Below are 112,774 nucleotides of genomic sequence, written 5' to 3'. Positions count from 1 at the left end.
CAACCGCAGCGCGGCCATCGCGAGCAAGCTCGCTCCCACAGGGTTTTGCGCAATCCTTTGTGGGAGCGAGCTTGCTCGCGATTGGGGTTCACACCATGCGCACGCCGGGGGTCAGGGCAGCCGGCATGACAAGGCTTGGTGTCTCCAGGGAAGCCACCGGATACGCGCAATAATCGGCCGCGTAATAAGCACTGGCGCGGTGGTTGCCCGAGGCACCGACACCGCCGAACGGTGCGCTGCTGGCGGCGCCGGTCAGCTGTTTGTTCCAATTGACGATACCGGCGCGGCTCTGCAGCCAGAACTGCTGATAACGCTCCTGGGAATCGGACAGCAACCCGGCGGCCAGGCCATATTGCGTGTTGTTGGCCTCGGTGATTGCCGCTGCGAAATCTTTGTAGCGGATCACTTGCAGCAACGGCCCGAACAGCTCTTCATCAGGACGCTCGGCCACGGCCGTCACGTCCAGGATACCCGGCGTCAGCAATGCCGCCTGGGCCTGGGGTTGGGTCATGGCCAACAGCGGCACGGCGCCTTTGCCCAGCAAATGGTTTTGCGCATCCATCAGCGCCTTCGCCGCGCCCAGGGAAATCACCGAGCCCATGAATGGCGCCGGTTGCTGATCAAAGGCACCGACATCAAGAGTCGAGCTGACCGCCACCAGGCGCGCCAGCAAGGCATCGCCCCAGGCGCCTTCCGGCACCAGCAGGCGGCGCGCACAGGTGCAGCGCTGCCCGGCGGAAATGAAGGCGGACTGGATAATGGTGTAGACCGCCGCATCGACGTCCGCCACCTCATCCACCACCAGTGGGTTGTTACCGCCCATTTCCAGCGCGAGGATCTTGTCCGGGCGCCCGGAAAATTGTTGGTGCAACAGATTGCCGGTGCGGCTGGAGCCGGTGAAGAACAGCCCGTCGATACCCAGGTTCGCCGCCAGGGCGATACCGGTTTCCCGGGCACCTTGCAGCAGGTTCAGCACACCCGCCGGCAGGCCGGCTTCGACCCAGCACTTGACCGTCAGCTCGGCGACTTTCGGCGTCAGCTCGCTCGGCTTGAACAACACGCTGTTGCCGGCCAGCAGCGCAGGCACGATGTGGCCGTTGGGCAAGTGGCCGGGGAAGTTGTAGGGGCCGAACACCGCCACCACACCGTGGGGCTTGTGGCGCAGCACGGCGGTGGCGTCGCCCAGGGGGCCGCTCTTCTCGCCGGTCCGCTCGCGGTAGCTCTGCACCGAAATGGCGACTTTGTTGACCATGCTGGTGACTTCGGTCGCCGCTTCCCACAACGGCTTGCCGGTTTCTTCACCAATGCACTGGGCCAGTTCGTCCGCGTGGCTTTTCAGGGACGCGGCAAAGGCTTCCAGCACCTGGATGCGCTCATCCAGCGAGCGCCGTGCCCAGTCCGGGAACGCCTGGCGCGCGGCCTGCACCGCCGACTCCACTTGCGCCGCCGTGGCGCCGTTGCCCGACCACAACACCTGCTGGGTCACCGGGTTCAACGATTCAAAGAGGTCGCCCTGGCCTTCCAGCCAGCTACCGGCGATGTACAACGAGTTCATCATTTCGACTCCCGGGCAGCGGACAACGCGACGGCACGCACCTGATCGCCGGCGTTGAGTTGAAGACGTTTGGCGGTCAACGGATCGACCACCAGTGTGCCTGCGGCGAAGCGCGCCGGTGCAGCGGTGATGCGGCAGTCTTCGCGCTTGCGGTTATGGATGAGGAACGGCGTGGCGTCATCGCCCGGCGTGCCGATGGCCAGCACCAGCGCCTGGCTGTCGCGAATCGCGCGGATCTTGCCGGTTTCGCATTCCACCGCCGGGCCGGCGTCGAAGATGTCGACGTAACCCTGGTAGCTGAAACCTTCGCTCTTGAGCATCGACAATGCCGGTTCCGTATCCGGATGAACCTGGCCGATCACGGCCCGGGCATCTTCGGACAAGAAACAGGTGTACAGCGGAAACTTGGGCATCAGCTCGGCGATGAACGCCTTGTTGCCCACGCCGGTGAGGTAATCGGCCTGGCTGAATTCCATCTTGAAGAAATGCCGGCCCAGGCTTTCCCAAAACGGCGAACGCCCGCTGTCGTCGGACATGCCGCGCATCTCGGCGATGATTTTATTGCCGAACAGGTTCGGGAATTCGGCGATGAACAGCAGACGGGCCTTGGCCAACATCCGGCCATTGAGGCCACTGCGGAAGTCGGCATGGAGGAACAACGAGCACAGTTCGGAATTGCCGGTCAGGTCGTTGGCCAGGAACAGCGTCGGGATTTCCCGATAGATGTTCAATTCCTGGGAAGCACTGACCGTCAGGCCGACCCGGAAGTTGTACCAGGGCTCACGCAGCCCCACGGCACCAGCGATGGCGGAAATGCCCACCACGCGACCGTCATCGTCTTCGAGCACGAACAGGTAGTCCGCGTCACCGCGCCCGGCTTCGCCGCGAAAGGTCTTCTCGGCCCAGCCGACCCGATGGGCCAGACGCTCTTCATTGGCCGGCAAGGTGGTCAGGCCGGTGCCGGTGCTGCGGGCCAGGGCGATCAGAGCGGGTAAATCGCTGCTGCGTACGGGACGAACGATCATGCTATCTCCTCAAACGGGTCGCTTGCGCCACCCGCGAAACTCAGCGGTAAGGCGTTAAACAGCTACCAGACGCACGCTGGCGCCTTCGCCAACGCCCAAGGCTTCGGCCGCTTCCATGTCCAGGGTCACAGGCTTGCCCGGCGCGTAGTCGAGTTCGAGCAGCACGGCGCGGTAATCCTGCAATTGGGCATTGGCCACCAGGTATTGGCGACCGGCGCCCTTGACCGGTTCGCCGATCTTGACCGGCACCACGCGGCTCTGGGCGATCGAGCGGATCCCCGAGACGCGGGCATGCAGGGTCGGGCCACCGTCGAAGATGTCGATGTAGTGATCGGTCTCGAAACCCTCGCGCATCAGGATGTCGAAGGTGATCTGCGCCCGCGGGTGGACCTGGCCCATGGCTTCCTGGGCGGCGTCCGGCAACAACGGCACGTAGATCGGGTAATGGGGCATCAGCTCGGCGAGGAAGGTACGGCTTTTCAGCCCGCACAAGCGCTCGGCGGCGGCGTAGTTGAGGTCGAAGAAGTTGCGACCGATGGCGTCCCAGAACGGCGAGTCGCCATTCTCATCGCTGTAGCCGACGATCTCGGTCACCACCGAATCGGCGAACCGCTCCGGATGGCTGGCGACGAACAACAGCCGCCCGCGCGAGTTGAGTTCCGACCATGGCGAGCCCACCAGCTCCGGCACCACGTAGAAACTGGTCAGCAAGCTGTTACCGGTCAGGTCGTGGCATTGGGAAAGCACGTGGATCTTGTTGTGGATCTTCAGCTCACGGGAAGCGTGAACGAAGGTCTCGTTGCGAAAGCTGTAGAACGGTTCGGAATAACCGGCCGACGCGACGATGGCCGAGCAGCCGGCCAGTTTGCCGGTCGCGGTGTCTTCAAGGACGAAGAAATAGCTTTCCTCGCCGTTGAAGCTGACTTCGGCGGCAAACGAGGCTTCGCTTGCGGCGATCTTGTCGCTCAGGCGTTCCACGTCATCCGGCAAGGAAGTGACACCGATCGGACTGTCCGCAGCCAGACGCTGTACCTCGCCCAGATCAGCCATTTGCGCGGGGCGCATCACCAGCATGGTGTCACTCCTTAACTTGAAATAAAGGGTTCGACCGTTGGGTCGACACAGAGAAAAAAATACCGGACCTGCCTCCCTATTGACTCAAATGTGGGAGCAGGTTTGTGGGAGCAAAGCTTGCTCGCGATGCAGGCAATGAGTTCTACCTGCAAGGCCGAGGCGATCCGTCGCGAGCAAGCTTTGCTCCCACAAAAGCCCGGCTCCACATTGGAGCCGGTACAGTCTGTAAACAATCAGGCTTGCGTCAGCTTCGCCGCGGCCCGCTCGAAGCGGTCCAGGCCGGCGTCGATGTCGGCGTCTTCGACCACCAGGCTCGGGGCGAAGCGAATCACGTCCGGGCCGGCTTGCAGGATCATCAGGCCTTCCTGTTCGGCGGCGTTGAAGATGTCCTTGGCTTTGCCTTTCCAGGCGTCGTTCAGCACGCAACCAATCAGCAGGCCCAGGCCACGCACTTGGGTGAACAGGCCGTACTTCTCGCCGATCTGCTCCAGGCGCGCCTTGAACTTGGCGTGCTTGGTTTTGACACCACCTAGCACCTCGGGCGTATTGACCACATCGATCACCGCTTCGGCCACCGCACAGGCCAGCGGATTGCCGCCGTAAGTGGTGCCGTGGGTGCCGACGACCAGGTGCTTGGCCAGCGCTTCGGTGGTGAGCATCGCGGCAATCGGGAAACCACCGCCCAGGCTCTTGGCGCTGGTGAGGATGTCCGGGACCACGCCGTAGTGCATGTAGGCGAACAGATGACCGCTGCGGCCCATGCCGGTCTGCACTTCGTCGAACACCAGCAGCGCATCGTGGGCATCGCACAGCTCGCGGGCGCCTTGCAGATAAGCCAGCTCGGCCGGCAGCACACCGCCCTCGCCCTGGATCGGTTCCAGCACCACGGCGCAGGTCTTGTCCGAGACAGCCGCTTTCAAAGCCGCCAGGTCGTTGTAAGGAACGTGGGTGATGCCGGTAATTTTAGGCCCGAAACCGTCGGAGTACTTCGACTGCCCGCCGACGTTGACGGTGAACAGGGTGCGACCGTGGAAGCTATTGAGCGCGGCAATGATTTCGTATTTCTCGCTACCGAAACGATCGAACGCAACGCGACGGGCCAGCTTGAAGGCGGCCTCGTTGGCTTCGGCGCCGGAGTTGCAGAAGAACGCGCGCTCGGCAAAGGTTGCGTCAATCAGCTTATGGGCCAGGCGCAGGGCCGGCTCATTGGTGAAGACATTGGAGACGTGCCACAGCTTGTTGGCCTGCTCGGTCAGTGCGCCGACCAGCGCCGGGTGGGCATGGCCCAGTACGTTGACTGCGATACCGCCAGCAAAGTCGATCAGCTCGCGACCGGATTGGTCCCATACGCGGGAACCGGCGCCACGCACAGGTATGAAGGCAGCAGGCGCATAGTTGGGAACCATAACCTGGTCGAAATCGGCGCGTTGTACCGCGGCTTGCTCAACGGACATCGGAGTCTCCTGATGAGGAACACCCGCCTGGAACTGGCGGGCTTGGTAAGGATTGTAAGGACAGTTTTCAGCCCGGCCTTGCCGCCAAGCGACAACTTCTTATAGCGCCAACCCACGTTTTTCGCGGGTTTACGGCAATGCGACAAATAGCGTCGCAAAGGCGCAGTTTAAACGTTGCCAAGGGATTTGAGGCGCCCGCCTCGAGATTTGATTCAGACGCCTCCCCTTGCCAGCCACAACACTTGTGGCGAGGGGATTTATCTGTGGGAGCAAAGCTTGCTCGCGATGAACGATAACTCGGTCAGCCTGCACAAACGTGGCGCCTGCATCACGGGCAAGCCTTGCTCCCACAAGCCTTGCTCCCACAGACCCACTCACCACAAGGCGGCTGTGCCAACCCTAGCCGCGCTCGGACGGCACCGAGGACAATTCGAACGGGCTGCTGCTGCGTCGCTGGTTGCGGTCTTCCCGCGGCGTGGCGCCGAAGAAGTTGCGGTAGGCACTGGAGAAGTGTGGCCCCGAGGAGAAACCGCAGGACAGGCCGATCTGGATGATGGATTTGCTGGTCTGCATCAACATCTGCCGGGCCTTGTTCAGGCGCAGCTCCAGGTAGTACTGGCTGGGCACGCGGTTGAGGTATTGCTTGAAGATCCGCTCCAGTTGCCGGCGAGACACGCACACATGCTGGGCGATTTCGTCGGTGGTCAGTGGCTCTTCGATATTGGCTTCCATCAGCAGCACCCGCCTGGGTGAGCTTCGGGTGGCTGGAACCGAGGCGGTTCTGCAGCGGGATGCGCTGGCGCTCGCCGCCTTCGCGAATGCGCTCGACCACCAACTCTTCCGACACCGCGCCGGCCAGTTCCGCGCCGTGATCCCGGGCCAGCACCGCCAGCAACAGATCCAGCACCGACATGCCACCGCAAGCGCTCAGGCGATCGCGGTCCCAGTCGAACAGATGGCTGGTGGCGATGACCTTGGGGAAGCGCTCGGAGAAATCGTCCTGCCAGCGCCAATGCACGGCGGCACGGTAACCGTCGAGCAAACCCAGTTGGGCCAAGGGATAGACACCGGCCGACAAACCGCCGATCACACAACCGGCGCGTACCAGTTGCTTGAGGGCGCTACTCAGGGGCGAGGCCAGGGCGGTTGGTGGCTCATCGGCCAGCAGGAACAGCTTCTGGAACCCCTCCAGCTTGCCGGCCCAAGGCTCACCCGGCAGTTGCCAGGCGCCGTCGGCCGGGGGTTCGGCCTGCAAGAACGACAGCTCGTAGACCACATCCGGATGCACCCGCTGAGCGACACGCAAGGCGTCCTCGGCCAGCGCCAGCGTCAAGGCTTTAGTGCTGGGCCAAATCAGGAAACCTATTCGATGGGCAGTCATGGCGGGCGATCCGAAGCGAAAACAGTGTTAAAGCCAAAAGCGGCTGCAACCAAATTAGACCATCTGGCGCACGGTGCGCAGCATGACCCAAATCAGGTGCGTAACGGGAGCGATTACTTGAGGCTGCCCGAAAGAAATTGTTGCAGGCGCTCCGATTGCGGATTGACCAGCACTTCGCGTGGGTTGCCGCTTTCTTCGACGATGCCTTTGTGCAGGAACACCAACTGGTTCGACACTTCACGGGCAAAGCCCATTTCGTGGGTCACCACCACCATGGTCCGGCCTTCCAGGGCCAGGGCCTGCATCACCTTGAGCACGTCGCCCACCAGCTCCGGGTCCAGCGCCGAGGTCGGTTCGTCGAACAGCATCACCTCAGGCTCCATCGCCAGCGCACGGGCAATCGCCACGCGCTGCTGCTCGCCGCCAGACATGTGGCCCGGGTAGGCATCCTTGCGATGGGCCACGCCGACCTTGTTCAGGTAGTGCTCGGCCTTCTCCCGCGCTTCAGCCTTGGCCACGCCCAGTACATGCACGGGCGCTTCCATGATGTTTTCCAGCGCGGTCATGTGGGACCACAGGTTGAAATGCTGGAACACCATCGACAGCCGCGAACGCATGCGTTGCAGTTGCTTGGGGTCCGCGGCCTTCATGGCGCCATCCTTGCCGGCGACCAGCTTCAGCTCTTCGTTGTTGAGCAGAATCTTGCCGGCATGGGGTTGCTCAAGCAGGTTGATGCAACGCAGGAAAGTACTCTTGCCAGAGCCACTGGAGCCGATGATGCTGATTACATCGCCAGCGGCGGCTTTCAGGGACACGCCCTTGAGCACTTCGTGACTGCCATAGCGTTTATGCAGGTCTTGGACTTCAAGCTTGTACATGCGGTCGGTTCTCACAAAACGTCAGTCATTGAGCAGTCGATCGGATCGATGCGTTATCAGTGCTTGCGCGGGGCCAGGTAACCCAGCCAGCGGCGCTCGGCCAGTTTGAACAGGCGCACCAGGATGAAGGTCAGGCACAGGTAGAACGCGCCGGCCGTGATGTAGGCCTCGAACGGCAAGTAATACTGCGCATTCACCGTACGCGCGGCGCCGGTGATGTCGATCAGGGTCACGATGGAGGCCAGGCTGGTGGTCTGCAGCATCATGATCACTTCGTTGCTGTATTGCGGCAGCGCCCGACGCAAGGCCGACGGCAGCAGGATCCGGCGATACAGCTTGTAGCGCGACATGCCCATGGCCTTGGCCGCCTCGATCTCACCGTTGGGCGTGGCCCGCAGGCTGCCGGCGATGATTTCGGCGGTGTAGGCGCTGGTGTTGATGGCGAACGCCAGGCACGCACAGAACGTCGCGCTGGACAGCCACGGCCAGAGGAAGCTTTCGCGCACGACCGCGAACTGCGCCAGCCCGTAGTAGATCAGGAACAACTGCACCAGCATCGGCGTGCCGCGGATCACGTAGGTGTAGAGCCAGGCCGTCATGTTGACGATCGGCTGCTTCGAGACGCGCATCAGCCCCAGGGGCAACGCCGCCAGCAGACCAAAGAACAGCGACAGGGCCAACAATTTGAGGGTGGTCAGCAAGCCACTGAAATACAGCGGCAAGGCTTCATAGATGACGTTGTAGTCGAAGATCATAGATCAGCCGCCCTTACGCCTACCGAGTAGCGCTTCTCAAGGTGACGCAATGCCAGCAACGAGACACTGGTGATCACCAGGTACATCGCCGCCACTGCGAGGAAGAAGGTGAAAGGCTCGCGAGTGGCATCCGCCGCCTGCTTGGCCTTGAACATCATGTCTTGCAGGCCCACCACGGAAATCAGCGCGGTGGCCTTGGTCAATACCAGCCAGTTGTTGGTGAAGCCCGGAATCGCCAGGCGAATCATCTGCGGCACCAACACTCGGAAGAACACCTGGAAGCCGTTCATGCCGTACGCCATGCCCGCCTCGGCCTGCCCCTTGGGGATCGCCATGAATGCACCACGAAAGGTTTCCGACAGGTACGCACCGAAGATGAAGCCCAGGGTGCCGATACCGGCCGCCAGCGGGTTCAGGTCGATGTAGTCGTCATAGCCGAGCATCGGCGCCACGCGATTGAGCAGGTCCTGGCCGCCGTAGAAAATCAGCAGGATCAACACCAGGTCGGGAATGCCGCGAATGACCGTGGAATACAGGTCGCCCAGCCACGCCAGCCAGCGCACCGGAGAGAGGCGCAACGCAACGCCGATCAACCCCAGGACGATGGCCAGGGCCATGGACGACAAGGCGAGCTCAAGCGTCAACCATGCGCCATCGAGGATGACAGCCCCGTAGCCTTTCAACATGATTCAGGTCCTCGAAAGTGGGATGAAAAAATGGCGCAAACCGCAGAGATCCTGTTGCTTGCGCCATTTCGCACGAGTGGCGGGACGTCGTTACTTGCCGTAGATATCGAAAGCGAAGTATTTGTCCTGGATTTGCTTGTACTTGCCGTTCTCGCGAATGGCGGTGATCGCGCCATTAATCTTGTCTTTCAGGGCATCGCCCTTGCGAACCGCGATACCGATACCGTCGCCGAAGTATTTCTCGTCGGTAAAGGCCGGGCCGACGAACGCGAACCCCTTGCCGGCATCGGTCTTGAGGAAGCCGTCATCCAACAGCGTAGCGTCTGCCACGGTGCCGTCGAGACGACCAGCGGACACATCCAGGTAGATCTCGTTCTGCGAACCGTATGGCTTGATCTCGGCACCCAGCGGAGCCAGCACTTCACGGGCGAAACGCTCGTGGATCGAACCGCGCTGCACGCCGATGTTCTTGCCCTTGAGCTCAGCCAGGTTGTCGCCGACCTGGGTACCGGCCTTCATCACCAGACGGGCCGGGGTGTTGTAGTACTTGTTGGTGAAATCAACCGACTTCTTGCGATCTTCGGTGATGGACATGGACGACAGGATCGCGTCGATCTTGCGCACCTTCAGCGCTGGGATCAGGCCGTCGAACTCTTGCTCGACCCACACGCACTTGACCTTCATCTCTTCGCACAGCGCGTTGCCGATGTCGTAGTCGAAACCGACGATGCTGCCATCCGGGGCTTTGGAGGCGAACGGAGGGTAAGCCGCTTCGATACCAATCTTCAGGGGCTTCTCATCAGCGAAAGTCGGCAGGGACAGCACGGACAGTGCCAGGGCGCCAAGCAGCACAAGTTTCTTCATCTTGGGACTCCATCGGTAAAGGGCAAAAACGGCAGAGTGAGCGACAGCCCAATATGCGAATGGGTGAAACGAACGTTGGCGCTGCGTCCTAGGGAGCTCACGGTTTAACCAACGCGAGCCACGACGAGCGAGTGATCGGCATTCTAACGACAGGCCCGAAGCCGATATTTCTTCAATGCGACAACAAATTACAGAAGCACCGAGAAAGCTGTTCGAGCACATTGACAGCTCCGCAAATTCATGCAAGAGCAAAAGAAGGGAAACCGATCTATGCTGCAAATAGCGGGCCCATTATTCGCAAACCCTTCTAATCCGGCAAGCACAGCGTGTCGGCTTATTTTCTGAAACGCCTGGATCCGCCCTATGACGGGGCTTCACGTTTCACATCGCCCCGTTGTGGCGCCTTTGGTTACACATTTCGAAACACCGGTAACGTTCGGAAGCGTCCTGCTTTGAAGGTCGATATTTATTCGCCGACTGCTCCAGGCGCGCTGATTTGTGGGAGCAAAGCTTGCTCGCGATGCAAGCGCCTCGGTTTCTGAAGGACCGCATCGCCTGCATCGCGGGCAAGCCTTGCTCCCACAAATCGGGGATAAAGCCTCTCTCCACAAGGATCCACGCCGGACGCATAAAAAAGCCCCACCCGGCAAATACCGGGCGGGGCTTTTGGCGCTACATGCGACCGTCAGGCCACGTTCATGGTCTTGTGCGTCTCGATCAGATGCGCCACCACACCCGGATCGGCCAGGGTGGAGATATCACCCAACCCGTCGTACTCCGCCGTGGCAATCTTGCGCAGGATGCGGCGCATGATCTTGCCGGAACGGGTCTTCGGCAGCCCGGGCGCCCACTGGATCACATCCGGCGAAGCAATCGGACCGATCTCCTTGCGCACCCAGTTCTTCAGCTCCAGGCGCAGGGCCTCGCTGGTTTCTTCGCCGGCATTGAGAGTGACGTAGACATAGATGCCCTGCCCCTTGATGTCGTGCGGCACACCCACCACCGCCGCTTCGGCGACTTTCGGGTGGGCGACCATGGCGCTCTCGATCTCGGCCGTGCCCATGCGGTGACCGGACACGTTGAGCACGTCATCCACCCGACCGGTGATCCAGTAGTAGCCATCCTCGTCACGACGGGCGCCGTCACCGGTGAAGTACATGCCGCTGAAGGTCTTGAAGTAGGTGTCGACAAAACGATCATGGTCGCCGTACAGCGTACGTGCCTGGCCTGGCCACGAATCGAGGATCACCAGGTTGCCTTCGGCCGCGCCTTCGATCAGGTTGCCGAGGTTGTCCACCAACGCTGGCACCACCCCAAAGAACGGACGAGTCGCGGAACCCGGCTTCAACGCCGTGGCGCCTGGCAGCGGGCTGATCAGCACACCACCGGTTTCGGTCTGCCACCAGGTGTCGACGATCGGGCAACGCTCCTTGCCGACATTTTTGTAGTACCAGTCCCAGGCTTCCGGGTTGATCGGCTCGCCCACCGAACCCAACAGGCGCAGGCTGCTGCCATCGGCGCCTTCGACCGCGGCGGTGCCCGAAGCCATCATCGCGCGGATGGCGGTTGGCGCGGTGTAGAGGATGCTGACCTTGTGCTTGTCGATGACCTTGGCCACCCGGGTGATGTCCGGATAGTTCGGCACGCCTTCGAACAGCAGCGTGGTCGCGCCATTGGCCAGCGGGCCGTAGACGATATAGCTGTGACCGGTGACCCAACCCACGTCGGCGGTGCACCAGTAGACTTCGCCAGGCTTGTAGTCGAACACCCGCTCATGGGTCAGCGCCGCATACAGCAAGTAGCCGGCCGTGGTGTGCTGCACGCCCTTGGGCTTGCCGGTGGAACCGGAGGTGTAGAGGATGAACAGCGCTTCCTCGGCGCCCATTTCCTTCGGCGCGCAAACGGTGCCGGCCACCTTCATCAGGTCTTCGTACCAGATGTCACGGTGCTGGTTCCACTTGATGTTGCCGGCCGTGCGCTTGCACACGATGACTTTCTGGATGCTGCTGGTTTCCGGGTTGGTCAGCGCGTCATCGACGTTGGCCTTGAGCGGAATCTTCTTGCCGGCGCGAACGCCTTCGTCGGCAGTGATCACCACTTTGGATTTGCAGTCGATGATCCGGCCGGCCAGTGCTTCAGGGGAGAAACCACCGAACACCACCGAGTGAATCGCACCGATCCGGGTACAGGCCAGCATCGCGACCACGGCTTCAGGGATCATCGGCATGTAGATGGTCACCACGTCGCCGCGATGAACGTCCTGGCCGCGCAGGGCGTTGGCGAACTTGCAGACTTCTTCGTGCAGCTCGCGATAGGTGATGTTGCGGCTCTCGGACGGGTCATCGCCTTCCCAGATAATCGCAATTTGATCGCCGCGCTCGGCCAGGTGACGGTCGAGGCAGTTGTAGGAAACGTTCAAGGTGCCGTCGGCGAACCACTTGATGTCGACATGGTGGTCGTCGAAGGAAGTCTGCTTCACCGTGGTGAAAGGCTTGATCCAATCGAGGCGCTTGGCCTGCTCGCGCCAGAAGCCGTCCGGATTGACGACCGACTGCTGGTACATGGCCTTGTAGGTCGCCTCGTCAGTCAGCGTATTGGCCGCAACCTCGGGACGAACGGGATACACAGAAGCCGCACTCATCTTTCTTACCTCGGTGAATAGTTGTTTTTGTATGATCCCGTTGTAGCCCGGGGCGGGCCTATAGAACCATTCGACGATGGTAGTAACAAGTCCCTACAAAATGTCGGTACTAACGTGCAAGGCCCTGCCTGCCGGCATTTTCCTGTGGGAGTGAGCCTGTGGGAGCCGAGCTTGCTCGCGATGGCGGTGGGTCAGCCAATATCCATGCAAACTGGTCCACTGCTATCGCGAGCAAGCTCGCTCCCACAGTTGATCTCCATTGAACGCTCACTTTACGTCCAACGCCGCTCCCCCTGTGGGAGCCGAGCTTGCTCGCGATGACGGCGGCAAATCCAACATAGATGCAACAGACAACACCCGCCACCTGCAGCGATTGTTACCAGATCAACCAACAGTGTTTATCAAAACCACGGCTTTTTACGACACCCACCACCCCCTAAAATCCACCTCGCCAACCGGCAAACACGATTAACGCAACACAGCCCCCACGAAGGCCGTTAATCCAACTTCCAATACTTGCTCCACACGCAGCCCCAAAAAGGTTGCGTGACCCCACTCGACCTCAAAAAAGGTGAAATACAGATGAAAGCTTTATGGGTTCTGGTCCTCGGCAGCCTCTGCGCCACCGCCATGGCAGACGAGGCCCCGACCGACGCTGCACAGCAAAAACCAGCCATTGAGGAGTACACCTACTCCACCCACCTGGACATCGCCAAAGTCATCTCCATGAGCGACATCCCGAACGTCTGCGAAGTGGTCCCGGCCAAGATGGAATACGACGACTCCAAAGGCCAGCGCCACATCCTGCGCTACAGCATCATGGGCAGCGGCTGCTCCAACGGCTGATCACAACTGGCAATTTCCACGGCCCGATTCCGCTCGGGCCTGGTTGTGTCTGGAGCCACCAAAAACGGTCAAGAAACACAACATGTAGTGCAAAACCGCAAAAAACGCTGGTTTTTTGATCAAAAAAATCCGCGATCCGCTTCATGCAAAAAAAATCTTAAGCGGCCAAAGCCTTGTAAACCCTCGCTCCCACGCGGATCTGTCACTCGCCGCCCCTTCTGTGAGCCATTTCGCCGCAGCACGTAGGCAAAAAAGTCCTTATAATGCCGCCTCAAACGGGCCTGCAATATTCCCTTACAGGGGATCACGCCAGCCTGGAGCCCACGCAGAGGCCCATCGCCTCCTCGCGTTCACCGCCGCTCCGGAATGACCCGTACATTTTTCTGTTTATTGCCTGCGTCAGCTGCTGCAACAAACGATTTTTCAAGATCCACCGCGGCCAGTAGGCCTTCATCGGGCATCTGGCCCTCACGCAGGAGACGACACGTCATGCTGAGCTGGGACGAATTCGACAAAGAAGACAGCGGCGAAGTCGCGGTAAAAGGCGCTAACGCCGGCCACGCTTCCGAAGCCAACATGGACCGCCTCGACAGCGCCGGCGGTGCCGCCGCCCTTGAAGCCCGGGCCGTGACGGCCAGCGACTCGGCCGCGATCATTCGCGCCAAGGCCGCCCTCGACAAACTCGACGTCGCCGAAGGCCTCGCCGAACTCGAAGGCGCCTCCGCCCGTGTCGCCGTCGACGAAAAGCGCATGATCAACTGCCGCGCCGACCTCAACCAGCTCGTGCCCTTCAAATACGACTGGGCCTGGCAGAAGTACCTGGACGGCTGCGCAAACCACTGGATGCCGCAAGAAGTCAACATGACCGCCGACATCGCCCTCTGGAAAACCCCGGAAGGCCTGACCGACGACGAGCGCCGCATCGTGATGCGCAACCTGGGCTTCTTCTCCACCGCCGACTCCCTGGTTGCCAACAACCTGGTCCTGGCCGTGTACCGCCTGATCACCAACCCGGAATGCCGCCAGTACATCCTGCGCCAGGCCTTCGAAGAGGCGATCCACACCCACGCCTACCAGTACTGCATCGAATCGCTGGCCATGGATGAAGGCGAGATCTTCAACATGTACCACGAGATCCCATCGGTCGCGAAAAAAGCCGCCTGGGGCCTGAAATACACCCGTTCGATCTCCGATCCGAAGTTCGAAACCGGCACCCCGGACACCGACAAAGAGTTGCTGCGCAACCTGATCGCCTACTACTGCGTTCTGGAAGGCATCTTCTTCTACTGCGGCTTCACCCAGATCCTCTCCATGGGCCGCCGCAACAAAATGACCGGCGTCGCCGAGCAGTTCCAATACATCCTGCGCGACGAATCCATGCACCTGAACTTCGGCATCGACGTGATCAACCAGATCAAAATCGAAAACCCGCACTTGTGGGATGCCGAGATGAAGGAAGAAGCGACCCAGATGATCCTGCAAGGGACTCAACTGGAGATCGAATACGCGCGCGACACCATGCCTCGTGGGGTGTTGGGGATGAATGCGGCGATGATGGAAGACTATCTGAAGTTCATCGCTAACCGTCGCCTGTCGCAGATTGGTCTGAAGGAAGAGTATCCAGGGACGACGAACCCGTTCCCTTGGATGAGCGAGATCATGGACTTGAAGAAAGAGAAGAACTTCTTTGAGACGCGCGTGATTGAGTATCAGACCGGTGGGGCTTTGAGCTGGGATTGATTTGAAAGAAAAATCCTAGGCTCCACGCGTAACTAAAAACCCCGTGAAAACGGGGTTTTTGTATTTCTACAGGACCAAAACTGCGTTTAACTCTGGGACCGGCACACTACCTTTACCCTACGAAAAACTCAGAATCTTTCCGCATTGACGCCGTATCGTCGCGTTACCTATCTTAGTCGCAGGTGCCTAAGAAACGCCCAACGTAGTAGCTAATCGCCAAACATAGAACCGCGTACTGTCTAAGGACATTTGCAACTCTGTGTGGAGAAAGTAGCTAGTTGGGATTTCTCTTACATCCTCTACGTCGGGCTCGCGCCGCTAACCTTTGAACGTAGAGGTGGTGATGCCCACAAAAATTTCACCCCGCTCTCCGTATACCTCGGAGACCCATCATGCCTGATGCTTACATTCCGGCGGTTTTCACCCGTCACAACCTCCACCTTCACGCCCTGCTTCTGGAAAACCAACCTTGGTTTTGCGCCCGCGACCTCGGACGGTTAATGGGCGTACATCTGAACGAACGCATGGTCAGCAAACTGGATGAGGACCAGCGACACATTCTGCTGATTCGTTACCACGGCCAGCCTGAAAAGCGGCTGATGCTTAGCGAGTCTGGTGTGTATGCCCTGTTGGTTTATCACTACTCCCCAGGGAATCGCTTGCTGCGTGAATGGCTGACGCATCAGGTCGTACCAGCCTTGCGGGACGCACAGGTATCAAGCGATACCGAGCGTCCCATGCTGAGTGTTTTAGATTGGCCGGAGATCTCCTTAAGCCTGTTGCATTGGCAAAATGACGGCTGGATTCGACTTCGGGACATGCCGTATCTGTTGCTCAACCGGACTCGGGGTCGGTCGGTGGCGGCTAAGCCTTGGTGGCGTAGGTTGCTTGAGGTATTTCACGTTTCTGGGCATTCAGTGTCGTAGGACGCCCGAGCGAAAGCTCTGCCTCTTCTGTAGGAATTTTCATAGACAGCCGTAATGGCCTGTCAGTATCGTCCGAAGGTTTAAACCCTCGGCGATTGTTGAATACCGCATGCAGAATATCTCGGCGGTGTTGGAACAGATGGGGTTGCAGCGAATCAGCGGCTACATGCCTGCCAAGAACATTGGTGCAGGTGTGGCTCAGCGAATTCGCAAGGTGCTTGCTAATAAAGTGACACCTGGGACGGGAGAGTCTGCTCCAACCTCTGACCACATGACGTTGATCAGCCGGGCCACCAAGCTGCAAAAGAGAGGCCTCAAGATCGAGCCATCAGGGAACCTGAATCCGCAGCAAGTCAGTACGACCACGACGTCTTACGTTCGAGATCCTAAAGTCCGGGCGTGGGTTGCGGAGTTGGCTAAAGGTGTTTGCGAAGGTTGCGGTCAGAACGCACCGTTCCAGGTGGACGGGTTGCCGTTTCTTGAAGTGCATCATGTGAAGCATCTGGCTCAGAAAGGATCGGATAGCGTTGCTAACGCGGTTGCGCTGTGCCCGAATTGTCATCGACGTTGTCATCTTGCCAGTGACAGAGAGGCCTTCACTTTGTCGCTGTATCAGAAGGTTGGTCGACTGATCGTTGAGTGAAAAACATCCAGTTTTGTTGGACGAAAAAGAACACATGGGGATATGTAATGACGAAAAAAATAAGAAGTGAGGCCTTCGAATCGATTCACAGCTCGGCCGAAGCGCTGCTGAAAATCGGTGCTATCGACAAGGCCGCCATGCGAGAGTTTGATGAGGTCTGCATGGCTGAGGTATCTGCTGAAGTCTCAGTTCAAGAAGATTCGTCTGCACTCAGAACCGGCCCTCAAAACCCTCGATGATGTCCTCGGGTGCGCGGTCAAAATCCGCCGGCATCCGAATCCTCCCCTTCAACCGCCCAGGCTTGCGCGTCTGCGGTGTAGCGACATGGGGCAGCAGATTCAGATAAGGCTTGCCGGCCTTGGTGATCACTACTCTGTCGCCCTGCCATGCACGCGCGCCCCGTTGAAAGAGCTGAGCCTTTGCTTCTTGCAAGGTTACGTGTAGCTGTTCACTCATACGGTCCCCCCTTGTCATCGTCCATGGCCTTTGCAGTGCTTGGCAGAGTAGCAACTCTACTGAGCTGTCCTACGGACTTGCGTTTAGGATTGGCGCCGCGAACGGGCATTTTAGAGTCCGTTTTTCTCTGCTCTGGAGGTGGTGCGTAAAGGTTTATGGCAACCTTCGTCAGCCCTAGTCGCAGCCCGAACTTTCTCAGGATGGCTTCGAGGGTGTTAATGGTCGGGTTACCCTTGTCCTTCTCGATCTGGTACAGGGCCTTGGTCGACATGTTGCACATGGCGGCAAAGGTTTCTTGATCCAGGCCGGTCACCTCAAGCCGTAGCCGGCGGATAGCGGTTCCCAGGGTTTCGTTCCCTGTCACATGTTGCATGACGATGTCGTCAATGATTTCCCTGCGTCGTTCACCGGTGTTCTCTTTCATCGAAGTTTCTTATTCACTGTTTCCGGCAGTATATTGCCGGTTATCTGAAAGGTCGGGCTATAACCGGCATTATGATACCGATTCATACAAGTTGGGGCCGTAAAACCGGGGCTGCTTCGCAGCCCAGCGGGGATAAATCCCCTCGCCACCGGTTGGTGTCAGGGCGCAGGTGGGTGGCAGGTTTGATGGCCGCGTTGGGTTTTGGAATCGCGAGCAAGCTCGCTCCCACAGGGGGTTTGTGGTGGGTTGAAACTTTGGGTGCAGCCCGCTGCGTCCTTCGGTATTAATACACTTCCTCTCACGGACCCGAGCCCCGATGAAATTCGACACCGCCTACTGCCTCAGCCTCGATGCCAAGCTATCGATCTATGACGTTCGGGATCTGAATTTCGATGAGACCATGGCCTTCGATTCGGCCAAGGAGCGCTTTCAGTGCCCCAACGATGCGTGTCGGGCGGCGTTTGATGAAGAGAATCGGCTGACGACGTTCAACGCCAAGAACGTCAATTACATTCGCACGCCACACTTCAAGAACCAGCCAACGACCCAGCATATCGAGGGTTGTCCTTATGTCAGTCCGAAAACGCCGGGGTTGGGTGTAGAGAGTGGCGAGGCGGAAACGGATGACGACCGCGAGGAGCATTTTCCGTCGGAGCTGTTGCTGACTCGGCGTCAGTACGTGCGTAAGCCGTCCGATCTGCCGAAAAATGTTGAAGCGACTCGCCCTACGCCCCCTTCCGTATCGTCCCACGGTGATAACGCTCATTCCGCCCAAGATTCAGCACCGGACAAGACCAGCATCTTCGCCCATCCGGTGGAATGTTTCGTCTCGAACTTCGATAACAAGGATCTACTCAAGCGCATGCCGCTGAAGATTGGCGAGCACACGGCGCCCTATGGCTCGTTCTTCAAGAAGATCGAGTACTTACAGGACAACAAGGGCTTGATTTACTGGGGCAAGATCAAGGAGATCAAGGATTACACGTTGAGCTTTCGCATCGACTTCGAAGCGAAGGTCTGGTTCAAGCAGCCGGACGAGGCGAAGAAGAAGCCTTACTCGGTCAACGTTTACCTGAGCAAGAAGCTGATCGATAACTACCGCAAGCGCAAAGCGTTCCTGGCAGAGATCAAACATGCCATCGACAGTGATGCGTCGTTGTATTGCTTCTTTTATGGCGTCACGCCAGAGTTGAAACAGGTACCTAGCAAGAAGAACCCCGAAGAAACGTTCGGCGTGTTCAGTGCCAATATCGAGAACCTGGATCACTTCATTATTCGGGAGGCACCGGGATTAGCGGGCCAATAACGCCCCCTATCCCAGGCACATCCCAATCATCACCCCTATCAACAACCCCACATACACCCGCGCATGCAACCGGTCTGGTATCCGTCCGATCCAAGGCGTTGCCAGACGGATACCCAGGAGCGCGCCAAGTGTGAGCATAGCGAAGGCCATCAAGTCGACGTAACCGACAAACCACGGCCCCAAATCAAACTCGGTAAACCCGGCCATGGCCATGTAAGTCAGCGTCCCGGCCACTGCAACCGGCAAACTCAGCGGGTTAGCCATGGACGTCGCGCGGGACATGCTCAGCCCGCAACGGCGCAACAACGGGACCGTCATGACACTGCCACCCACGCCCAGAAAAGTGGCGATGGCGCCAACGCTGATCCCGCCTGCCGAGACCTCTGCCCTACCCAATCGCCGTGGGATTACAGCCTCAGACTGAGTCAGGAAACCGCGTCTGAACAAGCAGTCCAGAATGGTCACACCCAGATAAACAATGAAGGCATAGCGAATCACTTCGCTGCTCGCCCACATCGCGGCAACGGCGCCGACGATAGCGCCCAGGCCGATAAAGCCGCCCAACGGCCACACGTAGTGACGAATGAGGTTGCCGGCACGGTGATGCTTCACGGTGGCGATCAGCGCGTTGACGATCATCACGCAGGTCGAGGTGGCCACGGCAATGTGCATCGCCGATTGACCGATAGGATCGTCGGCACCGTGGCTGGCGGTGAGCATGCGGTACAGCAAGGGCACCACGACGAAGCCGCCGCCGAAACCGAACAACACGGCCGTCACGCCACTCAGGCAGCCGAAACAGGCAAGCAATACATAGAACATCGAGACGAATCCGTGAAATGGGAGGCGCCCACGATAGGTAAGAGACGCTTGGCCCGCTGTAGCAAACAGGCCAATAATGTTCGCGTTTACGCCAATCCCGAGTGGCCCATCGATGCGCAACAGTTCGATCGATTTATTGGATGCGACACCCAGGGCCGTCGTTGCGATCGGCACCGATTACGCTCATGGACAAGTGCTGCCGATGCATCGCCATCGCCGCGCGCAGTTGCTCTATGGCGCCACCGGGGTGATGCAGGTCAGCACGACGGAGGGCAATTGGGTAGTGCCGCCGCAACGGGCGGTGTGGATTCCGGCGGGGGTCGATCATGAAGTGCTGATGCTGGGCGTGAGCACCCGCAGCCTGTACATCGAACCGGCCGCGATAACGGCCATGGACACGCGGTGCCAGGTCATCAGCGTGTCGCCCCTGATGCGCCAGTTGCTGATGGAAGCCGTGGAGCTTGTGCCGGACTACGACGAGGCTGGGCGCGATGGCGTGCTGATCGATCTGCTGCTGCACGAACTGCAGCGCAGCGCCCATCTACCACTGCACCTTCCACTGCCCCAAGACCCGCGCCTGCTCGGCCTGTGCCAGGCATTTCTGAAACGCCCAGACGCCCATGTCTCGCCCGTGCAATGGGCGGCGCAATTGCATATCAGCTTGCGCTCGTTCAATCGGTTGTTCAGCCGGCAGACCACGCTAAGTTTCAGCCAGTGGCGGCAGCAGGCGTGTGTCATGGCGGCGTTGGCCCATCTGGCCGAAGGGGATTCGGTGACGCGCATCGCCCTGGATCAGGGCTACGACAGCCCCGCTGCGTTTTCCACCATGTTCCGTCGGGTACTGGGCCACGCACCGAGCGCCTGGCTGGAGAAGACCGCCGGTCATTGATCAAAAAAATGGGATTGATCCGGACTCAAAACAACTGTACAAAAACACAGTATTTTTTGAATCCCATCGCTTTGGAGCACCCCATGGCCTCTCTCGCAATCAAAACCACCCTGGAACGTATTGCTGTCTATCAATTCACCCCTGCTCACAGTGCACAGGCCCGAGCCATGCTGGGCTGGAGTGTCGAGGAGCTGTCTCGACAATCCGGCGTATCGGTCCAAGCCATCCGCCGCTTCGAGGCCGGTGGCGAGTTGCTCGATGTGACTCGCCTGGCCCTGGCGTTTCGCCTGGAGGCCGAGGGGCTGGTGTTCTTCCCCGGCTTCGCACCGGGGCGCGGCATGAACATCAAGGGCGCAACCCCGGACCCGATGGGGCGGTCCGATTACGCGATGATCGAATAACACTGACCGCAGGTGCTAGGCGATACCGGCCCGGTCCTGATACGCCGAGGGTTCCACGTCCAGCCACCAAGCGCGGCCACGTTGCGGCTGCGCCAGGGTGAATGCTTCGCCCATTTGCGGCGTGGCAATGCAAACGTTGCGCTCCCAGGCCAGGGCCAGGATGCGATCGAAGGGTTCATACCAGGCATGCATCGCCAGGTCGAACGTGCCGTTGTGGATCGGCAGTAGCCAGCGGCCCTTCAGGTCGATGTGAGCCTGCAGCGTCTGCTCCGGCTGCATGTGGACATGGGGCCAATCAACGTTATAGGCGCCGGTTTCCATCAGCGTCAGGTCGAAGGGGCCGTATTGTTCGCCGATGCGTTTGAAACCCTCGAAATAGCCGGTATCGCCACTGAAGAAAATACGTGTGGCGCCGTCGATCATCACCCACGAGGCCCACAAGGTGCTGTTGCTGTCGAACAGGCCGCGCCCGGAAAAATGCTGGGAGGGCGTGGCAATGAACTCGATACCGTCCACCTCGGTGCCTTGCCACCAGTCCAACTGACGCACCTTGCTGGCGTCGACGCCCCATTTGATCAAGGTGTCGCCTACACCCAGGGGCGCCAGGAAATAGCGGGTCTTGGCCGCCAGCTTGAGAATCGCCTGATGATCGAGGTGGTCGTAATGATCGTGGGAAAGGATCACCGCTTCAATCGGCGGCAACTCTTCCAGGCTGATGGGCGGCTGATGGAAACGCTTGGGGCCGACCCATTGCACGGGTGAGGCACGTTCGGAGAACACCGGGTCTGTCAGCCAGAATTTATCCCGCAGCTTGAGCAGCACGGTGGAGTGGCCGAGACGGAAGACGCTGTGATTCGGCGCGGCCAGCAACGCGGCGCGCGTCAGCGGTTGAACCTCGATGGCGCCCGCAGGCCGGGTAGCGCGCGGCTTGTGGAAGGTCATGTTCCAGATGATGCGCAGGGTCGTACCGAACCCTTGCCGCGGAGTAAGAGCATGATTGCGATACTTGCCCTGTTCGTGCCGGGATAAATGTTGGGCAGATGGGCTGTCGGTCGAAAGAGAGGGAATGGTCATGGTGCGATAACTCCAAGGACGTCGTCGCCATTGCGCTTCGCCGTTGTGGGACGCTGGATGGCCGTTGCATGCACGCTTAGCCGCCTGAGGAAAATCTACACCACTCGGGTGTAGTTTCCAGATTGCATGAATCCCGGGAGCAAGTAAACTGCCGAGTGTAAGTTCTCTCACCTCAACCGACGAATTGCCCATGACCGTGCCGCAGCGCCTTACCGAGCGAAAACGCGAAGCCATCCTCCAGGGCAGCGATTGCTGAATTCCGTAGCAGCGGTTTCGAGATCACCAGCATGGACAAGATCGCGGCGACTGCCGGCGTATCGAAGCGCACGGTGTATAACCATTTCCCGAGCAAGGAAGCGCTGTTTGCCGAAATTCTGAATCGGTTATGGAACAGCATTACCGCAGAACAGGACATGGCCTACAGCCCGCAAAAGCCGCTCCGAGAGCAGCTTCAAACGTTGCTGCAAGCCAAACTGCATATGCTGGCGGACGAGAATTTCCTCGACCTGGCGCGCATCGCCATCGCTGCGACGATTCATTCTCCGGAGCGAGCCCAGGACATGGTGTCGCGCATGGGCCAGCGTGAGGAAGGGCTGACGGCCTGGATTCGCCAGGCCCAGGCCGATGGCCGGTTGAAACCCGTGGAGCCGGCATTCGCCGCCCAGCAAATGCATGGGCTGCTCAAGACATTCGCCTTCTGGCCACAGGTTTCGATGGGCCAACCGAGCCTGCCCCAGGAGGAGCAGACCCAAGTGATCGAATCGGCCCTCGACATGTTCCTGAGTCGTTACCAGGCCTGAGGGTCAACCCCAACGCAGATTGCGCCCCAGCTCATCAAACAAGGTCACGACCGAACGCAAGGCCCGGCAGTCCGGGCGCGTCAGGAGCCACAGCGCCGTGTCGTAGCCCACCAGTGGTTCGCCAAGGGGCATCAAGCCCTGGTTTTCGTCGATCAGAAAGTCCGGCAGCGCCGCAACGCCCAAACCGGCCCGCACCAGTTCGGTGACCGAGAGCATGCTGTTGCAGCGATAGGCAGGCACTACGCCGGGCAAATGCTGGCGGCGCCAGGCCACGGTGGGGTGATCCGGGAGGAAATCGTCCGGCGCGATCCAGGTCATGGCGGCCAGGTCATCCGCATTCGCCGAGCGCAGGTATGTGGCGCCGGCACATATCCGGAACGTCACGTAGCCGAGGTTGCGACCGACCAGGTGTTCCGGCGGCGCACGGGTCAGTCGCAGCGCAATGTCGGCATCGCGGCGGCTCAGGTTGGCGAAGTCGTTCGAGGTGCTCAACTCAAGGCTCAACGCCGGATAAGCGGGCATGAAACGCGCCAGCGCCGGCAGCAACAACGCTTGCAGGACTGAATCACTGCACGTCAGGCGCACCGTCCCGCTGATGACCTCGCCGCCCTGCTCCACACCCACCCGCGCCGCCTCCAACGCCTGCTCGGCGCGCTCGGCTTGTTCGGCCAATGCCTGGGCCAGGCTCGTGGGCAAGTACCCGGAACGGCTTTTCTCGAACAAGGGCTGGCCCAGGGCTGCCTCCAGCCGACGTACCGAACGAAACACCGTCGACACGTCCACTTGCAGCAGCCGAGCGGCCCGCGCCAACGAGCCGCCACGGACCAGCGCCAGGATCAGGGACAGATCGGGATAGTCCAGACGATAGTGCGTCGTTGCATTGATCACTTGGGTAAACGCCAATATTGATTGCATGAACGCCAATCTATAGTGGCAACCAGGAATCAACAAGCGGCGAGCCTCCCATGGAAAAACAACATCCGTTAAACATCGCCCTGGTCGGCGACCACGATCCACACATCACCGCCCACCGGGCGATCCCCCTCGCACTTGAGCTGGCGGGCACACAAACCGGCCACGCCATTCGCTTGCAATGGCTGGCAACGTCGCTCATTACCGACAACGCCGTGCTGGAGGATTTCGACGGTGTCTGGTGCGTGCCCGGCAGCCCCTACCAAAACGAAGCCGGCGCCTTGCAAGCCATTCGTTTTGCCCGCGAACAGCGTCGCCCTTTCCTGGGCACCTGCGGTGGTTTTCAGCACGCCGTGCTGGAATATGCCCGCAACGTGATGGGGTGGGCCGACGCCGTCCATGGTGAAACCTCTCCAGAGGCTGAACGGGCGCTGCTGACGCCGCTGAGCTGTGCCTTGGTGGAAACCATCGACAGTCTTCAGTTCGAGGCGGGCTCGCTGATCGCCAATGCCTATGGCCGACAGACAGCGTTCGAGGGCTACCATTGCCGCTTCGGGGTCAATCCGGATTTTGAAAAAGACTTGCTGAGCCAGCGCCTGCACGCCGTCGCCCGGGATTCGGCCGGCGACTTACGAGCGGTGGAACTGCAGGACCATCCGTTCTTTGTCGCCACGCTGTTCCAGCCTGAACGTGCCGCACTGGAAGGCCGCGTGCCACCGCTGGTCCGCGGGTTTGTCGAAGCCTGCGCGAGGCAAGTGTCATGAGCGACCATTATTACGCAGTGATTTTCACCTCCCAGCGTACCGAGGGGGACCAGGGCTACGCCGAAGCCGCCGAGCGCATGCTCGCCCTTGCCCGGGAGCAGCGCGGATTTTTAGGCGTCGAATCGGCCCGTGGCGACGATGGTGTGGGAATCACCGTGTCCTATTGGAGCGATGAAGCAGCGATCCTGGCTTGGAAGCAGCATCCCGAACACAGCGCGATTCGTGAGCAAGGCCGATCCACCTGGTATACCCATTGCCATACGAGGGTGTGCAAAGTCGAACGGGACTATGCCTTCCAACGCCCAATCTAATGCCAAAACAAAAATCCCTGTGGGAGCGAGCTTGCTCGCGAAAGCGGTGGGTCAGCGCAACGATGCTGAATGTGCCGACGTCTTCGCGAGCAAGCCCGCTCCCACACTGAATCTCGGGGACTCACAGATCCTGCCTTCACCACAAATCCCCTGTGGGAGCTGAGCTTGCTCGCGATAGCGGTGGGTCAGCGCAACGATGCTGAATGTGCCGACGTCTTCGCGAGCAAGCCCGCTCCCACACTGAATCTCGGGGACTCACAGATCCTGCCTTCACCACAAATCCCCTGTGGGAGCTGAGCTTGCTCGCGAAAGCGGTGGGTCAGCGCAACGATGCTGAATGTGCCGACGTCTTCGCGAGCAAGCCCGCTCCCACACTGAATCTCGGGGACTCACAGATCCTGCCTTCACCACAAATCCCCTGTGGGAGCTGAGCTTGCTCGCGATAGCGGTGGGTCAGTGCAACGATGCTGAATGTGCCGCCGCCATCGCGGGCAAGCCCGCTCCCACACTGAATCTCGGGGACTCACAGATCCTGCCTTCACCACAAATCCCCTGTGGGAGCTGAGCTTGCTCGCGATAGCGGTGGGTCAGCTTGCAGCGATATTGAATGTGCCGCCGCCATCGCGGGCAAGCCTTGCTCCCACAGGGGATCTTGCTCAACTCACGGTCGTGGCTTCAGCTTTCCACCAATTGCCGCACCGCCACGATTTCCGGCAGGTCGCTGCGGGCCATGTACACCCGCAACGGTTCGGTGAGGTTGATCCGGTCGTCGATGTTCTGGTCCAACAGCAGCTGGATTCGCTCGCGCTTGAGGGCCATGGTGCCGTCTGCCACAGGGAGCCAGACAAATTCGCAGGTGGGGATGATGCCGTCGTCGGCCACGTCCATGCCGAAGGCGTCTTCGCTGAACCGCACGATGTATTGGCCGGTCTTGCGGTTCAGGCCGACAAATCCCTTGAGCTGGTCGGCGGCCTGGCAGATGAATGTCGAAGTGGTGCGCATGGTAAACCTCATGGATGCGTCCCTCGGGACGCCTGATCGATGGTTTACACGCAGGGCAAACGAACTTTAAGGTTTCCCTCTGCCGGGGAACTGGTGCGGCCAAGGGTACTGCAAAGCGGCCTGGAAATGCGTGGGAAAAATCCGCTTTGCATAGGTTTATGTCGGCGTAGCGATAGCGCCAACAGCGTTCAGTTGTTAAAAGATAGGTTTTTGCCCCCGACGAAAGGATCTCGAGCATGCCTGTCACCTTCACCCGCAGCGCCTTGGTGCTGAGCCTGTTGCTCGGCTTCGGTCAGACACAAGCCTCCGAAGCCCCGAGCCCCAAGGCCCTGGCAACCCTTCAAGGCATTCCACACCCGGCGGTCATCGCCCACCGCGGCGCCTCGTTCGACGCGCCAGAATCCACCGCCGCCGCCTACAAGCTGGCCCGCGATCTGGGCGCCGACTACCTGGAACTGGACCTGCAACGCAGCAAGGACGGGGTGTTGTTCGTCCTGCATGATGACAGCCTGCTGCGCACCACGGATGTCGCGAGCAAGTTTCCCGAACGCAAGGACAGCACCGCCAACGAATTCACCATGGCGGAACTCAAAACCCTCGATGCCGGCAGCTGGTTCAACACTGCCTACCCGGACCGCGCTCGCCCTTCGTTCGTCGGCCTGAAAATCCTGACCCTCGATGAAGTAATCAACATCGCCGAGGGCAATCCGCAGCAAAAACCGGGGCTGTACATCGAGACCAAGGAGCCGAAGCTGTTCCCCGGCATAGAGCGCGACCTGAAGGACAAACTGCAGGACCGCGGTTGGCTGAGCCCCGCCGGGTCCAAACTGGCCAAGCGCGCCATCGGTGTCGGCCAGGGCAAGGGCAAAGTGGTCTTGCAGACCTTTGAAAAAAGCAGTCTCGAACTGCTGCACAAAGAGATGCCGAAGGTGCCGAAGATCCTGCTGCTGTGGGTGGGCGAAGGCAACATCGAACCCAAGTCCAAGGTGACGTTTGCTGAGTCCGGCGAAACGGACAAGGCCGTCTATTACGCCAAGCAGGAACCCAAGGACAAGGCCGAGTTCGAGCAGTGGGTCCAGTATGCCAAGGCCCATGGCGCCATCGGCACTGGTCCTTCGGCGGCGTTGACCCATGGCGGCAGCCAGAGTTACTCGGACCTGGTGCAGCCGTGGATGAACCAGTACACCCATGACCAGGGTCTGCTGGTGCATGTCTACACCGTGGATGAGCCGGTGGACTTCAAGAAAGTGATGGAGGCCGGCGTCGACGGCATCTTCACCAATCGATCCAGTGAACTGCTCAAATACTTCAAACGTCCCGAAACAGGCAGTGTGACGCAACTATTGGAGAAGAACGGTTACTGAGTCGGAAGACGGTCGTCAGGAGACTTGCTTCAAGTTTTTTCGAATTAAGGGTGAATTAAGTTGCCACAGATAATCTGAACCCACTTAAACGACTCACCCTTTAACGACACAAGGAAAGACATATGAAAACTTTGACTGCCCTGTTCACCGCTGCCGCCCTGACCCTCACCGCTGGCCTGGCCCAGGCGGATGTACGAATCGACCAGGTTCCCCAATTGGTCAAGGACGGCAAGATCAAGTCCCTTGAATCGATGAATGAGGAAGCCCTGAAGTTGCACCCAGGCGCCACCATCACCGACACCGATCTGGACAATCACTTCAACGGTTACGAATATGAAGTGGAACTGAAAACTGCCGACGGCAAAGAGTTCGACGTTGATTTCGATGCAACCACCGGCAAAGTCCTGTCGAACAAGCAAGACACTTGATCCATGGATTTAAGAAGCCGCGCAACTTTCAAGTTGCGCGGCTTTTTCGTGTGCGCCTGTAAACCGTTGCAGGGTCTGAGCGCCGCGGCTCAACCGTCACAAAACCTTCAAAAAACCCTGCAATGATGCCGCTCAAGTGAACCTGTAGCCGCTGCGACAGGCACTCCCCGCCAGCGAGTCCTCATGAACCACAGCATCGACCAAAGCCATCGCGATCCGGACCTGTTCGGCCTGCTTTATGGGTTTCGTTTCCGCCCCGGCGAGCGTGGTCGGGAGATCGATTCGGCCCAAGCCCTGCTAAGCCTGCAACAACCGCAAGACGCCGACGAATTCCTCTGGCTACACCTGAACCTGGCTCACGCGGCCTGCGAGCGCTGGATGAAGAGTCACCTGGCCTTGCCCCAGGAGTTCTTCGAAGCCCTGCACGAAGGCTCGCGCTCGACTCGCATCGAACATGTGGACTCGGCATTGCTGGCAGTAGTGAACGATGTGGTGTTCAACCTCAGTAACCTGGTGTCCTCGGATGTATCGACATTGTGGGTGTGCGTGCACAGTCGGTTGATCATCAGCGCGCGCCTGCAACCGTTGCACTCGGTCGACAAGCTGCGCTCATCGGTCAAGGCCGGCGAGTGCTTTCGCTCGCCACTGGAACTGCTGGTGCATCTGCTGCGCGACCAAGGCGAAGTGCTGACCCAGATCGTGCGCAAGACCAGCCTCAGCGTCGACCAGATCGAAGACCAGTTGCTGTCTTCGCGCGTGTCCAACAACCGCGCCGAGCTGGGTGCCCAACGCCGCGTGCTGGTGCGCCTGCAACGCCTGCTGGCCCTGGAGCCAGGCTCGTTGCTGCGCCTGCTAAACCGCCCACCGCAATGGTTGCAGAAGGAAGACGTCAAGGAACTGCGCAAATCCACCGAGGAGTTCGCCCTGATCATCAACGACCTCACCGCCCTGGGCGAGCGGATCAAGCTGCTACAGGAAGAGATCGCCGCCAACCTCAACGAACAAAGCAACCGCACGCTGTTCACCCTGACGGTGGTCACGGTGCTGGCGTTGCCCATCAACATCATTGCCGGTTTCTTCGGCATGAACGTCGGCGGCGTACCGCTGGCCAGTGATCCCGAGGGTTTCTGGATCCTGGTGGCGCTGGTGGCAACTTTCACCGTGATTGCAGGCCGATGGGCGTTTCGCAAGCGGCGCGATTATTGAAATTGATCCACCTCGGGTTCGCATAAGCTTTTGTGGCGAGGGAGCTTGCTCCCGCTCGGCTGCGCCCGTAGGAGCTGTCGAGCGCAGCGAGGCTGCGATCTTGTCCCGGACAATTGAGTCGCAAGCGAAAGATCAAGATCAAAAGATCGCAGCCTTCGGCAGCTCCTACCCACAGCGGGAGCAAGCTCCCTCGCCACAGGTGTTAATCAGGCCCTATTGCAAACAGGTCAATACCATCAGGCACTCAACCGCGCCGTCACTTCATTCAACTGCCCGGACAGCCCATGCAAATCCCGACTGGCCGCTTCGGTGCGCTGCACATTGTCGAGGTTGGTGCTGGCGATGCAGGTGATTTCGGTGAGGTTGCGCGAAATGTCTTCGGCCACGGAGGTCTGCTCTTCCGCGGCGGTAGCGATCTGGCGGTTCATGTCGCGAATCGCTTCCACCGCCTGGGTGATGCGTTCCAGCATGGCGCCGGCCTGGGTCACTTGCTCGACACTTTCTTCACTGCGCGACTGCCCGCTTTCGATGGCCTGGGCCGCGTCCACTGCGCCAGTCTGCACGGTCTGGATGATCTGATTGATCTCGATGATCGATGACGCCGTGCGCTGCGCCAAGTTGCGAACCTCATCGGCGACCACCGCAAAACCGCGTCCGGCCTCACCCGCCCGTGCCGCTTCGATGGCAGCGTTGAGCGCCAGCAGGTTAGTCTGCTCGGCAATCGCGCGAATCACTTCAAGCACTTTACCGATGCGCCCGCTGTCGGTTTCCAGACGACGGATCACCGTGGCCGTGTTGGCAATTTCGCCACGCATCTGGGTGATGGTGTGGATAGTGGCCCTGCATCACTTTTTCGCCCTGCTGCGCCGAATGATCGGCATCATCGGCAGCCCGCGCCGCATCGGCGGCATGGCGAGCAACCTCCTGGGCGGTGGCGGACATCTCGTTCATGGCCGTTGCCACCTGATCGGTGCGTTCGAATTGTTCGCTGGTGCCTTGGCTCATCAAGCTGGCGATGGCATTGAGCTCACCGCTGGCACTGTCCAGCTCCGTGGCACTGCGTTGCAGGGCGCGTGAAGGTTTCGGCAAGGAAATCGCGCAAGGTATTGGCCGCCAGGGCCAGGTCGCCCAGTTCATCCTGGCGCGTACTCGTGACACGCTCGGCGAAACGCCCGCGACTCAGTTGAGTCACGTACTCGATCAGGTTACGGATGGGCTGCACCAGGTTGCGGTTGACCAGCCATACACTCAACAACCCGACCAGCAGCCCCGAGACGAGCATGATCACTGTACCCAACATGATCGTGCGATCGGCACCGGAACTGATCAGCGCCGATTGCTCATCGCCCAGTTTATGCAACTCGACCACCAACTCACTCATCTGCTCACTGGCCGCGCGGTCCACGCCCTTGACCGCTGCGTCACCCGCCGCAGCATCGCCGCCCGCCGCCACAAACGCATCACGGCCCTTCTGGTAAGCCGCGCCCAACTGCACATGCTCGCTCCGCAGCCGTTCGATGCGTGTCTTGATCTGCGCCGGGACACCGTCGTGGGTGGTCAACCGGCCAAGAATGTCCTGGACATCGTGCTGACGCGCCTCGAACTGCTTCCAGTATTTCTCCAGGTCTGCCGGCTGCTTGCCGCGCAGCAACACATTCTTCCACTCCTGGACCTGGACCTTGAATTGCACGTTGGCCTCATCGATCAATTGCGAGGCATGCAACGGGCCATCGATCAGGTGGCGATAATTCTGGATGCCATCGGAAAGGAAGTGAAAGGATGCCAAGGCGATCAGCAACATGGTCAGCAGGCTGCCGCTCAGCAAGGCGAGAATCTGGGCTTTCAGGGATTTTTGTAGAAACATGGAGTCAATCTCTTCGAATAAAGAACCTCCATGTCCAGGCCCCACTGTTGCAACCGAATGTGGAGGATATGTGCATGACATCGGCCCATAAGCCGTGTTCTTGAGCCTTGGCGACCACCGGTAGCGACGGCGTTTTCGCTGATTGGACATGACCTGTCCAGACAATCCCTTTTGTCGGCCCGACGGGATTTAAAAGTCTTTTTGTCATTTCTCCTGCTGTATCCTGCCCAGGCTTTGTAAAAGCGCGGATCTACCAGATCTATCCACAGACTTTGCGAGGAGCGCGATATGCACGAGATCCCTAATCTCCCCTTCCCAAGCCTGCACGACACTGAGCAGACGACCACGCTACAAGCCGGGGGGCAACCTGATGCCCAGCAACCCGAGCCCAAGGAACCCACTGAACGCCGCCAGGCCGACAGCGAAGACTGATTGACCCGCACCACCAGACCGTGTGGAAAGCGCTAAGATGCGCTTTCCACACTGCCTGAATCCCGAGCCCCCCATGAGCGATGACACCCCACCCTTCAGCGAAGCCCAGGCCAGCGTCCTGATCGGCACCGCCGAGAAAATGGTCGAAATCTGGACCCGCCTTCCCGCCGAGAAACAAGCGGCCCTGCTGGCGCGTTTCGGCAGCGAAGAAAACGCCATCGCCGCGCTGGTCACCACGCGCCTGATCAGCGGACAGCACGACAGCTGAATCACCATTGGGCAAATAGTTTTGCTTTTCTGCGCTCGGACGCCACGGCCGCCGTTATCATAAGCAGCCTATCTATCCTGCTGCTCCGTGGACCTTTTCCCCATGTCAGATTCCCAGCGCCCCCTGGCGGTCACGCTGCAAGTCGTTTCCATCGTCCTGTTCACCTTCATCGGCTACCTGAATATCGGCATTCCCCTGGCCGTGCTGCCCGGGCTTCGTCCACGGCGAACTGGGTTTCGGCGCGGTGATCGCCGGGCTGGTGATCAGTGTGCAATACCTGGCCACCCTGCTCAGTCGCCCTTACGCAGGGCGAATCATCGACAACCTGGGGAGCAAGCGCGCGGTGATGTTCGGCCTCGCCGGCTGCGGGCTGAGCGGTGTGTTCATGCTGGTGTCGGCTTGGACACCCCACCTGCCAACGTTCAGCCTGATCAGCCTGTTGATCGGCCGCCTGGTGCTGGGCAGCGCGGAAAGCCTGGTGGGTTCGGGTTCGATTGGCTGGGGCATCGGTCGGGTCGGTGCGGCGAATACCGCCAAGGTGATTTCCTGGAACGGTATCGCCAGTTACGGCGCGTTGGCGATCGGTGCGCCGCTGGGGGGTGTGGCTGGTCAATGCCTTGGGGCTGTGGAGCATGGGCGTCAGCATCATCTTGCTGGGTTTGCTGGGGCTGGCGTTGGCCTGGCGCAAAACCGCGGCCCCCATCGTCGCTGGCGAGCGCCTGCCGTTCATGCATGTATTGGGGCGTGTGCTGCCACACGGCTGCGGCCTGGCCCTGGGTTCCATCGGGTTTGGCACCATCGCGACGTTCATCACCCTGTACTACGCCACGCAGCACTGGGACAACGCCGTGCTGTGCCTGAGCCTGTTCGGCGCCAGCTTCATCGGCGCGCGTCTGCTGTTCGGCAACCTGATCAACCGTCTGGGCGGCTTTCGCGTAGCGATTGCCTGCCTGTCGGTGGAAACCCTCGGCCTGTTACTGCTCTGGCTCGCACCGGATGCCCAGTGGGCCCTGGCGGGAGCGGCGTTGAGCGGCTTCGGCTTTTCCCTGGTGTTTCCGGCGCTGGGGGTGGAAGCGGTCAACTTGGTGCCAGCTTCCAGTCGTGGGGCGGCGGTGGGCGCTTATTCACTGTTCATTGATTTGTCATTGGGGATCACCGGTCCGCTGGCCGGTGCGATTGCGGCGGGTTTCGGCTTTGCCTCGATCTTTCTGTTCGCCGCCTTGGCGGCTCTGGGCGGGCTGGCACTGAGTGTCTACCTGTACCGGCAGGCGCCTCGGTACCGTGAAGCGCGGGAGAAAAACTAGAAATCCACCTTGCCGCGGCCGGCCTTGATCGAGCCGCGCTTGGTCTTGGATTCCAGGCGACGTTTTTTCGAACCCAGGGTCGGCTTGGTCGGGCGACGCTTCTTTTCAACCTTGGTGGCGCTGAGGATCAGTTCGACCAGGCGCTCCAGCGCGTCGGCCCGGTTCTGTTCCTGCGTGCGGTATTGCTGGGCCTTGATGATCAGCACACCGTCGCTGGTAATGCGACTGTCGCGCAGGGCCAGCAATCGCTCCTTGTAGAACTCGGGCAGCGACGAGGCCGGAATGTCGAAGCGCAAGTGCACGGCGCTGGAGACCTTGTTGACGTTCTGCCCCCCGGCCCCCTGGGCGCGGATGGCCGTCAGCTCGATCTCGGCGTCCGGGATGTGCACGGTGTTGGAAATGACCAGCATGGAAAGTGTCCGGTATCAGGCCCCACAGGATACCGCGAATCCCCCAGACAACACCTGCCCCCTGTGGCAGCGGTGGTGACCACACACACTGTGAACACTGAAGATCCAATGTGGGAGCGAGCTTGCTCGCGATTGCAGTGTGTCACTCACCATTGATACTGCTGACCCAACGCCATCGCGAGCAAGCTCGCTCCCACAGGGTTTCGTGCTTACTTGGCAGCCGCTGCCACCGCCAGCTCATGCCGGGCACTGCGCTTGTTCTTGATCCAATAGCACCCGGCCATGAACACCACCCACACCGGAATCGCATAGACCGAGATCTGGATGCCAGGGATCAGCAACATCACACCCAGGATGAACACCACGAACGCCAGGCAGATGTAGTTGCCGTACGGATACCACAGCGCCTTGAACAGCGGCGTCTGGCGTGTCTGGTTCATGTGCTGGCGGAACTTGAAGTGCGAATAGCTGATCATCGCCCAGTTGATCACCAGGGTCGCGACCACCAGGGACATCAGCAACTCCAGCGCATGCTGCGGGACCAGATAGTTCAACAGCACCGCCACCAGCGTGACCGCTGCCGACGCGAGGATCGAACGCACCGGTACGCCGCGCTTGTCGATCTTGGACAAGGCCTTGGGCGCATCGCCCTGCTCGGCCATGCCCAGCAACATACGGCTATTGCAGTAGGTGCCGCTGTTGTACACCGACAGCGCGGCGGTCAGCACCACAAAGTTGAGGATATGCGCAGCGGTGTTGCTGCCCAGCATCGAGAACACCTGCACGAACGGGCTGCCGCTGTAGGCATCGCCGGAAGCGTTAAGTGTGGTCAGCAGGCTGTCCCAAGGGGTCAGGGACAACAGCACCACGAGGGCGCCGATGTAGAAAATCAGAATCCGGTAGATCACCTGGTTGATGGCCTTGGGGATCACGGTTTTCGGTTTGTCGGCCTCGGCGGCGGTGAAACCGAGCATTTCCAGGCCACCGAAGGAGAACATGATGATCGCCATGGCCATCACCAGGCCGCTCACGCCATTGGGGAAGAACCCACCGTGGGACCACAGGTTGGTCACCGACGCCTGCGGGCCACCATGGCCGCTGACCAGCAAATAGCTGCCCAAGGCAATCATGCCGACAATCGCCACGACCTTGATGATCGCGAACCAGAACTCGGCCTCGCCGAAGACTTTGACGTTGGCCAGGTTGATCACATTGATCAGGATGAAAAACGCCGCCGCCGACACCCAGGTCGGAATGTCCGGGGCCCAATAGTGGATGTACTTGCCGACCGCGGTCAGCTCGGACATACCCACCAGGATGTAGAGAATCCAGCAGTTCCAACCCGACAGGAACCCGGCGAAACCGCCCCAGTACTTGTGGGCGAAGTGGCTGAAGGACCCGGCGACCGGCTCTTCGACGATCATTTCGCCCAACTGGCGCATGATCATGAAGGCGATGAAGCCGCAGATGGCGTAGCCGAGGATCATCGACGGGCCGGCTGATTTCAGCACCCCCGCCGAGCCGAGGAACAGGCCGGTGCCGATCGCGCCACCGAGGGCGATCAGTTGAATGTGTCGATTTTTCAGGCCGCGTTTCAGCTCGCCTGAATGCGTATTTTCTACAACGGTCATGCGTCACCTATTTGTTTTTATCTGTGACGAAATCGAACCCGACACGCTCGTGGCATGGCGGAGTGAACAAGGCGGATAACCTTGAAAATGCGTGGGTACGCGAAGGGTCACAGTAAAACGCGGCGCATTGTACACCGCTGCCCCACCGCGACCAGACATCCGCGCACCCCGTACTTCAGGTCTGCCGCGCATCTGACCCGTCCCGCCGGTTTGAAACAAGCGCTGCGAAGTGTCGGAAAACCCGTCAAACCGACCTCTTCGGCAGCTTTTTCTTACAGCGCAGCCAAACACCGGGACAAACCGGCTTGATAGGCAAAAATCGTCAGCATTTCTTTACAAGCCGTAACGCAAAATTGCCATGTAGGAATTTTCTGTAAGCCGACTGCAAATTGACGGTAGCTAGCTACCTAAGTAAAAAACTACACAGCCAACTGTTTTTGAATGAGTAATTTCTTCGGCGAAAATGGAACAAAAAGTTCAAACGAAAAAAATAAAATTATTTTTTTGCAATCCAAAAACCCCTCGACTAGGTTTTCAGCGACTTGCCAAGGCATCGTGCCGACAAGTTCTGCGGTGCCGTTGCCGGCCTGTTTACACTCGCCGAATCGGGCCGTTGATTTCCGTAAAAGTCATCTAGGAGATTCACTATGCAAGCACTGGACAAAGACTTGGAAACCGAACTGCAACTGGACGAATGGTTTGAAGCCCCTACCCATGAAGCCGCCGTTGAAATGATGCAAGCCGACGCCGTCGTTCCGTTCGGCACGGCGATGTGGCCTCTGTAGGCACTGCCCGGCGGAGGCGATCCGGCCGGTCGACTCCGCCACTTGCCGGTTGTCAGGGAAGTTAAATGAACTTGTCAGGGAAGAATAAGCATGGACACACAACGAGCCATCTCACATTTCCTTTACTACCTCGAACACCATCCCGCCCTGGCCGGCATTCAACCCGCCAAGGTGTTGCTCGGTCATACCGCTGACTACGAAGCGCTGACCGGCGCCATTGCCGAACAGGCGGGCAGCGGCTCGCCTTTTCGGTTCAGTGCCATGCGCCTGGACCTCGAGTCCACGGAGCGCCTGTCCAAGGCCATTGCAGACAGCGATCTGTATATTTTTTTCTACGACTCTTCCACCCTGCCCAACCCGCGTCCCGACGGCCCGGACTTTGTCCGCGCGCTGCAGGGCGTGATGGCTGACAACTGGAAGAAATCGCTGCTGTTCAAGGACTACGGCGATTATTTCTACGACACCTTCAGCGTGATTCCCCAGCGCATCGCCGGGCTCAACAGTCACCTGATCCGGCGCATGTCCCAGGCGACGACCCTGAGTTTCCAGGATGACCACGGTTCGTATTTCGACACAGCCTTGGGCAGCGTGAAGAAATGGACCGACATCAACGGCCTCGGCAACTACGACCTGGCCCCCGGCGAAATCGCCACCCACAGCGACACCATCAATGGCCGGGTGAATTTCGTCGGCACGTTCCTGAGCACCATCCCGTTCGCACGCAAATACGGCGTACTGCAATCGCCGCTGGAGCTGTGGATCGAAGACTCCACCATCCAGAAAATCGCCACCGACGTGCCGGGCCTGGAGCACGACTTCAATAAATACCTGGACGCCAACCCGTCCAACCGCCGCATCGAGGAACTGGGGATCGGCACCAACGAAGGGGTCAAGAGCCTGTACGCCCGCAATGCCGGTTTCGAGGAGCGCCATTGCGGCCTGCACCTGGGACTGGGTGGCGGGGCCAAGGGCAGCCATCACCTGGATCTGATTTTCGAGAAAGGCATGCTGGCGCTGGATAATGAGCCGATGTTTGATGGGCGGTTTGTGCTTTAGGGGCAACCTTGGGGGGAGTGGTGGGCCTGCTGACCTCTTCGCGAGCAAGCCCGCTCCCACACTGGATCGCCGGCGATCACAAATGCTATGTCCACTGAAGATCAAATGTGGGAGCGGGCTTGCTCGCGAAGACGGATTCAAAGGCACTGCATCACTAAGGCCAGACAAAAAAAACGCCAACCCAACGGTTGGCGTTTTTTCTTGCAGCTTGCAGCTAGAAACTCACCGCGATCTCACTCCGGCTTACGACGCCCAAACCCCGGACGCTGTCCCGAACCTGCCGGGGCACCACGGCGCTTGCCCGATGGCGTGTCGCGGTCGGCCAGGACGATACCCGGGCGTTTTTTCGGTGCCGGCTTGGCCGGACGCTTCGTGTCGGCCGGGCGATCGGCGACTGGCGTACCGCGACCCGCCGGGGCACCGCGACCTTCACCTCGCTCGGTCCGACCATTGGCCGGACGCGGCGTGCGAGGACCACGCTCACCGTCCTGACGGGGCGCAGGCTTGCGAGCCGGGCGCTCGCCTTCGATCTGCGGCTCGCGGGAAGGACGCGGGCCAATCGGCGCACCTTCAGCAGCCGGACGCAGCGTACGCACGCGCTCGGTCTTGCCCATCGGGCGCGAGGATTTACGCTGCATCCGCTCCAGCTTGTCCTTGCTCTTGGCGGTCATCTGCGGCATTGCCACCGGCTTGAGACCCACTTCGGCGGCGAGGATGTCGACTTCGTACTGGCTCATTTCGCGCCAGCGGCCCATCGGCAGGTCGGAATTGAGGAACACCGGGCCGAAACGCACGCGCTTCAGGCGGCTGACCACCAGCCCCTGGGATTCCCACAAACGCCGCACTTCACGGTTACGGCCTTCCATCACCACGCAGTGATACCAGTGGTTGAAGCCTTCACCGCCGGGCGCCTGCTTGATGTCGGTGAAACGCGCCGGGCCGTCTTCCAGCACAACACCGGCCTTGAGGCGCTCGATCATTTCGTCGTCGACTTCGCCACGCACACGCACGGCGTATTCGCGGTCCATCTCGTAGGACGGGTGCATCAAACGGTTGGCCAGCTCACCGTCGGTGGTGAACATCAGCAAACCGGTGGTGTTGATGTCCAGGCGACCGATGTTGATCCAGCGGCCTTCTTTCGGACGCGGCATCTTGTCGAACACCGTCGGGCGACCTTCCGGGTCGTCACGGGTGCAGATTTCGCCGTCGGGTTTGTTGTACATGATCACGCGGCGCACCGTTTCGGCGGCCTCTTCGCGCTTGATCACCTTGCCATCGATGGTGATGGCGTCGTGCATGTCGACACGCAGGCCCAAGGTGGCATCTTTGCCGTTGACCTTGATCCGGCCCTGGGTAATCCAGGCTTCCACGTCACGGCGCGAACCGACGCCGATACGGGCGAGGACTTTTTGCAGCTTCTCGCCTGCTGGGCCGATTTCCTGGCTGTCGTTCTGGTCTAGGTCTTTCATTCTGGGCACCTCCCGGTGTGGTCGGGTCAGGCGTGGCCTGACGCTTTGAAAACGGGTCTTCGACGAAGGGATCGCCAAAGGGTCGCGAATCATACGCCTGTTAAGGCGATTGCGCATCAGAGACTAGCTGATCGACGAGCGCCCGGCGTATTTTCCGCCGACCGGTGGCTTCCCGTTTGGTGGGGACTTAATGAAGCCCCCTGTGGGAGCCGAGCTTGCTCGCGATGGCGGCGGGTCAGCCTGCATTTATGCTGAATGTTACTCCGTCATCGCGAGCAAGCTCGGCTCCCACAGGGGACGGCGGTGGATCAGCCAGCGTTTCCAAACCAGTTGAATCAGTCGTCGAACTGGCGCCGTTCGTTCTCGATCGCTTCGGCCAGGGCACGGGCTTCGGCTTCTTCATCGCTCAGTTCGGGTTCCGGCGGCTGGAGGGCGGCGACGGCGGCCAGCAGTTTTTCCCGGGCTTGGGCAACGCCGAGGATGTCTTCTTCCGGTTCCGACTCCGCTTCCGGCTCTGGCTCTGGCTCTGGCTCTGGCTCTGGCTCTGGTGCAGGTTCCACCGGGCTATTGGGCTCCGCCAACTCATCCGACTCGCCCTCAAGGCCAGGCCCTTCACGCAGCAAGTCGTCGAAATCGGTCTTCAAACCCTCCTCCATGGTGTCCAGCTCCAGCAACAACGAGTGGAAACTGGTCTCTTCCTTCGGCTCCTCAGGCTCGGCGCTGGCGTCGGCCAGTTCCTGCAGGCCTTGGGGTACCGGGGCGTCGTCGAACTCCAGCATCGGTTCGGGTTCCAGCTCCCGCAGTTCGGCCAGGGGCGGCAGGTCATCCAGGTTCTTCAGGTTGAAGTGATCGAGAAAGGCCTTGGTGGTGGCGAACATCGCCGGTTTGCCCGGCACGTCGCGATAGCCAACGACGCGGATCCACTCGCGCTCCAGCAACGTCTTGACGATATGGCTGTTGACCGCCACGCCCCGTACATCCTCGATCTCGCCGCGGGTGATCGGTTGGCGATAGGCAATCAACGCCATGGTTTCGAGCATGGCGCGGGAGTAGCGCTGCGGCCGCTCCTCCCACAGGCGCCCGACCCAGGGCGCGAACTTCTCGCGGATCTGCAGGCGATAACCGGACGCCACTTCCTTGAGTTCGAAAGCCCGCCCCTCGCAGGACTTGCCCAACAGCGTCAGGGCTTTCTTGAACACGGCTGGCTCGGGCCGCTCGCCTTCTTCAAAGAGTTCGAACAGGCGCTCCATCGATTGCGGCTTTCCCGAGGCCAACAGGAAAGCTTCAAGCAAGGGGGCCAGCTCGCGGGGTTCAGTCAGATTCATTGATTTGCTCGTTATTCGGCTCGTGCCCGCACGTGGATCGCTGCGAACGGCTCATTCTGCACCAGCTCGACCAAGGATTCCTTGACCAATTCCAGGACCGCCATAAACGTCACCACCACCCCCAACCGTCCTTCCTCGGCGGTGAACAGCTCGACGAACGGCACGAAACCGCCGCCCTTGAGCCGTTCCAGCACATCGCTCATGCGCTCGCGGGTGGACAGCGCTTCGCGGCTGACCTGGTGACTTTCAAACATATCGCCCCGGCGCAGGACCTCGGCCATGGACATCAGCAGCTCTTCCAGGCTCACATCCGGCAGCAACTTGCGCGCCCGTGCTTGCGGCGCATCGAGCTTGGGCACCACCACATCGCGCCCCACCCGGTTCAAGCCATCGAGGCCTTCGGCGGCGACCTTGAAGCGTTCGTACTCCTGCAAGCGCCGAATCAACTCGGCCCGCGGGTCGTCCTCTTCCTCTTCGACTTCCGCCGAGCGCGGCAGCAGCATTCGCGACTTGATCTCGGCAAGCATGGCCGCCATCACCAGATACTCGGCCGCCAGTTCCAGGCGCACCGACTGCATCAACTCGACGTAGCCCATGTATTGGCGGGTGATTTCCGCCACGGGGATGTCAAGGATGTTGATGTTCTGTTTGCGGATCAGGTACAGCAGCAGGTCAAGGGGGCCCTCGAAAGCTTCGAGGAACACTTCCAGCGCATCCGGCGGAATGTACAAGTCCAGGGGCATTTCCATGACCGCCTGGCCATAGACCATGGCGAACGGCAACTCCTGCTGCGCGCCAGCCTGGCTGTCGGCATTGTCCACCGCGGTTTCCACGGCGGACATTCAGGCCTCGACCATGAACGGCGTCGGATCGCCGCAACCGACGCGCACCACCTGGGGTTCGCCATCGGCCAGGTTGATCACCGTGGACGCCGACATGCCGCCAAAACCGCCATCGATGATCAGATCCACCTGATGCTCGAGTATCTGGCGCATCTCATAGGGATCGGTCAACGGCTCGGTCTCGCCAGGCATGATCAGCGTCACGCTCATCAGCGGCTCACCCAGCTCCGCCAACAGTGCCAGGGCGATGGGATGGCTCGGCACCCGCAGGCCGATGGTGCGTTTTTTCGGGTGCAGCAACAGCCGCGGGACTTCCCGCGTGGCATTGAGAATGAACGTGTACGGCCCCGGCAAATGCGCCTTGAGCAAGCGGAAGGTGCCGGTGTCGATCTTGGCGAACAGGCCCAACTGCGAGAGGTCGCTGCAGATGAGCGCGAAATTGTGCTTGTCGTCCAGTTGACGCAGGCGTCTGACACGCTCCACGGCATTCTTGTCGCCGATCTGGCAACCGATGGCGTAGGACGAGTCGGTGGGATAGACCACCACGCCACCGCCACGAATGATTTCCACAGCCTGTTTGATCAGGCGCGCTTGCGGGTTTTCCGGATGAATCTGGAAAAATTGACTCACATGTTCTACCTGTTCAGACGGCGGCGGTAACGGGATCATGTTTGAATCTACACCAAAGTGGTGGCAGATCTTCCGGCAACGGGCGGTATTCGCCTATCTCGGACCAGCCCCCAGGGCCATGGAAATCACTGCCGGCGGTGACCAGCAGGCCGAACTCACGGGCCAGGATCGCCAAGCTGCCCACCTGCTCGGCAGGCTGATGGCCGTTGACCACCTCGATGGCATGGCCCCCTGCTTGAATATAGTCGGCGACCAGACGGCGGCGCTTGCTGCGGGTGAAATCATAGTGCCATGGATGCGCCAGGCTGACCCAGGCGCCAGCGGCTCGCAGGGTCGCGACGGTATCTTCCAGGGTCGGCCAATGTTGCTTGACGTCCCCCAGCTTGCCGGCCCCCAGCCATTTGCGGAACGCTTCGGCGCGATCCTTGACGAACCCTTCGCGCACCATCCAGTCGGCAAAGTGTGGCCGGGCCGGTGCGTTGCCACTGTCGCCCAGCTCCTGCTGCATCTGCCGGGCGCCGTCCAGCGCACCGGGCATGCCCTTGAGGGCCAGCTTGCGGCTGATCTCTTCGGAACGCAGCCAGCGGCCGTCGCGCAGTTGTGCGATGGCCTGGACCAACGCTGGCGCATTCACATCGAAACCGTAGCCCAGCACATGGATGGTCGCCCCGCCCCAAGTGCATGACAGCTCGACCCCATTGACCAGCTGCATGCCCAACGCCGTGGCGGCGCTACGGGCCTCGTCGAGGCCTTCGAGGGTGTCGTGATCGGTCAGGGCCAGGACTCGCACGCCGTGCTCGAACGCCCGCGCCACCAGAACCGCAGGCGCCAGGGCGCCATCGGAGGCCGTGCTATGGCAGTGCAAATCAACATTCACGAGAGTTTGTTACCTCAAATCAGCTGGCCCTATCGCGGCCAAGGATGTTTGTTATTATGCCGCCACATCCTGCTTCTGGCTGCCACTGTGAAACAATTCATCGACTTCATCCCGCTCCTGCTGTTTTTCATCGTCTACAAACTTGATCCCCGGGCCGTCGATTTCGCCGGTCACTCCTTGACTGTAGGCGGTATTTACAGCGCCACCGCGGTGCTGATCATCAGCTCCCTGGTGGTCTACGGCGCGCTGTTCGTGTCCCAGCGCAAGCTGGAGAAGAGCCAGTGGCTGACCCTGATCGCCTGCCTTGTGTTCGGCAGCCTGACCCTGGCGTTCCACAGCGAAACCTTCCTCAAATGGAAGGCCCCGGTGGTCAACTGGCTGTTCGCCCTCGCCTTCATCGGCAGCCACTTCATCGGTGATCGCCTGCTGATCAAGCGCATCATGGGCCACGCCATCAACCTGCCGGAACTGATCTGGACCCGGTTGAACATCGCCTGGATCGCGTTTTTCCTGTTCTGCGGCGCCGCCAACCTGTTCGTTGCGTTCACGTTCCAGGAGTACTGGGTCGACTTCAAGGTCTTCGGCAGCCTGGGCATGACGCTGCTGTTCCTGATTGGCCAGGGCATCTACCTGTCCCGTCACCTGCACGATGCCGACCCCACCACGCCTAAAACCGAGGACTGACATGCTCTACGCAATCATTGCCACCGACGTCGCCGATTCCCTGGAAAAACGCCTGGCCGTGCGTCCGGCACACCTGGAGCGCCTGCAACAGCTCAAGGCCGAAGGTCGTATCGTGCTGGCCGGCCCGCACCCGGCGGTGGACAGCAATGACCCGGGCGCCGCGGGTTTCACCGGCAGCCTGATCGTAGCCGAATTCGCCTCCCTGACCGACGCACAAGCCTGGGCCAAGGCCGATCCGTTCGTGGCGGCCGGCGTCTACGCCGATGTCGTGGTCAAGCCGTTCAAGCAAGTCCTGCCGTAACCCCCCTGGCGCGATGAGCCTGCGCGGCTCATTGCGCTCAGTTGCTCATCTTTCTCATTTGCCTGCCGACAACCTGTCTAATCTCGATTGGAATTCAGGAGTTGCAATGCGCAAAGGTCCGTTGTGCCTGTTGTTGGTCTCGTTGGCGATCGGAGCGCCCGCCCATGGCGAGGAAAGCACCGAGGGCAGTCATTCGGCGCCCTTGTCCCTGAGCGCCGGCGGCCAGATCGCTGAATTGCAGCAACGCTTGAAAGACAGCGAGCGCCAGCGTGAAGAGCTGAGCAAACAACTGAAAAATGCCGACAGCGAACGCGAAAGCGCGGTGCTGGCCCGACTGCGCCAGGAAAACCAGCGCCTGAAGCTGCAACTCAAGGAAGCCCAGGCCAGCCCGCTGCCGCGCCTGCTGACCGATCAACAGCAATGGTTCGTCATTGGTGCCGGGGTAGCGCTATTGGCCTTGCTCTGCGGTATCTTTGCCAGCGGTGGACGTAGACAACGTCGGCAATGGCTAAATTGAGTGAGTCATGAGCGAGCTGTTACTGATAGATGATGACCAGGAGCTGTGTGAGCTCCTCGTGAGTTGGCTGAGCCAGGAAGGGTTTCAGGCCCGCGCCTGTCACGATGGCCAGAGTGCCCGCAAGGCCCTGGCCGAAACCGCCCCGGCTGCCGTGGTCCTGGACGTGATGCTGCCCGACGGCAGTGGCCTGGAACTGCTCAAGCAATTGCGCACCGATCACCCGGAATTGCCGGTGCTGATGCTGTCGGCCCGGGGTGAACCGCTGGACCGTATCCTTGGCCTGGAACTGGGCGCCGATGACTACCTGGCCAAGCCCTGCGACCCACGGGAACTGACCGCCCGCCTGCGCGCCGTGCTGCGCCGCAGCCACCCGACGGCCGTGTCCAGCCAGATCGAACTGGGTGACCTGACCTTCAGCCCGGTGCGTGGCGTGGTCAGCATCGACGAACAGGAACAGACCCTCACCGTTTCCGAAAGCCGCCTGCTCGAAGCACTGCTCAAGCAGCCGGGCGAGCCGCTGGACAAGCAGGAACTGGCGCAGATCGCCCTGGGCCGCAAACTGACCCTGTACGATCGCAGCCTCGACATGCACGTGAGCAACCTGCGCAAGAAAATCGGCCCCCACCCCGACGGCCGTCCGCGCATCGTGGCGCTGCGTAGCCGTGGTTACTACTACAGCCTCTAAGCACTGCGCCGCTGAGCTGTGGGAGCAAGGCTTGCCCGCGATGCAGACACCTCGGCTCCCTCAGAGACCGTGTTATCTTCATCGCGGGCAAGCCTTGCTCCCACAGGGTTTAGTGTTTGGCCCTGCAGATTTGTCAGGTCCGCACCAAACCGTCTTTACCCAAGCTTTACGCCCCCCTGACCGCCGCTGACCTTGATCTCCGTAATCTGCACATATCCGGAACTGACCGGGAATGAGACAAGGAGACACACCATGCGCAAGACCCTTATCGCTCTGATGTTCGCTGCCGCCCTGCCGACCGTCGCCATGGCCATGCCCGAAGGCCCCGGCCCGATGGGGCCGATGGACGGCCCACGCCACGGCGGCCAGATGCATGACAAAGGTCCCTACAGCCAACTGGACCTGAGCCGCGAACAACGCCAGCAGATTCGCCATATCATGGGCGAACAGCGCCACGAACAACGGGAATTGGTCGACAAGTACCTGGCCAAGCTGTCGCCAGCCGACCAGAAAGCCATGCAGGACGAAATGCAAGCCCGGCATCAGAAGGTCGATGCCCAGATCCGTGGACTGCTGAAGCCTGAGCAGCAAAAAGAATTCGACGCGATCCAGAAGAAACAGGCCGAACGTCGCGCCGAGTGGGCTGAGTTCAAGGCCTGGAAAGCGCAACAGCCGCAAAAAGCGCAATAATGCACTGAAGCTCCCCAGCCCAACGGCCCATCGCCGTTGGGCTTTCTTTGTTTTCGAGGATTTATCGTGCGTTCATTGTTCTGGCGCATCCTGGCCAGTTTCTGGCTGGCCATCACCCTGGTTGCAGGGCTTTCGATCCTGATGGGCCACATGCTGAACCAGGACGCCTGGATCCTCAGCCGCCACCCGGGCCTCAACACCCTGGCCGAAGAATGGACGCAAACCTATGAAAGTCAGGGCGAGGACGCCGCCCAGGACATCCTGCAACAACGCAAGCGCCAGTATCGCATCGACGTCCAGGTGCTCAACGAAAGCGGTGACCCGGTGGTACGCGGCACCTTCCCGCCTCGCGCCGCCGCCTTCGAGGCACGGCAAAAGCGCCTGCCCTGGCGGCGGCTGACCGACGAGTTCACCAGCGCCAAAACCGGCGACACTTACCTGTTCATCTACCGCATTCCCCATCCTGAACTGGACGCCTGGCACCGCGAGAGCCTGCTCTTGCCCCTCAGTGCACTGGGGATCGCGTTGGTGGTGCTGACACTGTTCAGCTTGTTGGTGACCTTCTCCATCACCCGTCCACTGAGTCGCCTGCGCGGCGCCGTGCATGACCTGGGGCAAGCCACCTACCAACAGAACAGCCTCGCCAAACTGGCCAATCGTCGGGATGAATTCGGCGTATTGGCCACTGACTTCAACCGCATGGGCGCACGCCTGCAAAGCTTGATTGCCAGCCAGCGCCAACTGCTGCGCGACGTGTCCCACGAACTGCGCTCGCCCCTGGCCCGACTGCGCATTGCCTTGGCATTGGCTGAACGGGCCACCCCCGAGGAACGTGAAAAACTCTGGCCGCGCCTGACCCGCGAATGCGATCGCCTGGAGGCGCTGATCAGCGAAATCCTGGTCCTGGCCCGGGTCGATGCCGACAACGCCGGCGCCGAAGAGGTGGACCTCAACGGTTTGCTGGTCACCCTGCAAAAAGATGCGCAGTTGGCTTCACCGGAGCAAACCGTGCAGCTTGAAACCGAGGCGGACCTGACCCTCAAGGGCTGGCCGACCATGATCGAGCGGGCGGTGGACAACCTGCTGCGCAACGCCCAGCGCTTCAATCCGAGCGGGCCATCGATCGAGATGCGCGCGGTGCGCCAGGGCGAACGGATCCTGATCAGCGTGCGCGACCACGGGCCCGGCGTGGAGGCCGAACACCTGGGGCAATTGGGCGAACCGTTCTACCGCGCCCCCGGCCAGACTGCCGCCGGCCATGGCCTGGGCCTGGCCATCGCACGCCGTGCCGCCGAACGCCATGGTGGTGCGCTGGTATTAGGTAACCATCCCGAAGGCGGCTTCATTGCGACATTGGAACTGCCGTTGGTGCCGGGGGCCGTGGTACTACCTTAAGTTCAAAAATGAACCTGTGGCGAGGGAGCTTGCTCCCGCTGGGCTACGAAGTAGCCCCAAGATTTTACGGTTGCTGCGCAACCGAGCGGGAGCAAGCTCCCTCGCCACAAAAGCTCCCTCGCCACTGGAAATCAAACAAGGCAAGGTGAGCGACGTGGCCGTACCCAACGGCAAGCACGATCTCATTAAACCAAACGATAATTCCTCTTATTCAATCTGCCCCGCCCTGTTAGACTTTGCGCCCTCTTTTCACCTATCGCCCAGGTCGCCCGATGCCGTCGTTGCCTCTTTGTTTATGTGCACTGTTCATGGCCCTGGGCCTGAGTGCCTGCGATGATGCCCCGCGCTTTACCCAGGCCGAACCGGGTGAAGCCCGGTCCGGTGGCGCCGCGACGGTGCGCAAGAGCGATCAGAACGCCTTTTCCCAGCCCTCGGCCAACCTGCCGCCCTCGCGGCGCGTGGATTTCAGCGTCGGCAACAGTTTCTTCCGCAACCCCTGGGTGATCGCTCCTTCGACCACCACCGCCCGGGACGGCCTCGGGCCCTTGTTCAACACCAACGCCTGCCAGAACTGCCACGTCAAGGACGGTCGCGGCCATCCGCCGGCGCCGGACGCGACCAGCGCGGTGTCGATGCTGGTGCGCCTGTCGATTCCCGACGCACCGGCCTACGCCAAGGTCATCGAGCAACTGGGGGTGGTGCCGGAGCCGGTCTACGGTGGGCAATTGCAGGACATGTCGGTGCCCGGTGTCGTTCCCGAAGGCAAGGTGCGGGTCGATTACACGCCGGTCCCGGTGCGTTTCAAGGACGGCAGCGTCGTCGAACTGCGCAAGCCGAACCTGCAGATCACCCAACTGGGGTATGGCCCGCTGCACCCCGATACGCGCTATTCGGCCCGCGTGGCACCGCCAATGATCGGCCTGGGTCTGCTGGAGGCCATCCCCGACGAGGCGCTCCTGGCGAACGCCAAAGCCCAGGCGCGAGAGAACAAAGGCGTCGCCGGTCGTCCCAACCAGGTCTGGGACGATGTGCAACAGAAAACCGTGCTGGGGCGTTTCGGTTGGAAAGCCGGGCAGCCCACCCTCAACCAACAGAACGTCCACGCGTTCTCCGGTGACATGGGCCTGACCACGAGCCTGCGCCCTTTCGACGACTGCACCCAGGCCCAGGTCGACTGCCAGCGCGCGCCCAGCGGTAACGGTCCGGACGGCGAGCCGGAAGTCAGCGACAACATCCTGCGCCTGGTGCTGTTCTACAGCCGCAACCTCGCGGTGCCGGCCCGTCGCGACGTGAACTCGCCCCAAGTGCTGGCGGGCAAGAACCTGTTTTTCCAGGCCGGCTGCCAGTCTTGCCACACACCGAAATACACCACCGCCGCCAACGCCGCCGAACCGGAGTTGGCCAACCAGGTCATCCGCCCCTACACCGACCTGCTGCTGCACGACATGGGTGAAGGCCTGGCTGACAACCGCAGCGAATTCAAGGCCAGCGGTCGTGACTGGCGAACCCCGCCACTGTGGGGCATCGGCCTGACCGAAACCGTCAACGGCCACACCCAGTTCCTGCACGACGGTCGTGCCCGCAACCTGCTCGAAGCCGTGCTGTGGCATGGCGGCGAAGCACAAGCGGCGCAACGCCAGGTTTTAGCGTTCAATGCCGAGCAGCGCGCTGCGTTGCTGGCCTTTCTGAATTCCCTTTAAATGCCTTTTCCAGAAATGGGAGCCTGACATGTTCCGTCCCAAGCTGTTGTTCACCAGCCTCGCCGCCATCGCCCTCGGCGCCTGCTCGCCCCAAGACCCACAAGCCGTCACCTCGGCCGCCATCGCCAAACAAGTGATCCTGCCGACCTACAGCCGCTGGGTCGAGGCCGACCGGCAACTGGCGACCAGCGCCCTGGCGTTCTGCCAAGGCAAGGAAAACCTGGACACCGCTCGCGCCGACTTCCTCAAGGCGCAAAAAGCCTGGGCCGAGCTGCAACCGCTGCTGATTGGTCCACTGGCCGAGGGCAACCGCGCCTGGCAGGTGCAGTTCTGGCCGGACAAGAAAAACCTGGTGGGCCGTCAGGTCGAGCAGTTGGTCAACAGCCAGCCGCAGATCGACGCCGCCGGCCTGGCCAAGTCCAGCGTTGTCGTGCAAGGGCTCTCGGCCTACGAATACCTGCTGTTCGACGCCAAAATCGACATGGCCGACGCCGCCCAGAAAGCCAAGTACTGCCCGCTGCTCATCGCCATCGGTGAACGCCAGAAGCAACTGGCCGAAGAGATCCTGTCGGGCTGGAACACCAACGACGGCATGCTCGCCCAGATGAGCAAATTCCCCAACCAGCGCTACGCCGACTCCCACGAAGCCATCGCCGATCTGCTGCGCGTGCAGGTCACGGCCCTGGACACGCTGAAGAAAAAACTCGGCACACCGATGGGCCGCCAGAGCAAGGGCGTACCTCAGCCATTCCAGGCCGATGCCTGGCGCAGCCAGTCGTCGCTGCAAGGGCTGGAAGCCAGCCTGAGCGCGGCCAGGACCGTCTGGGCCGGCGTGGACAACAAGGGCCTGCGCGGCCTGTTGCCAAGCGACCAGAAGCCGTTGGCCGACAAGATCGACGCCGCCTACGATGCCTCCTTGAAACTGTTCGCCAGCAGCCAGCGCTCGTTGACCGAAATGCTCAACGACGATGCCGGGCGCCAGCAACTCAACGATCTGTACGACAGCCTTAACGTCGTCCATCGCCTGCACGAAGGCGAACTGGCCAAGGCGCTGGGCATTCAACTGGGCTTCAATGCCAACGACGGTGACTGATCATGTTTCGACGTCAGGTCCTGGCACTGGGTAGCTTGTTGCTCGGCGCCGTCACCCTGGGCGGCTGGACGCTGTTCAAGCAAAAGGACAAGCACCCACTCTTGCTTTCGGCACGGGACGATGGCGACGGCAAGCACTACGCCGTCGGCTATCGACTGGACGGCACGCGGGTGTTCGCCACCCAGGTCGGCCAGCGTTGCCATGACATTATCAATCACCCGACGCAGCCGATTGCGCTGTTCGTCGCCCGTCGTCCAGGCACCGAAAGCTACTTGATCGACCTGCGCGACGGGACGCTGCTGCAAACCATCACCTCGTTGCCGAACCGGCATTTCTACGGCCACGCGGTCATCCATAAAAGCGGCGAATGGCTATACGCCACCGAGAACGATACCACCGACCCGGGACGCGGCCTGTTGGGCGTGTACCGTTTCGACGGCGAGCGGTTGGTGCATAGCGGCGAGCTATCCACCCACGGCATCGGTCCTCACCAGGTGTCCTGGATGCCCGATGGCGAGACGCTGGTGGTGGCCAACGGCGGCATTCGCACCGAAGCCGAAAGCCGGGTTGAAATGAACCTCGACGCCATGGAGCCGAGCCTGGTGCTGATGCAACGCGATGGCACCCTGCTGAGCAAGGAAACCCTCGCCCAATCGATGAACAGCGTGCGCCACCTAGGCATCGCCAGTGACGGCACTATCGTCTCCGGCCAGCAGTTCATGGGCGCGGCCCACGAATCGTCGGAACTGCTGGCGATCAAGCGACCGGGGCAGCCTTTCCAGGCATTCCCGGTGCCCGAAGAGCAATTGCAGGCCATGGGGCACTACACCGCCAGCGTCGCCGTGCACAGCGACCTGCGACTGGTGGCCCTGACCGCCCCGCGCGGCAACCGCTTCTTCATCTGGGACCTGGACAGTGGCGAAGTCCGCCTGGATGCGCCCCTGCCAGACTGTGCCGGCGTGGGTGCGGTGGCCGACGGTTTTGTCGTGACCTCGGGCCAAGGGCGTTGCCGCTATTATGATTGCCGGCAGACACAATTGGTTGCAAAACCTCTGGATCTGCCGGCAGGGCTCTGGGATAACCATTTGCATCTGGCCTGAGCCAGGGAGCGAAGCCCATCGGCGCCAAGCTCCCTGATTTTTCGGAAAATTCCCACGCACCACCGGCCCGCCAGCATCTGGAATAGCCCGCACACTCGGAGTAATGTGCCCGCCTATCTGTATTTTCTCTCAGCTCTTTTCCAAGGAAGTGGAACATGCTGCGACGCCGCATGCTGATCATGTTGGGTGTTGTCCTGCTGGTGGTGCTGTTGCTCGCCGGCTACAAGGCCTTCTCCGTTTACCAGCAGATCCAGTCGTTCTCTGCGCCAAAACCGCCGGTCAGCGTCGCCGTGGCCACGGCCGCCCAGCAACCCTGGCAAGCTCGCCTGCCCACCGTTGGCAGCCTCAAGGCGCTACAAGGCGTGGACCTGAGCCTGGAAATCGCCGGGACCGTGCAGAAAGTGCAGTTCCAGTCGGGCCAAAAGGTCAAGGCCGGCCAGCCGCTCCTGCAACTGGACAGCGAAGTCGAAAGCGCCCTGCTGGAAACCGCCGAGGCCGACCTGGGCCTGTCACAACTGGATTTCGGTCGCGGCCGACAACTGGTGGGCAGCCAGGCGATCTCCAAAGGCGAATTCGACCGGCTCTCGGCGCAATTGAAGAAGAACCAGGCCACGGTCAATCAGCTCAAGGCGTCGCTGGCCAAGAAACACATCCTGGCGCCGTTCAGCGGCACCATCGGCATTCGCCAGGTGGATGTCGGCGACTACCTGGCCAGCGGCACGGTGATCGCCACCCTGCAGGACCTCAGCAGCCTGTACGTGGACTTCTACGTGCCTGAACAAACCGTGCCCCGGCTCGCCATTGCCCTGCCAGTCAACGTCAGCGTCTCGGCCTATCCCGGGCAGACCTTCGTCGGCACCATCAGCGCGATCAACCCCAAGGTCGAGGACAGCACCCGCAACGTCCTGGTACGCGCCACCCTGGCCAACCCCGACGGCAAGCTGCTGCCCGGCATGTTCGCCAACCTGCAGGTGATCCTGCCGGACGTGGCCGCCGGAATCGTCGTGCCGGAAAGCGCCGTGACCTACACCCTCTACGGCAACTCCATGTACGTGGTGACGCAAAAGAAAGCCGCCGACGGCACGGTCGAGAAGGACGACAAGGGCCAGCCGGTCCTGATCGCCGAACGGCGCTTCGTTGAAACCGGCGAGCGACGCGACGGGCAGGTGCTGGTTGCCAAAGGCGTGCAGAGCGGCGAACAAGTCGTGATCGCCGGCCAGATCAAGCTCGATAACGGTACGCCGATCGCCATCAGCGACGACAAGACCCTGACCGAACAGAACAGCCCGCCGCGCGCGGACTGATCAAGGAACCCCCATGGCTTTTACCGATCCGTTCATCCGCCGTCCGGTGCTCGCCACCGTGGTCAGCCTGTTGATCGTGCTGCTGGGCTTCCAGGCCTGGAGCAAGCTGCCCCTGCGTCAGTATCCACAAATGGAAAACGCCCTGATCACGGTGACCACCGCCTACCCCGGGGCCAACGCCGAAACCATCCAGGGCTACATCACCCAACCGATGCAGCAGAGCCTGGCCAGTGCCGAGGGCATCGACTACATGACCTCGGTCAGTCGCCAGAATTTCTCGGTGATTTCGGTCTATGCCCGCATCGGTTCCAACAGCGACCGACTCTTTACCGAACTGCTGGCCAAGGCCAACGAGGTCAAGAACCAATTGCCCCAGGACGCCGAGGACCCGGTCCTCAGCCGTGAGGCCGCCGATGCCTCGGCCCTGATGTACATCAGCTTCTTCAGCAAGGAACTGAACAACCCGCAGATCACCGACTACCTGTCACGGGTGATCCAGCCCAAGCTGGCGACACTGCCCGGTATGGCCGAAGCGGAGATCCTAGGCAACCAGGTCTTCGCCATGCGCCTGTGGCTGGACCCAGTCAAGCTCGCCGGCTTCGGACTGACCGCCGCCGACGTGACCAACGCCGTGCGCCAGCACAACTTCCTTTCCGCCGCCGGTGAAGTGAAAGGCGAGTATGTGGTCACCAGCATCAACGCCAACACCGAACTCAAGTCCGCCGAAGCCTTCGCCGCAATCCCGCTCAAGACCGACGGCGACAGTCGCGTGTTGCTGCGGGACGTGGCTCGCGTGGAAATGGGGGCCGAGAACTACGACACCATCAGTTCCTTCGGTGGCACGCCCTCGGTGTACATCGGGATCAAGGCCACGCCAGGCGCGAACCCGCTCGATGTGATCAAGGAAGTGCGCAAGATCATGCCGGAGATGGAGGCCCAGCTCCCGACCAACCTCAAGGCCGAGATCGCCTACGACGCCACCCTGTTCATCCAGGCGTCCATCGACGAAGTGGTGAAAACCCTGTTCGAGGCGGTGCTGATCGTCATCGTCGTGGTGTTCCTGTTCCTCGGCGCCCTGCGTTCGGTGGTCATCCCGGTGGTGACTATCCCGCTGTCGATGATCGGCGTGATGTTCTTCATGCAGTTGATGGGCTACTCGATGAACCTCCTGACGCTGCTGGCCATGGTGCTCGCCATCGGCCTGGTGGTGGACGACGCCATCGTGGTGGTGGAGAACATTCACCGGCACATCGAGGAAGGCAAGACCCCGTTCGACGCCGCAATAGAAGGTGCCCGGGAAATCGCCATGCCGGTGGTCTCGATGACCATCACCCTGGCGGCGGTGTATGCACCGATCGGCCTGCTCGAAGGCCTGACGGGTGCCTTGTTCAAGGAGTTCGCCTTGACCCTGGCCGGTGCGGTGGTGATCTCCGGGATCGTCGCCCTGACCCTGTCGCCCATGATGTGCGCCCTGCTCCTGCGCCACGACGAGAACCCCTCGGGGCTGGCCCATCGGCTGGACATGCTCTTTGAACGCTTGAAGAGCCGTTACCAGCACATGCTCCATGGCACGCTCAATACACGGCCGGTGGTGCTGGTGTTCGCGGTGATCGTACTGCTGCTGATCCCGGTGCTGGTCATGTTCAGCAAGTCCGAACTGGCCCCCGACGAGGACCAGGGCATCATCTTCATGATGGCCAACGCCCCGCAGCCCACCAACCTCGACTACCTGAACACCTATACCGATCACTTCATCACCATTTTCAAGGAGTTCCCGGAGTACTACTCCTCGTTCCAGATCAATGGCTATAACGGCGTGCAATCGGGCATCGGCGGCTTCCTGCTCAAGCCCTGGAACGAACGCGACCGTACCCAGATGGAAATCCTGCCCGAGGTCCAGGCCAAGCTGGAAAGCGTGCCTGGCCTGCAGATATTCGGTTTCAACCTGCCCTCGTTGCCGGGCACCGGAGAAGGCTTGCCGTTCGCGTTCGTCATCAACTCACCGAAGGAGTATGCGACGCTGCTGGAAGTTGCCGACCGGGTCAAAAAGCGCGCATTGGAATCCGGCAAGTTCGCCTTCATGGACATTGACCTGGCGTTCGACAAGCCGGAAGTCGTGGTGGATATCGATCGCGCCAAGGCCGCCCAGATGGGTGTTTCCATGCAAGACCTGGGCGGTACCCTGGCGACGCTGCTGGGCGAATCCGAGATCAACCGCTTCACCCTCGAGGGCCGCAGCTACAAGGTCATTGCCCAGGTCGAACGGCCGTTCCGGGACAACCCCGACTGGTTGAACAACTACTACGTGAAAAATGCCAAGGGTGAATCGTTACCGCTGTCGACGCTGATCACGGTCAGCGACCGGGCGCGGCCGCGACAGCTGAACCAGTTCCAGCAGCTCAATGCGGTGACGATTTCAGGCTTTCCCATCGTGAGCATGGGCGAGGCCATCGAGACCGTCCGCCAGATCGCCCGAGAGGAAGCACCGGTGGGGTTCGCCTTCGATTACGCCGGGGCTTCGCGCCAATTCGTTCAGGAAGGCAGCGCGTTGTGGGTGACCTTTGCCCTGGCCCTGGCGATTATCTTCCTGGTGCTGGCCGCGCAGTTCGAAAGTTTCCGGGACCCGCTGGTGATCCTGGTGACCGTGCCGCTGTCCATCTGCGGTGCCCTGATTCCGCTGTTCCTCGGCTGGTCGAGCATGAACATCTATACCCAGGTGGGCCTGGTAACGTTGATCGGCTTGATCAGCAAGCACGGGATCCTGATTGTCGAGTTCGCCAACCAGTTGCGCAGGGAACAGAACCTGTCGCCGCGCGAAGCCGTGGAACAAGCCGCGTCGATTCGTCTGCGGCCGGTACTGATGACCACCGCGGCGATGGTGTTCGGCATGGTGCCGCTCATCCTCGCCACTGGCGCCGGGGCAGTGAGCCGCTTCGACATCGGCACGGTGATCGCCACGGGCATGTCGATTGGCACCTTGTTCACACTGTTTGTGTTGCCTTGCGTCTACACGCTGCTGGCCAAGCCGGACAAGGCCTGAAGTGGATACCTGTGGCGAGGGGTACTGTGGGAGCAAGGCTTGCCCGCGATGAAGGCGATGCGGTCTTCCAGGAATCGAGGCGACTGTTTCGCGAGCAAGCTTTGCCCCCACAATCCAAAGGGGATAAGTCCCCTCGCCACAAGGGTTGATCTGACAGTCCAAAAAATAAAGACCTCACAAGGGAGGCCTTTATTTTGATTTCAGGGCTTTCAACTCTGCGGCCTCATCCCTTGGGACAGGCTGAACATGAACAGCAGCAGATCATCGTCCGGTCGGATCGCCTCGCTGGCCTTTGCCACACGCGGCAGCGGACAATGCGCACCCGCATTGGAAGCACTGAGGATCTGCGAGCGTGGCTGTTCCCATACAGCCACCGCCATCGATGTAACTGCCAGGGCTCCGACTAAAAACAAACCTCTAGCAATTTCTAGTTTCATGACTATAAACCTTTGATAGCGCTGCCAAACGCCGCCTCATAAAAGTAGACGAGTTTTTTCCAATCGGCATCGCTGAACGACGAATGGCGCCGCAGCTGTTTCAGGTCATGGGAAGCCGCACGCCGGGCAGTCAGGCGCTGGCGACACTTTTCAAAATCGAGCAAAGCCACTTCAGCCTTGGCCGCCTCTCCCTCTCCGGTCACACGCACAAAGACGTGCTTGATGTAGATACAGCCATGTTGCCAACGGCCCTTGTGCATCCGCGCCAGTGTTTCAGCCAGTGTCAGGAGAATTTGATCATGCACCGCTTCGCCATGGCGCTCGCGGCCACCTGCGGCATACCAGTGCTCGATCTCTTCAAAACCTTCCAGCGCCTGGGTCACCAGCAGCGCACGCCACTTGTGGACCGGGTCCCGCTGGGCGCCACAGAAAATAAGCTGGGGGACGCGGACATCCAGCCGGGTCAATGCCAGCAGTGCATCTTGCTCACGAAGCACGGTCGGTCGACCGAACGGGTGCAGCCAGCTGCGATAAATATGTCCGGTCTGACGCTTGGCATAAAGTAGCTTGCCGTCCTTGTCCTTGATCCGTTGCACACCGCTTTCACCGCCGCGACGCACATTAGGCTCTTCCACCCACTCACCCTGTTGACTCCAGAAATGTTCGAAGTCACCGGGGGGAATCATTGATGCTTCTATTGCCTGCACACCCATGCCTTTACCTCTTGCGTAATACATAAACTCGCCACATGGCATAGAGCGGTAGGAAATCCAGTCGTTCCTGAATGCGAAACCCGGCCTGCCGAAACTCCCCTTCAACTGTATCAGTCGGTAACACAAATCGATTCTGGTAGTCTTTCTGCCCACGGGTGCGCTCCAGGCGCTTGCGTTTCCAGGCCTTGAAATTGCCATCGACCCACAATGAAACGATCACGCTGTCACGACTGACACGCTCGAACTCCTTCAGAATCGCCAGTCGATGCGCGGGTTCACCGATGTGATGCAACAGGCGCATACAAAAAATGCTGTCGACGGCGTTATCAGGTAAGGCGATGTCGAACGCAGAAGTGTGCAAGGGCCGTACCCGTTTTACGACATCCGTCGGTTGAGCCTCCAACGCGGTATTGAGCATGGCTTCGGAATTGTCCGCGCCGATGATGACCCGGTTCGGTTTTTCGGCCAACAAGGACCAGAAGCGCCCGGCACCGCAGGGCAGGTCCAGGACCAGGCCGGGATCTCCGACGAGTGTCAATGCACGTCGGGCCAATTGTTGGTCTCGCTGGTTGGAAAGACGGCGACTCAAGCCGCGGCGATGCTTGTGAAAATATTCCCTGGCGTGCTGCTCGTCGTATTTTTCGGAAAAATCCAGCTTGATGGGTTTGGACATTAGCGGGGCCTCAATGACTGATCGGCCCCACCTTATGAATCGGAATGTCATGCCTTTGTGAAAATTAAGTCAGGCAAACGCTCCAATGTTTACAAGACTTTTCGGTCCGGAGGCCTAGCCCCTTGGATTCAATTCCACCTCGAAGTGGCAACCATTGGGCTCCATCGTACTGAGGCTGACGGTCCAAGCCTGGTTCTCGCAAATGCGCTGTACCAGGGACAAGCCCAGCCCCAGACCCTCACCGCGTTTTTCATTACCGCGCACAAACGGCTCGAACATCGCCTCGCGTTTTTCCTCAGGAATACCCACGCCGCTGTCCTCGACCACAAATCCGGTGGTGGTCAGTGAAAGGCGGATGAAGCCCTGATCGGTGTAGTGCAGGGCGTTGCGCAACAGATTGCCCATCACCGCCGTCAGGAACGTGGCGTTATACAGGGTGTCGACAGTTTGCCCGGGCTCGAAGATCAACGTCAGGCCTTTGGATTCGATGGGCCCGCGCCACACACCGAGGAGATTCTCGGCCACCTGCCCCAGGGTCAGCCGCGGCGACATGCCGTTGTCTTCACGTTCGGACCTGGCGAGCATCAGGAAAGTCTGCACTAGCTCACGCATCTCTTCACTGGCCCGATTGATGCGTTCGACCTGGGTACGACCGCGCGGGTCCAGCGCCGGGTTTTCCAGCAGCAACTCGCAAGAGGTCGCCAGGACCATCAACGGTGTGCGCAACTCGTGGCTCACGTCGCTGGTAAACAACCGCTCGCGGGTCAGGGCCTGGCGCAAGCGCCCCAGTGTGGCATCGAACGCCACGGCCAGCTCACCCACCTCATCGGCGGCATAATCCGGGGCCAACGGCGGCGCGAGGCCGAGGAGCTGGTCGCGATGGCGCACTTGCCGGGCCAGGCGAACCACCGGCGCCATCACCCGGCGTGCCAGGACCCAGCCCAAAAATACCGCCAGCGCCAGGCTGAGCACGAAACCAACCAGCACCACGGCAAACAGCACCCGTTCGCGCTCTTCGAAGTCGCTCTGGTCTTGCAGCAATACGTAGTGCCGGCCGTCAACGATCTCGACCATGGCGTGATAGGACAATTGCTCGCGAAACACCTCGTGGAAACCGCGCTCCAGATGGCGTAAATCCTTGGGCAACTCGAAGTCTCCCGGACCACCACTGAAATAAAACAATTGGTCAGGTTCCGGCCGGTGGTTCCAGTCCGAGACGCTGTCCATCAACAACAGGCGTTGCAGATCGCCGCCAAGCCCGGCGGAAATCAATTTCTCTTCAACCAAATGGACGGTCGCCACGATACCCATGGCGAACGCGCCAGCCACCAATGCGCTCATCAGCGCAAACGCGATGATGATCCGTTGGGCAAGGCTCTGCTTAAACTCCATCGCGGCCCTCGGCCAGGCGATAGCCGACGCCATGCACGGTGTGCAACAACGGTTTTTCGAACGGTTTGTCGATCACCTGGCGCAGTTGATGGACGTGGCTGCGCAAGCTGTCGCTGTCCGGGCAATCGTCACCCCACAACGCTTCTTCAAGGATTTCGCGGCGCAACACGTGGGGACTTTTCTGCATCAGTACCGCCAGCAGCTTCAGGCCCACGGGGTTGAGCTTGAGCAGCTTGCCTTCACGGGTCACTTCCAGGGTATCGAGGTCGTAGCTCAGGTCGCCGACCTGCAAGGCACGGCGGCCACCGCCCTGGGCCCGACGCATGACGGCTTCGATCCGCGCCGCCAGTTCCGACAGGGCAAACGGTTTGATCAGGTAGTCATCGGCCCCGGACTTGAAGCCCTGCAGGCGATCGTCCAACTGATCCCGGGCGGTGAGCATGATCACCGGCGTATCGCGCCGGGCGTCTTCGCGCAGACGCTTGCACAAGGTGTAGCCGTCGATGCCCGGCAGCATGATATCGAGCACGATCAGGTCGTAGTGTTCGGTCGCCGCCAGATGCAACCCCGACAAACCGTCCTGGGCACAATCAACGGTGTAGCCCTTGAGCCCCAGGTAATCGGCCAGGTTGGCCAGGATATCGCGGTTGTCTTCGACCAATAGAATTCGCATGGGCACCTCTGCGTACACAGTTAACGGCTGGCTTGGCCCGCGCAGCTTACGGCCAAGCGTGGCTCACGGCTAGGGTTGTATCAGCTGTGGCAGCGCGTGGTCCCTTGTGGGAGCGAGCTTGCTCGCGATAGCGGTGGGTCAGTCCCATCAATATTGGATGTGCCGACGCTTTCGCGAGCAAGCTCGCTCCCACAAAAGGCAAGTGCACCCAGGAACTGGACTGCGCGGGTATTGACGAGTTTTTCACCCAACATTCACACCGCCCGAACGCAACGCAGACCAGACTGCGCAACGCGCTGATTACGAAAACTCCCATCAAAGGTATTGCCATGGTCTCCACCGCCATCCGCCCCGCTTCCAGACCGCTGAATTTATGGATTGCCTTGGGCCTGCCTGCCGTTGTCGCGGTCATTCTGGTACTGCTGGAACTGACCACCCTGGACATGGACCTGGCCAAGCTGTTTTACGACCCGATGGCGGGTGGCTTTATCGGTCGGCACAGTTTTTTTCTGGAGGACATCCTCCACGATCGAGCCAAAGAGGTGGTGATCGTGTTCTCCGTGCTGGCGATCCTCGGCTTCATCGGTACGTTTTTCATCGCCCGGCTCAAACCGTTCAAGCGGGAACTGGGCTGCCTGGTGTTGTCCCTGGCACTGGCGACGTCCTTCGTCACGCCGATGAAAGCCGTGACGGCAGTCCAATGCCCCTGGAGCCTGAAGGAATTCGGCGGCCAGGAAACCTACAGTGAGCTGCTCAGCCCACGCCCGGCCACAGATAAACCCGGCCGATGCTGGCCCGGCGGCCACGCGGCCACCGGGTTCACGCTGTTTGCGCTGTTCTTCGTCCTGCGCGATCGCCGCCCGCGCCTGGCCCGCCGGGCCTTGATACTCGCCTTCACGCTGGGCACGGTGTTTTCCCTGGGGCGGATGATGCAAGGGGCGCACTTCTTTTCCCATAACGTGTGGACGGCGGTGTTCTGTTGGCTGATTTGCCTGGGGTGTTACTACTACATCCTGTACCGACCGGCCGCCAGGGCTGATCGCGTAGCGCTGAGCCAACCCGCCAACGCCTGAACATGATTCAAATGTGGGAGCGAGCTTGCTCGCGATAGCGGTGTGTCAGTTCATGTATCAGGCACTGATCTACCGCTATCGCGAGCAAGCTCGCTCCCACAGAAGGAGGATTGGCGCCGCGTCATGAATCCAAGGCAATAAAAAACCCCGCTTGCTTTCGCAGGCGGGGTTTTCGCTACAGGGGTAAGGCTGGCTTACATCATGCCGCCCATGCCACCCATGCCGCCCATGTCTGGCATACCGCCGCCAGCTGGAGCGTCTTCCTTGATTTCAGCGATCATCGCCTCGGTGGTGATCATCAGGCTGGCAATCGACGAAGCCGCTTGCAGAGCCGAACGAGTCACTTTGGCCGGGTCCAGGATACCCATTTCGATCATGTCGCCGTATTCGCCGGTCGCAGCGTTGTAACCGTAGTTACCCGAACCCTGCTTGACCTTGTCGACCACAACGCTTGGCTCGTCACCGGAGTTGGCAACGATCTGGCGCAGCGGAGCTTCTACAGCGCGACGCAGCAACTGGATGCCCACGTTCTGGTCATCGTTGTCGCCTTTGAGTTCGCTGATGGCTTGCAGGGCACGTACCAGTGCCACGCCGCCGCCAGGTACCACGCCTTCTTCAACGGCTGCGCGGGTCGCGTGCAGGGCGTCTTCAACGCGGGCTTTCTTCTCTTTCATTTCAACTTCGGAACCAGCGCCAACCTTGATCACAGCAACGCCGCCGGACAGCTTGGCCAGGCGCTCTTGCAGTTTTTCACGGTCGTAGTCGGACGAAGTCTCGGCCACTTGTGCGCGGATCTGGGTCACGCGAGCCTGGATGTCAGCCTCGACGCCGGCACCGTCGATCACGGTGGTGTTTTCCTTGGACAGGATCACGCGCTTGGCGTTACCCAGGTGCTCCAGGGTGGTGCTTTCCAGGCTCAGGCCGATCTCTTCGGAGATAACGGTACCGCCGGTCAGTACGGCGATGTCCTGCAGCATGGCCTTGCGACGGTCGCCGAAGCCTGGAGCCTTGACGGCTGCGACTTTAACGATGCCACGCATGTTGTTCACAACCAGGGTCGCCAGGGCTTCGCCTTCAACGTCTTCAGCCACGATCAGCAGTGGGCGGCCGGCTTTGGCAACGGCTTCCAGCACGGGCAGCATTTCGCGGATGTTCGAGATCTTCTTGTCGACCAGCAGGATCAGCGGGCCGTCGAGCTCGGCGGTCATGGTGTCCGGCTTGTTGACGAAGTACGGGGACAGGTAGCCACGGTCGAACTGCATGCCTTCAACAACCGACAGTTCGTTTTCCAGGCCCGAGCCTTCTTCAACGGTGATCACGCCTTCTTTGCCGACTTTTTCCATGGCTTCGGCAATGATGTCACCGATGGAGTTGTCGGAGTTGGCCGAGATGGTGCCGACCTGAGCGATTGCCTTGGTGTCAGCGCATGGCTTGGACAGGGCTTTCAACTCTTTGACGATGGCGATGGTCGCCTTGTCGATACCGCGCTTGAGGTCCATCGGGTTCATGCCGGCAGCGACGGCTTTCAGGCCTTCGTTGACGATAGACTGAGCCAGTACGGTCGCGGTGGTGGTGCCGTCACCGGCGTCATCGTTGGCACGGGAGGCAACGTCTTTGACCAGTTGCGCGCCCATGTTTTCGAAACGATCCTTGAGCTCGATTTCTTTGGCTACGGAAACGCCGTCCTTGGTGATGGTCGGAGCGCCGAAGCTCTTCTCGATGATCACGTTACGGCCTTTCGGGCCCAGGGTCGCTTTTACTGCGTCAGCCAGGACGTTGACACCGGCGAGCATTTTCTTGCGGGCGGAATCGCCGAATTTAACTTCTTTAGCAGCCATGATCGATATTCCTTAAATACTTTGTAGTCGCGGAAAAATGAGCGGGGAATCAGCCTTCGACAACAGCGAGGATTTCGCTCTCGCCGATAACCAGCAGGTCTTCGCCATCAACTTTCACAGTGTTGCTACCGGAGTAAGGGCCGAAAACAACCTTGTCACCCACTTTCACGGACAGCGCACGTACTTCACCGTTTTCCAGTGCTTTACCTGGGCCTACAGCGAGGACTTCACCCTGGTTTGGCTTTTCAGCAGCCGAACCTGGCAGGACGATACCGCCAGCGGTTTTCTTTTCTTCTTCGCTGCGACGGACGACGACGCGGTCATGCAGAGGACGAAGCTTCATTGTCGATCTCTCCTAATTGTGGTTTTCATCGGCCGGTGTAGTCCCGGCGGGTTTAACGAATCCGGCGGTGCCGGGTGCGGTTCGTCAAGCGAACCGCGGAAGTCTGTCCAGTGTTGCCACCGGAAACCTTGCGGTGACCCATACATAAGGGCGCACAAGCCGATTACAAGGGCCGGGTATGAAATTTTTTACTTCACGCAGCCAAAAACGAACACGGCACCGGAAGGTGCCGTGTCGCTGGTTTTTACCGAGGGTCGCGGTGTTCGAACTCGCCTTCGATCACGTTGGGCTCGCGGCCCACAGGTTCACGCGGAGTCGGACCGCCACGGGATTGCAGGTCATCGGCGAAGGCGCGCTGACGCATCGCCTGCTCTTCGGCGCGCTGACGCATTTTATTGGCCAGCAACCGACGGGTGAACGGCAACAGCATGACCAGGCCCAGCACGTCGCTGATAAAGCCGGGCAGGATCAACAGGCCGCCACCCAGGGCCAGCATCAGGCCTTCGAGCATGGTCTGGGCGGGCAGCTCGCCACGGTTCAGGCTTTCACGGGCACGCAGTGCCGTGGCGAGGCCGGCGATGCGCAGCACGAACACGCCGAGCATCGAGCCGAGAATGACCAGCAACAGCGCCGGGAAAAACCCGATCGCACCGCTGACCTTGACGAATACGAACAGCTCCAACACCGGGAACAGCAGAAAGAGCAACAAAAAAGGGCGCATCAAATGGTTCCTCAACGCAAGAATGCCTTGCTATGAAACCTTAAATGACGTCGCCCTTTCGTGAATTCAAGCATCAGCCACGGTATTTTTCGGCCATTGCTCGGCGTGAGCCAGATAAACCAAGGCTTCGCGCACTTGTGTCGGGGTGTTGCAGGGCGTCGCAAACGCCAGCCAGTGCAGGCCCTGGCCAATGCGCAGGTGCATGCCCTCGCTGTCGATGCCCACCAGTTGCGCCGGTTCGCTTTTCGACAGGCCGGCCAGCTCCACGTAATGAGCGATGGCTTTGGCGTGATCGGCATTCATGTGCTCGATCATGCTGGCTTCGGCTTTGCCGGCGAAGGGGTTGGCCAGGGTGAGCTGGTCGATCCAGTGAATGGCGCCAAAGCCGCCGATGTAGCGATGGCGCACCGGCTCGAGCACCCAGAAATCGAAATCATGGGCCTTGTGATAGTTCTGCGAGTCAGGGAAATAGCGGTAATAACGCTCGGCTGCCGCCTCGATGGCGGCGTTGTCTTCGAGTTTCCGGGCTTCGGCCAGGTAGGTCAGGCGCCCCACGGCCTGCACGTCCTCGGCACCGCGCTCGCCCACCAGCATCGAACACTTGGGGTCTTTTTGCAGATTGTGAGTGTGCTGGGCGATACGGCTGATCAGGATCAGCGGCTGGCCTTGTGCGTCCAGGCAATACGGCACCACGGAGCCGAACGGAAAACCTGGCATGGACTTGGAATGAGTGGAAAGCATTCCACGGTATTCCTTGAGCAGCAGTTCCCGGGCATGCTTGGCAGCTTCAACGCTCAATTTATGACTCCTTTTATTAAACTCGTCTAGAAAACGGTCAGGCGACTGGAGTAATGTTCCGATATACCTAGGGGACAGTTCTCGTGTGCAGTCGGGCTACACCGTCGCAAATCGAGAGGCCTCCCAACAGGTCCCCTCCACCGCTGCGCCATCTGGACATGAGAATGCAACTCACTGACAAAGTAATCATTATCACCGGCGGTTGCCAGGGCCTGGGCCGCTCCATGGCCGAGTATTTCGCGGACAAAGGCGCCAAGCTCGCGCTGGTGGACCTCAATCAGGAAAAACTCGACCAGGCGGTTGCCGCCTGCGCAGCCAAGGGCGTCGAGGCGCGTGCCTACCTGTGCAACGTCGCCAATGAAGAACAAGTGACCGACATGGTTGCCCGGGTGGCCGAGGACTTCGGCGCGATCCACGGGTTGATCAACAACGCCGGGATCCTGCGCGACGGCCTGCTGCTCAAGGTCAAGGACGGCGAAATGACCAAGATGAGCCTGGCCCAGTGGCAGGCGGTGATCGACGTCAACCTCACCGGTGTGTTCCTGTGCACCCGTGAAGTGGCGGCGAAAATGGTCGAACTGAAGAACAGCGGCGCCATCATCAACATTTCGTCGATCTCCCGCGCCGGCAACGTCGGCCAAACCAACTACTCGGCCGCCAAGGCTGGCGTGGCCGCTGCCACTGTGACCTGGGCCAAGGAGCTGGCGCGCTACGGCATCCGTGTCGCCGGCATAGCCCCGGGCTTCATCGAAACCGAGATGACCCTGAGCATGAAACCCGAGGCCCTGGAGAAAATGACCTCGGGGATTCCGCTCAAGCGCATGGGCAAGCCGGAGGAGATTGCTCATTCGGCGGCGTATATCTTCGAGAACGACTACTACACCGGTCGGATTCTGGAGATGGATGGTGGGTTGCGCATCTAGACCCAGCGCCCCCCCGTGTGGGAGCGAGCCTGTGGGAGCACAGCTTGCTCGCGATAGCGGTTTTAAAACCAACAGATGTGTTGTAGGTGACGCCGTCATCGCGAGCAAGCTGTGCTCCCACAGGCTTGCTCCCCATGGGATTGTGTTTCAAGCATCAATCATCGCTGACAGTGATGTTCGGCATCGCCGGCGATGCGGCCTCCTGCAACACGATCCGCGCGCCCACGTGGCGGGCAAGTTCCTGATAGACCATGGCGATTTGGCTGTCCGGCTCGGCGATGACGGTTGGCTTGCCGCCGTCGGCCTGTTCGCGGATCACCATCGACAGCGGTAGCGAAGCCAGCAATTCGACGCCGTACTGGGTCGCCAGTTTTTCCCCGCCACCTTCGCCGAACAGGTGCTCGGCATGTCCGCAATTGGAGCAGATGTGCACGGCCATGTTCTCCACCACGCCCAGCACCGGGATGTTCACCTTGCGGAACATCTCCACGCCCTTGCGCGCGTCCAACAGGGCCAAGTCCTGAGGGGTGGTGACGATCACCGCGCCGGCCACCGGGACTTTCTGCGCCAGGGTCAGCTGGATGTCGCCAGTGCCCGGCGGCATGTCGATCACCAGGTAATCCAGGTCGCCCCACGCGGTTTGCGTGACCAGTTGCAGCAAGGCCCCGGAAACCATCGGCCCGCGCCAGACCATCGGCGTGTTGTCGTCGGTCAGGAAGGCCATGGACATGACTTCCACGCCATGGGATTGCAGCGGCACGAACCACTTCTGGTCCTTGATCTGCGGCCGGGTACCCTCGGCGATCCCGAACATGATGCCCTGGCTCGGACCGTAGATGTCCGCGTCGAGAATCCCGACCTTCGCCCCTTCACGGGCCAGGGCCAGGGCCAGGTTGGCGGCGGTGGTGGACTTGCCCACGCCGCCCTTGCCCGAGGCCACGGCGATCACATTCTTGACATTGGCCAGCCCCGGCACCTGCGCCTGGGCCTTATGCGCGGCGATCACGCTGGTGACTTGGACCGTCGCGGCTGTCACGCCGTCCAGGCCTTCGATCGCCATTTGCAGCATCTGCGCCCAGCCGCTCTTGAACAGGTCGGCGGCGTAGCCGATCTCCAACTGAACATTGACGCGATCGCCCTGGATATCGATGGCGCGCACGCATCCGGCGCTGACCGGATCCTGGTTCAGGTAGGGGTCGGTGTACTGGCGAAGGACGGTTTCCACCGCTGCGCGGTTGACGGCGCTCATGGGCAACTCCGATAGCAAGACTTGAAAACAGGCCGCTATCCTACGCCCCGCGCTCCCGCGTGGCGACCCGATTAAGGGCCGCGAACGCTCTCGTGGCGAGGGAGCTTGCTCCCGCTGTGTGGGAGCAAGGCTTGCCCGCGATGCAGGCGATGGGATTTTTCAGAAATCGAGGTGCCTGTTTCGCGAGCAAGCTTTGCTCCCACAATCCCCTCGCCACCGGTTGTGCCTGTGCGGCTATCAGCAATGCATCCGGAAACAGGCCTGTGGGGTGAAATATATTTCCCGGCGCTTTATAGTGGCCGACCTCCGTTTCATCAAGTAGCCGAGCCCCATGTCCGAGCCACGCAAGATCCTCGTCACCAGCGCCCTGCCCTATGCCAATGGTTCGATTCACCTCGGCCATATGCTGGAATACATCCAGACCGATATGTGGACGCGCTTCCAGAAACATCGCGGCAACCAGTGCATCTATGTCTGCGCCGACGACGCCCACGGTTCGGCCATCATGCTGCGCGCGGAAAAGGAAGGCATCACCCCGGAACAACTGATCGCCAACGTCCAGGCCGAACACAGCGCCGACTTTGCCGAGTTCCTGGTGGACTTCGACAACTTCCACTCCACTCACGCCGAAGAAAACCGTGAGCTGTCGAGCCAGATCTATCTGAAGCTGCGTGACGCCGGACACATCGCCACCCGTTCGGTCACCCAGTATTTCGACCCGGAAAAGAACATGTTCCTGGCCGACCGCTTCATCAAGGGCACCTGCCCGAAATGCGGCACCGAAGACCAGTACGGCGACAACTGCGAAAAATGCGGCGCCACCTACGCACCGACCGATCTGAAAGACCCGAAATCGGCGATTTCCGGCGCCACCCCGGTGCTCAGGGACTCCCAGCACTTTTTCTTCAAGCTGCCGGATTTCCAGGCGATGCTGCAAACCTGGACCCGCAGCGGCACGTTGCACGACGCGGTGGCCAACAAGCTCGCCGAATGGCTCGACTCCGGCCTGCAAGAGTGGGACATTTCCCGCGACGCGCCGTACTTCGGCTTCGAAATCCCCGGCGAGCCCGGCAAGTATTTCTACGTGTGGCTGGACGCGCCCATCGGCTACATGGCGAGTTTCAAGAACCTTTGCGACCGCACGCCGGAGCTGGACTTCGACGCGTTCTGGGGCAAGGACTCCACGGCCGAGGTGTATCACTTCATCGGCAAGGACATCGTCAACTTCCACGCGCTGTTCTGGCCCGCCATGCTCGAAGGCGCCGGTTTCCGCAAGCCGACCGGCATCAACGTCCACGGCTACCTGACCGTCAATGGCCAGAAAATGTCCAAGTCCCGCGGCACCTTCATCAAGGCCCGGACTTACCTGGACCACCTGTCCCCGGAATACCTGCGCTACTACTACGCTGCCAAGCTTGGCCGCGGTGTCGACGACCTGGACCTGAACCTCGAAGACTTCGTGCAGAAGGTCAACTCCGACCTGGTGGGCAAGGTCGTCAACATTGCCAGCCGTTGCGCCGGGTTCATCCACAAGGGCAACGCTGGGGTCCTGGTCGCCGGTAACGCCGCGCCGGAACTGACCGACGCCTTCCTGGCCGCCGCGCCAAGCATCGCCGAAGCCTACGAGAGCCGCGACTTTGCCCGCGCCATGCGCGAAATCATGGCCCTGGCCGACCGCGCCAACGCCTGGATCGCCGACAAGGCCCCGTGGTCGCTGGCCAAGCAGGAAGGCAAGCAGGACGAAGTCCAGGCTATCTGCGCCTTGGGCATCAACCTGTTCCGTCAGTTGGTGATCTTCCTCAAGCCGGTGCTGCCGTTGCTGGCCGCCGATGCCGAAGCATTCCTGAACGTTGCACCGCTGACCTGGAACGACCACCAGACCCTGCTGAGCAACCATCAACTGAACGCGTTCAAGCCGTTGATGACCCGTATCGACCCCGCCAAGGTCCAAGCCATGGTCGACGCCTCCAAGGAAGACCTGGCCGCCAGCCAGACCGACACCGGCGCCCCTGCCGGCAACGGCGAGCTGGCCAAGGACCCGCTGTCGCCGGAAATCGACTTCGACGCCCTTCGCCGCCGTTGACCTGCGCGTGGCGCTGATCGTCAAGGCCGAAGCCGTCGAAGGGGCCGACAAGCTGCTGCGCCTGATCTTGGACATCGGCGACGAGCAACGCAACGTGTTCTCCGGCATCAAGAGTGCCTACCCGGACCCGGCCAAGCTCGAAGGTCGATTGACGATGATGATCGCCAACCTCAAGCCGCGCAAAATGCGCTTCGGTATCTCCGAAGGCATGGTGATGGCGGCGGGCCCCGGCGGCGAGGAGATCTACCTGTTGAGCCCTGACAGTGGCGCCAAGCCGGGCCAGCGGATCAAGTAACGCGACCGCGTGCTGCACCGATCCCACAGTCGCCTTGCAGGTGACTGTGGGATTTTCATATCTGGCCCACGCGCCCGGCGTGCCGGATAATGCCTAATCTTGTAACAGGCCCTTTGTCGCCCACGCACCCATGACCGAAATCGTCCTCACGCTGTTCAGCGCTGCCCTGATCAACAACCTGGTGTTGCATTGGCCGCTGGGCGTCGATCCGCTGCTGGCGGCCAACGGCAGAAAACAGGTGCACGCCCTGGGCGTGGCAACGACGTGCCTGATGTTGATCGTCGGCACCCTGGGCTATCTGGTCGATCATGGGCTACTCGTGCCGACAAACCTGACATCCCTGCGCCTGTTGGTCTGGCTGTCCTTGAACATCTTGCTGATCGAGCCCTTGCTGCGCCTGCTGACACGCTGGCTGCCAGCAATGCCGTTCGATGGGTTGTGGCCGCTGCTGCTCGGCAATGCCGGCATCCTGGGCGTCACGTTGCTCAACGGTCAGGAAGACCGAGGCCTGGGCCACGCCGTGGCGCTGGGGCTGGGTGCCGGGCTGGGCTTCTGGCTGGTGCTGAGCCTGTTCGAGGATCTGCGCCAGCGCACCTTCAATAACGCTATTGCCTTGCCCTTTCGGGGCCTGCCGATTCAGTTGATCAGCGCCGGACTGATGGCGGTGGCCTTTCTCGGATTGCGCGGGCTGGTCAAAACATGAGCCTGATTCAACGTATCGACGCCCTGCTGCCGCAGACCCAATGCGGCAAATGCGGCCACCCCGGGTGCAAGCCCTACGCCGAAGGCATCGCCCAGGGCGAGCCGATCAACAAATGCCCGCCCGGTGGACGCGAAACCATCGCGGCCCTGGCCGAGCTGATGAACATACCGGTGCTGGAACTGGACACCAGCCGCGGTGCGGCCCCGGCGCAAATCGCCTTTATCCGCGAAGCCGAATGCATCGGGTGCACCAAGTGCATCCAGGCCTGTCCGGTGGACGCGATTGTCGGTGCGGCCAAGCTGATGCACACCGTCCTTATCGATGAATGCACCGGTTGCGACCTGTGCGTAGCGCCCTGCCCGGTCGACTGCATCGAGATGCGGCCGCTGCCGACGGCAAGCGTGTTGCCGATTGTCGGCGGCTTGGCCTTCAGCGCCGCCGAGCAACAGGCGCGAACCGCCAAGCGCAATCACGCCCGGCGTCGCTTCGAACAGCGCAATGCGCGCCTGCGCCGCGAAGAAGAACAACGCCAGGCCGAACGCCTGGCTCGAACCCAACGCGCAGCACAGGCCAAGGAACAGGAGCAGCCGCTCGACCCCGTACAAGCCGCACTGGAACGCGTGCGCACGCAAAAAGCCGCCACCGCCGATGCTGCCTTGAAAAAAGCCAAGGTTGACTTGGCCATGAGCCGGGCGCAGTTGAACAAATCCTTGAAAGCGTTCGGCCATCCGCCGACCTTCGAACAGCAGTCGCAACTGATTGTGCTGCAACGCCAGTTCGAAGCAGCCGAGCAGGCCCTGAGCCAACTGGAGAACGCCGCGCCAGCGACCACTCCAGCACCAGCACCGCCGCCGGCACAAAGCGCCGAACTGAAGCGGGCCAAGATCCAACTGGCGATGCGCCGCGCCGAACTCAGCAAAGCCCGCACGGCAGCGGCCTCGGACGAACAGCTGCAGGCGTTGGAGCAAGCAGTGAAGGATGCCGAACGCCAGGTGGACGTCCATGCCGCTTCCTGAGCCGGTGGACGAACGGCTGCGGCCCGCGATGATGCGGGTGTTGCTGGCGACACTGCCCGGCGTGCTGGCGTTGCTGTGGTTCCAGGGCTGGGGCGTGGCGCTCAACCTGCTGTTGTCCGGCTTTACCGCGCTGGCGGTCGAAGCGTGGATTCTGCGTTTGCGCCGCCGGCCGCTCAAACCCGAGCTCAACGATGGCAGCGCGCTGGTCAGTGCCACGCTGCTGGCCCTGGCCTTGCCGGCGTATTGTCCCTGGTGGCTGACCGTCACGGCGGCCGCCTGCGCCTTGCTGTTCGGCAAACACCTGTGGGGCGGCGTCGGCAGCAACCCGTTCAACCCGGCGATGCTCGGGTACGCCCTGGTGCTGGTGGCGTTTCCCGCCCATATGAGTCCGGCGCCCCACGGCATGGGCCTGCTTGAAGGTCTGCAACAGGTGTTCGGCACCCATCCGGCGCCCGATGCCTGGGCCGGAGCCACCGCTCTGGACAGCCTGCGGACCAACACGAGCCTGACCATCGATGAACTGTTCGCCAGCAATCCGGCGTTCGGGCGTTTCGGTGGCCGCGGTGCCGAATGGGTCAATCTGGCTTTCCTGGCAGGCGGCCTGTTTCTGTTGCAGCAACGGGTGTTCAGTTGGCATGCGCCGGTGGGCCTGCTGGCGAGCCTGTTCATCGTCAGCCTGTTGTGCTGGAACGGCTCGGGCTCCGACTCCCACGGCTCACCGCTGTTTCATCTGTTCAGCGGCGCGACCATGCTCGGCGCGTTTTTTATCGCCACCGAACCGGTCTCAGGTGCCAAGGCCCCGCTCGCCCGCTTGCTGTTTGGCGCGAGCATGGGGCTGCTGGTCTACCTGATCCGCACCTGGGGCGGCTACCCGGATGGCGTGGCGTTCGCGGTGCTGCTGATGAACCTCGGCGTGCCGGCACTGGACCGGTTTGCCGAGGCGCGACAACGGCGACCACTGACATGAAGAATCCCGGCGGCGTGGCAACCCTGATCCTGTTGATCGGCCTCGGTAGCGGTGCCACTTACCTCACACACCTCGGCACCGCCGAGCGTATCGAGGCCCAGCGGCAAGCGTTGGCGAACAGGACCTTGCTTGAGGTACTGCCCACTGACCGCTATGACAATCAGCCGTTGGCGAACCCGGTTTTCACCGCCTCGGTACCCTTGGCCCATAGCACGCTGCTGGACGGTTACCTGGCGACCCGCAACGGCCAGCCCAGCGCCGTGCTGCTGCGTAGCCAGGCGCTGGGCTATGAAGGCAGCATCGAATTGCTGGTCGCCATCGACCCACAGGGCCGGCTGCTGGGCGTCAAGACGCTGCGCCAAGCCGAGACATCCGGGTTGGGCGCGGCGATTGCCGGCTGGCCGAACGCCTGGTTGCAGACCTTCACCGGCAAATCACGCCAGGCGCCTGACGACAGCGGCTGGGCTTTGAAAAAGGACCAGGGTCAGTTCGATCAACTGGCCGGCGCAACGGTAACGTCCCGGGCGGTGCTCCAGGCGGTTCACGACGCGTTGCGTTACTTCGACGAGCACAAGGCTCAGTTGATGGGAGTGCCTGCCAATGAATAAACCATGGGGCCTGACACATGGCCTGCTGCTCGTCCCGCTGGTTGGCGCCAGCGATTCGCTGATGGGTGCACTGGTGCTATGGCTGGCCTGGGCCTTGATTCTCTTCTGCCAAGGCTTGGCGATGGGGCTTGTCCGGCAGCGCCTGACAGCCGGGCAACGGCTGCTCGCCGCCATTGTGCTGGCCGCCACCCTGACCACTTGCACAGGCTTGATCATCCAGGCCTGGACGCTGGAACCGTATCGATCGCTGAGCCTGTACCTGGGCTGGATCGCCCTGAGCTGCGTGGCGCTGGAGCATGCGGGTTTCTTCGTTGAAGCGCGCTGGCCTGGACGCCTCAGGCTGGCTGGGGTGTTCGGTCTCTTGATGATCAGCCTGGGCACCCTGCGCGAGCTGATCGGCAGCGGTCTCCCCCTGGCCTCGCTCGCCCCGGGTGGGTTCATTCTGCTCGGGCTGCTGTTGGCGGCCCGACAGGCCTGGACGGCAGCCAAATCCCCTTCAACCACCGAGGAAACGCCGCGCCCATGAACGCCGCAAAACGCCTGGAAATATTCCGTCGCTTTCACGAGGACAACCCGGAACCGAAAACCGAACTGGCCTATTCCTCGCCGTTCGAGTTGCTGATCGCGGTCATCCTGTCGGCCCAGTCCACCGACGTCGGCGTCAACAAGGCCACGGCTAAATTGTTCCCGGTTGCCAACACCCCGGAAGCAATCTACGCCCTGGGCGTTGAAGGGTTGTCCGAGTACATCAAGACCATCGGCCTGTTCAACAGCAAGGCCAAGAACGTGATCGAAACCTGCCGCCTGCTGATCGAGCGCCACGGCAGTGAAATCCCGCAGACCCGTGAAGCGCTGGAGGCCCTTCCGGGTGTTGGCCGCAAAACCGCCAACGTCGTGCTCAACACCGCATTCCGGCAGTTGACCATGGCGGTCGACACCCACATTTTCCGCGTCAGCAACCGTACCGGGTTGGCCCCCGGCAAAAACGTGGTGGAAGTGGAGAAGAAGCTGATGAAATTTGTCCCCAAGGAATACCTGCTGGACTCCCATCACTGGCTCATCCTCCATGGACGCTACGTCTGCCTGGCGCGCAAGCCCCGCTGCGGCAGCTGCCGAATCGAAGATTTATGCGAATACAAGCACAAGACCTCTGACGATTGAGGCGCTATTGCTTTTATCGATCCATCGATTGAAAAAATCTTTTTTACCCGCCCGTGGTTTATCGATATAAGGAGCGCCAATGGCAGTCTTAGCCTGGAGTCGAACCCATGAGTGCTGGCAAAGAACAACTGGATGTAGAAGACGAATTCATCGCCGCTGAGGCCGACGACGTCGAACCTGTGGTCGTGGAAGTGGCGAAAACCAACCTGAGCAAGCGCCGCACCATCGATAACCTGCTGGAAGAGCGTCGTTTACAGAAGCAACTGGCCGATTACGACTTTGACCTCTGACACGTAAAAGCCTCCCTGATGGAGGCTTTTTACTGAGTACGCGTGACAGAAGCCTCACACCAACCCATTGCGCTGCGCCAGCTCGATCAGGTCGACCAGCGAACGGGCATTGAGCTTCAATAACAGACGAGTCTTGTAAGTACTGACGGTCTTGTTGCTCAAGAACATTCCATCGGCGATTTCCTTGTTGGTCTTGCCGCGCGCCAGTTGCTGCAAGACCATCATCTCCCGCCCCGATAACCGATCGACCATATCGGACTCACTGGCGTTACCCAGACTTGATCGCACCGTATGCAGTGCCTGGTTCGGAAAGTAACTGTAACCGGACAGAACAGCCTTGATAGCACTCAATAACTCGGTAAGGTCCTGTTGCTTGCAGACATACCCGGCCGCCCCTGTCTGCATGCAGCGCATCGAAAAATGTCCGGGCGCCTGAGAAGTCAGCACCAACACCTTCATTGACGAAGGGATGGCCGTCAAACGGGCAATGACCTCCAACCCGTCCAGTTTCGGAATACCGATATCGAGAATGACGATATCGGGCATAAGTTCACGAGCAAGTTGTAACGCATCGACGCCGTTGTCGGTTTCGGCAACGACCTCATAACCATGACGCTCCATCAGCAAACGTACAGCAAGACGAATGACGGGATGATCATCCACGATCAGCACTTTATTCATGGGCAAATCCAACTTCGCTGTTCGAATTTTTAGAGCACGCACAATAGCCTAGTCATTTCTACCTTGGCATGCCGCTCCCCCCTGACCGCTCGCACCGAGAGACAGAACCTACAAGCTATACAGAAAATTCCTACAAATTCCGCGGGGAAAAATGTGTCCTGAATTTTTCACAGAGATGGACTGACCACCTTTAACAATCCGCTACCTCTATGAATAATGCACCCTTTCACCGCGCTACCTGTCTGCGGACCGGCCATCGAAATGCTCTTTACTCATAAAGAGTAACCGAATTATTTACTGTTAAAACAGCCGTACTTCACTTCAGCAATAGGAATTCATATATAAAAGACACCCGGATAGCTGATATTAAATATTAGCGCTCCTGACAGCTGCATCGAGCCCTTATTAACCACCGACACTCTTTTTCAACCTACTCACCGAGCATGAATATTCCATGAGCATTAACCATGAACAAACCTTTGAAAACCATCACCAACCCCATGACCCTTATCGCCATATTCGCAACTTTATCCGAAACTTCCGCGGCGATTTCCCTGCCTTTCCTGGATGACCAGGATCGTGAGTATTACCTTTGGTTCCTGATCAGCTTTCCGTTTTATCTATTGCTGCTTTTTTTCATCACGCTCAACTTCAATTATCGTTCCTTGTATTCACCTTCTGATTTTCGCAAGAGCAAGCACTTCATAAAGACCATGGATGACGCGACCGGTCGGCGTAAACGAATGCTGCGCCGGACAGGCAAGGACCCACGGCTGCTGATATGCCTTCATCGACACAGGCGTGAATCGCCGGACGCCCTTTGTATCTTATGCAGCCAATCCCAGCGCTTGATCGGGACTTGTCGATCGGAGCATTTGAAGCACGTCGGCACCGTCGTGTACGTCATCTACAACCAGGCAGACCTTGCAGCCCACGGGCAGGATGAATGAGCCATCAGGTACAACGCTGCGGCACGCGTAAAAAGGGGGGTAAAAAAAACGGCCTGCTCAAGGCAGGCCGTTTTTTTGATAGCCAGGATCAGAACAGCTTGCGACCCTTGTTCGCCGCGATGCGCATGCGCAGGGCGTTGAGCTTGATGAAGCCGGCCGCGTCGGCCTGGTTGTAGGCACCGCCGTCTTCTTCGAAGGTCGCGATGTTGGCATCGAACAGCGACTCGTCGGACTTACGCCCGGTGACGATCACGTTGCCCTTGTACAGCTTCAGGCGTACCACGCCATTCACATGAGCCTGGGAGGCGTCGATCATTTGCTGCAGCATCAGACGCTCAGGGCTCCACCAGTAGCCGGTGTAGATCAGGCTGGCGTACTTGGGCATCAACTCGTCCTTGAGGTGGGCCACTTCGCGGTCCAGGGTGATCGATTCGATCGCCCGGTGGGCGCGCAGCATGATGGTGCCCCCCGGGGTTTCATAGCAGCCGCGGGACTTCATGCCGACATAACGGTTCTCGACGATGTCCAGGCGACCGATGCCGTGTTCGCCGCCGATGCGGTTCAGGGTCGCCAGCACGGTGGCCGGGCTCATTTCCACGCCGTCCAGCGCAACGATATCGCCATTGCGATAGGTCAGCTCCAGGTATTGCGGGGTGTCTGGGGCCTTCTCCGGGGAGACGGTCCAACGCCACATGTCTTCTTCGTGCTCGGTCCAGGTGTCTTCCAGCACGCCGCCTTCATAGGAGATGTGCAGCAGGTTGGCATCCATCGAGTACGGGGATTTCTTCTTGCCGTGGCGCTCGATCGGGATCGCGTGCTTCTCGGCGTAGTCCATCAGTTTTTCACGGGACAACAGGTCCCATTCACGCCACGGTGCAATGACTTTCACGCCCGGCTTGAGGGCGTAGGCGCCCAGCTCGAAACGCACCTGGTCGTTGCCTTTGCCGGTGGCGCCGTGGGAAATGGCGTCAGCGCCGGTTTCGTTGGCGATTTCGATCAGGCGCTTGGCGATCAACGGACGGGCGATGGACGTACCCAGCAGGTACTCGCCTTCATAAACGGTGTTGGCGCGGAACATCGGGAACACGAAGTCGCGGACGAACTCTTCGCGCAGGTCATCGATGTAGATCTCTTTGACGCCCATGGCCTGAGCCTTGGCGCGTGCAGGTTCGACTTCTTCGCCCTGCCCCAGGTCTGCGGTGAAGGTCACCACTTCGCAGTTATAAGTGTCCTGCAGCCACTTGAGGATCACCGAAGTGTCCAGGCCGCCGGAATACGCCAGAACGACCTTGTTTACGTCCGCCATGCCATCACTCCACGGGTTGTACGGAAAGCCGGGAAGTCTAACGTCCAGCGCGGATAATTTACAGGGGCGCGACAGCTTATGACGACGAAGCGACAGATTATGTCGAGCGCGCGACGACCAATCCGGCTCAGGACGTCCGCGCAGCGGTGGAAGCGGGCGTGGAGATCGGTGCCTTGGCCGGCGCGGCAGTCGGCGCCGGGACCTTGGCTGGAGCCGCAGCGGGCGCTGGCTGCGGTGCTGGTGCCGGAGCTTCACCCGGCGCCCCACGCTCCAGGCGCACGACCACGCGACGGTTCTTGGCCCGGTTGGCGGCGTTGGTATTGGACACCAGGGGATAACGCTCGCCATGGAACCGCAGTGTGATCTGTGACTCCTGAAAACCATTGGCCTTGAAGAAGTCCTGGACCGCCAGGGCCCGGCGGCGCGACAGCTCACGGTTGGTCAGGCGGTTGCCGCTATTGTCAGAGTGACCGTCGAGCTCGACACGATTGACGCTCGGGTCGGCCTTGATGAAGTCGAGCATCACCTGCAACTGGGCCTTGGCCTGAGCATCGAGCTCGACCCCTTCGCCGGGGAAACCGATTTGAGTTTGCTTAATCTGCTCGAAATTCTTTGGTAACAGTTTCGCCACGCAGCCTTGATAGTCACTAAAGGCCTTATTGAAGCGCACCGGCAACAATCGGACTTCCGAAACCCGTCCATCCTCGGTGTTACGCCGCACCACAGGGCTGCGACCCTCCATCAGCCCACTGATCAAGCGCCCGGCCTGAACCTGGGAGCTGTTGAACAACACGTCGCCACTGCCGATCCTGACCGACCCCAGGTTAATGTCGCCGCGCCCCGGTTGCCACGGTGCGGCGGCCGCCAGCAACGTGGCAGAACCGCCGCCCAGCATCGGGTTATGGCTCTTGAGGCGGAACGTGGCCTGTTCGCCCGCCCGGCGCACGAATTCGCCGCTGCCGAAATCGGTGATCGGCTGGCTCAGCCGGCACTCGAACTTGTCGCCTTCGACCGTCCACTCAATGCTCTCCAGACGGGTCTGGAAAGTGAGCGCCATGGCGGGAAGGCTGGCAAACACACTGAGCAAGGCTAGATAACGCTGGCGCACGGGAGGCTCCACTGACTTTTATACAAAGATCGACGCATGCTTGAGGGCATGACGCCTGTCCGGGGCACTGCACGGATTCGTGGCACACCTGTAGGAGCTATCGGTAAGTTGTGGCAGAACTTGATAGCGGGTGCCTGAATCGGTCTTTTCCGGTAGCATTCCCCAGAGTTTGACCCGCCTGGAAGCCCCCCAATGTCCGACCGCCTGACCCTGCTGCGTCCCGACGACTGGCATATTCATCTTCGCGATGGTGCTGTGTTGACCCATACCGTCGCCGATGTCGCGCGCACCTTCGGGCGCGCAATCATCATGCCTAACCTGGTTCCGCCCGTGCGCAACGCCGCCGAAGCCGATGGCTATCGCCAGCGGATCCTCGCCGCGCGCCCGGCTGGCAGCCACTTCGAACCGCTGATGGTGCTTTACCTCACCGACCGCACCCAGCCCGAAGAGATTCGCGACGCCAAGGCCAGCGGTTTTGTCCATGCCGCCAAGCTGTACCCCGCCGGCGCGACCACCAACTCCGATTCCGGTGTCACCAGCATCGACAAGATCTTCCCGGCGCTGGAGGCCATGGCCGAAGTCGGCATGCCGTTGTTGATCCATGGTGAAGTCACCCGGGGCGACGTCGACGTGTTCGACCGCGAGAAGATCTTCATCGACGAGCACATGCGCCGCGTCGTGGAACGTTTCCCGACCCTCAAGGTGGTGTTCGAACACATCACCACCGGCGATGCCGTGCAGTTCGTCAACGAGGCCCCAGCCAACGTCGGCGCGACCATTACCGCCCATCACCTGCTGTACAACCGCAACCACATGCTGGTGGGCGGGATCCGGCCGCACTTCTATTGCCTGCCGATCCTCAAGCGCAATACCCACCAGGAAGCCTTGCTGGACGCCGCCACCAGCGGTAGCGCCAAGTTTTTCCTCGGCACCGACTCGGCGCCCCACGCCCAGCACGCCAAGGAAGCGGCCTGCGGTTGCGCCGGCTGCTACACCGCCTATGCCGCCATCGAGATGTACGCCGAGGCGTTCGAGCAGCGCGACGCGCTGGACAAGCTCGAAGGCTTCGCCAGCCTGCACGGCCCGAGTTTCTATGGCCTGCCGGTGAACACCGATCGTATTACCCTGGTCCGTGACGAATGGACCGCCCCCGTCAGCCTGCCCTTCGGCGAGCAGACCGTCATCCCGCTGCGCGCCGGTGAAAAACTGCGCTGGCGCCTGCTGGAGGAAAACGCGTGAGTGAAGATCATTTCGACGACGAACTGGACGGCAACGGTGGTTCGGGCGGCGCCCGTCACCCCATGGCCGCGCGGTTCCGTGGCTACCTGCCGGTGGTCGTCGATGTAGAAACCGGTGGTTTCAATTCCGCCACCGACGCCTTGCTGGAAATCGCCGCGACCACCATCGGCATGGACGAAAAAGGCTTTGTGTTCCCTGACCACACCTATTTCTTCCGGGTCGAACCGTTCGAAGGCGCCAACGTCGAAGCGGCGGCCCTGGAGTTCACCGGGATCAAGCTCGATCACCCGTTGCGCATGGCGGTCAGCGAAGAAACGGCCCTGACCGACATCTTCCGTGGCGTGCGCAAGGCGCTCAAGGCCAACGGTTGCAAGCGGGCGATCCTGGTTGGCCACAACAGCAGCTTCGACCTGGGCTTCCTCAACGCCGCCGTCGCGCGCCTGGACATGAAGCGCAACCCGTTCCACCCGTTCTCCAGCTTCGACACCGCGACCCTGGCTGGCCTGGCGTATGGCCAGACCGTCCTGGCCAAGGCGTGCCAGGCGGCCGACATCGATTTCGATGGCCGTGAAGCCCACTCGGCCCGCTACGACACCGAGAAGACCGCCGAGCTGTTCTGCGGCATCGTCAACCGGTGGAAAGAGATGGGTGGCTGGCAGGATTTCGACGACTAAAGAGCAGAGCCATTGTGGCGGCGCCACTCTGTGGGAGCAAAGCTTGCTCGCGACACAGGCGACTGGTTTTTTGGAAGACCGCATCGCCGCCATCGCGGGCAAGCCTTGCTCCCACAGATAAATCCCCTCGCCACAGGGTGCTGTGTTTCAGCCGATGATCTGGCTTGAAACACCCATAAAAAAACCGGCCCATCGAGGGCCGGTTTTTTTATGCCTGGGTGTGCGCTTACAGCTTGTCGCCGTTCTCGCTCAGGTAAGCGGCCACGCCTTCAGGCGACGCGTTCATGCCCTTGTCGCCTTTTTTCCAGTTGGCCGGGCAGACTTCGCCGTGCTCTTCGTGGAATTGCAGCGCATCGACCAGACGGATCAGCTCTTCCATGTTACGGCCCAGCGGCAGGTCGTTGATGATCTGCGAACGGACAACGCCCTTGTCGTCGATCAGGAACGCGCCACGGAAGGCCACGCCGCCTTCGGACTCAACGTCATAGGCCTTGGCGATTTCGTGCTTCATGTCGGCAGCCATGGTGTATTTCACCTGACCGATACCGCCATTGTTGATCGGGGTGTTGCGCCAGGCGTTGTGAGTGAAGTGCGAGTCGATCGAAACAGCAACCACTTCAACGTTGCGCGCCTTGAAATCATCCATGCGGTGATCCAGTGCGATCAGCTCGGACGGGCAGACGAAGGTGAAGTCCAGCGGATAGAAGAACACCAGGCCGTATTTGCCTTTGATGGCCGAGGACAGGGTGAAGCTGTCGACGATTTCGCCGTTGCCGAGGACGGCTGGAACGGTAAAGTCTGGGGCTTGTTTGCCTACGAGTACGCTCATTGGATATCTCCTGATGTAATAGCGTGAAAACAAGGTCCGGGCCAGCCTGCCACCCTCAGGAGACAGCCCTGTGACACGAACCCGCTTGCAAGGGCCGACCATCATACACCGCGGATTTGGGCTGTCTTCAACCGTTTTTCGGTGGTATCGAAAATTCCCCGCCCCGCTACGTTCCACCTTCGTTATCTGGAAAGAAACCGTTCGTCAGCCTGGCATCGCTCTGGCGCAAGACGTTGAGAAACCACTTTGACAATCATTCTCGTTAACATTAAGATCCGTCTCAATTGAGTCACAACCAGCGACGGTTCTCACTTATGTATGTATGCCTCTGCACTGGCGTCACCGACGGACAAATCCGCGAAGCGATCTATGAAGGTTGCTGCAGCTATCGCGAAGTCCGCCAGGCCACCGGCGTAGCCAGCCAATGCGGCAAATGTGCCTGCCTGGCCAAGGAAGTGGTGCGTGAAACCCTCGCCAAAGTGCAAACGGCACAGGCCTCGATCCCCTACCCGGTAGAATTTACGGCCGCGTAAAGACAGCTTTTCAAGGAACCGGACTCAATGTCCGGTTTTTTTATGCCTGTAAATCAAATGCTTAGCGTACAGACGCGGAACACAAACATTCTTATTCCGATTAATTTTCATTTATTATTCAATAACTTAGGTTTGACACCGATAAATACGCGGCTCAAACTCCGCCCTATACACAGCTATTACAGGGCAGGCCTCATCATGAAAGGCGACATTACAGTCATCCAGCATCTCAACAAGATCCTTGCCAATGAGCTGGTCGCGATCAACCAATACTTCCTGCATGCGCGCATGTACGAGGATTGGGGCCTGAACAAGCTGGGCAAGCACGAGTACCACGAGTCCATCGACGAGATGAAACACGCGGACAAGCTGATCAAGCGCATCCTGTTTCTCGAAGGCCTGCCGAACGTCCAGGACCTGGGCAAGCTGCACATCGGCGAACACACCAAGGAAATGCTTGAGTGCGACCTGCGCATCGAGCGCACCGGCCACGCCGACCTGAAGGCCGCCATCGCCCATTGCGAAAGCGTTGGCGACTTCGGCAGCCGTGAACTGCTGGAAGACATCCTCGAATCCGAGGAAGAGCACATCGACTGGCTGGAAACCCAACTGGGCCTGATCGACAAAGTTGGTCTTGAGAACTACCTGCAATCGCAGATGGGTGAAGAGTAACCTTCCCCGTAAGCAAGCCACTAAAAAGCCCCGCCCTCTTTCGAGAGGCGGGGCTTTTTATTGCCTGTTTTCCCCAGGCCCTACCCAAAACCACTGTGGGAGCGAGCTTGCTCGCGATAGCGGTGGTTCAGGTAAAAAACTGCTGACTGACACACCGCTATCGCGAGCAAGCTCGCTCCCACAAGGTTTCGTGTTCACCACAACCTATGGGGTGAACAGACTTCCATGAATCAGGCTTCAGTCTTGTTCGCCGCAGCTTTTTCTACCGCTTCCTTGATCGTGGCCTGCAGAGAGCCGTCAGCGGCCATCTCGGTCATGATGTCGCTACCGCCGATCAGCTCGCCGCCCACCCACAGTTGCGGGAAGGTTGGCCAGTTGGCGTACTTGGGCAGGTTGGCGCGGATTTCCGGGTTCTGCAGGATGTCCACGTAGGCAAACTTCTCGCCACACGCCATCACAGCCTGAGCGGCCTTGGCCGAGAAGCCGCACTGTGGTGCGTTCGGCGAGCCTTTCATGTAAAGCAGGATGGTGTTGTTGGCAATCTGGTCTTTAATCGTTTCGATGATATCCACGGAGCACCTCGGCTTAAACTTTGCGACGTCAGTTGTCGACACGGTGGCGCATTGTAACGGAAAGCAGAACGTGCTGCTCAGAGACAATTTTACGCAGCCGCCACCTTCACCGGTACACCGTTGAGCGCCGCGTTGCCGGACAACTCGTCGAGCTGGCGATCATCGGTCAGGTCATTGGCGCTGGAGCCTGGCTGTCCGCTGGCAATGGTCATCTGCACGCCCGGCCGGGCATGACCCCAGCCGTGGGGCAAGCTGACCACGCCTTTCATCATGTCCAGGCTGCCCAGCACCTCGACTTCGATGGCCCCCACTCGCGAACTGACCGTCACCCGCTGCCCGTCGGCAAGACCGCGAGAGGCGAGGTCGTCCGGGTGCATCAGCAATTGATGACGCGGCTTGCCCTTCACCAGCCGATGGAAGTTATGCATCCAGGAGTTATTGCTGCGCACATGGCGGCGGCCAATCATCAGCAGCTCATCCGGTTCTGGCGCCTGCAACGCGGCAAAACGCGCCAGGTCGGCGAGAATCACCGCCGGCGCGGCCTGTACCCGCTGGCTTTCGGTTTTCAGGCGCGGAGCCAGGTTGGGCTTGAGTGCGCCGAGGTCGACGCCATGGGGATGGTCGAACAAGGTCGCCAGGGACAGCTTGTGCGGCGAGGCGTCGCCATACGCCCCGTTGCGCAGACCAAAGTCGATCATCTGCGCCGGCGGCATGGTCGGCTTGAGTTCCTTGCCGGTCCGGGCAGCAAAGGCCTTCGCCAGGCCGACGAAAATTTCCCAATCGTGCAGCGCCCCCTCAGGCTTGGGCAGGATCGCCCGGTTGAAGCGGGTCACGTTGCGCACCGCGAACAGGTTGAACGTGGTGTCGTAGTGATCGTTTTCCAGGGCCGAGGTCGAGGGCAGGATCAGGTCGGCGTAACGGGTGGTTTCGTTGATGTACAAATCGACACTGACCATGAACTCCAACCCATCCAGGGCTTGCTCCAACTGCCGCCCGTTGGGTGTCGACAGCACCGGGTTGCCGGCCACGGTGACCAGCGCACGAATCTGGCCTTCGCCCTCGGTCAGCATCTCCTCGGCCAGGGCCGACACCGGCAGCTCCCCTGCGTACTCGGGACGCCCGGACACCCGGCTCTGCCAGCGATTGAAATGCCCGCCCGAGGTGGTGGCTACCAGATCCACCGCCGGCTCGGTGCACAAAGCACCGCCCACTCGATCAAGATTGCCGGTCACCAGGTTGATCACCTGGATCAGCCAGTGGCAGAGCGTGCCGAACGCCTGGGTCGACACCCCCATGCGCCCGTAGCACACCGCTGACGGCGCGGCGGCGAAGTCTCGGGCCAATTGCCGGATCTGCGCTGCCGGCACCGCACAGAGCGGGCTCATCGCTTGCGCCGTGAAAGAAGCTACGGCCGCGCGCACCTCGTCCAGGCCGTCCACCGGCAGATGGCTGTCACGGGTCAGGCCCTCGCTGAACAGGGTGTTGAGCAAGCCAAACAGCAGCGCGGCATCGCCACCCGGGCGTACAAAGACATGCTGGTCGGCAATGGCCGCCGTTTCGCTGCGGCGCGGATCGACCACCACCACTTTGCCGCCCCGGGCCTGGATCGCCTTGAGGCGCTTCTCCACATCTGGCACGGTCATGATGCTGCCGTTGGAGGCCAATGGGTTGCCGCCCAGGATCAGCATGAAGTCGGTGTGGTCGATGTCCGGAATCGGCAGGAGCAAACCGTGGCCGTACATCAGGTGGCTGGTCAGGTGATGGGGCAGTTGGTCCACCGAGGTCGCCGAGAAACGGCTGCGGGTCTTCAACAGGCCCAGGAAATAATTGCTGTGGGTCATCAGCCCATAGTTATGCACGCTGGGGTTGCCCTGGTAGACCGCCACCGCGTTCTGGCCGTGGCGCGCCTGGATATCCGCCAGGCGCTCGGCCACCAACGCAAAGGCATCGTCCCAGGCGATGGGGTGCCATTCGTTGCCGATGCGCTGCATGGGGTGGCGCAGGCGATCTGGATCGTTCTGGATATCTTGCAGGGCCACCGCCTTGGGGCAGATGTGACCGCGACTGAAGGTGTCCAGCGCATCGCCCTTGATCGAGGTGATCGCCAGGCCCTGGCCGTCGGTTTCGGTGGTTTCGAGGGTCAAGCCACAGATGGCTTCACACAGATGGCACGCACGGTGGTGGAGAGTCTTGGTCATGGCCAGTCTCTGTTTTATTCGTGGCGGGCACTTTCGGCCGCGGGAACAAAACTATGGCGCGTGATTCCCGGCAGCGCCAGCGACGTTCGTCCTGTGAATCGCCGGGCATCAGGCCCACCGATGACATGCCGTCAAGGCTGGTCGATCGGCGGTGCCAGCAGTTGGATTTCCTCGACGGTTTCCACCTGCTCCTGGGTAATGGGGACACCGGTCAGCTCGCCAATCAATCGCCAATGCTCGTCCAGGCCGCTGCTGATCGTGGCCATGCGATCGATCATCCGGCGGCCGGCGGCCTTGGTCACTTCGTCATCGCTGCGCAGCAATTCGAATGACATGGACGTCACCGAAGCTGTCAGATGCGTCAGCGAGCGTGCGGTCAGCCCCAGCAATTCCATCAATTGTTGCTCTTTCGAATCCATTTCGGGCTCCTGTGCCGCTGAGGCTCATTTATAACCCAGGCCTTTGCATTAGGAAATGTTTCACAGTCGCCAGCAGACAGGCGCAAAGATCGGCTGACACGGGATAAACCGACCCTCCGCCACTGCGCGCCCGCTGCGCTTGATTGCCAAGCTGAGCAACGCCAGTGTACAAATGGGCTGCTGCTGTCAGGAAACCGGCCTCAAATGCGCCATCGCATACGCGTGATGGCTTCGCTGAAATCCCCAAAAACCGTAGCCCTATTGGTAAGACGCGACATTTAATTATAAGATCGCGCCTTCCCCTATTTCGTCGCCCCGTGCGGCTTTTGCCGCAGGTCTCGCCCGTTTTTTCATTAAACAAGGCTTTGAGCATCTGCGGTCAGTTACAAAAGGTAGTCAATCATGAGCGCAAGGCACTTTCTCTCCCTGATGGATTTCACGCCCGATGAGTTGCTCGGCGTGATCCGTCGAGGCGTGGAGCTCAAGGACCTGCGTAACCGCGGCGTACTGTTCGAGCCCTTGAAAAACCGCGTGTTGGGGATGATCTTCGAGAAGTCATCGACCCGCACGCGCATCTCTTTCGAAGCCGGCATGATCCAGCTGGGCGGCCAGGCGATCTTCCTGTCGCCCCGCGACACCCAACTGGGCCGTGGCGAACCCATCAGCGATTGCGCCATCGTCATGTCGAGCATGCTGGACGCGATGATGATCCGTACCTTTGCCCACAGCACCCTGACCGAGTTCGCGGCTCATTCCCGCGTACCGGTGATCAACGGCCTGTCCGACGACCTGCACCCCTGCCAGTTGCTGGCCGACATGCAGACCTTCCTCGAGCACCGTGGCTCGATCCAAGGCAAGACCGTGGCCTGGATCGGCGATGGCAACAACATGTGCAACAGCTATATAGAAGCGGCGATGCAGTTCGACTTCCAGTTGCGCATTGCCTGCCCCGAAGGTTTTGACCCCAATGCCGAGTTGCTGGCCAAGGCCGGAGACCGGGTGTCCATCGTCCGTGACCCGAAACAGGCCGTGGCCGGTGCGCACCTGGTGAGCACCGACGTCTGGACCTCCATGGGCCAGGAAGAAGAAACCGCCAGGCGCCTCAAGTTGTTCGCGCCACTGCAGGTCAACCGGGCCCTGCTCGACCTGGCGGATGCCGAGGTGCTGTTCATGCACTGCCTGCCGGCCCACCGTGGCGAGGAGATCAGCATGGACTTGCTGGATGACCCGCGTTCGGTAGCCTGGGACCAGGCCGAGAATCGCCTGCATGCGCAAAAGGCCTTGCTCGAATTCCTGGTCGAGCCGGCGTATCACCACGCATGAGCCACGCCCTGCTGCTGAACTTGCACAACCTGGCCTGCGGTTATCAGGATCAACGGGTCGTGCAGAACCTGAACCTGCACCTCAATGCCGGTGATATCGGTTGCCTGCTCGGTTCGTCCGGGTGCGGCAAGACCACGACCTTGCGCGCCATTGCCGGCTTCGAACCGGTGCACGAGGGTGAGATCCAACTGGCCGGGGAAACCATCTCCCGCGCCGGTTTCACCCTCGCCCCGGAAAAACGCCGCATCGGCATGGTGTTCCAGGACTACGCCCTGTTCCCCCACCTGAGCGTGGCCCAGAACATTGCCTTTGGCATTCGCAAACATCCGAACAAGGACCGCGTCGTCGAAGAATTGCTGGAACTGGTCAACCTGAAACACCTGGGCAAGCGTTTTCCCCATGAACTGTCCGGCGGCCAACAGCAGCGCGTGGCCCTGGCCCGTGCATTGGCGCCGGAGCCGCAGTTGCTGTTGCTCGATGAGCCATTTTCCAACCTCGATGGAGAGCTGCGCCGCAAGCTCAGCCATGAAGTGCGGGACATCCTCAAGGCCCGCGGCACCAGCGCGATCCTGGTCACCCACGATCAGGAAGAAGCCTTCGCCGTGAGTGACCATGTCGGCGTATTCAGGGAAGGTCGCCTGGAACAGTGGGACACGCCCTACAACCTGTATCACGAACCGCTGACGCCATTCGTCGCCAGTTTCGTTGGTCAGGGTTACTTCATTCGCGGCCAGCTCGATAGCCCGGAATCGGTACAGACCGAGCTGGGCATCCTGCGTGGCAACCGGGCCTACACCTGGCCCATCGGCGGTGCGGTGGACGTGCTGCTGCGACCAGACGATATCGTCTACGCACCGGACAGCCCGCTCACCGCCAGCATCGTTGGCAAGACTTTCCTGGGTGCTTCAACCTTGTATCGCCTGCAACTGCCCACCGGCGCGCAACTGGAATCGATCTTCCCCAGCCATGCCGACCATCAGGTCGGGGACAGAGTCGGCATCCGCGTGGCAGCTGAACACCTGGTGTTGTTCCAGGCCTCAGGCAGCACCGCGGCGCACCTCCCGCCGGTGGACAGCGGCGTGCGGCGTTACAGCACCGCCAGCTGATAACACGATCCACTGTGGGAGCGGGCTTGCTCGCGAAGAGGGCAGCACATTCAACATCAATGTGGCTGACACACCGCCTTCGCGAGCAAGCCCGCTCCCACAAAAGGTCAGTGTGCCCCCAGCATCAACGTCCCACTGGCCACCAACGTCGCATTCCCGCCAATCTTCACCCGCTCCCCCTCCAACCGGCAAAACAACGCCCCGCCCCTGGCCGAGCATTGATAAGCCGTCAGTCCGTGCTTGCCCAGGCGCTTGGACCAATAGGGAATCAGGCTGCAATGGGTCGAGCCGGTCACCGGGTCTTCGTTGATGCCGATCGCCGGGGCAAAATAGCGCGAGACAAAATCATGCTTGCTCCCCGGCGCGGTGACGATAGCGCCGGGCCAGGGCAGTTTCGCCAAGGCCGCCATGTCCGGCTTGCAATCGAGCACTGCCTGCTCCGACTCCAGCACCACGAACAGTTCGTTGGAACTCAGCACATCCACCGCCTCGACGCCCAAGGCACTCTGCACTGCCAGGGAGGCGCCCAACTCGGCCGGCACGACGGCCGGAAAATCCAGCCACAGCCGATCACCTTCACGTGTCACGCTCAACGAACCGGAGCGGCAGATGAAATCCAGGCGCTCGACGGTTTCGTGATAGACCTCGAACAGCACATAAGCGCTGGCCAGTGTGGCGTGTCCACACAGCGGCACTTCGGTGGTGGGGGTGAACCAGCGGATATGCCAATGCTGGCCTTCACGTACCAGGAACGCGGTTTCAGCCAGGTTATGTTCGGCGGCGATCTTCTGCATCAAGTCGTCGGCCAGCCAGCCGTCGAGCCGATAGACCATCGCCGGGTTACCGCCGAACGGCCGGTCACTGAACGCATCGACCTGATGAAACGCAAGCTGCATGGCACTTCTCCTTTTTTTGATGCGCCAGCATGCAGTGCAGCGGCACGGCTTATCCAGTGACAGATCAGCAGAATTTTCACCCTACAGCGCCGGATAAAAACACTGACCAGGCCTTATGCCCCTGTGGCGAGGGAGCTTGCTCCCGCTTGGCTGCGCGCAGCCACCCTGCTATCAAGCCCGCCCGATATCAGCAAACACCGCTCCGGTGTGCTCCTTCAATACCGAAGGCGCCAACTCGACTTCCAACCCGCGCCTTCCTGCACTGACGAACAGGGTGGCGAGTGGCTGTGCGGAGCTGTCGATAAAAGTGCGCAGGCGCTTCTTCTGCCCCAGCGGGCTGATACCGCCGAGCAAATAACCGGTCGAACGCTGCGCGGCGGCCGGGTCGGCCATCTCGACTTTCTTCACCCCGGCGGCATGGGCCAGGCCTTTCAAATCCAGGCTCCCGGCCACAGGCACTACCGCCACCAACAACTCACCTTTTTCACTGGCCGCCAACAGTGTCTTGAACACCTGCGCCGGATCCAGCCCGAGCTTTTCCGCCGCCTCCAAGCCATAGGACGCAGCCTTGGGATCGTGTTCATAACTGTGGATGCGATGTTCGGCGCGCACTTTCTTAAGCAGATCCAACGCGGGTGTCATGACCGCTCCTGACAAGGAAATCAAAAAGAGTGAGCGGATTCTAAGCCATCGCCTGTGAAAAGGCTTCGGGACTGCGCTGCCAGCACCGGTGACGCGCCGGCAACGGGAGAGTCATTCACACTGCGAATAGTTGAAATGTGACCAGTGGTTCACTTTCGACCTTTGACACCAGCGTTTCTTGTCTATATTTTTTCGAAACTGAAAGTCACATTGCATGTCTCAAGCTGCAACCCGAGATCAGGATGGGGATCCTGCCTCGGTGGAGGTCGCGCAATCGAGCTGTATCGAGCGCGCTGCAAAAAAACAAAAACCGAGGTTTGAATGACAATTGCTTTACAACAGCCGTCCCTGTCCAGCCAATGCCTGGCCGAGTTCCTGGGAACGGGCCGGCTGATCTTTTTCGGCACCGGCTGCGTTGCGGCGCTCAAGGTCGCGGGTGCGAGTTTCGGCTTGTGGGAAATCAGCCTCATCTGGGGCGTCGGCGTCAGCATGGCAATCTACCTGAGCGCAGGCGTTTCCGGCGCCCACCTCAACCCCGCCGTCAGCATCGCCCTGTGCCTGTTCACTGACTTCGAAAAGCGCAAACTGCCTTTCTACATCATTTCCCAAGTGACCGGCGCCTTCTGCGGCGCTCTCCTGGTCTATACGCTGTACAGCAATCTATTCTTCGATTTCGAACAGTCCCGGCACATGATTCGCGGCACCGAAGCGAGCCTCGAATTGGCCTCGGTGTTCTCCACCTACCCGCACGCGGCACTGTCCACTGGCCAGGCCTTCCTCGTGGAAGCGATCATCACCGCCATCCTGATGGGCGTGATCATGTCCCTGACCGATGACAACAATGGCTTGCCCCGTGGCCCACTGGCGCCTTTGCTGATCGGCCTGCTGATTGCCGTGATCGGCAGCTCCATGGGGCCGCTGACGGGCTTTGCGATGAACCCGGCGCGGGACTTCGGTCCTAAACTGATGACTTTCTTCGCAGGCTGGGGTGAAATTTCCCTCACGGGTGGACGCGACATCCCGTACTTCCTGGTTCCGATTTTTGCCCCTATCGTGGGTGCATGCCTCGGTGCTGCGGCTTATCGTGGGTTGATTGCCCGCCACCTGCCCAGCGCCATAACTGCTACAAAGGATGCAAAACCGGCCATTGATGGCAAGCCCAGAACGTCCTGAAACAGTCGGCGCAGGCTCCTGCCATTGCGGCCTGCGCCGTGGCTTCTTTCCTTATTTACGTCTCCCTTTATGAAAGACCCGAGGCAATCGAAATGACCGATATCCAGAACAAGAACTACATCATTGCCCTCGACCAGGGTACGACCAGCTCGCGGGCAATCATCTTCGACCGTGACGCCAACGTGATCTGCACCGCCCAACGCGAATTCGCCCAGCATTACCCGCAGGCCGGCTGGGTCGAACACGACCCGATGGAAATCTTCGCCACCCAGAGCGCGGTCATGGTCGAAGCCCTGGCCCAGGCCGGCCTGCACCACGACCAGGTCGCCGCCATCGGCATCACCAACCAGCGGGAAACCACCGTGGTCTGGGACAAGACCACCGGCCGGCCGATCTACAACGCCATTGTTTGGCAGTGCCGGCGCAGTACCGAGATCTGCCAACAGCTCAAGCGCGACGGCCACGAGCACTACATCAGCCAGACCACCGGCCTGGTCACCGACCCGTACTTTTCCGGCACCAAGCTCAAGTGGATCCTGGACAACGTCGAAGGCAGCCGCGAGCGTGCGCGCAACGGTGAGTTGCTGTTCGGCACGGTCGATAGCTGGCTGATCTGGAAATTCACCGGCGGCAAGGTCCACGTCACCGACTACACCAACGCCTCGCGCACCATGCTCTTCAACATCCACTCCCTGGAATGGGACGCCAAGATGCTCGAGATCCTCGACATCCCCCGCGAAATGCTCCCCGAAGTGAAATCGTCCTCGCAAATCTATGGCCGCACCAAGAGCGGCATCGCCATCGGTGGCATCGCCGGCGACCAGCAGGCCGCCCTGTTCGGCCAGATGTGCGTGGAGCCGGGCCAGGCGAAAAACACCTACGGCACCGGCTGCTTCCTGTTGATGAACACCGGTAAAAAGGCCGTCAAATCCAATCACGGCATGCTCACCACCATCGCCTGCGGCCCCCGTGGCGAAGTGGCCTATGCCCTGGAAGGCGCCGTCTTCAATGGCGGCTCCACGGTCCAATGGCTACGCGATGAACTGAAGATCATCAACGATGCCCTGGATACCGAATACTTTGCCAACAAGGTCAAGGACAGCAACGGCGTGTACCTGGTGCCCGCCTTCACCGGCCTGGGCGCGCCGTATTGGGACCCCTATGCCCGCGGCGCGCTGTTCGGCCTGACCCGTGGCGTACGGGTCGATCACATTATTCGCGCAGCCCTGGAGTCGATTGCCTACCAGACCCGCGACGTCCTCGACGCCATGCAACAGGATTCGGGTGAACGCCTCAGGGCCCTGCGCGTCGACGGTGGCGCGGTGGCAAACAACTTCCTGATGCAGTTCCAGGCCGACATTCTCGGCACCCAGGTCGAGCGACCGAAAATGCGTGAAACCACGGCCCTGGGTGCGGCGTACCTGGCCGGCCTGGCGTGCGGCTTCTGGGGCAGCCTGGAGGAACTGCGCGGCAAAGCGGTGATCGAGCGCGAATTCGAACCGCAACTGGACGAGGCAGCGAAAGAAAAACTCTATGCCGGCTGGCAGAAAGCGGTCAGCCGCACCCGCGATTGGGAGCCCCACGAAGACGCTGAATAAAGCCGGATAAGGTTCTGTAACTGGTCGGGAGTGGATTCCTGCGGCATCATGGGCAAATTTTGTATGGCAGCCCAAAGGAAGCCCCATGAATCTGCCTCCCCGCCAGCAGCAAATCCTCGAACTGGTCCGCGAACGCGGCTATGTCAGCATCGAGGAAATGGCGCAGTTATTCGTCGTCACCCCGCAAACCATCCGCCGCGACATCAATCAACTGGCGGAAGTGAACCTGCTGCGCCGCTATCACGGCGGCGCCGCCTACGATTCAAGCGTGGAAAACACCGCCTACGCCATGCGCGCCGACCAGATGCGCGACGAGAAGCAACGCATCGCCGAAGCCATCGCCGCCCAGATCCCCGATCACGCCTCGCTGTTCATCAACATCGGCACCACCACCGAATCCATCGCCCGGGCACTGCTCAATCACAACCATCTGAAGGTCATCACCAATAACCTGCATGTGGCGTCGATCCTCAGTGCCAAGGACGACTTCGAAGTCCTGATCGCCGGCGGCAACGTACGACGTGACGGCGGCGTAGTGGGTCAGGCCAGCGTCGACTTCATCAACCAGTTCAAGGTCGACTTCGCCCTGGTGGGCATCAGCGGGATCGATGAAGACGGCAGTCTGCTGGACTTCGACTACCAGGAAGTGCGGGTTTCCCAGGCGATCATCGCCAACGCCCGACAAGTGCTGTTGGCGGCGGACTCCAGTAAATTCGGGCGCAACGCCATGGTCCGCCTGGGGCCTATCAGCCTGATCGACTGCCTGGTGACCGATCAGCAACCGGTGCCGGCCCTGGCGCAATTGCTGAGCCAGCACAAGATTCGGCTGGAGGTGGTTTAACGCCTCCTCCAATACCCTGTGGCAAGACCGGCTGTGGGAGCAAGGCTTGCCCGCGATGAAGACGACGCGGTTTCTACAAAGTACGAAGCGCCTGTTTCGCGAGCAAGCTTTGCTCCCACAAATTCCCTCGCCACAACTGCTCCCCCGTCGACTTCAACCTCTCTTCGTGTTCGAAAATTTTCCTTTTAGCTTCCTTTGATCAGTATTTTCAATCGAAGCCGACTGGCTGTTGCGTTGTTTATGGGCTAGTATTTTCGCAAATGAACATTTATGTTCGAATTCAAATATTACGAAAAAAAACCCGAGGCCAGCCGATGTCCACTTCTACCTTGCCTACGCCCCCTCTCGCCGAGATCTATGACGTCGCCGTCATTGGTGGCGGTATCAATGGCGTGGGGATTGCCGCGGACGCTGCCGGTCGCGGTCTTTCGGTGTTCCTTTGCGAAAAGGACGACCTGGCCAGCCATACCTCGTCGGCCAGCAGCAAGCTGATCCATGGCGGCCTGCGTTACCTTGAACATTATGAATTCCGCCTGGTGCGTGAAGCCCTGGCCGAACGCGAAGTGCTGCTGACCAAGGCCCCGCACATCGTCAAGCAAATGCGCTTCGTGTTGCCCCACCGCCCGCACCTGCGCCCGGCCTGGATGATTCGCGCTGGCCTGTTCCTTTACGATCACCTGGGCAAACGTGAACAGCTCGCCGGCTCGAAAAGCTTGAAGTTCGGTGCCGACAGCGCATTGAAAAGCGAGATCACCAAAGGTTTCGAATATTCCGACTGCTGGGTCGACGACGCGCGGCTGGTGGTGCTCAACGCCATGGCTGCCCGGGAAAAAGGCGCGCATGTCCACACCCGCACCCGTTGCGTGAATGCTCGTCGCAGCAAAGGCCTGTGGCACTTGCACCTGGAACGTGCCGACGGCAGCCTGTTTTCGATCCGCGCCAAGGCGCTGGTGAACGCCGCCGGGCCGTGGGTCGCCAAGTTCATTCGCGATGACCTGAAAATGGAGTCGCCCTACGGCATCCGCCTGATCCAGGGCAGCCACCTGATCGTGCCGAAACTCTACGAAGGCGAGCACGCGCACATTCTTCAAAACGAAGATCAGCGCATCGTGTTCACCATTCCGTACCTGAACCAGTTCACCCTGATCGGTACGACGGATCGCGAATACACCGGCGATCCGGCCAAGGTAGCGATTACCGAAGGTGAAACCGATTATCTGCTGAAGGTGGTCAACGCCCACTTCAAGAAGCAGATCAGCCGCGACGATATCCTGCACAGCTATTCCGGTGTCCGTCCGCTGTGCAACGACGAATCCGACAACCCATCGGCCGTGACCCGGGACTACACCCTGGCGCTGTCGGGCGGCGGCGAAGAAGCCCCGTTGCTGTCGGTGTTCGGCGGCAAGCTGACCACTTATCGCAAACTGGCAGAATCGGCCATGGCGCAACTGGCTCCCTACTTCACGCAGATGCGCGGAAGCTGGACCGCCATAGAAGCCCTCCCCGGCGGCGAAAACATGACCACCCCGCAAGCGCTGTGCTCGGCGTTACGTGACAAGTTCGACTGGCTGCCGACCGACATCGCCCGGCGCTGGGCCACCACCTATGGCAGCCGTACCTGGCGCATGCTCGAAGGCGTGCATGACCTGGGCGACCTGGGCGAACACCTCGGCGCCGGCCTCTACACCCGCGAAGTCGATTATCTGTGCAGCGACGAATGGGCCGTCGACGCCCAGGACATCCTCTGGCGCCGCAGCAAGCTGGGTTTGTTCACCACCGCGGCCGAACAGGAGAAGCTGCAACAGTACCTGGATAAGGTCGAGCACAACCGTCGCAAGATCGAAGCGGCCTGACTGATATCCCGCAAAACCCAAAGCCCCTGAATCCCGCGATTCAGGGGCTTTTTTTGCATTGCGCAACACACCGCAGCCCCCTGTGGGAGCGAGCTTGCTCGCGATGACGCCAGCACATTCAACCCTATGTGACTGACACACCGCTATCGCGAGCAAGCTCGCTCCCACACTGGATCGAGACAGGCTCAAGCCATTCGGTTTTCCGAACACGACCCGCCAGTCAATTCGGCTAACCGGATAAAGCCCTCCGCATAAAACCTGAAACAAAACATTAATTACCAGTTAAAACAACAAGTTAACCAAGATGCCCTGGCCTGGCACGAGTCATGCTCTACACTCCTCGAGACGAATGCCTGCACGCCAACACACCAGGAGCTGCCAGGCATTTCGAAGTACTCAGGGCCGACGAACCGGCCGAAATAAAAAAAACAATGTCGAGGAAACATCGATGCGTATCGTTCCCCATCTCCTGGGCGCAGCCATTGCTGCCGCTCTGATCAGCACTCCGGTTTTCGCAGCCGAACTGACCGGCACACTGAAAAAGATCAAAGAGTCCGGCGTCATTACGCTTGGGCATCGCGACGCTTCCATTCCGTTCTCCTACATCGCGGACGCTTCCGGCAAGCCGGTCGGCTACTCCCACGACATCCAACTGAAAGTCGTCGAAGCGATCAAGAAGGACCTGGACCTGCCGAACCTGCAGGTCAAGTACAACCTGGTCACCTCGCAAACCCGTATCCCGCTGGTGCAGAACGGTACCGTGGACCTGGAGTGCGGCTCCACCACCAACAACGTCGAGCGTCAGCAGCAAGTTGACTTCTCCGTGGGCATCTTCGAGATCGGCACCCGCCTGCTGTCCAAGAAAGACTCCAAGTACAAGGATTTCGACGACCTCAAGGGCAAGAACGTCGTGACCACCGCCGGCACCACGTCCGAGCGCCTGCTCAAGTCCATGAACGCCGACAAGCAAATGGGCATGAACGTTATCTCCGCCAAGGACCATGGCGAATCCTTCCAGATGCTCGAAGGCGGCCGTGCCGTCGCGTTCATGATGGACGACGCCCTGCTGGCCGGCGAAGCCGCCAAGGCCAAGAAAGCCGACGACTGGGCCGTCACCGGTACGCCACAGTCTTACGAAATCTACGGCTGCATGATGCGCAAGGGCGACGAGCCGTTCAAAAAGGCTGTGGATGACGCCATCAAGGCCACCTACGCTTCGGGCGAGATCAACAAGATCTACGAAAAATGGTTCATGCAGCCAATCCCGCCAAAAGGCCTGAACCTGAACTTCCCGATGAGCGAAGAACTCAAGGCACTGATCGCCAAGCCGACCGATAAAGCGGCTGACGACAAGAAATCCTGATTTCTGACTAACCTTATCTCCTGAAGGGGCCCGGCCCTTTCAGGGGATGGTCACTCCCTGCTGGCAAATCTGGAAACACTCGAACCGGTGGCTGTCGAGCCGAACGCGTGTGCCTGGCCTCCAAGCCGGGCGGGAACGGAGTTTCCCCAGGCGGGCATTTGTATATCGAACGATCTGAGGGGAGACCCTAATGAATTACAACTGGGACTGGGGCGTGTTCTTCAAGTCCACCGGCGTGGGCAGCGAGACCTATCTCGACTGGTACGTGGCCGGCCTGGGCTGGACCATTGCTATCGCCGTCGTGGCCTGGATCATCGCCCTGCTGCTGGGCTCGGTGCTTGGCGTGATGCGCACCGTGCCGAACCGGCTGGTGTCGGGTATCGCCACCTGCTATGTGGAGCTTTTCCGTAACGTGCCGCTGCTGGTTCAGCTGTTCATCTGGTACTTCCTGGTGCCGGACCTGCTGCCCGCCGATCTGCAGGAGTGGTACAAGCAGGACCTGAACCCGACCACCTCGGCCTACCTGAGCGTCGTGGTGTGCCTGGGCCTGTTCACCGCCGCCCGGGTCTGCGAACAAGTGCGCACCGGCATCCAGGCGCTGCCGCGCGGCCAGGAGTCCGCCGCCCGTGCCATGGGCTTCAAGCTGCCGCAGATCTACTGGAACGTGCTGCTGCCCCAGGCCTACCGGATCATCATTCCGCCGCTTACCTCGGAATTCCTCAACGTCTTCAAGAACTCCTCCGTAGCCTCGCTGATCGGCCTGATGGAACTGCTCGCGCAGACCAAACAGACCGCCGAGTTCTCCGCCAACCTGTTCGAAGCCTTCACCCTGGCGACGCTGATCTACTTCACCCTGAACATGAGCCTGATGCTGCTCATGCGCATGGTCGAGAAGAAAGTCGCGGTGCCCGGCCTGATCTCCGTGGGGGGTAAATAATGGAATTCGACTTCACTGGCATCGTCCCGGCCATTCCCGGCTTGTGGAACGGCATGGTGATGACCCTCAAGCTGATGGCCCTGGGCGTCGTCGGCGGGATCATCCTGGGGACCATCCTGGCGCTGATGCGCCTGTCCCACAACAAGCTGGTCTCCAACATCGCTGGCGCCTACGTCAACTATTTTCGCTCGATCCCGCTGCTGCTGGTCATCACCTGGTTCTACCTGGCGGTGCCGTTCGTGCTGCGCTGGATCACCGGCGAGGACACGCCGATCGGTGCGTTCGGTTCCTGCGTCGTGGCGTTCATGATGTTCGAGGCGGCGTATTTCTGCGAAATCGTGCGGGCCGGCGTGCAGTCCATCTCCAAAGGCCAGATGGGCGCGGCACAGGCGCTGGGCATGAACTATGGCCAGACCATGCGCCTGATCATCCTGCCCCAGGCGTTTCGCAAGATGACCCCGCTGCTGCTGCAACAGAGCATCATCCTGTTTCAGGACACCTCGCTGGTCTACACGGTCGGCCTGGTGGACTTCCTCAATGCTTCGCGGGCCAGTGGCGACATCATCGGCCGCTCCAATGAGTTCCTGATCATCGCAGGTCTCGTGTACTTCACAATCAGCTTTGCCGCCTCGCTGCTGGTCAAGCGTCTGCAAAAAAGGTTCGCCGTATGATCTCTATCAAGAACATCAACAAGTGGTATGGGGACTTCCAGGTACTGACCAATTGCAGCACCGAGGTCAGCAAGGGTGAAGTTGTGGTGGTGTGCGGGCCATCGGGCTCGGGCAAATCCACGCTGATCAAGTGCGTGAACGCCCTGGAGCCGTTCCAGAAAGGCGACATCGTGGTCGATGGCACCTCCATCGCCGACCCGAAGACCAACCTGCCGAAACTGCGTTCGCGCGTGGGCATGGTGTTCCAGCATTTCGAACTGTTTCCGCACCTGACCATCACCGAGAACCTGACTATCGCGCAGATCAAGGTGCTGGGCCGCAGCAAGGAAGAAGCCACCAAGAAGGGCCTGCAACTGCTTGAGCGCGTTGGCCTTTCTGCCCACGCCCACAAGCACCCGGGCCAGCTCTCCGGCGGCCAGCAGCAACGCGTGGCGATTGCCCGTGCCCTGGCGATGGACCCGGTGGTGATGTTGTTCGACGAACCGACCTCGGCCCTTGACCCGGAAATGGTCAACGAAGTGCTCGATGTGATGGTGCAACTGGCCCACGAAGGCATGACCATGATGTGCGTGACCCACGAAATGGGCTTCGCCCGCAAAGTGGCGAACCGGGTGATCTTCATGGACCAGGGCCAGATCATCGAAGACTGCAAGAAAGAAGAGTTCTTCGGCGACATCAGCGCCCGCTCCGAACGTGCGCAGCATTTCCTTGAGAAAATCCTGCAGCACTAAAAACACCGCTCCCCACTGTGGGAGCGAGCTTGCTCGCGATAGCGGACTGCCAGTCACCTTATTGTCGACTGATCAGCAGTCATCGCGAGCAAGCCCGCTCCCACAAGGGAGAAGTGTTGGCTTGTCGATTTGTGTTGTGGTTGACCCAAGGCTTCTGTGATGAAATGCGACCCCACCCTCTATCGCGCAGCGCCGCCATCACTCGCCGTGAAACCCCGCCTGATCCGCCATCTGTTCCTGCCGCCACTGGTCATTGCGCTGATGATCGGCCTGGGTTACCTCGGCTTCTGGATCAGCGAGCACTATGGCGTACGTGGCCTCGCCGAGAACGGCGAGCGCCAGTTGGAGCTGCACGCCCGTGCGGTCGAGAGCGAGATCAGCAAGTACACCTACCTGCCCAGCCTGCTGGAGCTTGAATCAAGCGTCTCGCAACTGCTCGACGACCCGACGCCCGAGCATCGCAAGACCGTCAACGAATACCTCGAAGGCCTGAACCGCCGCAGTCGCAGCCGGGCCATCTACGTCATGGACACCACTGGCCGGGTCATGGCCACCAGCAACTGGCGCGATGTCGACAGTTATCTGGGCGAAGACCTGTCCTTTCGCGCCTATTTCCAGAACGCCGTACGCGGCCAGCCGGGACGCTTCTACGGCATCGGCAGCACCAATGGCGAACCCGGCTACTACCTGGCCCATGGCTTGGAGCAACAAGGCAAGATCATCGGCGTGGCCGTGGTCAAGGTGCGCCTCGAAGCCATGGAGGAGCGCTGGCAGCGAGCGCGGCTGGAGGCGTTCGTCAGTGATGAGAACGGCATCATCATCCTGTCCAGCGATCCAGCGCGACGGCTCAAGTCGGTGCGCCCGCTGAGCGATGAGACCAAGGAACGCCTGGCCCGCAGCCTGCAATATTATTGGTTCCCGCTCAATGAACTGGTGCCCCTGGCCCGGGAACGCCTGGCCGAAGGCATGGAGAAGCTGACCTTCCCGGCGAACAGCGAGCTGGTGTCCGACGAGCGCGCCATCAGCTACTTGTCGCAAACCCGGCCCTTGAGCGATACCCCGTGGAACTTCACCCTGCTGACGCCCCTTGAAGACCTGCGTCGCCAGGCGATCAACCAAGGCATCCTGGTGGCCGTGGCCTTCGCCCTGGTGGCGTTCCTGCTGATCGCCTGGAACGAACGGCGCAAGGTCATCGCCACCCGCCTTGCGGCCCGGGAAGCCTTGCAGGAAGCCAACAACCAGCTCGAGCGTCGGATTACCGAACGCACCACCGACCTGCGCGCCAGCAACGAACGACTCAAGGGCCAGATCCGCGAGCGGCGCCAGGCCGAAGAGACCTTGCGCCGGGCCCAGGACGAACTGGTCCAGGCCGGAAAACTGGCGGCCATCGGCCAGATGTCCACCAGCATCGCCCATGAACTCAACCAGCCGCTGGCGGCGCTGCGCACCTTGTCCGGCAATACCGTGCGCTTCCTGGAGCGCGGCCAGTTGGACATCGCCAGCACCAACCTCAAGACCATCAACGAATTGATCGACCGCATGGGCCGGATCACCGCCAGCCTGCGCGCCTTCGCCCGGCGCGGCGATGACCAGGGCCGGGCAAGCCTGGGCAAGGCCGTCGAGGCTGCGTTGCAACTGCTGGGTGGGCGCCTGGAAAACCTGGACATCCAGATCCACAGCAGTTTCGATGACGTCCAATTGCAAATTGACCAGACCCGCCTGGAACAGATCCTGGTGAACCTGATCGGCAATGCCCTGGACGCGATGCAGACGCAACCCGAGCCGAAACTGTGGCTCGACGGCCAGGCCGCCGACGGCAAATATCGCCTGCGGGTGCGGGACAATGGTCACGGCATCGATCCTGAAGCCCGCAAGCATTTGTTCGAACCGTTCTTCACCACCAAACCTGGCGAACAGGGCCTGGGCCTGGGCCTGACGCTCTCGGCGAGCCTGGCCGCCGCCGCGGGTGGGCATTTGGGTGTCGAGTACCCGCTTGAGCGTGGCACTACGTTTGTCCTCAATCTACCGTTGGTCAGCCTTTCACCTGCCGAGCCGCTATGAACCACGACCTGAGCGTACTGATCGTCGAAGACGACCCCCACGTCCTGCTGGGTTGCCAGCAGGCCCTGAGCCTGGAAGACATTCCCTGCATCGGCGTGGGTAGCGCCGAAGAGGCCCTGGAGCGGGTCGACGATAACTTTGCCGGCATCGTCATCAGCGACATTCGCCTGCCGGGCATCGACGGCCTGGAACTGCTGACCCGCCTCAAGGCGCGGGACCGCAGCCTGCCGGTGGTGTTGATCACCGGCCACGGCGACATTTCCATGGCCGTGGGCGCCATGCAAAAAGGCGCCTATGACTTCATGGAGAAACCCTTCTCCCCTGAGCGCCTGGTGGATGTCGCCCGCCGCGCCCTGGAACAGCGCAGCCTGGCCCGGGAAGTGTCATCGCTGCGTCGGCAACTGGCCGAGCGCGATTCCCTGGAAGGCCGGATCATCGGTCGCTCGCCGGCCATGCAGCACCTGCGTGCGCTGATCGCCAACGTCGCCGACACCTCGGCCAACGTGCTGATCGAGGGCGAAACTGGCACCGGCAAGGAACTGGTCGCCCGCTGCCTGCATGATTTCAGTCGGCGCCACGACAAGCAGTTCGTCGCGCTGAACTGCGGCGGCCTGCCGGAGAACCTGTTCGAAAGCGAGATTTTCGGCCACGAGGCCAATGCCTTCACCGGTGCCGGTAAACGTCGGATCGGCAAGATCGAGCACGCCGATGGCGGCACGCTGTTTCTCGATGAAGTGGAAAGCATGCCCCTGCCCTTGCAGATCAAGTTGCTGCGCGTGCTGCAGGAACGCACCCTCGAACGCCTGGGCTCAAACCAGAGCGTGGCGGTGGATTGCCGGGTGATCGCCGCCACCAAGTCCGACCTGGACGAAATGGGCCGGTCCGGGCAATTCCGCAGTGACCTGTATTACCGCCTCAACGTGGTGACCTTGGAGCTGCCGCCCCTGCGCGAGCGGCGCGAAGACATCCTGCAACTGTTCGAGCATTTTCTTCAGCAGTCGTCCCTGCGCTTCGACCGCACGGTGCCGGAGCTGGACAACCAGACCCTGTCGAACCTGATGAGCCACGACTGGCCGGGCAACGTGCGCGAACTGCGCAACGTCGCCGAGCGCTACGCCCTGGGCCTGCCGGCATTCAAGCGCTCCGGCGCCAGCGGCGGCAACCAGGGCCTGGCCTTCGCCGAAGCGGTGGAAGCCTTCGAGCGCAACCTGCTGGTGGACGCCCTGCAACGCAGCGGTGGCAACCTGACCCAGGCCAGCCAGGAACTGGGCATGGCCAAGACCACGCTGTTCGACAAAGTCAAAAAATATGGCCTGAGCCATTAACCGAATGGTGAACGTGTGGATCTGATTTTCAAGGCGGCGCTGGGTGCGGCCGTGGTGGTTATCCTGGCGATGCTGGCCAAGACCAAGAATTACTACATCGCCGGGCTGGTGCCGCTGTTCCCGACCTTTGCCCTGATTGCCCACTACATTGTCGGCAAGGGCCGCTCGGTGGACGACCTGAAGACCACCATCGTCTTTGGCATGTGGTCGATCATTCCGTACTTCGTCTATCTCGCGACGCTGTACGTGATGGTCGACCGGATGCGCCTCGAAGCCTCATTGGCCGTGGCAGCCGTCGCCTGGCTGATGGCGGCGACGGTGCTGGTCAGCGTTTGGGTGCGGGTTCACGGCTAATCCCTGAGATCAATAGCCGACGGTAAACCGCGCCCGCGAAAACTGCGGCGTTTCCACTTCATCGATCATCGCAATGGCGTAGTCGGCGAAGCTGATCCAGCTGCGCCCGGTGTCATCGAACAGCAGGTGGTCCTTGCCAACACGGAATTGCCCGGTGCGCTCGGTTTCGACGAACTCCGCCGAAGGCGAGAGGAAGGTCCAGTCCAGGTCCTGTTCCTTGCGCAGCACATCCAGGAACAATGCACCGGCACTGGCTTCGGCCAAGTACTCCTCCGGAAAGCCGTCGCTGTCGATCACCCGGCTGTTATCCGGCAGCAGCAACGAACCGGCCCCGCCGACCACCAGCAAGCGCTTGACCCCGGCGGCTTTCACCGGTGCGATGACCTTGTCGGCCGGCACGCTGGCAAAGTGCGCGGCACTGATCACCACGTCATGCCCGTCGATGGCGGCGATCAACGCCTCGCTGTCCAATACGTCCAGTTGCTTGCTGACCACCCCGGCCCTTTCGCCGATTTTCGCGGTATTGCGGGCAATGGCCGTCACGCTGTGACCACGGCGCAGGGCCTCTTCCAACAGTTGGCTACCCGCACGCCCGGTGGCGCCGATGATTGCGATTTTGCTCATGGTGTTCTCCAGTGATTACACAAAGATGCTATTGAAGCGGTTACTTGAATATTTCCAAGTGACAGAACCTTCGTGGCTTGAAATGAAGCCCTTGTGGCGAGGGAGCTTGCTCCCGCTCGGCTGCGCAGCAGTCGCAAAAATGCTCATGCGGTGTGCCAGGTAGAACTCATTGGCTGGCATTGGGGCCGCTGCGCAGCCCAGCGGGAGCAAGCTCCCTCGCCACAAAAGCTCATCAGCCCAGCCTCATCGCTGCTTCAATACCTCACCACTTCATCTCGCCCTTCGCCACCTTGGCACTGAGCTCCAGGGAGCTGTCTTCACCCAGGTCCGGATAGCGTAGTTTCATGGCGCGGATCAGCGCGGCGGAATCCTTGGCCTTGGCGGTTTCTTCGTCGAAAGCCTTGATGTAACCGGCGGTGAAGCGCACCGGGGCCAGGGAACGGGCGCTGTCACCCAGGTAGTGACCCGGGATCACCGTGCTCGGTTGCAGTTTTTCAATGTTGGCGAGAGTCGCCAGCCAATCCTTGTGGGACTGCGGCGTCTGGGTATCGGCCATCCACACATGAATGTTCTCAGCCACCACCACACCGCCAACCACCGCCTTGATCGATGGAATCCACACGAAACTGCGGTCCGGTTGCGGGCCATCGAGGCCCACGACCTGCAAGCGCTGGCCTTCCAGGGTCAGGCTGTCGCCCTTGAGCACTTGGGGCACGATGGCTTTGGTCGGTGCATCGGTCTTCAGGATCGGCCCCCAATATTTCAGCTTGCCGTCCATGGTGTGCTTGATGTGTTCGACAGTCGGCGCGGACGCCAGCACCTTGGCCTCAGGGAACGCGGCGGTGAGGGTCTCCAGACCAAAATAGTAGTCAGGATCGCCATGGCTGATGTAGATCGTGGTCAATCGCTTGCCACTGGCGCGGATTTTCTCCACCACCTGGGCGGCCTGGGATTTGCCGAACTGGGCGTCCACCAAAATCGCCTCTTTTTCACCGCTGACCAACACCGACGTCACCGGGAAAACCGCCGCCGCGCCAGGGTTGTAGACGTCGAGCGTCAAGTCAGCGGCCCAGCTCTGGGCAGTGAAGGCCAGGGCGGCGGTTGCCAGCAGTAGGCGCTTGAGTGGGATAAAGCCGGTCATGGTGTGCTCCGTTGTCCAAAAACCCGTCAGGGGAATGAGACTGAGCTTAGTTGCCTGACTCGTTACAAAAAATGCGATGCTGGGACATAGTTTGTTTCTGAAAGCGGGCAAATCATGGATCGTCTACAAGCAATGCGGGTCTTCGTCACAGTGGTCGACCTGGGCAGCCAGTCGGCGGCGGCCGAGCATCTGGACCTGTCGCGGCCGGTGGTGTCGCGCTATCTGGCGGAGCTGGAAGATTGGGTCGGGGCCCGGCTGATGCACCGCACCACCCGCAAACTGAGCCTGACGGCCGCAGGCTCCGAGATCCTGCCGCGCTGCCGGCAGATGCTGGAGCTGTCCGGCGATATGCAAGCCGCCGTCAGCACCCCGGACGACGCACCACGGGGCATGCTGCGCATCAGTGCCAGCACCTCGTTCGGCCAGGCCCAACTGGCGAACGCCATGGCCGACTACGTCAAGCGCTACCCCGGGGTGAGCGTCGACCTGCAGATGCTCGACCGCACCGTGAACCTGGTGGACGAACGCATCGACCTGGCGATCCGCATGAGCAACGATCTGGACCCGAACCTGATCGCCCGCCGCCTCACGGTCTGCCGCTCGGTGATCTGCGCCTCGCCGCGGTATCTGCATGAACACTCGACACCGCTGCGCGTGGAAGACCTGAGCCGGCACAACTGCCTGACCCACTCTTACGTCGGCAAGAGCCTGTGGCATTTCGAGCAGGACGGCGAGCAGGTCTCGGTGCCGGTACAAGGCAATATCAGCGCCAACGAAGCCAGCACCTTGCTTCAGGCCACGATAGCCGGCGCAGGCGTGGCGATGCTGCCCAGCTACCAGGCCGGCGCCCACATCAAGAACGGCGAACTGATCCGCCTGCTGCCCCATGCCGAACCGCGCCGAATGAACATGTACGCGGTATATGCCTCACGCAAGCACATGCCCTCGGCGTTGCGCAGCCTGCTGGATTTTCTGGTGCTGAAGTTTCCCGAGATACCAGAGTGGGATGTTGGATTGTAGCTGCCACTTGTGAACGCCTTTGTGGGAGCGAGCTTGCTCGCGATAGCAGAGTGTCAGCCACCCTTTTAATGACTGATACACCGCTATCGCGAGCAAGCTCGCTCCCACAGGGGGATCACCGTCGTTCTCAAGTACTGCGCCAGGATTTCACCAACAGCCCGCCCCAAGGCATACTGGCCACCCTCCGCATCCCAGAACCCAAAACCGCCCCATGCGTATCCACGTCAGTTTCATCGACCGCGTCGGCATCACCCAGGAAGTCCTGGCCTTGCTCGGTGGGCGCAATCTCAACCTGGATGCGGTGGAGATGGTGCCACCCAACGTCTACATCGACGCCCCGACCCTCAGCCCGCAAGTGCTTGACGAGCTGCGCGAAGCACTGTTCAGCGTGCAAGGGGTGCAGGCGGTCACCGTGGTGGACATCCTGCCGGGCCAGCGTCGGCACTTGCAGCTCGATGCCTTGCTCGCCGCCATGACCGACCCGGTGCTGGCCCTGGACAGCGTGGGCAAGGTGTTGCTGGCCAACCCGGCGCTGATCGCCCTGTACGGTCGTGAACCGGCCGGGGAAAGCGTGGCCGAGCTGTTCAGTGACGAGGCATTGCTCGGCGCCCTGCTGGAAAACGGTTTCCGCCTGCCGCTGCGGGAGGTCACCCTCAATGGCCAGACCTTGCTGCTGGACGCCACGCCCATCACCGACGCCGGCGCGCTGCTGACGCTCTATCAGCCCAATCGCATCGGCGAACGGCTGTCGGCTCTGCACCATGACCACGCCGAAGGTTTTGACGCGCTGCTGGGTGAATCCCCGGCGATCCGCACCCTCAAGGCCCGGGCCCAGCGGGTCGCGGCCCTGGATGCACCGCTGCTGATCCAAGGCGAAACCGGCACCGGCAAGGAACTGGTGGCCCGGGCCTGCCACGCCATCAGCGCCCGTCACAGCGCGCCGTTCCTGGCCCTGAACTGCGCCGCGCTGCCGGAGAACCTGGCGGAAAGCGAGCTGTTCGGCTACGCCCCCGGCGCCTTCACCGGGGCGCAACGGGGCGGCAAGCCTGGGCTGATGGAGTTGGCAAACCAGGGCACGGTCTTTCTCGATGAAATCGGCGAGATGTCGCCGTACCTGCAAGCCAAGCTGCTGCGTTTCTTGAACGATGGCAGCTTCCGCCGGGTGGGCGGCGACCGGGAAATCAAGGTCAACGTGCGGATCCTCAGCGCCACCCACCGCAATCTGGAGAAAATGGTCAGCGAGGGCTCGTTCCGCGAAGACCTGTTCTATCGCCTGAACGTGCTCAATGTCGAAGTCCCGCCACTGCGTGAACGCGGCCAGGACATCCTGCTGCTGGCGCGTTACTTCATGCAGCAAGCCTGCGCGCAAATCCAGCGCCCGGTCTGTCGCCTGGCCCCTGGTACTTATCCAGCGCTGCTGGGCAACCGCTGGCCGGGCAACGTGCGGCAATTGCAGAACGTGATCTTCCGCGCCGCCGCCATCTGCGAAAGCAGCCTGGTGGACATCGGCGACCTGGACATCGCCGGCACCTCCGTGGCGCGCCAGGGCGATGTGGAAGTCGAAAGCCTGGAACAGGCCGTGGAAAGCTTTGAGAAGCACCTGCTCGAAAGCCTTTACGCCAACTACCCGTCCACCCGCCAGTTGGCCAGCCGCCTGCAAACCTCCCACACCGCGATTGCCCATCGGTTGCGCAAGTACGGGATTTCCGGGAAGCCATAGTTCTTCGCTCCTCCACATTCCCCTTTGGGAGCGAGCTTGCTCGCGATGGCGATCTCCCAGCCAGCCTCTGCGTTGACGACCCACCGCTATCGCGAGCAAGCTCGCTCCCACAAAGGCTATGCAGCGCATCCAAAACCGACCTCCACCTGTACTGAAAGCGCTACAGTGGAACGATATCGCTACAGTCTGCGCTAACCTGCACTGTGCAAGGCTTTGATCCCACAACAATTTTTTCCAGGCGTCCAGCTGTAGCGATTTCGCTACAGCCAAGCCTATCCAAACCTAGGCCAAACCACTCAAATCATGGATATATAAGCCATTAATAACATTGGCCGCATTCTTGCTATGGGTATAGCCATTCGGCCGGGCCAAGCCCCGCGCCTTTCTTCGCGTCCACCAGACGAATCTGGCCCCAGGAGTTTCCATGAGCGAGTTGCGTTTCACTGAAGATCACGAATGGCTGCGCACCGAAGCCGACGGCAGCGTCACCGTAGGCATTACCGCTTTCGCGCAGAACGCGTTGGGCGACGTGGTTTTTGTGCAACTGCCTGAATTGCAGGCCTATGACAAAGGCGCCGAAGCCTCCACCGTGGAGTCGGTCAAGGCCGCCAGCGGTGTGTACATGCCCCTGGACGGTGAAGTGCTCGAAGTGAACGAAAAACTCGACGCAAGTCCAGAACTGGTCAACGAAGATCCGATGGGCGAAGGCTGGTTCTTCCGCTTTAAACCGACCGACGCCGACGCAGTGGCTAAGCTGTTGGATCAAGACGCCTACGATCGCCTGATCAAAGCCAACGCCGAAGCCTGAGGAGCGCACCATGACCGTTAATCTCGGCACCGCCAACGAATTCATCGCTCGCCACATTGGCCCGCGTGCAAGCGACGAGCAAGCCATGCTCGAGCGCCTGGGCTTCGACTCCCTGGAAGCCCTGAGCGCCAGCGTCATTCCGGAAAGCATCAAGGGCACCAGCGTGCTGGATATGGGCGACGGCCAGAGCGAAGCCGACGCACTGGCCTCGATCAAAGCCATCGCCGGCAAAAACCAGCTGTTCAAGACCTACATCGGCCAGGGCTACTACAACTGCCATACACCGGCACCGATCCTGCGCAACCTGCTGGAAAACCCGGCCTGGTACACCGCCTACACGCCGTATCAGCCAGAAATTTCCCAGGGCCGTCTCGAAGCGCTGTTGAACTTCCAGACCCTGATCAGCGACCTCACCGGCCTGCCGATCGCCAACGCCTCTTTGCTCGACGAAGCCACCGCCGCCGCCGAAGCCATGACCTTCTGCAAGCGCCTGAGCAAGAACAAGGGCAGCAACGCCTTCTTCGCCTCCGTGCACAGCCACCCGCAAACCCTCGACGTATTGCGCACCCGTGCCGAGCCCCTGGGCATCGACGTGGTGGTGGGCGATGAGCGCGAACTGAGCGACGTTAGCGGTTTCTTCGGCGCACTGCTGCAATACCCGGCCAGTAACGGCGACCTGTTCGACTACCGCGAACTGACCGAACGCTTCCACACCGCCAACGCCCTGGTGGCCGTTGCAGCGGACCTGCTGGCCCTGACCTTGCTGACCCCGCCGGGTGAGTTCGGCGCCGACGTCGCCATCGGCAGCGCCCAGCGCTTCGGCGTGCCACTGGGCTTCGGTGGCCCGCACGCGGCCTATTTCTCCACCAAGGACGCCTTCAAGCGCGACATGCCAGGCCGTCTGGTCGGCGTTTCCGTAGACCGTTTCGGCAAGCCGGCCCTGCGCCTGGCGATGCAGACCCGCGAGCAACACATCCGCCGCGAGAAAGCCACGAGCAACATCTGCACCGCCCAGGTGCTGCTGGCCAACATCGCCAGCATGTACGCCGTGTACCACGGTCCCAAGGGCCTGGTGCAAATTGCCAATCGCATCCATCACCTGACCGCGATCCTCGCCAAGGGCCTCGGCGCGCTGGGCCTGAGCATCGAGCAAGACAGTTTCTTCGACACCCTGACCCTGCACACCGGCGCGCAAACCGCCGCCCTGCACGACATGGCTCGCGCCCAACGCATCAACCTGCGGGTGGTGGACGCTGAACGCCTGGGCCTGTCCCTGGACGAAACCACCAGCCAAGCTGACATCGAAGCGCTGTGGAGCTTGTTGGCCGACGGCAAGGCCCTGCCAGACTTCGCGACGCTGGCCGCCAGCGTGCAAAGCCGCATCCCGGCCGAACTGGTGCGCCAATCGGCGATCCTCAGCCACCCGGTGTTCAACCGCTATCATTCCGAAACCGAGCTGATGCGTTACCTGCGCAAGCTCGCCGACAAGGACCTGGCTCTGGATCGCACCATGATCCCGCTGGGTTCCTGCACCATGAAACTCAACGCCGCAAGCGAGATGATCCCGGTGACCTGGGCCGAGTTCGGTGCCCTGCACCCGTTCGCCCCCGCCGAGCAAAGCGCCGGCTACCAGCAACTGACCGACGAGCTGGAAGCCATGCTCTGCGCCGCCACCGGCTATGACGCGGTGTCGCTGCAACCCAACGCCGGCTCCCAGGGCGAATACGCCGGCCTGCTGGCGATCCGTGCGTATCACCAGAGCCGTGGCGAAGACCGTCGCGACATCTGCCTGATCCCGTCCTCGGCCCACGGCACCAACCCGGCCACCGCCAACATGGCCGGCATGCGCGTGGTCGTGACCGCCTGCGATGCCCGTGGCAACGTCGACATCGAAGACCTGCGGGCCAAGGCCATCGAGCACCGCGAACACCTCGCCGCATTGATGATCACCTACCCGTCCACCCACGGCGTGTTCGAAGAAGGCATCCGCGAAATCTGCGGCATCATTCATGACAACGGCGGCCAGGTGTACATCGACGGCGCCAACATGAACGCCATGGTCGGCCTCTGCGCCCCGGGCAAGTTCGGCGGCGACGTGTCGCACCTGAACCTGCACAAGACTTTCTGCATCCCTCACGGCGGTGGCGGCCCGGGCGTCGGCCCGATTGGTGTCAAGTCGCACCTGGCGCCGTTCCTGCCGGGCCATGCCAACATGGAACGCAAGGAAGGCGCGGTGTGCGCGGCGCCGTTCGGCAGCGCGAGCATCCTGCCGATCACCTGGATGTACATCCGCATGATGGGCGGCGCCGGCCTCAAGCGCGCCTCGCAGTTGGCGATCCTCAACGCCAACTACATCGCCCGTCGCCTGGAAGAACACTACCCAGTGCTCTACTCCGGCAGCAACGGCCTGGTGGCCCACGAATGCATCCTCGACCTGCGTCCGCTCAAGGACAGCAGTGGCATCAGCGTCGATGACGTGGCCAAGCGCCTGATCGACTTCGGTTTCCACGCCCCGACCATGTCGTTCCCGGTGGCCGGCACGTTGATGATCGAGCCGACGGAAAGCGAATCCAAGGAAGAGCTGGACCGCTTCTGCGACGCCATGATCTGCATCCGCGAAGAAATCCGCGCGGTGGAAAACGGCAGCCTGGACAAAGACGACAACCCGCTGAAAAACGCCCCGCACACTGCGGCGGAGCTGGTCGGCGAGTGGACTCACCCGTACAGCCGCGAACAGGCGGTGTACCCACTGGCATCGTTAATCGATGGCAAGTACTGGCCGCCGGTGGGCCGGGTCGACAACGTGTTCGGCGACCGCAACCTGGTCTGCGCCTGCCCGTCGATCGAAAGCTACGCTTGACCTGTGGAGGGGGCGGGTTTGCCCGCCCTCTCAACAACACCGCAAACCTTGTGGAAGATCACTGCCTCAAGGAAACCACCTCCCCCTGTGGGAGCGAGCTTGCTCGCGATAGCGGTGTGACAGCTGACAGAGATGTTGACTGACACTCCGCTATCGCGAGCAAGCTCGCTCCCACAAGGGGAATGTGCCAAGCCTTTCAACCGTCGATCCTCATAAAAAGAAACCGGAGAAACACCATGTCGTTAAGCGTGTTCGACCTGTTCAAGATCGGCATCGGCCCGTCCAGCTCCCATACCGTCGGCCCGATGCGTGCCGCTGCCCGTTTCGCCGAGGGGCTGCGCCGTGACGATCTGCTTGAAAACACTGCCAGCGTCAAAGTCGAGCTCTACGGCTCGCTCGGCGCCACCGGCAAGGGCCACGGCAGTGACAAGGCCGTTCTGCTGGGCCTGGAAGGTGAGCACCCCGACACTGTGGACACCGAAACCGTCGACACCCGCCTGCAAGCGATCCGCAGCAGCGGTCGCCTCAACTTGCTCGGCGAACACGCCATCGAATTCAATGAAAAGCTGCACTTGGCGATGATCCGCAAGCCGCTGGCCTTTCACCCCAACGGCATGATCTTCCGCGCCTTCGATGCCGCCGGGCTGCAAGTGCGCAGCCGCGAGTACTACTCGGTCGGTGGCGGCTTTGTCGTGGACGAAGACGCCGCCGGCGCCGATCGCATCGTCGAAGACGCCACGCCCCTGACCTTCCCGTTCAAAAGCGCCAAGGACCTGCTGGGCCATTGCAGCACCTATGGCCTGTCCATCAGCCAGGTGATGCTGACCAACGAAAGCGCCTGGCGCCCCGAAGCCGAGACCCGCGCCGGGCTGCTGAAAATCTGGCAAGTGATGCAGGATTGCGTGGCGGCCGGCTGCCGTAACGAAGGGATTCTGCCGGGCGGGCTAAAGGTCAAGCGCCGGGCCGCGGCATTGCACCGCCAGTTGTGCAAGAACCCGGAAGCCGCACTGCGCGACCCGCTGTCGGTGCTGGACTGGGTCAACCTGTATGCCTTGGCCGTCAACGAAGAAAACGCCTATGGCGGGCGCGTTGTCACCGCCCCTACCAACGGGGCTGCGGGCATCGTCCCGGCCGTGCTGCATTACTACATGCGCTTTATCCCCGGCGCCAGCGAGGATGGCGTGGTGCGCTTTCTGCTGACCGCCGCCGCCATCGGCATCCTGTACAAGGAAAACGCCTCCATCTCCGGTGCCGAAGTCGGTTGCCAGGGTGAAGTGGGCGTGGCCTGCTCCATGGCCGCCGGTGCCTTGTGCGAAGTGCTCGGCGGCAGCGTGCAGCAAGTGGAAAACGCCGCCGAAATCGGCATGGAACACAACCTCGGCCTGACCTGCGACCCGATTGGCGGCCTGGTGCAAGTGCCGTGCATCGAACGCAACGCCATGGGCTCAGTGAAAGCCATCAACGCGGTGCGCATGGCCATGCGCGGCGATGGGCATCACTTCGTCTCCCTCGACAAAGTCATCCGCACCATGCGCCAGACCGGCGCCGACATGAAAAGCAAATACAAAGAGACCGCCCGCGGCGGTCTGGCGGTCAACATCATCGAATGCTGACGCGCGTCATTTTCATTTTCCAGGAGTTGATATGTCCACCGAACAACTGTTGAAAACCCCGCTGCACGCCCTGCACCTCGAACTCGGCGCCCGCATGGTGCCATTCGCCGGCTACGACATGCCGGTGCAGTACCCACTGGGCGTGATGAAGGAACACCAGCACACCCGCGATCAGGCCGGGTTGTTCGACGTGTCCCACATGGGCCAGATCCGCCTGACCGGCGCAGGCGCTGCCAAGGCCCTGGAAACCCTGGTGCCGGTGGACATCATCGACCTGCCGGTGGGCATGCAGCGCTACGCCATGTTCACCAACGACAACGGCGGCATCCTTGATGACCTGATGGTCGCCAACCTGGGCAATGACGAACTGTTCCTGGTGGTCAACGCCGCCTGCAAGGATCAGGACTTGGCTCACCTGCGGGCCCACATTGGCGCGCAGTGCAGCATCGAGCCGCTGTTCGAAGCCCGTGCCCTGCTCGCCCTGCAAGGCCCGGCCGCCGTCACCGTGCTCGCCCGCCTGGCGCCGGACGTGGCGAAGATGACCTTCATGCAGTTCCAGCGCGTCACGCTGTTGGGCGTGGACTGCTTTGTCAGCCGTTCGGGCTACACCGGTGAAGACGGTTTCGAAATCTCCGTACCCGCCGCCGACGCGGAAAAACTCGCCCGCGCCTTGCTGGCCGAGCCGGAAGTCGCGGCCATCGGCCTTGGCGCCCGTGACTCCCTGCGCCTGGAAGCCGGCCTGTGCCTGTATGGCCACGACATGAACACCGAGACGACACCGATCGAAGCCAGCCTGTTGTGGGCCATTTCCAAAGTGCGCCGTGGCGATGGCGCTCGCGCCGGTGGTTTCCCCGGGGCTGAAACCGTGTTCGCCCAACAACAGGGCGGCGTGAAGCGCAAACGTGTCGGCCTGCTGCCCCAGGAACGCACACCGGTGCGTGAAGGCGCGGAGATCGTCAACGAAGCGGGCGAGATCATCGGCTCTGTGTGCAGCGGCGGTTTCGGCCCGACCTTGGGCGCTCCGCTGGCGATGGGTTACCTGGACAGCGCCTATGTGGCACTGGATACGCCAGTCTGGGCCATTGTGCGTGGGAAAAAGGTGCCTTTGCTTGTAAGCAAAATGCCATTCGTTCCACAGCGCTACTACCGTGGTTGATTGACTGTTTCTATAAGTAACGCGGTTGCGTTATACGTGCACTAATGTGTCACGCAACCGCCATAAAAAGGTGCATATTTTTATGCATTCAACCGACCTTATAACGATCGTAAACAATTGAACTAGCCTATCGAATAAGCGCCGCTCCGCAACTTGCGTAAATGCTGGCAAGCTGAGCAAATACGGGGCCTGCCGGGGGGTTGTTTTTTTATTCGAAGTTGGCGTAGAGTTTGCTCACTGTGTTTGCATGGGTCGCTTGGAATCGTGACCTGGGCAGTAGCTTATGAAGTTCGCTACATCCCGTTCGACGTCTCTTACTTTCCTGCAACCCAGCCCCAGTACTCTTTCATGCGAAAGAGGCTGTCATCAATTTTAGCGTCAAAGGAAATAAGAAAATGTCTCAACGTCAGAGCGGTACCGTCAAGTGGTTCAACGACGAAAAGGGTTTTGGTTTTATCACGCCTGAAAGCGGTCCGGACCTGTTCGTGCATTTCCGCGCCATCCAGGGCAACGGCTTCAAGAGCCTGAAAGAAGGCCAGAAAGTCACTTTCGTTGCTGTGCAAGGCCAGAAAGGCATGCAGGCTGACGAGGTTCAAGCCGAAGCCTAAGGCTTTCGCACACTAAAAAGCCCCTGATTGATATCAGGGGCTTTTTTATGGGCGTAAATCCGTAAAATGGCTTCTTTTTTCAGCCGAGGCCGTCATGCCGAAACACCTGCTCACTCCCCAAGGCGACTTTCCTCCCGCCGGCCTGGGCCGTCGCCTGGCAGCGATGTTTTATGACTTCTTGCTGTGCACGGCGCTGCTGATTGTCACCAGCGGAGCCTACAAGATGATCCAGATGGCGATCATCGGCGAAGAAAAAATGCGCGCCCTGACCGAAGCCGGTGCGCTGGACGGCGATCCGCTGCTGTCCACCGTGCTGCTGTTCGTACTGTTCGGCTTCTTCGCCAAGTTCTGGACCCACAACGGCCAGACCCTGGGCATGCAGGTGTGGTGCATCCGCGTACAGAACGCCGATGGCACGGCCATCAGCCTGTGGCAGGCGCTGTTGCGGTTCGTGGTGTCGATTGCGTCACTGCTGCTGGTGGGGCTGGGCTTCATCTGGGCGCTGTTCGACAAGCGCCAGCGCAGCTGGCATGACATCTACTCGGATACGCAGTTGGTGCGGATTCCCAAGAAGACCAAGTGACACCACCTAATCAGAAAGGTGAATACATTTGTGGCGAGGGGATTTATCCCCGCTGGGCTGCGCAGCAGCCCTAAAACCTGACACCACGGAGTGTCAGAATGAACAAATGGGGCCGCTTCGCAGCCCAACGGGGATAAATCCCCTCGCCACAAGAAAGCCTCGCAAGTCTCGAAATCCTCTTCAGCCTCAGGCATTCCCCGCCAATTTCATCCGCGCCGCCTGGGTGAAGTCCAACATGCGCTTGAGCGGGCGAATCGCCTGGGGGATCAGCGCCGGGTCGACGAAGATCTCGTTGGCGCCTTCCTGCAAGCTCTTGAGCGTGCGCTCCAAGGTGTTCATGGCCATCCATGGGCAGTGCGCGCAACTGCGGCACGCCGCGCCGTTACCGGCGGTAGGGGCTTCGATGAAGACCTTGTCCGGGCACAGCTGCTGCATCTTGTAGAAAATGCCCCGGTCGGTGGCGACGATCAGCGTCTTGTTCGGCAGGCTCTGGGCCGCGGCGATCAACTGGCTGGTGGAGCCCACCGCGTCGGCCAGTTCAATCACCGACGTCGGCGACTCCGGGTGCACCAGGATCGCGGCGTCCGGGTACAGCGCCTTC

General features: G+C 60.8%; 109 protein-coding genes and 5 pseudogenes (1 of these 114 only partly in view). 67 read left to right on the top strand and 47 right to left on the bottom strand.

Going from position 1 to position 112,774, the window contains the following annotated elements; translation table 11 throughout:
• Positions 1-88 precede the first annotated feature (88 nt).
• The 10 genes and pseudogenes from astD to acs form a co-directional block, all read right to left on the bottom strand.
• Positions 89-1,558 carry a succinylglutamate-semialdehyde dehydrogenase gene (gene astD / locus PSH84_RS03190; RefSeq protein ID WP_305482275.1) on the bottom strand — a complete coding sequence of 490 codons (1,470 nt, stop codon included), beginning with the start codon at positions 1,556-1,558 and terminating at the stop codon, positions 89-91.
• On the bottom strand, positions 1,555-2,580 hold the full coding sequence (astA, locus tag PSH84_RS03185) for an arginine N-succinyltransferase (RefSeq protein ID WP_122569287.1): 1,026 nt from the start codon (positions 2,578-2,580) through the stop codon (positions 1,555-1,557). The genes astD and astA overlap by 4 nt, the downstream gene beginning before the upstream one ends.
• A 54-nt stretch (positions 2,581-2,634) precedes the next feature.
• Complete coding sequence (gene aruF, locus PSH84_RS03180; protein WP_003178851.1) at positions 2,635-3,654, bottom strand: arginine/ornithine succinyltransferase subunit alpha; 1,020 nt, start codon at positions 3,652-3,654, stop codon at positions 2,635-2,637.
• Between the two features lie 233 nt (positions 3,655-3,887).
• Positions 3,888-5,108, bottom strand: coding sequence for an aspartate aminotransferase family protein (locus PSH84_RS03175; protein WP_305468160.1), 1,221 nt, complete (start codon positions 5,106-5,108; stop codon positions 3,888-3,890).
• A 399-nt stretch (positions 5,109-5,507) separates the two neighbouring features.
• Positions 5,508-6,489: pseudogene (locus PSH84_RS03170) on the bottom strand (GlxA family transcriptional regulator).
• Between the two features lie 113 nt (positions 6,490-6,602).
• Entirely contained in the window at positions 6,603-7,367 is a 765-nt protein-coding gene (locus tag PSH84_RS03165) for an ABC transporter ATP-binding protein (RefSeq protein WP_053124413.1), read from the bottom strand.
• Between the two features lie 56 nt (positions 7,368-7,423).
• Positions 7,424-8,122: an ABC transporter permease gene (locus PSH84_RS03160; protein WP_122569290.1), complete on the bottom strand. Its 699-nt coding sequence runs from the start codon at positions 8,120-8,122 to the stop codon at positions 7,424-7,426.
• Positions 8,119-8,808, bottom strand: coding sequence for an ABC transporter permease (locus PSH84_RS03155; RefSeq protein WP_014339811.1), 690 nt, complete (start codon positions 8,806-8,808; stop codon positions 8,119-8,121). Before PSH84_RS03155 ends, PSH84_RS03160 begins: the two co-directional genes overlap by 4 nt.
• Before the next feature lie 90 nt (positions 8,809-8,898).
• Positions 8,899-9,672 carry an ABC transporter substrate-binding protein gene (locus tag PSH84_RS03150; protein WP_122569291.1) on the bottom strand — a complete coding sequence of 258 codons (774 nt, stop codon included), beginning with the start codon at positions 9,670-9,672 and terminating at the stop codon, positions 8,899-8,901.
• 685 nt (positions 9,673-10,357) lie between these two features.
• Positions 10,358-12,313 (bottom strand): acetate--CoA ligase, encoded by a 1,956-nt coding sequence (gene acs / locus PSH84_RS03145; RefSeq protein ID WP_122569292.1) that lies wholly within the window; start codon positions 12,311-12,313, stop codon positions 10,358-10,360.
• A 582-nt stretch (positions 12,314-12,895) separates the two neighbouring features.
• On the opposite strand from acs, the gene PSH84_RS03140 reads away from it, so the two are divergent.
• The 5 genes from PSH84_RS03140 (at position 12,896) to PSH84_RS03120 (ending at position 16,707) form a co-directional block, all read left to right on the top strand.
• The gene (locus PSH84_RS03140) at positions 12,896-13,159 is read left to right on the top strand and encodes a DUF2790 domain-containing protein (protein ID WP_305468162.1); all 264 of its coding nucleotides are present in this window, start codon (positions 12,896-12,898) and stop codon (positions 13,157-13,159) included.
• 489 nt (positions 13,160-13,648) lie between these two features.
• Positions 13,649-14,899, top strand: coding sequence for a ribonucleotide-diphosphate reductase subunit beta (locus PSH84_RS03135; protein ID WP_122569294.1), 1,251 nt, complete (start codon positions 13,649-13,651; stop codon positions 14,897-14,899).
• A gap of 392 nt (positions 14,900-15,291) precedes the next feature.
• Positions 15,292-15,825: a BRO-N domain-containing protein gene (locus tag PSH84_RS03130; protein WP_305482274.1), complete on the top strand. Its 534-nt coding sequence runs from the start codon at positions 15,292-15,294 to the stop codon at positions 15,823-15,825.
• A gap of 109 nt (positions 15,826-15,934) precedes the next feature.
• A complete protein-coding gene (locus tag PSH84_RS03125) occupies positions 15,935-16,468 on the top strand; it encodes an HNH endonuclease (RefSeq protein ID WP_369530561.1) in 534 nt (177 codons plus the stop codon).
• Positions 16,465-16,707 carry a DNA-binding protein gene (locus tag PSH84_RS03120; RefSeq protein ID WP_305482273.1) on the top strand — a complete coding sequence of 81 codons (243 nt, stop codon included), beginning with the start codon at positions 16,465-16,467 and terminating at the stop codon, positions 16,705-16,707. The genes PSH84_RS03125 and PSH84_RS03120 overlap by 4 nt, the downstream gene beginning before the upstream one ends.
• On the opposite strand, the gene PSH84_RS03115 is transcribed toward PSH84_RS03120, so the two are convergent.
• Together PSH84_RS03115 and PSH84_RS03110 are read right to left on the bottom strand one after the other, a co-directional pair.
• Complete coding sequence (locus tag PSH84_RS03115; RefSeq protein ID WP_305482272.1) at positions 16,679-16,924, bottom strand: type II toxin-antitoxin system Phd/YefM family antitoxin; 246 nt, start codon at positions 16,922-16,924, stop codon at positions 16,679-16,681. The genes PSH84_RS03120 and PSH84_RS03115 overlap by 29 nt on opposite strands.
• Positions 16,917-17,348, bottom strand: coding sequence for a helix-turn-helix domain-containing protein (locus PSH84_RS03110; RefSeq protein ID WP_305468170.1), 432 nt, complete (start codon positions 17,346-17,348; stop codon positions 16,917-16,919). The genes PSH84_RS03115 and PSH84_RS03110 overlap by 8 nt, the downstream gene beginning before the upstream one ends.
• 316 nt (positions 17,349-17,664) lie before the next feature.
• On the opposite strand from PSH84_RS03110, the gene PSH84_RS03105 reads away from it, so the two are divergent.
• The gene (locus PSH84_RS03105) at positions 17,665-18,654 is read left to right on the top strand and encodes a hypothetical protein (RefSeq protein WP_305482271.1); all 990 of its coding nucleotides are present in this window, start codon (positions 17,665-17,667) and stop codon (positions 18,652-18,654) included.
• Between the two features lie 6 nt (positions 18,655-18,660).
• Here the strand turns inward: PSH84_RS03105 and PSH84_RS03100 are convergent, their stop codons facing one another.
• A complete protein-coding gene (locus tag PSH84_RS03100) occupies positions 18,661-19,476 on the bottom strand; it encodes a sulfite exporter TauE/SafE family protein (protein WP_305482270.1) in 816 nt (271 codons plus the stop codon).
• Positions 19,477-19,588: 112 nt separating this feature from the next.
• On the opposite strand from PSH84_RS03100, the gene PSH84_RS03095 reads away from it, so the two are divergent.
• Together PSH84_RS03095 and PSH84_RS03090 are read left to right on the top strand one after the other, a co-directional pair.
• Entirely contained in the window at positions 19,589-20,365 is a 777-nt protein-coding gene (locus PSH84_RS03095; protein ID WP_305482269.1) for an AraC family transcriptional regulator, read from the top strand.
• 83 nt (positions 20,366-20,448) lie between these two features.
• Positions 20,449-20,766, top strand: a complete 318-nt coding sequence (locus tag PSH84_RS03090; protein WP_003204826.1) for a helix-turn-helix domain-containing protein — start codon at positions 20,449-20,451, stop codon at positions 20,764-20,766.
• Between the two features lie 15 nt (positions 20,767-20,781).
• Here PSH84_RS03090 and PSH84_RS03085 read toward each other — a convergent pair whose 3' ends face one another.
• A complete protein-coding gene (locus PSH84_RS03085; protein ID WP_305482268.1) occupies positions 20,782-21,840 on the bottom strand; it encodes an MBL fold metallo-hydrolase in 1,059 nt (352 codons plus the stop codon).
• 190 nt (positions 21,841-22,030) lie between these two features.
• Here PSH84_RS03085 and PSH84_RS03080 point away from each other — a divergent pair.
• Positions 22,031-22,640, top strand: a pseudogene (locus tag PSH84_RS03080) (TetR/AcrR family transcriptional regulator).
• Between the two features lie 3 nt (positions 22,641-22,643).
• Here PSH84_RS03080 and PSH84_RS03075 read toward each other — a convergent pair.
• The gene (locus tag PSH84_RS03075) at positions 22,644-23,591 is read right to left on the bottom strand and encodes a LysR family transcriptional regulator (protein ID WP_305482267.1); all 948 of its coding nucleotides are present in this window, start codon (positions 23,589-23,591) and stop codon (positions 22,644-22,646) included.
• A 14-nt stretch (positions 23,592-23,605) separates the two neighbouring features.
• Between PSH84_RS03075 and PSH84_RS03070 the strand changes: the two genes are divergently transcribed.
• Both PSH84_RS03070 and PSH84_RS03065 read left to right on the top strand, forming a co-directional pair.
• On the top strand, positions 23,606-24,316 hold the full coding sequence (locus PSH84_RS03070; RefSeq protein WP_305482266.1) for a CTP synthase C-terminal region-related (seleno)protein: 711 nt from the start codon (positions 23,606-23,608) through the stop codon (positions 24,314-24,316).
• Entirely contained in the window at positions 24,313-24,627 is a 315-nt protein-coding gene (locus PSH84_RS03065; protein ID WP_122569306.1) for an antibiotic biosynthesis monooxygenase family protein, read from the top strand. The genes PSH84_RS03070 and PSH84_RS03065 overlap by 4 nt, the downstream gene beginning before the upstream one ends.
• Before the next feature lie 675 nt (positions 24,628-25,302).
• Here PSH84_RS03065 and PSH84_RS03060 read toward each other — a convergent pair.
• On the bottom strand, positions 25,303-25,629 hold the full coding sequence (locus tag PSH84_RS03060) for a DUF2025 family protein (RefSeq protein WP_122569307.1): 327 nt from the start codon (positions 25,627-25,629) through the stop codon (positions 25,303-25,305).
• A gap of 236 nt (positions 25,630-25,865) precedes the next feature.
• Between PSH84_RS03060 and PSH84_RS03055 the strand changes: the two genes are divergently transcribed.
• From PSH84_RS03055 to PSH84_RS03045, 3 genes are all read left to right on the top strand, one after another.
• Positions 25,866-26,993, top strand: a complete 1,128-nt coding sequence (locus PSH84_RS03055) for a glycerophosphodiester phosphodiesterase (protein ID WP_122569308.1) — start codon at positions 25,866-25,868, stop codon at positions 26,991-26,993.
• Between the two features lie 122 nt (positions 26,994-27,115).
• Positions 27,116-27,421 (top strand): PepSY domain-containing protein, encoded by a 306-nt coding sequence (locus PSH84_RS03050; RefSeq protein WP_245138134.1) that lies wholly within the window; start codon positions 27,116-27,118, stop codon positions 27,419-27,421.
• Positions 27,422-27,604: 183 nt separating this feature from the next.
• The gene (locus tag PSH84_RS03045; protein WP_122569310.1) at positions 27,605-28,627 is read left to right on the top strand and encodes a transporter; all 1,023 of its coding nucleotides are present in this window, start codon (positions 27,605-27,607) and stop codon (positions 28,625-28,627) included.
• 236 nt (positions 28,628-28,863) lie between these two features.
• Here PSH84_RS03045 and PSH84_RS28905 read toward each other — a convergent pair whose 3' ends face one another.
• Positions 28,864-29,442, bottom strand: coding sequence for a methyl-accepting chemotaxis protein (locus tag PSH84_RS28905; RefSeq protein WP_439800552.1), 579 nt, complete (start codon positions 29,440-29,442; stop codon positions 28,864-28,866).
• On the opposite strand from PSH84_RS28905, the gene PSH84_RS28900 reads away from it, so the two are divergent.
• The gene (locus PSH84_RS28900) at positions 29,420-29,704 is read left to right on the top strand and encodes a hypothetical protein (protein WP_439800551.1); all 285 of its coding nucleotides are present in this window, start codon (positions 29,420-29,422) and stop codon (positions 29,702-29,704) included. The genes PSH84_RS28905 and PSH84_RS28900 overlap by 23 nt on opposite strands.
• Here PSH84_RS28900 and PSH84_RS28895 read toward each other — a convergent pair.
• Positions 29,655-30,491: a HAMP domain-containing protein gene (locus tag PSH84_RS28895; protein ID WP_439800550.1), complete on the bottom strand. Its 837-nt coding sequence runs from the start codon at positions 30,489-30,491 to the stop codon at positions 29,655-29,657. The two genes, PSH84_RS28900 and PSH84_RS28895, sit on opposite strands and share 50 nt — an antisense overlap.
• A gap of 288 nt (positions 30,492-30,779) precedes the next feature.
• Between PSH84_RS28895 and PSH84_RS03035 the strand changes: the two genes are divergently transcribed.
• The 3 genes and pseudogenes from PSH84_RS03035 to PSH84_RS03025 all read left to right on the top strand — a co-directional run bounded on the left by PSH84_RS03035 (position 30,780) and on the right by PSH84_RS03025 (position 32,495).
• Positions 30,780-30,923, top strand: a complete 144-nt coding sequence (locus tag PSH84_RS03035) for a hypothetical protein (protein WP_305468182.1) — start codon at positions 30,780-30,782, stop codon at positions 30,921-30,923.
• Between the two features lie 37 nt (positions 30,924-30,960).
• Positions 30,961-31,191, top strand: coding sequence for a hypothetical protein (locus PSH84_RS03030; RefSeq protein WP_305468183.1), 231 nt, complete (start codon positions 30,961-30,963; stop codon positions 31,189-31,191).
• Positions 31,192-31,293: 102 nt separating this feature from the next.
• Positions 31,294-32,495, top strand: a pseudogene (locus PSH84_RS03025) (MFS transporter).
• Here PSH84_RS03025 and arfB read toward each other — a convergent pair.
• The gene (gene arfB / locus PSH84_RS03020) at positions 32,492-32,905 is read right to left on the bottom strand and encodes an alternative ribosome rescue aminoacyl-tRNA hydrolase ArfB (RefSeq protein WP_045156713.1); all 414 of its coding nucleotides are present in this window, start codon (positions 32,903-32,905) and stop codon (positions 32,492-32,494) included. The pseudogene PSH84_RS03025 and the gene arfB overlap by 4 nt on opposite strands.
• Positions 32,906-33,114: 209 nt before the next feature.
• Positions 33,115-34,536, bottom strand: a complete 1,422-nt coding sequence (locus PSH84_RS03015; protein WP_122569313.1) for an amino acid permease — start codon at positions 34,534-34,536, stop codon at positions 33,115-33,117.
• Positions 34,537-35,183: 647 nt separating this feature from the next.
• Between PSH84_RS03015 and PSH84_RS03010 the strand changes: the two genes are divergently transcribed.
• Together PSH84_RS03010 and PSH84_RS03005 are read left to right on the top strand one after the other, a co-directional pair.
• On the top strand, positions 35,184-35,321 hold the full coding sequence (locus PSH84_RS03010; protein WP_003178782.1) for a hypothetical protein: 138 nt from the start codon (positions 35,184-35,186) through the stop codon (positions 35,319-35,321).
• A gap of 90 nt (positions 35,322-35,411) precedes the next feature.
• Positions 35,412-36,377 (top strand): M29 family metallopeptidase, encoded by a 966-nt coding sequence (locus tag PSH84_RS03005; RefSeq protein WP_305482265.1) that lies wholly within the window; start codon positions 35,412-35,414, stop codon positions 36,375-36,377.
• A 233-nt stretch (positions 36,378-36,610) separates the two neighbouring features.
• On the opposite strand, the gene rluB is transcribed toward PSH84_RS03005, so the two are convergent.
• The 5 genes from rluB to PSH84_RS02980 form a co-directional block, all read right to left on the bottom strand.
• A complete protein-coding gene (gene rluB, locus PSH84_RS03000) occupies positions 36,611-37,846 on the bottom strand; it encodes a 23S rRNA pseudouridine(2605) synthase RluB (protein ID WP_305468188.1) in 1,236 nt (411 codons plus the stop codon).
• A 335-nt stretch (positions 37,847-38,181) separates the two neighbouring features.
• The gene (gene scpB, locus PSH84_RS02995; RefSeq protein ID WP_305468189.1) at positions 38,182-39,171 is read right to left on the bottom strand and encodes an SMC-Scp complex subunit ScpB; all 990 of its coding nucleotides are present in this window, start codon (positions 39,169-39,171) and stop codon (positions 38,182-38,184) included.
• Positions 39,172-39,182: 11 nt separating this feature from the next.
• The gene (locus tag PSH84_RS02990) at positions 39,183-40,013 is read right to left on the bottom strand and encodes a segregation and condensation protein A (RefSeq protein ID WP_122569317.1); all 831 of its coding nucleotides are present in this window, start codon (positions 40,011-40,013) and stop codon (positions 39,183-39,185) included.
• Positions 40,014-40,643, bottom strand: a complete 630-nt coding sequence (locus tag PSH84_RS02985; RefSeq protein ID WP_053124883.1) for an L-threonylcarbamoyladenylate synthase — start codon at positions 40,641-40,643, stop codon at positions 40,014-40,016.
• 13 nt (positions 40,644-40,656) lie between these two features.
• Positions 40,657-41,520 (bottom strand): PHP domain-containing protein, encoded by an 864-nt coding sequence (locus tag PSH84_RS02980; RefSeq protein ID WP_122569318.1) that lies wholly within the window; start codon positions 41,518-41,520, stop codon positions 40,657-40,659.
• Positions 41,521-41,607: 87 nt separating this feature from the next.
• Between PSH84_RS02980 and PSH84_RS02975 the strand changes: the two genes are divergently transcribed.
• From PSH84_RS02975 to PSH84_RS02925, 11 genes are all read left to right on the top strand, one after another.
• Positions 41,608-42,204, top strand: coding sequence for a septation protein A (locus PSH84_RS02975; protein ID WP_003204874.1), 597 nt, complete (start codon positions 41,608-41,610; stop codon positions 42,202-42,204).
• Between the two features lies 1 nt (position 42,205).
• Complete coding sequence (locus PSH84_RS02970; protein ID WP_122569319.1) at positions 42,206-42,505, top strand: YciI family protein; 300 nt, start codon at positions 42,206-42,208, stop codon at positions 42,503-42,505.
• Positions 42,506-42,611: 106 nt separating this feature from the next.
• Positions 42,612-43,022 (top strand): SH3 domain-containing protein, encoded by a 411-nt coding sequence (locus PSH84_RS02965; RefSeq protein WP_122569320.1) that lies wholly within the window; start codon positions 42,612-42,614, stop codon positions 43,020-43,022.
• Between the two features lie 7 nt (positions 43,023-43,029).
• Positions 43,030-43,707: a response regulator transcription factor gene (locus tag PSH84_RS02960; protein WP_122569321.1), complete on the top strand. Its 678-nt coding sequence runs from the start codon at positions 43,030-43,032 to the stop codon at positions 43,705-43,707.
• 252 nt (positions 43,708-43,959) lie between these two features.
• Entirely contained in the window at positions 43,960-44,397 is a 438-nt protein-coding gene (locus PSH84_RS02955) for a Spy/CpxP family protein refolding chaperone (protein ID WP_122569322.1), read from the top strand.
• Between the two features lie 66 nt (positions 44,398-44,463).
• Positions 44,464-45,792, top strand: a complete 1,329-nt coding sequence (locus PSH84_RS02950) for a sensor histidine kinase (RefSeq protein ID WP_305482264.1) — start codon at positions 44,464-44,466, stop codon at positions 45,790-45,792.
• Between the two features lie 272 nt (positions 45,793-46,064).
• A complete protein-coding gene (locus PSH84_RS02945) occupies positions 46,065-47,492 on the top strand; it encodes a di-heme oxidoreductase family protein (RefSeq protein ID WP_305482263.1) in 1,428 nt (475 codons plus the stop codon).
• A gap of 28 nt (positions 47,493-47,520) precedes the next feature.
• The gene (locus tag PSH84_RS02940; RefSeq protein ID WP_122569325.1) at positions 47,521-48,585 is read left to right on the top strand and encodes an imelysin family protein; all 1,065 of its coding nucleotides are present in this window, start codon (positions 47,521-47,523) and stop codon (positions 48,583-48,585) included.
• A 2-nt stretch (positions 48,586-48,587) separates the two neighbouring features.
• Complete coding sequence (locus PSH84_RS02935) at positions 48,588-49,685, top strand: DUF1513 domain-containing protein (RefSeq protein ID WP_122569326.1); 1,098 nt, start codon at positions 48,588-48,590, stop codon at positions 49,683-49,685.
• A 155-nt stretch (positions 49,686-49,840) separates the two neighbouring features.
• Complete coding sequence (locus PSH84_RS02930; RefSeq protein WP_122569327.1) at positions 49,841-50,989, top strand: efflux RND transporter periplasmic adaptor subunit; 1,149 nt, start codon at positions 49,841-49,843, stop codon at positions 50,987-50,989.
• A gap of 13 nt (positions 50,990-51,002) precedes the next feature.
• On the top strand, positions 51,003-54,029 hold the full coding sequence (locus PSH84_RS02925) for a multidrug efflux RND transporter permease subunit (protein ID WP_305482262.1): 3,027 nt from the start codon (positions 51,003-51,005) through the stop codon (positions 54,027-54,029).
• A 209-nt stretch (positions 54,030-54,238) separates the two neighbouring features.
• On the opposite strand, the gene PSH84_RS02920 is transcribed toward PSH84_RS02925, so the two are convergent.
• From PSH84_RS02920 to colR, 5 genes are all read right to left on the bottom strand, one after another.
• Complete coding sequence (locus PSH84_RS02920; RefSeq protein ID WP_122569329.1) at positions 54,239-54,466, bottom strand: hypothetical protein; 228 nt, start codon at positions 54,464-54,466, stop codon at positions 54,239-54,241.
• Positions 54,467-54,468: 2 nt separating this feature from the next.
• On the bottom strand, positions 54,469-55,179 hold the full coding sequence (locus PSH84_RS02915; protein WP_122569330.1) for a lipopolysaccharide kinase InaA family protein: 711 nt from the start codon (positions 55,177-55,179) through the stop codon (positions 54,469-54,471).
• 4 nt (positions 55,180-55,183) lie between these two features.
• Positions 55,184-55,852 carry a class I SAM-dependent methyltransferase gene (locus tag PSH84_RS02910; RefSeq protein WP_122569331.1) on the bottom strand — a complete coding sequence of 223 codons (669 nt, stop codon included), beginning with the start codon at positions 55,850-55,852 and terminating at the stop codon, positions 55,184-55,186.
• A gap of 114 nt (positions 55,853-55,966) precedes the next feature.
• Entirely contained in the window at positions 55,967-57,244 is a 1,278-nt protein-coding gene (locus PSH84_RS02905) for a sensor histidine kinase (RefSeq protein WP_122569332.1), read from the bottom strand.
• Entirely contained in the window at positions 57,234-57,917 is a 684-nt protein-coding gene (gene colR, locus PSH84_RS02900; RefSeq protein ID WP_024779529.1) for a two-component system response regulator ColR, read from the bottom strand. The genes PSH84_RS02905 and colR overlap by 11 nt, the downstream gene beginning before the upstream one ends.
• A gap of 329 nt (positions 57,918-58,246) precedes the next feature.
• Here colR and PSH84_RS02895 point away from each other — a divergent pair, with 329 nt between their 5' ends.
• Entirely contained in the window at positions 58,247-58,990 is a 744-nt protein-coding gene (locus PSH84_RS02895; protein ID WP_305482261.1) for a phosphatase PAP2 family protein, read from the top strand.
• Positions 58,991-59,184: 194 nt separating this feature from the next.
• On the opposite strand, the gene groL is transcribed toward PSH84_RS02895, so the two are convergent.
• From groL to PSH84_RS02875, 4 genes are all read right to left on the bottom strand, one after another.
• Positions 59,185-60,828, bottom strand: a complete 1,644-nt coding sequence (gene groL / locus PSH84_RS02890) for a chaperonin GroEL (protein ID WP_053124505.1) — start codon at positions 60,826-60,828, stop codon at positions 59,185-59,187.
• Positions 60,829-60,877: 49 nt separating this feature from the next.
• A complete protein-coding gene (locus PSH84_RS02885; RefSeq protein ID WP_024619193.1) occupies positions 60,878-61,171 on the bottom strand; it encodes a co-chaperone GroES in 294 nt (97 codons plus the stop codon).
• Positions 61,172-61,415: 244 nt separating this feature from the next.
• Positions 61,416-61,892, bottom strand: coding sequence for an FxsA family protein (locus PSH84_RS02880; protein WP_305468200.1), 477 nt, complete (start codon positions 61,890-61,892; stop codon positions 61,416-61,418).
• Positions 61,893-61,958: 66 nt separating this feature from the next.
• Complete coding sequence (locus PSH84_RS02875) at positions 61,959-62,690, bottom strand: HugZ family pyridoxamine 5'-phosphate oxidase (protein WP_122569335.1); 732 nt, start codon at positions 62,688-62,690, stop codon at positions 61,959-61,961.
• A 164-nt stretch (positions 62,691-62,854) separates the two neighbouring features.
• Between PSH84_RS02875 and PSH84_RS02870 the strand changes: the two genes are divergently transcribed.
• Positions 62,855-63,613: an SDR family oxidoreductase gene (locus PSH84_RS02870; protein ID WP_122569336.1), complete on the top strand. Its 759-nt coding sequence runs from the start codon at positions 62,855-62,857 to the stop codon at positions 63,611-63,613.
• Between the two features lie 154 nt (positions 63,614-63,767).
• Here the strand turns inward: PSH84_RS02870 and apbC are convergent, their stop codons facing one another.
• Positions 63,768-64,862, bottom strand: coding sequence for an iron-sulfur cluster carrier protein ApbC (gene apbC, locus PSH84_RS02865; protein ID WP_122569337.1), 1,095 nt, complete (start codon positions 64,860-64,862; stop codon positions 63,768-63,770).
• Between the two features lie 331 nt (positions 64,863-65,193).
• Between apbC and metG the strand changes: the two are divergent.
• The 8 genes and pseudogenes from metG (at position 65,194) to PSH84_RS02825 (ending at position 71,985) form a co-directional block, all read left to right on the top strand.
• Positions 65,194-67,240 (top strand): annotated as a pseudogene (gene metG, locus PSH84_RS02860) (methionine--tRNA ligase).
• Positions 67,241-67,370: 130 nt separating this feature from the next.
• Positions 67,371-67,943, top strand: coding sequence for an Rnf-Nqr domain containing protein (locus PSH84_RS02855; protein WP_305482260.1), 573 nt, complete (start codon positions 67,371-67,373; stop codon positions 67,941-67,943).
• Positions 67,940-68,959, top strand: a complete 1,020-nt coding sequence (rsxB, locus tag PSH84_RS02850; RefSeq protein ID WP_305482259.1) for an electron transport complex subunit RsxB — start codon at positions 67,940-67,942, stop codon at positions 68,957-68,959. Before PSH84_RS02855 ends, rsxB begins: the two co-directional genes overlap by 4 nt.
• Positions 68,946-69,926: an RnfABCDGE type electron transport complex subunit D gene (locus PSH84_RS02845; protein WP_305482258.1), complete on the top strand. Its 981-nt coding sequence runs from the start codon at positions 68,946-68,948 to the stop codon at positions 69,924-69,926. Before rsxB ends, PSH84_RS02845 begins: the two co-directional genes overlap by 14 nt.
• On the top strand, positions 69,923-70,534 hold the full coding sequence (locus PSH84_RS02840; RefSeq protein WP_305482257.1) for an RnfABCDGE type electron transport complex subunit G: 612 nt from the start codon (positions 69,923-69,925) through the stop codon (positions 70,532-70,534). Before PSH84_RS02845 ends, PSH84_RS02840 begins: the two co-directional genes overlap by 4 nt.
• Positions 70,527-71,060 carry an Rnf-Nqr domain containing protein gene (locus tag PSH84_RS02835; protein ID WP_305482256.1) on the top strand — a complete coding sequence of 178 codons (534 nt, stop codon included), beginning with the start codon at positions 70,527-70,529 and terminating at the stop codon, positions 71,058-71,060. The genes PSH84_RS02840 and PSH84_RS02835 overlap by 8 nt, the downstream gene beginning before the upstream one ends.
• On the top strand, positions 71,057-71,695 hold the full coding sequence (gene nth / locus PSH84_RS02830; RefSeq protein ID WP_053124528.1) for an endonuclease III: 639 nt from the start codon (positions 71,057-71,059) through the stop codon (positions 71,693-71,695). The genes PSH84_RS02835 and nth overlap by 4 nt, the downstream gene beginning before the upstream one ends.
• Before the next feature lie 107 nt (positions 71,696-71,802).
• Complete coding sequence (locus PSH84_RS02825) at positions 71,803-71,985, top strand: PA3496 family putative envelope integrity protein (RefSeq protein ID WP_003204937.1); 183 nt, start codon at positions 71,803-71,805, stop codon at positions 71,983-71,985.
• Positions 71,986-72,039: 54 nt separating this feature from the next.
• On the opposite strand, the gene PSH84_RS02820 is transcribed toward PSH84_RS02825, so the two are convergent.
• Entirely contained in the window at positions 72,040-72,666 is a 627-nt protein-coding gene (locus tag PSH84_RS02820; protein WP_053124532.1) for a response regulator transcription factor, read from the bottom strand.
• Positions 72,667-73,133: 467 nt separating this feature from the next.
• On the opposite strand from PSH84_RS02820, the pseudogene PSH84_RS02815 reads away from it, so the two are divergent.
• Positions 73,134-73,424, top strand: a pseudogene (locus PSH84_RS02815) (hypothetical protein); the annotation flags it as partial.
• A gap of 280 nt (positions 73,425-73,704) precedes the next feature.
• On the opposite strand, the gene PSH84_RS02810 reads toward PSH84_RS02815, so the two are convergent.
• Both PSH84_RS02810 and PSH84_RS02805 read right to left on the bottom strand, forming a co-directional pair.
• Positions 73,705-74,922, bottom strand: a complete 1,218-nt coding sequence (locus PSH84_RS02810; RefSeq protein ID WP_003204943.1) for an argininosuccinate synthase — start codon at positions 74,920-74,922, stop codon at positions 73,705-73,707.
• A gap of 127 nt (positions 74,923-75,049) precedes the next feature.
• Complete coding sequence (locus tag PSH84_RS02805; protein WP_122569346.1) at positions 75,050-76,030, bottom strand: flagellar protein MotY; 981 nt, start codon at positions 76,028-76,030, stop codon at positions 75,050-75,052.
• A gap of 192 nt (positions 76,031-76,222) precedes the next feature.
• Between PSH84_RS02805 and pyrC the strand changes: the two genes are divergently transcribed.
• The gene (pyrC, locus tag PSH84_RS02800; protein ID WP_305482255.1) at positions 76,223-77,269 is read left to right on the top strand and encodes a dihydroorotase; all 1,047 of its coding nucleotides are present in this window, start codon (positions 76,223-76,225) and stop codon (positions 77,267-77,269) included.
• On the top strand, positions 77,266-77,943 hold the full coding sequence (gene rnt / locus PSH84_RS02795; protein WP_003204947.1) for a ribonuclease T: 678 nt from the start codon (positions 77,266-77,268) through the stop codon (positions 77,941-77,943). The genes pyrC and rnt overlap by 4 nt, the downstream gene beginning before the upstream one ends.
• 226 nt (positions 77,944-78,169) lie before the next feature.
• On the opposite strand, the gene PSH84_RS02790 is transcribed toward rnt, so the two are convergent.
• Positions 78,170-78,772 carry a peroxiredoxin gene (locus PSH84_RS02790; RefSeq protein WP_122569349.1) on the bottom strand — a complete coding sequence of 201 codons (603 nt, stop codon included), beginning with the start codon at positions 78,770-78,772 and terminating at the stop codon, positions 78,170-78,172.
• Between the two features lie 314 nt (positions 78,773-79,086).
• Here PSH84_RS02790 and PSH84_RS02785 point away from each other — a divergent pair, with 314 nt between their 5' ends.
• Entirely contained in the window at positions 79,087-79,305 is a 219-nt protein-coding gene (locus tag PSH84_RS02785) for a bacterioferritin-associated ferredoxin (protein WP_003178704.1), read from the top strand.
• A 198-nt stretch (positions 79,306-79,503) separates the two neighbouring features.
• Positions 79,504-79,977 carry a bacterioferritin gene (gene bfr, locus PSH84_RS02780; protein WP_122569350.1) on the top strand — a complete coding sequence of 158 codons (474 nt, stop codon included), beginning with the start codon at positions 79,504-79,506 and terminating at the stop codon, positions 79,975-79,977.
• Positions 79,978-80,207: 230 nt separating this feature from the next.
• Here the strand turns inward: bfr and grxD are convergent, their stop codons facing one another.
• The 3 genes from grxD to plzR form a co-directional block, all read right to left on the bottom strand.
• Positions 80,208-80,549: a Grx4 family monothiol glutaredoxin gene (gene grxD / locus PSH84_RS02775; RefSeq protein ID WP_003204956.1), complete on the bottom strand. Its 342-nt coding sequence runs from the start codon at positions 80,547-80,549 to the stop codon at positions 80,208-80,210.
• A gap of 89 nt (positions 80,550-80,638) precedes the next feature.
• Entirely contained in the window at positions 80,639-82,747 is a 2,109-nt protein-coding gene (locus PSH84_RS02770; RefSeq protein WP_305468212.1) for a molybdopterin oxidoreductase family protein, read from the bottom strand.
• 131 nt (positions 82,748-82,878) lie between these two features.
• Positions 82,879-83,166, bottom strand: coding sequence for a PlzR type 4 pili assembly inhibitor (gene plzR / locus PSH84_RS02765; protein WP_122569352.1), 288 nt, complete (start codon positions 83,164-83,166; stop codon positions 82,879-82,881).
• 402 nt (positions 83,167-83,568) lie between these two features.
• Here plzR and argF point away from each other — a divergent pair, with 402 nt between their 5' ends.
• Both argF and PSH84_RS02755 read left to right on the top strand, forming a co-directional pair.
• On the top strand, positions 83,569-84,489 hold the full coding sequence (gene argF / locus PSH84_RS02760) for an ornithine carbamoyltransferase (RefSeq protein WP_122569353.1): 921 nt from the start codon (positions 83,569-83,571) through the stop codon (positions 84,487-84,489).
• Positions 84,486-85,595 carry an ABC transporter ATP-binding protein gene (locus PSH84_RS02755; protein WP_305482254.1) on the top strand — a complete coding sequence of 370 codons (1,110 nt, stop codon included), beginning with the start codon at positions 84,486-84,488 and terminating at the stop codon, positions 85,593-85,595. Before argF ends, PSH84_RS02755 begins: the two co-directional genes overlap by 4 nt.
• Positions 85,596-85,702: 107 nt before the next feature.
• Here the strand turns inward: PSH84_RS02755 and PSH84_RS02750 are convergent, their stop codons facing one another.
• Both PSH84_RS02750 and ybaK read right to left on the bottom strand, forming a co-directional pair.
• Complete coding sequence (locus PSH84_RS02750) at positions 85,703-86,491, bottom strand: PhzF family phenazine biosynthesis protein (RefSeq protein ID WP_122569355.1); 789 nt, start codon at positions 86,489-86,491, stop codon at positions 85,703-85,705.
• 171 nt (positions 86,492-86,662) lie between these two features.
• Positions 86,663-87,133: a Cys-tRNA(Pro) deacylase gene (ybaK, locus tag PSH84_RS02745; protein ID WP_122569356.1), complete on the bottom strand. Its 471-nt coding sequence runs from the start codon at positions 87,131-87,133 to the stop codon at positions 86,663-86,665.
• 321 nt (positions 87,134-87,454) lie between these two features.
• Here ybaK and PSH84_RS02740 point away from each other — a divergent pair, with 321 nt between their 5' ends.
• From PSH84_RS02740 to PSH84_RS02690, 11 genes are all read left to right on the top strand, one after another.
• Positions 87,455-88,306, top strand: a complete 852-nt coding sequence (locus PSH84_RS02740) for an MIP/aquaporin family protein (protein ID WP_305482253.1) — start codon at positions 87,455-87,457, stop codon at positions 88,304-88,306.
• A gap of 92 nt (positions 88,307-88,398) precedes the next feature.
• The gene (glpK, locus tag PSH84_RS02735) at positions 88,399-89,904 is read left to right on the top strand and encodes a glycerol kinase GlpK (RefSeq protein ID WP_305482252.1); all 1,506 of its coding nucleotides are present in this window, start codon (positions 88,399-88,401) and stop codon (positions 89,902-89,904) included.
• Between the two features lie 85 nt (positions 89,905-89,989).
• Positions 89,990-90,745 carry a DeoR/GlpR family transcriptional regulator gene (locus tag PSH84_RS02730; protein WP_003204973.1) on the top strand — a complete coding sequence of 252 codons (756 nt, stop codon included), beginning with the start codon at positions 89,990-89,992 and terminating at the stop codon, positions 90,743-90,745.
• 314 nt (positions 90,746-91,059) lie between these two features.
• Entirely contained in the window at positions 91,060-92,598 is a 1,539-nt protein-coding gene (gene glpD / locus PSH84_RS02725; RefSeq protein WP_305482251.1) for a glycerol-3-phosphate dehydrogenase, read from the top strand.
• 448 nt (positions 92,599-93,046) lie between these two features.
• Positions 93,047-93,961 (top strand): glutamate/aspartate ABC transporter substrate-binding protein, encoded by a 915-nt coding sequence (locus PSH84_RS02720; RefSeq protein WP_122569360.1) that lies wholly within the window; start codon positions 93,047-93,049, stop codon positions 93,959-93,961.
• A gap of 190 nt (positions 93,962-94,151) precedes the next feature.
• Positions 94,152-94,898: an amino acid ABC transporter permease gene (locus tag PSH84_RS02715; protein ID WP_305468219.1), complete on the top strand. Its 747-nt coding sequence runs from the start codon at positions 94,152-94,154 to the stop codon at positions 94,896-94,898.
• Positions 94,898-95,569 (top strand): amino acid ABC transporter permease, encoded by a 672-nt coding sequence (locus tag PSH84_RS02710; protein WP_122569362.1) that lies wholly within the window; start codon positions 94,898-94,900, stop codon positions 95,567-95,569. Before PSH84_RS02715 ends, PSH84_RS02710 begins: the two co-directional genes overlap by 1 nt.
• Positions 95,566-96,300 (top strand): amino acid ABC transporter ATP-binding protein, encoded by a 735-nt coding sequence (locus PSH84_RS02705; protein WP_003204983.1) that lies wholly within the window; start codon positions 95,566-95,568, stop codon positions 96,298-96,300. Before PSH84_RS02710 ends, PSH84_RS02705 begins: the two co-directional genes overlap by 4 nt.
• 159 nt (positions 96,301-96,459) lie before the next feature.
• Positions 96,460-98,361: a two-component sensor histidine kinase AauS gene (gene aauS / locus PSH84_RS02700; RefSeq protein ID WP_122569363.1), complete on the top strand. Its 1,902-nt coding sequence runs from the start codon at positions 96,460-96,462 to the stop codon at positions 98,359-98,361.
• A 44-nt stretch (positions 98,362-98,405) separates the two neighbouring features.
• A complete protein-coding gene (gene aauR, locus PSH84_RS02695; RefSeq protein WP_240998552.1) occupies positions 98,406-99,686 on the top strand; it encodes a two-component response regulator AauR in 1,281 nt (426 codons plus the stop codon).
• Between the two features lie 24 nt (positions 99,687-99,710).
• Positions 99,711-100,040 carry a GlpM family protein gene (locus tag PSH84_RS02690; protein ID WP_161796659.1) on the top strand — a complete coding sequence of 110 codons (330 nt, stop codon included), beginning with the start codon at positions 99,711-99,713 and terminating at the stop codon, positions 100,038-100,040.
• A gap of 9 nt (positions 100,041-100,049) precedes the next feature.
• On the opposite strand, the gene PSH84_RS02685 is transcribed toward PSH84_RS02690, so the two are convergent.
• Together PSH84_RS02685 and PSH84_RS02680 are read right to left on the bottom strand one after the other, a co-directional pair.
• On the bottom strand, positions 100,050-100,664 hold the full coding sequence (locus tag PSH84_RS02685; RefSeq protein ID WP_122569366.1) for an NAD(P)-dependent oxidoreductase: 615 nt from the start codon (positions 100,662-100,664) through the stop codon (positions 100,050-100,052).
• Positions 100,665-100,926: 262 nt separating this feature from the next.
• Positions 100,927-101,805, bottom strand: a complete 879-nt coding sequence (locus PSH84_RS02680) for an MBL fold metallo-hydrolase (protein WP_305468221.1) — start codon at positions 101,803-101,805, stop codon at positions 100,927-100,929.
• 114 nt (positions 101,806-101,919) lie between these two features.
• Between PSH84_RS02680 and PSH84_RS02675 the strand changes: the two genes are divergently transcribed.
• From PSH84_RS02675 to PSH84_RS02640, 8 genes are all read left to right on the top strand, one after another.
• Entirely contained in the window at positions 101,920-102,825 is a 906-nt protein-coding gene (locus PSH84_RS02675) for a LysR family transcriptional regulator (protein ID WP_305468223.1), read from the top strand.
• Positions 102,826-103,036: 211 nt separating this feature from the next.
• Positions 103,037-104,545: a transcriptional regulator GcsR gene (gene gcsR / locus PSH84_RS02670; RefSeq protein ID WP_122569370.1), complete on the top strand. Its 1,509-nt coding sequence runs from the start codon at positions 103,037-103,039 to the stop codon at positions 104,543-104,545.
• 424 nt (positions 104,546-104,969) lie between these two features.
• A complete protein-coding gene (gcvH, locus tag PSH84_RS02665; RefSeq protein WP_122569371.1) occupies positions 104,970-105,353 on the top strand; it encodes a glycine cleavage system protein GcvH in 384 nt (127 codons plus the stop codon).
• A gap of 10 nt (positions 105,354-105,363) precedes the next feature.
• Positions 105,364-108,213, top strand: coding sequence for an aminomethyl-transferring glycine dehydrogenase (gene gcvP / locus PSH84_RS02660; protein ID WP_122569372.1), 2,850 nt, complete (start codon positions 105,364-105,366; stop codon positions 108,211-108,213).
• Between the two features lie 236 nt (positions 108,214-108,449).
• Positions 108,450-109,826, top strand: coding sequence for an L-serine ammonia-lyase (locus PSH84_RS02655; RefSeq protein ID WP_122569373.1), 1,377 nt, complete (start codon positions 108,450-108,452; stop codon positions 109,824-109,826).
• Positions 109,827-109,857: 31 nt separating this feature from the next.
• Positions 109,858-110,982, top strand: a complete 1,125-nt coding sequence (gene gcvT / locus PSH84_RS02650) for a glycine cleavage system aminomethyltransferase GcvT (RefSeq protein ID WP_122569374.1) — start codon at positions 109,858-109,860, stop codon at positions 110,980-110,982.
• 395 nt (positions 110,983-111,377) lie between these two features.
• Complete coding sequence (locus tag PSH84_RS02645) at positions 111,378-111,590, top strand: cold-shock protein (RefSeq protein WP_003175786.1); 213 nt, start codon at positions 111,378-111,380, stop codon at positions 111,588-111,590.
• A gap of 94 nt (positions 111,591-111,684) precedes the next feature.
• Positions 111,685-112,173: an RDD family protein gene (locus PSH84_RS02640; RefSeq protein ID WP_053124591.1), complete on the top strand. Its 489-nt coding sequence runs from the start codon at positions 111,685-111,687 to the stop codon at positions 112,171-112,173.
• Positions 112,174-112,359: 186 nt separating this feature from the next.
• On the opposite strand, the gene nadA is transcribed toward PSH84_RS02640, so the two are convergent.
• Positions 112,360-112,774, bottom strand: the 3' portion of a protein-coding gene (gene nadA / locus PSH84_RS02635) for a quinolinate synthase NadA (protein WP_122569375.1). The gene runs 644 nt beyond the window's last position; only the last 415 of its 1,059 coding nucleotides appear in the window; the start codon falls outside the window, past its right edge; the stop codon is at positions 112,360-112,362.

The organism is Pseudomonas beijingensis (assembly GCF_030687295.1).
Classification (GTDB): domain Bacteria; phylum Pseudomonadota; class Gammaproteobacteria; order Pseudomonadales; family Pseudomonadaceae; genus Aquipseudomonas; species Aquipseudomonas beijingensis.
This window is presented reverse-complemented; position numbering and strand designations above follow the sequence as displayed.

Excerpts from the sequence above, each read along its gene's own strand:
- astD (WP_305482275.1), bottom strand. The coding sequence starts at position 1,558 with ATGATGAACTCGTTGTACATCGCCGGTAGCTGGCTGGAAGGCCAGGGC.
- astA (WP_122569287.1), bottom strand. The coding sequence starts at position 2,580 with ATGATCGTTCGTCCCGTACGCAGCAGCGATTTACCCGCTCTGATCGCC.
- aruF (WP_003178851.1), bottom strand. The coding sequence starts at position 3,654 with ATGCTGGTGATGCGCCCCGCGCAAATGGCTGATCTGGGCGAGGTACAG.
- PSH84_RS03175 (WP_305468160.1), bottom strand. The coding sequence starts at position 5,108 with ATGTCCGTTGAGCAAGCCGCGGTACAACGCGCCGATTTCGACCAGGTT.
- PSH84_RS03165 (WP_053124413.1), bottom strand. The coding sequence starts at position 7,367 with ATGTACAAGCTTGAAGTCCAAGACCTGCATAAACGCTATGGCAGTCAC.
- PSH84_RS03160 (WP_122569290.1), bottom strand. The coding sequence starts at position 8,122 with ATGATCTTCGACTACAACGTCATCTATGAAGCCTTGCCGCTGTATTTC.
- PSH84_RS03155 (WP_014339811.1), bottom strand. The coding sequence starts at position 8,808 with ATGTTGAAAGGCTACGGGGCTGTCATCCTCGATGGCGCATGGTTGACG.
- PSH84_RS03150 (WP_122569291.1), bottom strand. The coding sequence starts at position 9,672 with ATGAAGAAACTTGTGCTGCTTGGCGCCCTGGCACTGTCCGTGCTGTCC.
- acs (WP_122569292.1), bottom strand. The coding sequence starts at position 12,313 with ATGAGTGCGGCTTCTGTGTATCCCGTTCGTCCCGAGGTTGCGGCCAAT.
- PSH84_RS03140 (WP_305468162.1), top strand. The coding sequence starts at position 12,896 with ATGAAAGCTTTATGGGTTCTGGTCCTCGGCAGCCTCTGCGCCACCGCC.
- PSH84_RS03135 (WP_122569294.1), top strand. The coding sequence starts at position 13,649 with ATGCTGAGCTGGGACGAATTCGACAAAGAAGACAGCGGCGAAGTCGCG.
- PSH84_RS03130 (WP_305482274.1), top strand. The coding sequence starts at position 15,292 with ATGCCTGATGCTTACATTCCGGCGGTTTTCACCCGTCACAACCTCCAC.
- PSH84_RS03125 (WP_369530561.1), top strand. The coding sequence starts at position 15,935 with ATGCAGAATATCTCGGCGGTGTTGGAACAGATGGGGTTGCAGCGAATC.
- PSH84_RS03115 (WP_305482272.1), bottom strand. The coding sequence starts at position 16,924 with ATGAGTGAACAGCTACACGTAACCTTGCAAGAAGCAAAGGCTCAGCTC.
- PSH84_RS03110 (WP_305468170.1), bottom strand. The coding sequence starts at position 17,348 with ATGAAAGAGAACACCGGTGAACGACGCAGGGAAATCATTGACGACATC.
- PSH84_RS03105 (WP_305482271.1), top strand. The coding sequence starts at position 17,665 with ATGAAATTCGACACCGCCTACTGCCTCAGCCTCGATGCCAAGCTATCG.
- PSH84_RS03100 (WP_305482270.1), bottom strand. The coding sequence starts at position 19,476 with ATGTTCTATGTATTGCTTGCCTGTTTCGGCTGCCTGAGTGGCGTGACG.
- PSH84_RS03095 (WP_305482269.1), top strand. The coding sequence starts at position 19,589 with ATGCGCAACAGTTCGATCGATTTATTGGATGCGACACCCAGGGCCGTC.
- PSH84_RS03090 (WP_003204826.1), top strand. The coding sequence starts at position 20,449 with ATGGCCTCTCTCGCAATCAAAACCACCCTGGAACGTATTGCTGTCTAT.
- PSH84_RS03085 (WP_305482268.1), bottom strand. The coding sequence starts at position 21,840 with ATGACCATTCCCTCTCTTTCGACCGACAGCCCATCTGCCCAACATTTA.
- PSH84_RS03070 (WP_305482266.1), top strand. The coding sequence starts at position 23,606 with ATGGAAAAACAACATCCGTTAAACATCGCCCTGGTCGGCGACCACGAT.
- PSH84_RS03065 (WP_122569306.1), top strand. The coding sequence starts at position 24,313 with ATGAGCGACCATTATTACGCAGTGATTTTCACCTCCCAGCGTACCGAG.
- PSH84_RS03060 (WP_122569307.1), bottom strand. The coding sequence starts at position 25,629 with ATGCGCACCACTTCGACATTCATCTGCCAGGCCGCCGACCAGCTCAAG.
- PSH84_RS03055 (WP_122569308.1), top strand. The coding sequence starts at position 25,866 with ATGCCTGTCACCTTCACCCGCAGCGCCTTGGTGCTGAGCCTGTTGCTC.
- PSH84_RS03050 (WP_245138134.1), top strand. The coding sequence starts at position 27,116 with ATGAAAACTTTGACTGCCCTGTTCACCGCTGCCGCCCTGACCCTCACC.
- PSH84_RS03045 (WP_122569310.1), top strand. The coding sequence starts at position 27,605 with ATGAACCACAGCATCGACCAAAGCCATCGCGATCCGGACCTGTTCGGC.
- PSH84_RS28905 (WP_439800552.1), bottom strand. The coding sequence starts at position 29,442 with ATGCGTGGCGAAATTGCCAACACGGCCACGGTGATCCGTCGTCTGGAA.
- PSH84_RS28895 (WP_439800550.1), bottom strand. The coding sequence starts at position 30,491 with ATGTTTCTACAAAAATCCCTGAAAGCCCAGATTCTCGCCTTGCTGAGC.
- PSH84_RS03035 (WP_305468182.1), top strand. The coding sequence starts at position 30,780 with ATGCACGAGATCCCTAATCTCCCCTTCCCAAGCCTGCACGACACTGAG.
- PSH84_RS03030 (WP_305468183.1), top strand. The coding sequence starts at position 30,961 with ATGCGCTTTCCACACTGCCTGAATCCCGAGCCCCCCATGAGCGATGAC.
- arfB (WP_045156713.1), bottom strand. The coding sequence starts at position 32,905 with ATGCTGGTCATTTCCAACACCGTGCACATCCCGGACGCCGAGATCGAG.
- PSH84_RS03015 (WP_122569313.1), bottom strand. The coding sequence starts at position 34,536 with ATGACCGTTGTAGAAAATACGCATTCAGGCGAGCTGAAACGCGGCCTG.
- PSH84_RS03010 (WP_003178782.1), top strand. The coding sequence starts at position 35,184 with ATGCAAGCACTGGACAAAGACTTGGAAACCGAACTGCAACTGGACGAA.
- PSH84_RS03005 (WP_305482265.1), top strand. The coding sequence starts at position 35,412 with ATGGACACACAACGAGCCATCTCACATTTCCTTTACTACCTCGAACAC.
- rluB (WP_305468188.1), bottom strand. The coding sequence starts at position 37,846 with ATGAAAGACCTAGACCAGAACGACAGCCAGGAAATCGGCCCAGCAGGC.
- scpB (WP_305468189.1), bottom strand. The coding sequence starts at position 39,171 with ATGAATCTGACTGAACCCCGCGAGCTGGCCCCCTTGCTTGAAGCTTTC.
- PSH84_RS02990 (WP_122569317.1), bottom strand. The coding sequence starts at position 40,013 with ATGTCCGCCGTGGAAACCGCGGTGGACAATGCCGACAGCCAGGCTGGC.
- PSH84_RS02970 (WP_122569319.1), top strand. The coding sequence starts at position 42,206 with ATGCTCTACGCAATCATTGCCACCGACGTCGCCGATTCCCTGGAAAAA.
- PSH84_RS02965 (WP_122569320.1), top strand. The coding sequence starts at position 42,612 with ATGCGCAAAGGTCCGTTGTGCCTGTTGTTGGTCTCGTTGGCGATCGGA.
- PSH84_RS02960 (WP_122569321.1), top strand. The coding sequence starts at position 43,030 with ATGAGCGAGCTGTTACTGATAGATGATGACCAGGAGCTGTGTGAGCTC.
- PSH84_RS02955 (WP_122569322.1), top strand. The coding sequence starts at position 43,960 with ATGCGCAAGACCCTTATCGCTCTGATGTTCGCTGCCGCCCTGCCGACC.
- PSH84_RS02945 (WP_305482263.1), top strand. The coding sequence starts at position 46,065 with ATGCCGTCGTTGCCTCTTTGTTTATGTGCACTGTTCATGGCCCTGGGC.
- PSH84_RS02940 (WP_122569325.1), top strand. The coding sequence starts at position 47,521 with ATGTTCCGTCCCAAGCTGTTGTTCACCAGCCTCGCCGCCATCGCCCTC.
- PSH84_RS02935 (WP_122569326.1), top strand. The coding sequence starts at position 48,588 with ATGTTTCGACGTCAGGTCCTGGCACTGGGTAGCTTGTTGCTCGGCGCC.
- PSH84_RS02930 (WP_122569327.1), top strand. The coding sequence starts at position 49,841 with ATGCTGCGACGCCGCATGCTGATCATGTTGGGTGTTGTCCTGCTGGTG.
- PSH84_RS02925 (WP_305482262.1), top strand. The coding sequence starts at position 51,003 with ATGGCTTTTACCGATCCGTTCATCCGCCGTCCGGTGCTCGCCACCGTG.
- PSH84_RS02920 (WP_122569329.1), bottom strand. The coding sequence starts at position 54,466 with ATGAAACTAGAAATTGCTAGAGGTTTGTTTTTAGTCGGAGCCCTGGCA.
- PSH84_RS02915 (WP_122569330.1), bottom strand. The coding sequence starts at position 55,179 with ATGGGTGTGCAGGCAATAGAAGCATCAATGATTCCCCCCGGTGACTTC.
- PSH84_RS02910 (WP_122569331.1), bottom strand. The coding sequence starts at position 55,852 with ATGTCCAAACCCATCAAGCTGGATTTTTCCGAAAAATACGACGAGCAG.
- PSH84_RS02905 (WP_122569332.1), bottom strand. The coding sequence starts at position 57,244 with ATGGAGTTTAAGCAGAGCCTTGCCCAACGGATCATCATCGCGTTTGCG.
- colR (WP_024779529.1), bottom strand. The coding sequence starts at position 57,917 with ATGCGAATTCTATTGGTCGAAGACAACCGCGATATCCTGGCCAACCTG.
- PSH84_RS02895 (WP_305482261.1), top strand. The coding sequence starts at position 58,247 with ATGGTCTCCACCGCCATCCGCCCCGCTTCCAGACCGCTGAATTTATGG.
- groL (WP_053124505.1), bottom strand. The coding sequence starts at position 60,828 with ATGGCTGCTAAAGAAGTTAAATTCGGCGATTCCGCCCGCAAGAAAATG.
- PSH84_RS02885 (WP_024619193.1), bottom strand. The coding sequence starts at position 61,171 with ATGAAGCTTCGTCCTCTGCATGACCGCGTCGTCGTCCGTCGCAGCGAA.
- PSH84_RS02880 (WP_305468200.1), bottom strand. The coding sequence starts at position 61,892 with ATGCGCCCTTTTTTGTTGCTCTTTCTGCTGTTCCCGGTGTTGGAGCTG.
- PSH84_RS02870 (WP_122569336.1), top strand. The coding sequence starts at position 62,855 with ATGCAACTCACTGACAAAGTAATCATTATCACCGGCGGTTGCCAGGGC.
- apbC (WP_122569337.1), bottom strand. The coding sequence starts at position 64,862 with ATGAGCGCCGTCAACCGCGCAGCGGTGGAAACCGTCCTTCGCCAGTAC.
- PSH84_RS02855 (WP_305482260.1), top strand. The coding sequence starts at position 67,371 with ATGACCGAAATCGTCCTCACGCTGTTCAGCGCTGCCCTGATCAACAAC.
- rsxB (WP_305482259.1), top strand. The coding sequence starts at position 67,940 with ATGAGCCTGATTCAACGTATCGACGCCCTGCTGCCGCAGACCCAATGC.
- PSH84_RS02845 (WP_305482258.1), top strand. The coding sequence starts at position 68,946 with ATGCCGCTTCCTGAGCCGGTGGACGAACGGCTGCGGCCCGCGATGATG.
- PSH84_RS02840 (WP_305482257.1), top strand. The coding sequence starts at position 69,923 with ATGAAGAATCCCGGCGGCGTGGCAACCCTGATCCTGTTGATCGGCCTC.
- PSH84_RS02835 (WP_305482256.1), top strand. The coding sequence starts at position 70,527 with ATGAATAAACCATGGGGCCTGACACATGGCCTGCTGCTCGTCCCGCTG.
- nth (WP_053124528.1), top strand. The coding sequence starts at position 71,057 with ATGAACGCCGCAAAACGCCTGGAAATATTCCGTCGCTTTCACGAGGAC.
- PSH84_RS02825 (WP_003204937.1), top strand. The coding sequence starts at position 71,803 with ATGAGTGCTGGCAAAGAACAACTGGATGTAGAAGACGAATTCATCGCC.
- PSH84_RS02820 (WP_053124532.1), bottom strand. The coding sequence starts at position 72,666 with ATGAATAAAGTGCTGATCGTGGATGATCATCCCGTCATTCGTCTTGCT.
- PSH84_RS02810 (WP_003204943.1), bottom strand. The coding sequence starts at position 74,922 with ATGGCGGACGTAAACAAGGTCGTTCTGGCGTATTCCGGCGGCCTGGAC.
- pyrC (WP_305482255.1), top strand. The coding sequence starts at position 76,223 with ATGTCCGACCGCCTGACCCTGCTGCGTCCCGACGACTGGCATATTCAT.
- PSH84_RS02790 (WP_122569349.1), bottom strand. The coding sequence starts at position 78,772 with ATGAGCGTACTCGTAGGCAAACAAGCCCCAGACTTTACCGTTCCAGCC.
- PSH84_RS02785 (WP_003178704.1), top strand. The coding sequence starts at position 79,087 with ATGTATGTATGCCTCTGCACTGGCGTCACCGACGGACAAATCCGCGAA.
- bfr (WP_122569350.1), top strand. The coding sequence starts at position 79,504 with ATGAAAGGCGACATTACAGTCATCCAGCATCTCAACAAGATCCTTGCC.
- PSH84_RS02770 (WP_305468212.1), bottom strand. The coding sequence starts at position 82,747 with ATGACCAAGACTCTCCACCACCGTGCGTGCCATCTGTGTGAAGCCATC.
- plzR (WP_122569352.1), bottom strand. The coding sequence starts at position 83,166 with ATGGATTCGAAAGAGCAACAATTGATGGAATTGCTGGGGCTGACCGCA.
- argF (WP_122569353.1), top strand. The coding sequence starts at position 83,569 with ATGAGCGCAAGGCACTTTCTCTCCCTGATGGATTTCACGCCCGATGAG.
- PSH84_RS02755 (WP_305482254.1), top strand. The coding sequence starts at position 84,486 with ATGAGCCACGCCCTGCTGCTGAACTTGCACAACCTGGCCTGCGGTTAT.
- PSH84_RS02750 (WP_122569355.1), bottom strand. The coding sequence starts at position 86,491 with ATGCAGCTTGCGTTTCATCAGGTCGATGCGTTCAGTGACCGGCCGTTC.
- ybaK (WP_122569356.1), bottom strand. The coding sequence starts at position 87,133 with ATGACACCCGCGTTGGATCTGCTTAAGAAAGTGCGCGCCGAACATCGC.
- PSH84_RS02740 (WP_305482253.1), top strand. The coding sequence starts at position 87,455 with ATGACAATTGCTTTACAACAGCCGTCCCTGTCCAGCCAATGCCTGGCC.
- glpK (WP_305482252.1), top strand. The coding sequence starts at position 88,399 with ATGACCGATATCCAGAACAAGAACTACATCATTGCCCTCGACCAGGGT.
- PSH84_RS02730 (WP_003204973.1), top strand. The coding sequence starts at position 89,990 with ATGAATCTGCCTCCCCGCCAGCAGCAAATCCTCGAACTGGTCCGCGAA.
- glpD (WP_305482251.1), top strand. The coding sequence starts at position 91,060 with ATGTCCACTTCTACCTTGCCTACGCCCCCTCTCGCCGAGATCTATGAC.
- PSH84_RS02720 (WP_122569360.1), top strand. The coding sequence starts at position 93,047 with ATGCGTATCGTTCCCCATCTCCTGGGCGCAGCCATTGCTGCCGCTCTG.
- PSH84_RS02715 (WP_305468219.1), top strand. The coding sequence starts at position 94,152 with ATGAATTACAACTGGGACTGGGGCGTGTTCTTCAAGTCCACCGGCGTG.
- PSH84_RS02710 (WP_122569362.1), top strand. The coding sequence starts at position 94,898 with ATGGAATTCGACTTCACTGGCATCGTCCCGGCCATTCCCGGCTTGTGG.
- PSH84_RS02705 (WP_003204983.1), top strand. The coding sequence starts at position 95,566 with ATGATCTCTATCAAGAACATCAACAAGTGGTATGGGGACTTCCAGGTA.
- aauS (WP_122569363.1), top strand. The coding sequence starts at position 96,460 with ATGAAATGCGACCCCACCCTCTATCGCGCAGCGCCGCCATCACTCGCC.
- PSH84_RS02685 (WP_122569366.1), bottom strand. The coding sequence starts at position 100,664 with ATGAGCAAAATCGCAATCATCGGCGCCACCGGGCGTGCGGGTAGCCAA.
- PSH84_RS02680 (WP_305468221.1), bottom strand. The coding sequence starts at position 101,805 with ATGACCGGCTTTATCCCACTCAAGCGCCTACTGCTGGCAACCGCCGCC.
- PSH84_RS02675 (WP_305468223.1), top strand. The coding sequence starts at position 101,920 with ATGGATCGTCTACAAGCAATGCGGGTCTTCGTCACAGTGGTCGACCTG.
- gcsR (WP_122569370.1), top strand. The coding sequence starts at position 103,037 with ATGCGTATCCACGTCAGTTTCATCGACCGCGTCGGCATCACCCAGGAA.
- gcvH (WP_122569371.1), top strand. The coding sequence starts at position 104,970 with ATGAGCGAGTTGCGTTTCACTGAAGATCACGAATGGCTGCGCACCGAA.
- gcvP (WP_122569372.1), top strand. The coding sequence starts at position 105,364 with ATGACCGTTAATCTCGGCACCGCCAACGAATTCATCGCTCGCCACATT.
- PSH84_RS02655 (WP_122569373.1), top strand. The coding sequence starts at position 108,450 with ATGTCGTTAAGCGTGTTCGACCTGTTCAAGATCGGCATCGGCCCGTCC.
- gcvT (WP_122569374.1), top strand. The coding sequence starts at position 109,858 with ATGTCCACCGAACAACTGTTGAAAACCCCGCTGCACGCCCTGCACCTC.
- PSH84_RS02645 (WP_003175786.1), top strand. The coding sequence starts at position 111,378 with ATGTCTCAACGTCAGAGCGGTACCGTCAAGTGGTTCAACGACGAAAAG.
- PSH84_RS02640 (WP_053124591.1), top strand. The coding sequence starts at position 111,685 with ATGCCGAAACACCTGCTCACTCCCCAAGGCGACTTTCCTCCCGCCGGC.